At 70.4% G+C, this 113,790-nt stretch carries 100 protein-coding genes and 4 pseudogenes (1 of these 104 only partly in view); 40 read left to right on the forward strand and 64 right to left on the reverse strand.

The features are described 5' to 3' along the window. Positions 1-989 precede the first annotated feature (989 nt). From AB0I51_RS32510 to AB0I51_RS32520, 3 genes are all read right to left on the reverse strand, one after another. Positions 990-1,304 carry a hypothetical protein gene (locus tag AB0I51_RS32510; protein WP_362981351.1) on the reverse strand — a complete coding sequence of 105 codons (315 nt, stop codon included), beginning with the start codon at positions 1,302-1,304 and terminating at the stop codon, positions 990-992. After that, positions 1,301-1,702, reverse strand: a complete 402-nt coding sequence (locus AB0I51_RS32515) for a hypothetical protein (protein WP_362981353.1) — start codon at positions 1,700-1,702, stop codon at positions 1,301-1,303. The genes AB0I51_RS32510 and AB0I51_RS32515 overlap by 4 nt, the downstream gene beginning before the upstream one ends. A 453-nt stretch (positions 1,703-2,155) precedes the next feature. Next, positions 2,156-3,712, reverse strand: coding sequence for a hypothetical protein (locus AB0I51_RS32520; RefSeq protein WP_362981355.1), 1,557 nt, complete (start codon positions 3,710-3,712; stop codon positions 2,156-2,158). Positions 3,713-3,868: 156 nt separating this feature from the next. Here AB0I51_RS32520 and AB0I51_RS32525 point away from each other — a divergent pair. From AB0I51_RS32525 to AB0I51_RS32545, 5 genes and pseudogenes are all read left to right on the forward strand, one after another. Next, positions 3,869-4,291 (forward strand): annotated as a pseudogene (locus AB0I51_RS32525) (LLM class flavin-dependent oxidoreductase); the annotation flags it as partial. Positions 4,292-4,641: 350 nt separating this feature from the next. After that, positions 4,642-6,402 (forward strand): helix-turn-helix transcriptional regulator, encoded by a 1,761-nt coding sequence (locus tag AB0I51_RS32530; RefSeq protein WP_362981357.1) that lies wholly within the window; start codon positions 4,642-4,644, stop codon positions 6,400-6,402. 626 nt (positions 6,403-7,028) lie between these two features. After that, positions 7,029-7,466 carry a roadblock/LC7 domain-containing protein gene (locus tag AB0I51_RS32535; RefSeq protein ID WP_362981359.1) on the forward strand — a complete coding sequence of 146 codons (438 nt, stop codon included), beginning with the start codon at positions 7,029-7,031 and terminating at the stop codon, positions 7,464-7,466. Beyond that, positions 7,463-7,771 (forward strand): annotated as a pseudogene (locus AB0I51_RS32540) (DUF742 domain-containing protein); the annotation flags it as partial. The gene AB0I51_RS32535 and the pseudogene AB0I51_RS32540, both read left to right, overlap by 4 nt. A gap of 124 nt (positions 7,772-7,895) precedes the next feature. After that, a complete protein-coding gene (locus tag AB0I51_RS32545) occupies positions 7,896-8,450 on the forward strand; it encodes an ATP/GTP-binding protein (RefSeq protein WP_362981567.1) in 555 nt (184 codons plus the stop codon). 27 nt (positions 8,451-8,477) lie between these two features. Here the strand turns inward: AB0I51_RS32545 and AB0I51_RS32550 are convergent, their stop codons facing one another. Next, positions 8,478-8,921 (reverse strand): DUF4232 domain-containing protein, encoded by a 444-nt coding sequence (locus AB0I51_RS32550; RefSeq protein ID WP_362981361.1) that lies wholly within the window; start codon positions 8,919-8,921, stop codon positions 8,478-8,480. On the opposite strand from AB0I51_RS32550, the gene AB0I51_RS32555 reads away from it, so the two are divergent. Beyond that, a complete protein-coding gene (locus AB0I51_RS32555) occupies positions 8,893-9,114 on the forward strand; it encodes a hypothetical protein (protein WP_362981363.1) in 222 nt (73 codons plus the stop codon). The genes AB0I51_RS32550 and AB0I51_RS32555 overlap by 29 nt on opposite strands. A 202-nt stretch (positions 9,115-9,316) precedes the next feature. On the opposite strand, the gene AB0I51_RS32560 is transcribed toward AB0I51_RS32555, so the two are convergent. From AB0I51_RS32560 to AB0I51_RS32575, 4 genes are all read right to left on the reverse strand, one after another. Beyond that, a complete protein-coding gene (locus AB0I51_RS32560; RefSeq protein WP_362981365.1) occupies positions 9,317-10,228 on the reverse strand; it encodes an NAD(P)-dependent oxidoreductase in 912 nt (303 codons plus the stop codon). 102 nt (positions 10,229-10,330) lie between these two features. Further along, positions 10,331-11,683: a hypothetical protein gene (locus tag AB0I51_RS32565; RefSeq protein ID WP_362981569.1), complete on the reverse strand. Its 1,353-nt coding sequence runs from the start codon at positions 11,681-11,683 to the stop codon at positions 10,331-10,333. A gap of 109 nt (positions 11,684-11,792) precedes the next feature. Beyond that, positions 11,793-12,185, reverse strand: a complete 393-nt coding sequence (locus tag AB0I51_RS32570; protein WP_362981367.1) for a MazG-like family protein — start codon at positions 12,183-12,185, stop codon at positions 11,793-11,795. Positions 12,186-12,230: 45 nt separating this feature from the next. Beyond that, positions 12,231-12,797, reverse strand: coding sequence for a DoxX family membrane protein (locus AB0I51_RS32575; protein WP_362981369.1), 567 nt, complete (start codon positions 12,795-12,797; stop codon positions 12,231-12,233). Between the two features lie 122 nt (positions 12,798-12,919). Here AB0I51_RS32575 and AB0I51_RS32580 point away from each other — a divergent pair, with 122 nt between their 5' ends. Together AB0I51_RS32580 and AB0I51_RS32585 are read left to right on the forward strand one after the other, a co-directional pair. Continuing rightward, positions 12,920-13,246: a nuclear transport factor 2 family protein gene (locus tag AB0I51_RS32580; protein ID WP_362981371.1), complete on the forward strand. Its 327-nt coding sequence runs from the start codon at positions 12,920-12,922 to the stop codon at positions 13,244-13,246. Between the two features lie 54 nt (positions 13,247-13,300). Next, positions 13,301-14,290: an aldo/keto reductase gene (locus AB0I51_RS32585; protein ID WP_362981373.1), complete on the forward strand. Its 990-nt coding sequence runs from the start codon at positions 13,301-13,303 to the stop codon at positions 14,288-14,290. A gap of 220 nt (positions 14,291-14,510) precedes the next feature. Here the strand turns inward: AB0I51_RS32585 and AB0I51_RS32590 are convergent, their stop codons facing one another. Further along, positions 14,511-15,245 carry an ABC transporter ATP-binding protein gene (locus AB0I51_RS32590; RefSeq protein ID WP_362981375.1) on the reverse strand — a complete coding sequence of 245 codons (735 nt, stop codon included), beginning with the start codon at positions 15,243-15,245 and terminating at the stop codon, positions 14,511-14,513. Positions 15,246-15,345: 100 nt separating this feature from the next. Further along, entirely contained in the window at positions 15,346-16,824 is a 1,479-nt protein-coding gene (locus AB0I51_RS32595; protein ID WP_362981377.1) for an ABC transporter permease, read from the reverse strand. A gap of 275 nt (positions 16,825-17,099) precedes the next feature. Here AB0I51_RS32595 and AB0I51_RS32600 point away from each other — a divergent pair, with 275 nt between their 5' ends. Continuing rightward, a complete protein-coding gene (locus AB0I51_RS32600) occupies positions 17,100-18,278 on the forward strand; it encodes a D-alanyl-D-alanine carboxypeptidase (protein WP_362981379.1) in 1,179 nt (392 codons plus the stop codon). Positions 18,279-18,496: 218 nt separating this feature from the next. Here AB0I51_RS32600 and AB0I51_RS32605 read toward each other — a convergent pair whose 3' ends face one another. Both AB0I51_RS32605 and AB0I51_RS32610 read right to left on the reverse strand, forming a co-directional pair. After that, positions 18,497-19,255: an SDR family oxidoreductase gene (locus AB0I51_RS32605; protein ID WP_362981381.1), complete on the reverse strand. Its 759-nt coding sequence runs from the start codon at positions 19,253-19,255 to the stop codon at positions 18,497-18,499. 23 nt (positions 19,256-19,278) lie between these two features. Then, on the reverse strand, positions 19,279-20,277 hold the full coding sequence (locus AB0I51_RS32610; protein WP_362981383.1) for a Gfo/Idh/MocA family oxidoreductase: 999 nt from the start codon (positions 20,275-20,277) through the stop codon (positions 19,279-19,281). An 87-nt stretch (positions 20,278-20,364) separates the two neighbouring features. On the opposite strand from AB0I51_RS32610, the gene AB0I51_RS32615 reads away from it, so the two are divergent. Together AB0I51_RS32615 and AB0I51_RS32620 are read left to right on the forward strand one after the other, a co-directional pair. Next, positions 20,365-21,651, forward strand: coding sequence for a multidrug effflux MFS transporter (locus tag AB0I51_RS32615; protein WP_362981385.1), 1,287 nt, complete (start codon positions 20,365-20,367; stop codon positions 21,649-21,651). Further along, entirely contained in the window at positions 21,603-22,778 is a 1,176-nt protein-coding gene (locus AB0I51_RS32620) for a serine hydrolase domain-containing protein (RefSeq protein ID WP_362981387.1), read from the forward strand. The genes AB0I51_RS32615 and AB0I51_RS32620 overlap by 49 nt, the downstream gene beginning before the upstream one ends. Positions 22,779-23,063: 285 nt before the next feature. Here AB0I51_RS32620 and AB0I51_RS32625 read toward each other — a convergent pair whose 3' ends face one another. The 4 genes and pseudogenes from AB0I51_RS32625 to AB0I51_RS32640 form a co-directional block, all read right to left on the reverse strand. Then, positions 23,064-23,594 (reverse strand): SRPBCC family protein, encoded by a 531-nt coding sequence (locus AB0I51_RS32625; protein WP_362981389.1) that lies wholly within the window; start codon positions 23,592-23,594, stop codon positions 23,064-23,066. A 3-nt stretch (positions 23,595-23,597) separates the two neighbouring features. Next, positions 23,598-23,777: pseudogene (locus tag AB0I51_RS32630) on the reverse strand (alkene reductase); the annotation flags it as partial. 346 nt (positions 23,778-24,123) lie between these two features. Continuing rightward, entirely contained in the window at positions 24,124-25,065 is a 942-nt protein-coding gene (locus tag AB0I51_RS32635; RefSeq protein ID WP_362981391.1) for an NADP-dependent oxidoreductase, read from the reverse strand. A gap of 114 nt (positions 25,066-25,179) precedes the next feature. Then, positions 25,180-26,001 carry a helix-turn-helix transcriptional regulator gene (locus AB0I51_RS32640; RefSeq protein ID WP_362981393.1) on the reverse strand — a complete coding sequence of 274 codons (822 nt, stop codon included), beginning with the start codon at positions 25,999-26,001 and terminating at the stop codon, positions 25,180-25,182. Between the two features lie 664 nt (positions 26,002-26,665). Between AB0I51_RS32640 and AB0I51_RS32645 the strand changes: the two genes are divergently transcribed. Both AB0I51_RS32645 and AB0I51_RS32650 read left to right on the forward strand, forming a co-directional pair. After that, the gene (locus AB0I51_RS32645) at positions 26,666-27,646 is read left to right on the forward strand and encodes a small ribosomal subunit Rsm22 family protein (protein ID WP_362981395.1); all 981 of its coding nucleotides are present in this window, start codon (positions 26,666-26,668) and stop codon (positions 27,644-27,646) included. A 213-nt stretch (positions 27,647-27,859) separates the two neighbouring features. Further along, a complete protein-coding gene (locus AB0I51_RS32650; RefSeq protein ID WP_362981397.1) occupies positions 27,860-28,597 on the forward strand; it encodes a bifunctional DNA primase/polymerase in 738 nt (245 codons plus the stop codon). Between the two features lie 33 nt (positions 28,598-28,630). Here the strand turns inward: AB0I51_RS32650 and AB0I51_RS32655 are convergent, their stop codons facing one another. From AB0I51_RS32655 to AB0I51_RS32675, 5 genes and pseudogenes are all read right to left on the reverse strand, one after another. Next, positions 28,631-29,620, reverse strand: coding sequence for a hypothetical protein (locus tag AB0I51_RS32655; RefSeq protein ID WP_362981399.1), 990 nt, complete (start codon positions 29,618-29,620; stop codon positions 28,631-28,633). Further along, positions 29,580-30,452, reverse strand: coding sequence for an iron uptake transporter permease EfeU (gene efeU / locus AB0I51_RS32660; protein ID WP_362981401.1), 873 nt, complete (start codon positions 30,450-30,452; stop codon positions 29,580-29,582). The genes AB0I51_RS32655 and efeU overlap by 41 nt, the downstream gene beginning before the upstream one ends. 3 nt (positions 30,453-30,455) lie before the next feature. Beyond that, complete coding sequence (gene efeB / locus AB0I51_RS32665; protein WP_362981403.1) at positions 30,456-31,727, reverse strand: iron uptake transporter deferrochelatase/peroxidase subunit; 1,272 nt, start codon at positions 31,725-31,727, stop codon at positions 30,456-30,458. 7 nt (positions 31,728-31,734) lie between these two features. After that, the gene (efeO, locus tag AB0I51_RS32670) at positions 31,735-32,871 is read right to left on the reverse strand and encodes an iron uptake system protein EfeO (protein ID WP_362981405.1); all 1,137 of its coding nucleotides are present in this window, start codon (positions 32,869-32,871) and stop codon (positions 31,735-31,737) included. A 174-nt stretch (positions 32,872-33,045) separates the two neighbouring features. Continuing rightward, positions 33,046-33,354: pseudogene (locus AB0I51_RS32675) on the reverse strand (hemin ABC transporter ATP-binding protein); the annotation flags it as partial. 312 nt (positions 33,355-33,666) lie between these two features. Between AB0I51_RS32675 and AB0I51_RS32680 the strand changes: the two are divergent. Then, positions 33,667-34,311 (forward strand): PhzF family phenazine biosynthesis protein, encoded by a 645-nt coding sequence (locus AB0I51_RS32680; protein ID WP_362981407.1) that lies wholly within the window; start codon positions 33,667-33,669, stop codon positions 34,309-34,311. Between the two features lie 2 nt (positions 34,312-34,313). Here the strand turns inward: AB0I51_RS32680 and AB0I51_RS32685 are convergent, their stop codons facing one another. Beyond that, the gene (locus tag AB0I51_RS32685; protein WP_362981409.1) at positions 34,314-34,961 is read right to left on the reverse strand and encodes a biliverdin-producing heme oxygenase; all 648 of its coding nucleotides are present in this window, start codon (positions 34,959-34,961) and stop codon (positions 34,314-34,316) included. A gap of 112 nt (positions 34,962-35,073) precedes the next feature. After that, positions 35,074-35,931, reverse strand: a complete 858-nt coding sequence (map, locus tag AB0I51_RS32690) for a type I methionyl aminopeptidase (protein ID WP_362981411.1) — start codon at positions 35,929-35,931, stop codon at positions 35,074-35,076. Positions 35,932-35,989: 58 nt separating this feature from the next. Here map and AB0I51_RS32695 point away from each other — a divergent pair, with 58 nt between their 5' ends. Further along, entirely contained in the window at positions 35,990-36,220 is a 231-nt protein-coding gene (locus tag AB0I51_RS32695) for a hypothetical protein (RefSeq protein WP_362981413.1), read from the forward strand. Here AB0I51_RS32695 and AB0I51_RS32700 read toward each other — a convergent pair whose 3' ends face one another. Continuing rightward, positions 36,221-37,525 carry an MFS transporter gene (locus tag AB0I51_RS32700; protein ID WP_362981415.1) on the reverse strand — a complete coding sequence of 435 codons (1,305 nt, stop codon included), beginning with the start codon at positions 37,523-37,525 and terminating at the stop codon, positions 36,221-36,223. A 53-nt stretch (positions 37,526-37,578) separates the two neighbouring features. Then, positions 37,579-38,181, reverse strand: a complete 603-nt coding sequence (locus AB0I51_RS32705; protein WP_362981417.1) for a hypothetical protein — start codon at positions 38,179-38,181, stop codon at positions 37,579-37,581. Positions 38,182-38,293: 112 nt separating this feature from the next. Between AB0I51_RS32705 and AB0I51_RS32710 the strand changes: the two genes are divergently transcribed. From AB0I51_RS32710 to AB0I51_RS32720, 3 genes are all read left to right on the forward strand, one after another. Then, positions 38,294-39,376, forward strand: coding sequence for a sialidase family protein (locus tag AB0I51_RS32710; RefSeq protein WP_362981419.1), 1,083 nt, complete (start codon positions 38,294-38,296; stop codon positions 39,374-39,376). Positions 39,377-39,444: 68 nt separating this feature from the next. Beyond that, on the forward strand, positions 39,445-40,173 hold the full coding sequence (gene npdG, locus AB0I51_RS32715; protein WP_362981421.1) for an NADPH-dependent F420 reductase: 729 nt from the start codon (positions 39,445-39,447) through the stop codon (positions 40,171-40,173). 63 nt (positions 40,174-40,236) lie between these two features. Beyond that, positions 40,237-40,401 (forward strand): hypothetical protein, encoded by a 165-nt coding sequence (locus AB0I51_RS32720; RefSeq protein WP_362981423.1) that lies wholly within the window; start codon positions 40,237-40,239, stop codon positions 40,399-40,401. Positions 40,402-40,409: 8 nt separating this feature from the next. On the opposite strand, the gene AB0I51_RS32725 is transcribed toward AB0I51_RS32720, so the two are convergent. Further along, positions 40,410-41,180, reverse strand: a complete 771-nt coding sequence (locus AB0I51_RS32725; protein WP_362981425.1) for a site-2 protease family protein — start codon at positions 41,178-41,180, stop codon at positions 40,410-40,412. A gap of 227 nt (positions 41,181-41,407) precedes the next feature. Between AB0I51_RS32725 and AB0I51_RS32730 the strand changes: the two genes are divergently transcribed. Then, positions 41,408-44,851, forward strand: coding sequence for a BTAD domain-containing putative transcriptional regulator (locus AB0I51_RS32730; protein ID WP_362981427.1), 3,444 nt, complete (start codon positions 41,408-41,410; stop codon positions 44,849-44,851). 41 nt (positions 44,852-44,892) lie between these two features. Here the strand turns inward: AB0I51_RS32730 and AB0I51_RS32735 are convergent, their stop codons facing one another. From AB0I51_RS32735 to panB, 3 genes are all read right to left on the reverse strand, one after another. After that, on the reverse strand, positions 44,893-45,714 hold the full coding sequence (locus AB0I51_RS32735; RefSeq protein WP_359613906.1) for an ABC transporter permease: 822 nt from the start codon (positions 45,712-45,714) through the stop codon (positions 44,893-44,895). Then, entirely contained in the window at positions 45,711-46,730 is a 1,020-nt protein-coding gene (locus AB0I51_RS32740; protein WP_362981429.1) for an ATP-binding cassette domain-containing protein, read from the reverse strand. The genes AB0I51_RS32735 and AB0I51_RS32740 overlap by 4 nt, the downstream gene beginning before the upstream one ends. Before the next feature lie 175 nt (positions 46,731-46,905). Further along, positions 46,906-47,781 (reverse strand): 3-methyl-2-oxobutanoate hydroxymethyltransferase, encoded by an 876-nt coding sequence (gene panB / locus AB0I51_RS32745; RefSeq protein ID WP_362981431.1) that lies wholly within the window; start codon positions 47,779-47,781, stop codon positions 46,906-46,908. A gap of 190 nt (positions 47,782-47,971) precedes the next feature. Here panB and AB0I51_RS32750 point away from each other — a divergent pair, with 190 nt between their 5' ends. The 4 genes from AB0I51_RS32750 (at position 47,972) to AB0I51_RS32765 (ending at position 52,808) form a co-directional block, all read left to right on the forward strand. Further along, a complete protein-coding gene (locus AB0I51_RS32750; RefSeq protein WP_362981433.1) occupies positions 47,972-49,561 on the forward strand; it encodes an MFS transporter in 1,590 nt (529 codons plus the stop codon). A 52-nt stretch (positions 49,562-49,613) separates the two neighbouring features. Next, complete coding sequence (locus AB0I51_RS32755; RefSeq protein WP_362981435.1) at positions 49,614-50,246, forward strand: TetR/AcrR family transcriptional regulator; 633 nt, start codon at positions 49,614-49,616, stop codon at positions 50,244-50,246. A gap of 196 nt (positions 50,247-50,442) precedes the next feature. After that, positions 50,443-51,495: an endonuclease/exonuclease/phosphatase family protein gene (locus tag AB0I51_RS32760; protein ID WP_362981437.1), complete on the forward strand. Its 1,053-nt coding sequence runs from the start codon at positions 50,443-50,445 to the stop codon at positions 51,493-51,495. 98 nt (positions 51,496-51,593) lie between these two features. Continuing rightward, entirely contained in the window at positions 51,594-52,808 is a 1,215-nt protein-coding gene (locus tag AB0I51_RS32765) for an MFS transporter (RefSeq protein ID WP_362981439.1), read from the forward strand. Between the two features lie 28 nt (positions 52,809-52,836). Here the strand turns inward: AB0I51_RS32765 and AB0I51_RS32770 are convergent, their stop codons facing one another. The 5 genes from AB0I51_RS32770 to AB0I51_RS32790 all read right to left on the reverse strand — a co-directional run bounded on the left by AB0I51_RS32770 (position 52,837) and on the right by AB0I51_RS32790 (position 58,988). Next, a complete protein-coding gene (locus AB0I51_RS32770) occupies positions 52,837-52,977 on the reverse strand; it encodes a hypothetical protein (protein WP_362981441.1) in 141 nt (46 codons plus the stop codon). A gap of 391 nt (positions 52,978-53,368) precedes the next feature. Beyond that, positions 53,369-55,405: an NAD(+) synthase gene (locus AB0I51_RS32775; protein ID WP_362981443.1), complete on the reverse strand. Its 2,037-nt coding sequence runs from the start codon at positions 55,403-55,405 to the stop codon at positions 53,369-53,371. A gap of 100 nt (positions 55,406-55,505) precedes the next feature. Further along, entirely contained in the window at positions 55,506-57,425 is a 1,920-nt protein-coding gene (locus tag AB0I51_RS32780) for a S53 family peptidase (RefSeq protein WP_362981445.1), read from the reverse strand. 265 nt (positions 57,426-57,690) lie between these two features. Next, positions 57,691-58,320, reverse strand: coding sequence for a DUF305 domain-containing protein (locus tag AB0I51_RS32785; protein ID WP_362981447.1), 630 nt, complete (start codon positions 58,318-58,320; stop codon positions 57,691-57,693). Further along, positions 58,317-58,988 carry a DUF3105 domain-containing protein gene (locus tag AB0I51_RS32790; protein ID WP_362981449.1) on the reverse strand — a complete coding sequence of 224 codons (672 nt, stop codon included), beginning with the start codon at positions 58,986-58,988 and terminating at the stop codon, positions 58,317-58,319. The genes AB0I51_RS32785 and AB0I51_RS32790 overlap by 4 nt, the downstream gene beginning before the upstream one ends. 343 nt (positions 58,989-59,331) lie before the next feature. Between AB0I51_RS32790 and glnA the strand changes: the two genes are divergently transcribed. Further along, a complete protein-coding gene (gene glnA / locus AB0I51_RS32795) occupies positions 59,332-60,693 on the forward strand; it encodes a type I glutamate--ammonia ligase (protein ID WP_093631824.1) in 1,362 nt (453 codons plus the stop codon). 147 nt (positions 60,694-60,840) lie between these two features. Here the strand turns inward: glnA and AB0I51_RS32800 are convergent, their stop codons facing one another. From AB0I51_RS32800 to AB0I51_RS32825, 6 genes are all read right to left on the reverse strand, one after another. After that, entirely contained in the window at positions 60,841-61,749 is a 909-nt protein-coding gene (locus AB0I51_RS32800; RefSeq protein WP_362981451.1) for an aminoglycoside phosphotransferase family protein, read from the reverse strand. Positions 61,750-61,834: 85 nt separating this feature from the next. Further along, positions 61,835-62,854 carry a TolB-like translocation protein gene (locus AB0I51_RS32805; protein ID WP_362981453.1) on the reverse strand — a complete coding sequence of 340 codons (1,020 nt, stop codon included), beginning with the start codon at positions 62,852-62,854 and terminating at the stop codon, positions 61,835-61,837. Continuing rightward, entirely contained in the window at positions 62,851-64,074 is a 1,224-nt protein-coding gene (locus AB0I51_RS32810; protein WP_362981455.1) for an MFS transporter, read from the reverse strand. Before AB0I51_RS32810 ends, AB0I51_RS32805 begins: the two co-directional genes overlap by 4 nt. A gap of 112 nt (positions 64,075-64,186) precedes the next feature. Further along, on the reverse strand, positions 64,187-65,062 hold the full coding sequence (locus AB0I51_RS32815) for an alkaline phosphatase family protein (RefSeq protein ID WP_362981457.1): 876 nt from the start codon (positions 65,060-65,062) through the stop codon (positions 64,187-64,189). Between the two features lie 209 nt (positions 65,063-65,271). After that, positions 65,272-65,712 (reverse strand): VOC family protein, encoded by a 441-nt coding sequence (locus AB0I51_RS32820; RefSeq protein WP_262063037.1) that lies wholly within the window; start codon positions 65,710-65,712, stop codon positions 65,272-65,274. Between the two features lie 46 nt (positions 65,713-65,758). Continuing rightward, positions 65,759-66,271: a pyridoxamine 5'-phosphate oxidase family protein gene (locus tag AB0I51_RS32825; RefSeq protein ID WP_362981459.1), complete on the reverse strand. Its 513-nt coding sequence runs from the start codon at positions 66,269-66,271 to the stop codon at positions 65,759-65,761. A 186-nt stretch (positions 66,272-66,457) separates the two neighbouring features. Here AB0I51_RS32825 and AB0I51_RS32830 point away from each other — a divergent pair, with 186 nt between their 5' ends. Next, the gene (locus AB0I51_RS32830) at positions 66,458-69,457 is read left to right on the forward strand and encodes a bifunctional [glutamine synthetase] adenylyltransferase/[glutamine synthetase]-adenylyl-L-tyrosine phosphorylase (protein WP_362981461.1); all 3,000 of its coding nucleotides are present in this window, start codon (positions 66,458-66,460) and stop codon (positions 69,455-69,457) included. Here AB0I51_RS32830 and AB0I51_RS32835 read toward each other — a convergent pair. Continuing rightward, a complete protein-coding gene (locus AB0I51_RS32835; protein ID WP_362981463.1) occupies positions 69,445-70,389 on the reverse strand; it encodes a DMT family transporter in 945 nt (314 codons plus the stop codon). The genes AB0I51_RS32830 and AB0I51_RS32835 overlap by 13 nt on opposite strands. 71 nt (positions 70,390-70,460) lie before the next feature. Between AB0I51_RS32835 and AB0I51_RS32840 the strand changes: the two genes are divergently transcribed. After that, positions 70,461-71,363, forward strand: a complete 903-nt coding sequence (locus AB0I51_RS32840) for a LysR family transcriptional regulator (RefSeq protein ID WP_362981465.1) — start codon at positions 70,461-70,463, stop codon at positions 71,361-71,363. 260 nt (positions 71,364-71,623) lie between these two features. Here the strand turns inward: AB0I51_RS32840 and AB0I51_RS32845 are convergent, their stop codons facing one another. Further along, on the reverse strand, positions 71,624-72,484 hold the full coding sequence (locus AB0I51_RS32845) for a phosphatase PAP2 family protein (protein WP_362981467.1): 861 nt from the start codon (positions 72,482-72,484) through the stop codon (positions 71,624-71,626). A gap of 131 nt (positions 72,485-72,615) precedes the next feature. Further along, a complete protein-coding gene (locus AB0I51_RS32850) occupies positions 72,616-73,650 on the reverse strand; it encodes a LacI family DNA-binding transcriptional regulator (RefSeq protein WP_019067315.1) in 1,035 nt (344 codons plus the stop codon). A gap of 361 nt (positions 73,651-74,011) precedes the next feature. On the opposite strand from AB0I51_RS32850, the gene AB0I51_RS32855 reads away from it, so the two are divergent. The 5 genes from AB0I51_RS32855 (at position 74,012) to AB0I51_RS32875 (ending at position 80,653) form a co-directional block, all read left to right on the forward strand. After that, positions 74,012-75,286 carry an extracellular solute-binding protein gene (locus AB0I51_RS32855; protein ID WP_362981469.1) on the forward strand — a complete coding sequence of 425 codons (1,275 nt, stop codon included), beginning with the start codon at positions 74,012-74,014 and terminating at the stop codon, positions 75,284-75,286. A gap of 109 nt (positions 75,287-75,395) precedes the next feature. Further along, on the forward strand, positions 75,396-76,400 hold the full coding sequence (locus tag AB0I51_RS32860) for a sugar ABC transporter permease (RefSeq protein WP_362981471.1): 1,005 nt from the start codon (positions 75,396-75,398) through the stop codon (positions 76,398-76,400). A gap of 13 nt (positions 76,401-76,413) precedes the next feature. Further along, the gene (locus AB0I51_RS32865) at positions 76,414-77,280 is read left to right on the forward strand and encodes an ABC transporter permease subunit (protein WP_362981473.1); all 867 of its coding nucleotides are present in this window, start codon (positions 76,414-76,416) and stop codon (positions 77,278-77,280) included. A gap of 202 nt (positions 77,281-77,482) precedes the next feature. Next, positions 77,483-79,147 (forward strand): glycoside hydrolase family 13 protein, encoded by a 1,665-nt coding sequence (locus AB0I51_RS32870; protein WP_362981474.1) that lies wholly within the window; start codon positions 77,483-77,485, stop codon positions 79,145-79,147. A 129-nt stretch (positions 79,148-79,276) separates the two neighbouring features. Next, positions 79,277-80,653 carry an alpha-amylase family protein gene (locus AB0I51_RS32875; RefSeq protein ID WP_362981476.1) on the forward strand — a complete coding sequence of 459 codons (1,377 nt, stop codon included), beginning with the start codon at positions 79,277-79,279 and terminating at the stop codon, positions 80,651-80,653. Here the strand turns inward: AB0I51_RS32875 and AB0I51_RS32880 are convergent. After that, positions 80,629-81,492: a helix-turn-helix transcriptional regulator gene (locus AB0I51_RS32880; protein ID WP_362981478.1), complete on the reverse strand. Its 864-nt coding sequence runs from the start codon at positions 81,490-81,492 to the stop codon at positions 80,629-80,631. The genes AB0I51_RS32875 and AB0I51_RS32880 overlap by 25 nt on opposite strands. Positions 81,493-81,578: 86 nt before the next feature. Between AB0I51_RS32880 and AB0I51_RS32885 the strand changes: the two genes are divergently transcribed. The 4 genes from AB0I51_RS32885 to AB0I51_RS32900 all read left to right on the forward strand — a co-directional run bounded on the left by AB0I51_RS32885 (position 81,579) and on the right by AB0I51_RS32900 (position 90,257). Then, positions 81,579-82,361, forward strand: coding sequence for a glucose 1-dehydrogenase (locus tag AB0I51_RS32885; protein ID WP_362981480.1), 783 nt, complete (start codon positions 81,579-81,581; stop codon positions 82,359-82,361). Between the two features lie 403 nt (positions 82,362-82,764). After that, positions 82,765-88,170 carry a pullulanase-type alpha-1,6-glucosidase gene (pulA, locus tag AB0I51_RS32890; protein WP_362981482.1) on the forward strand — a complete coding sequence of 1,802 codons (5,406 nt, stop codon included), beginning with the start codon at positions 82,765-82,767 and terminating at the stop codon, positions 88,168-88,170. A 76-nt stretch (positions 88,171-88,246) separates the two neighbouring features. Further along, positions 88,247-89,866: a fused response regulator/phosphatase gene (locus AB0I51_RS32895; RefSeq protein ID WP_362981484.1), complete on the forward strand. Its 1,620-nt coding sequence runs from the start codon at positions 88,247-88,249 to the stop codon at positions 89,864-89,866. A gap of 34 nt (positions 89,867-89,900) precedes the next feature. After that, positions 89,901-90,257 carry an isomerase gene (locus AB0I51_RS32900; RefSeq protein ID WP_266767949.1) on the forward strand — a complete coding sequence of 119 codons (357 nt, stop codon included), beginning with the start codon at positions 89,901-89,903 and terminating at the stop codon, positions 90,255-90,257. 153 nt (positions 90,258-90,410) lie between these two features. Here the strand turns inward: AB0I51_RS32900 and AB0I51_RS32905 are convergent, their stop codons facing one another. From AB0I51_RS32905 to AB0I51_RS32925, 5 genes are all read right to left on the reverse strand, one after another. Then, positions 90,411-91,100: a TetR/AcrR family transcriptional regulator gene (locus AB0I51_RS32905; RefSeq protein ID WP_362981486.1), complete on the reverse strand. Its 690-nt coding sequence runs from the start codon at positions 91,098-91,100 to the stop codon at positions 90,411-90,413. A 69-nt stretch (positions 91,101-91,169) separates the two neighbouring features. Then, a complete protein-coding gene (locus AB0I51_RS32910; protein ID WP_362981488.1) occupies positions 91,170-92,195 on the reverse strand; it encodes a PDR/VanB family oxidoreductase in 1,026 nt (341 codons plus the stop codon). Further along, complete coding sequence (locus AB0I51_RS32915) at positions 92,195-93,064, reverse strand: metal-dependent hydrolase (RefSeq protein ID WP_362981490.1); 870 nt, start codon at positions 93,062-93,064, stop codon at positions 92,195-92,197. The genes AB0I51_RS32910 and AB0I51_RS32915 overlap by 1 nt, the downstream gene beginning before the upstream one ends. A 70-nt stretch (positions 93,065-93,134) precedes the next feature. After that, positions 93,135-95,054, reverse strand: coding sequence for a hypothetical protein (locus tag AB0I51_RS32920; RefSeq protein WP_362981492.1), 1,920 nt, complete (start codon positions 95,052-95,054; stop codon positions 93,135-93,137). Positions 95,055-95,103: 49 nt separating this feature from the next. Further along, the gene (locus AB0I51_RS32925) at positions 95,104-95,604 is read right to left on the reverse strand and encodes a tetratricopeptide repeat protein (protein ID WP_362981494.1); all 501 of its coding nucleotides are present in this window, start codon (positions 95,602-95,604) and stop codon (positions 95,104-95,106) included. Positions 95,605-95,743: 139 nt separating this feature from the next. Between AB0I51_RS32925 and AB0I51_RS32930 the strand changes: the two genes are divergently transcribed. After that, positions 95,744-96,145, forward strand: coding sequence for a hypothetical protein (locus AB0I51_RS32930; RefSeq protein ID WP_362981496.1), 402 nt, complete (start codon positions 95,744-95,746; stop codon positions 96,143-96,145). A gap of 103 nt (positions 96,146-96,248) precedes the next feature. Here the strand turns inward: AB0I51_RS32930 and AB0I51_RS32935 are convergent, their stop codons facing one another. The 8 genes from AB0I51_RS32935 to AB0I51_RS32970 all read right to left on the reverse strand — a co-directional run bounded on the left by AB0I51_RS32935 (position 96,249) and on the right by AB0I51_RS32970 (position 104,604). Then, complete coding sequence (locus tag AB0I51_RS32935) at positions 96,249-97,772, reverse strand: DUF1996 domain-containing protein (protein ID WP_362981498.1); 1,524 nt, start codon at positions 97,770-97,772, stop codon at positions 96,249-96,251. A 182-nt stretch (positions 97,773-97,954) separates the two neighbouring features. Next, on the reverse strand, positions 97,955-98,608 hold the full coding sequence (locus AB0I51_RS32940; protein WP_362981500.1) for a response regulator transcription factor: 654 nt from the start codon (positions 98,606-98,608) through the stop codon (positions 97,955-97,957). Further along, positions 98,593-99,849: a sensor domain-containing protein gene (locus tag AB0I51_RS32945; protein ID WP_362981502.1), complete on the reverse strand. Its 1,257-nt coding sequence runs from the start codon at positions 99,847-99,849 to the stop codon at positions 98,593-98,595. Before AB0I51_RS32945 ends, AB0I51_RS32940 begins: the two co-directional genes overlap by 16 nt. Before the next feature lie 96 nt (positions 99,850-99,945). Continuing rightward, positions 99,946-100,962, reverse strand: a complete 1,017-nt coding sequence (locus tag AB0I51_RS32950; RefSeq protein ID WP_362981504.1) for an NAD-dependent epimerase/dehydratase family protein — start codon at positions 100,960-100,962, stop codon at positions 99,946-99,948. 60 nt (positions 100,963-101,022) lie between these two features. Further along, positions 101,023-101,616 (reverse strand): winged helix-turn-helix domain-containing protein, encoded by a 594-nt coding sequence (locus AB0I51_RS32955; protein WP_362981506.1) that lies wholly within the window; start codon positions 101,614-101,616, stop codon positions 101,023-101,025. A gap of 293 nt (positions 101,617-101,909) precedes the next feature. Next, positions 101,910-102,830, reverse strand: coding sequence for a hypothetical protein (locus tag AB0I51_RS32960; protein WP_362981508.1), 921 nt, complete (start codon positions 102,828-102,830; stop codon positions 101,910-101,912). 85 nt (positions 102,831-102,915) lie between these two features. Then, the gene (gene glnII / locus AB0I51_RS32965; protein WP_019075256.1) at positions 102,916-103,944 is read right to left on the reverse strand and encodes a glutamine synthetase; all 1,029 of its coding nucleotides are present in this window, start codon (positions 103,942-103,944) and stop codon (positions 102,916-102,918) included. A 234-nt stretch (positions 103,945-104,178) separates the two neighbouring features. After that, positions 104,179-104,604 carry a MarR family transcriptional regulator gene (locus AB0I51_RS32970; RefSeq protein ID WP_362981571.1) on the reverse strand — a complete coding sequence of 142 codons (426 nt, stop codon included), beginning with the start codon at positions 104,602-104,604 and terminating at the stop codon, positions 104,179-104,181. A 104-nt stretch (positions 104,605-104,708) separates the two neighbouring features. Between AB0I51_RS32970 and AB0I51_RS32975 the strand changes: the two genes are divergently transcribed. Further along, the gene (locus tag AB0I51_RS32975; protein ID WP_362981510.1) at positions 104,709-105,578 is read left to right on the forward strand and encodes an alpha/beta hydrolase; all 870 of its coding nucleotides are present in this window, start codon (positions 104,709-104,711) and stop codon (positions 105,576-105,578) included. Between the two features lie 3 nt (positions 105,579-105,581). Here the strand turns inward: AB0I51_RS32975 and AB0I51_RS32980 are convergent, their stop codons facing one another. Further along, entirely contained in the window at positions 105,582-106,256 is a 675-nt protein-coding gene (locus AB0I51_RS32980; RefSeq protein ID WP_362981512.1) for a hypothetical protein, read from the reverse strand. Positions 106,257-106,387: 131 nt separating this feature from the next. Next, complete coding sequence (locus AB0I51_RS32985) at positions 106,388-106,747, reverse strand: arsenate reductase family protein (RefSeq protein ID WP_362981514.1); 360 nt, start codon at positions 106,745-106,747, stop codon at positions 106,388-106,390. 164 nt (positions 106,748-106,911) lie between these two features. Here AB0I51_RS32985 and AB0I51_RS32990 point away from each other — a divergent pair, with 164 nt between their 5' ends. Continuing rightward, positions 106,912-107,226, forward strand: coding sequence for a hypothetical protein (locus tag AB0I51_RS32990; protein ID WP_362981516.1), 315 nt, complete (start codon positions 106,912-106,914; stop codon positions 107,224-107,226). Between the two features lie 59 nt (positions 107,227-107,285). On the opposite strand, the gene AB0I51_RS32995 is transcribed toward AB0I51_RS32990, so the two are convergent. Further along, the gene (locus AB0I51_RS32995) at positions 107,286-108,470 is read right to left on the reverse strand and encodes a winged helix DNA-binding domain-containing protein (RefSeq protein ID WP_362981518.1); all 1,185 of its coding nucleotides are present in this window, start codon (positions 108,468-108,470) and stop codon (positions 107,286-107,288) included. Between the two features lie 128 nt (positions 108,471-108,598). Here AB0I51_RS32995 and AB0I51_RS33000 point away from each other — a divergent pair, with 128 nt between their 5' ends. Together AB0I51_RS33000 and AB0I51_RS33005 are read left to right on the forward strand one after the other, a co-directional pair. Continuing rightward, positions 108,599-109,939 (forward strand): DUF2252 domain-containing protein, encoded by a 1,341-nt coding sequence (locus AB0I51_RS33000; RefSeq protein WP_362981520.1) that lies wholly within the window; start codon positions 108,599-108,601, stop codon positions 109,937-109,939. A gap of 227 nt (positions 109,940-110,166) precedes the next feature. Beyond that, positions 110,167-110,466 (forward strand): hypothetical protein, encoded by a 300-nt coding sequence (locus AB0I51_RS33005; protein ID WP_362981522.1) that lies wholly within the window; start codon positions 110,167-110,169, stop codon positions 110,464-110,466. Positions 110,467-110,482: 16 nt separating this feature from the next. On the opposite strand, the gene AB0I51_RS33010 is transcribed toward AB0I51_RS33005, so the two are convergent. The 4 genes from AB0I51_RS33010 to AB0I51_RS33025 all read right to left on the reverse strand — a co-directional run. Next, complete coding sequence (locus AB0I51_RS33010) at positions 110,483-111,067, reverse strand: hypothetical protein (RefSeq protein WP_362981524.1); 585 nt, start codon at positions 111,065-111,067, stop codon at positions 110,483-110,485. Positions 111,068-111,069: 2 nt separating this feature from the next. Further along, positions 111,070-111,993: a zinc metalloprotease HtpX gene (gene htpX, locus AB0I51_RS33015; RefSeq protein ID WP_362981526.1), complete on the reverse strand. Its 924-nt coding sequence runs from the start codon at positions 111,991-111,993 to the stop codon at positions 111,070-111,072. 123 nt (positions 111,994-112,116) lie between these two features. Beyond that, positions 112,117-113,304: a hypothetical protein gene (locus AB0I51_RS33020; protein WP_362981528.1), complete on the reverse strand. Its 1,188-nt coding sequence runs from the start codon at positions 113,302-113,304 to the stop codon at positions 112,117-112,119. Between the two features lie 250 nt (positions 113,305-113,554). Further along, a protein-coding gene (locus AB0I51_RS33025; protein ID WP_362981530.1) for a hypothetical protein crosses the window boundary here: on the reverse strand, positions 113,555-113,790 show its 3' portion. The gene runs 25 nt beyond the window's last position; 236 of the gene's 261 nt are visible here — the last part of the coding sequence; its start codon lies beyond the right edge, outside the window; the stop codon is at positions 113,555-113,557.

Raw genomic sequence — 113,790 nt, forward strand, 5'->3', positions numbered from 1 at the left:
AATTCTGACGCACGTGCTCAGAGCAACACTCCACGGTTCCCGTGGACGGCCCCCAGTACCACGCTGACCTGCGAGCTCACCGGCATCACAGAGCTATCGGTTTCGGCCGGAACGAACCTCACCAGCGTCCCGGACCGACATCAGCCCCCGTCAGGGCAGACAGAAGCACCTTCGGCGCGCACCACAGGATTTACCACGCCCCCGGCGCGCACCGAAGGTGCGCTGCGTCGCTGACCTGGTTTCATAGGCCGGTCGGGGCCTTTCCTGCGCCCGGGGGCTTCCCGCTTCCACCTGCGGGTTCCCCGGGAGTTCCCGTGGAAGTGCGCGGGCGAGGAGGTGCGGGACGATGGGCAGTCCGGAGCCGCGCAGGAGCGCGCGCAGCCCGTACGCGTCGTCGGCCAGGAGTTCGGCGGCTGCCTTTCGGGTGGGCTGAGCGCGGCGAGGGGATTCCCAGGCCGACTGCTGCTCGGGGTCGGCGGGGGCGCCCTCGACGGAGGCCACCAGCCTCTCGGCCCGTCCACCTTGGCCCGTCCACCATGGCCCGGTCCATCGCGAGATCTTCCCGGAGGTCCCGCCCGGCGGCGTCTAGCTAGTACGCCGGCGCGACGTCGTGTCCGGCGTGGGTGGTTACGAGCTCTTGGCCTGTGGGGCCCCGTTTCCAGGGTGGGGTCGGGCGTCGTCCGGGCTCGGGTGATGGCGTCGTAGAGGGTCTTCGGGGCGTCTGCGTGCAGCCTGATCCGGGTGACGAGGCGGGGTGTGCCGAGGAACGTCGGTGCGTCGACCGGCTCGGTGAGTTCGAGGGTGAGGGAAGTCTGCGAGCCGATGGGGAGGTTCAGCTCGCGGTCATTCTTCTCGTGGGTGAAACGTGCCTCGCGCCGGACGGACGCGATCTGGTCGAGCCGAAGGCGGAGGGCGACGCCGGCGGCCTGCTGGATACGCAGGGTGCGGCCGGCGAGAGTGTGCGGCCGGGTGCGGGAGGCGGCGTGCAGTCAGAGGACGAACAGGACGGTGTAGACGTCGACGACCAGGAGGGCGGTGTGGACGACGGGCCAGCGGGCGAGCAGGAAGGAGAGGGCGACGGTCTCGATCACACACGCGAACGTGAGGCCGTACATCATGCCCGCCTGGTCCCTGCCGTGGGTGAAGACCCCGTCCACCCCCTTGGTGCCGTGTGGCCGGCGGGTGGCCCACCGGATCAGGCTCTCCATGATCCGGTGCTCGTGCGCGAGAAACCGCAGCACGGATGAGGAGGCGTGCCTGGGAGCGGTGGGTGGTGGCTGGGCAGCCGGAGGGGTGAGGGTCATGGCGATTCCTCCTGCCGTTGCCTGACGAGTTCGAGTGCGCGCCGCACGGCTGCCGCCTGGGCCGGGGCCAGGTCCGCGGAGGGGATGTCGGCCGGGCAGCGGGCGCCCGTGCCGGGGACCTGCGTCGCCAGGGCATCGGGTAGAAGGGCCTCCAGCGCGGCGGCCCGGGCCACCTGCGGGTCGTCCGGCTGCCGGTCGTCGCGGCCGTTCAGCAGGCCGTGGACCTCTCCGGCCTGCCGTCGCATGCCGTGCCGTGTCGCCGTCAGCGCGACCCTCGTCTCCGGGGGTCCTGTGGCGTTGAGGAAGGCCGGGTGCGCTCGGTCCTTGGCGGCCGTCGGTGAGTCGTCGACGGCCCCGAGAACCGCCAGCAGGTCGGCGAGTTCGGGCGACCCCGGCACGTAACGTAAGGGGACAGCGATCCGGGCTGGAAGGGGACCTGGACCAGGAGTGGGGCCAGTCGCGTCCGCCAGCGCCGGGTCACGGCCTCCTGCCGTGCCGGGGCAGCGTCCAGTCCCTGCAAGATCTCCGTCAGGTCGCGACTCGCGGTGTCCGCGAGGGCATCCCGTACTCCTTCGAGTCCCAGACCCAGTTCGGGCAACAGCCCCGGATGGTGGTAGTCCGCACGGCCCGCGCGGTGACCCCGACCGGGGTGGCGACTTCGCTGATTCGCATGAACCGAGTGGAAACGATGACGTCGTGTCAAGGTCAAGCGCGGGCCACCCGGGCGGGCGGGCCGACCCGAGGCGCCACCTCGGGTCGGCCGACGCACCGGCACGTTTTCCGTGCCCCGGTCCCCGGCGTCGGGGGCGCCTCATCGGCCGTCGACGCCCTGCCGCGCCGGGGCGGCGGTGTCAGCGGCCGCCCCGCAGCCGTGACCTCCGTGCCGCCAGGAACACCAGCGCGCCGCCCGCGACCAGCAGGACGGCGGTGCCCGCCCGCAGCAGGGCTCCGTCCGTGCCCGTGGCGGCGAGCCCGCCGCCGGTCGTCGTGCCGTTGCTGGTTCCCGCCCCGGAGCCGGACGGGCTCGTGGTGGCGGTGGCGGCGGCCGACGGGGACGCGGAGGTGCTGGGCGAGGGGCTGGAGGTCGCCGAGCCGGTGGCCTTCACCGTGATCACCGCGGTGTTGTTCGCCGTGTCGTCGTCACGGTTGGGGTACTCGGGGTTCTCCACCGCCCGTACGCTGCCCCGTGCGCCGGGGACGACCCGGTCGATCCGTACCGTGAACTCCTGGGTCACGGAGTCGCCCGGCTTGAAGTCCGTGCTGGCGATGTCGCAGGTGTAGCTCTTCGCGCCGGCCTTGCGCGGTGTGCAGTTCCACTTGGGTCCGGGGTCGCCCTGCTCCCCGGGGCCGGGGGCGCCGGTGATGGTGGTGCCGGCGGGCGGGGTCACCACGAACGTGCCGGAGTTGTCGGCGTCCATCCACCGGAAGTTCATCAGGCCCGGCCCGTTGTTCCGTACGCCCACGGTGATGCTCACCGTCTTGCCGACCTTGCCCTCGACCGTGTCACCGAGCGCCTGGTAGTCGGCGTGCTGGGTGGTGGCGAAGGTGCCGTACCCGGAGCCGGTGAATCCGGAGCCGGAGGCGAGGGACTTCAGGCCCAGCGGCGCGCCGGTGCCGGTGCCGGGGAAGTCGGACGGGCGGAAGGAGTCGGGCGCGGTGCCGCCGACCGGCCACACGACGTACGTGTTGTAGCCGTACATCGTGTCCTTGGAGGCGGTGTAGCGCAGTGGCGCGTCCGTCTTGTAGGCCGCGCCGGGCGCGACCGGGGTGTCGAACCGGCACCAGGCGCCGACGTCGGACTGGTCCGAGTAGTGACAGTTGGAGTGGTCACGGGCGAGAGAGACGCCTTCCGAGTCCTGCACCAGCAGCATGACGCCCTTGTCGGCGGGGGCTGTGCCGGTGTTGGTGAAGGCCGGGGTGCGCTCGAAGACGGCGCCGGGCGCGATGCCCTTCAGCGCCGGGTAGGACCGGGAGACGAGCTTGGGCCCGCCGACCAGGACGTCCGTCTTCCCCGTCACGGTGGCCGCGTCGGAGGCGGTGGCGGTGTAGGTGATGGCACCGGTGTCGCCCGCCTTGGCGGCCGCAGTGGGCTTCAGGAAGAACGGGTCGATCGACTCGCCGCCCGACAGCGGGCCCACGTCGCACCTCACCTTCAGGGTGCCGGTGCTCACGCAGTCTCCCGTGACCACCATCGTCGCCTTCCCGGCGAGGGACGAGGCGTCGACCGCGACCGAGACGTCATGGGCGTCCCCGCCCGAGGCGCTGATACCGAGGCCCAGGTTCGGGCCCTCGCCCGCGGTGGGGAGGTAGTAGTTCTCCTGACTGTCCAGGACGAGCGTCGTTCCGGCGGCGTGGGCGGCCGGAGTCGCGATCGCCACAGTGGCGGCCGCGAAGGCGGCGGCCGCCACTGTCCGCCATGGTCTGCTTCTACGTATCGTCAGCACACTACGTGGACACGCCAGATCACCGGAAGGTTGCGCCCGAGTGTCCGTCAGCTGACCTCTTCCTCGTCGACTCCGGGGACGTGCGGCGTCAGTACCTGCAGGACGTCCTGGTGGCTCTTCGCGAACTTGGTGGTCGGACCGAAACCGGCCCGCCCGATCCCGATCCTCGTGCCCGCCAACTCCCCACGGGCCATGCGCCGGCTCGTCGACCAGGCCGACGGCTGGCTGCCGTACGCCGACGGACCCGAGCAAGTGGCCGCGAGCTGGCGCCAGTTGCAGGATCTCGCCGCCGAGCGGGGCCGAACCCGCCCGCTGCGGACGGTGGTTCGTGTCAACCCCGACTACACCGCCAAGCGGTACGAGGGACCGGACCGCCGCCCCTTCCAGGGCGACGTCGAGCAGATCGTCAGCGACCTGATGGCGTACGACGGGATCGGCCTCGACGAGTTCCTGGTCGACCTCTCGTGGGCCGCGCGGGACGCGCAGGAACTGAAGGACGTCTCCGCCGAGGTATACGCGGCGGCGCGTACGGCCGGGTTCTGACCGGCCGGCTCGGCCCTTGAGGTGACGACAGGATCCGGGGTCCGGAGCGCCCCCCGCGCGCCCCGGACCGTGGACCCCCCATCCCCCCGTCGTCGTTCAGCTCTTGGGTGTCCGGCCGGAACCAGTGGTGGGTGTGCCGTGATCGAGTGCCTCCGGCATATCGACGGCCGTCGACGCCACAGGTTCGCTCGAAGGCATGACCAGTGCTCCTGTTCCGCCAATGGGCACGCCCCTGTGCCCGGTAGGCTCCCGGCACAGACAGCTTCGTCGGTAATCGTGCCGGTCAGCAGGGGTCGGGTGTTGCCAGCGGGTATTTGGCAACACCGTTCGGCCGGCATGTTGTTGGGGGGATGGCCATCGAGCACGACGGATTCGGCCCGGAGTTGCGCCGGCGCCGCATCGCGGCCGGTATGTCACTGAGTGAACTGGCAGGCAAGGTGTACTGCAGCCGCAGCTTCCTCAGTCGCGTCGAGAACGGACGCCGCAGGGCGTCCCTGGAGTTGGCCCAGCTGTGCGACGAAGTCCTGGGCGCCAAGGGGGCGTTGGCCGGCCTGGCACCACTACCCGGTACCGACGAGCCGCCGGGGACCGTCCGCGGGGAGACCGTCCGACTGGTCAAGTCCCCCGGAAAGAAAGGCCGTTCGGGCCCGGCCCAGGAACGGGCCGAGTTCCTGCGGCTGCTGCGGCGCGGTGATCTCAGCCATGCCGCCGGCGAGATGCGGGAGGCCGAACGGCACTACACGGCCGCCTATCGCGGCGCCGCCGGGGATCCGCGGGCGCAGGCCGAGGCCGTGATCAGGCTGGCCCGCCGCTGGTCCGACCCCGGGCAGGTCGACCGTGAGCTGCTCCAGTCGATCAAGGGGTGCCTGTCCGCGCTGGAGGGCGACGCCGGCCCCGAGGCCGCGGGGCTGCGGCTGCGGCTCGAAGCGCATCTGGCGAAGAAGATGGCCCTGGCGGTCAGCCAGGACACCGCGGCCGGGCTCGCCGGTCCCGCCGAGGGCGCCCGGCTCGCCGAGGACACGCTGCGCCGATTACCCGAGGACGGCGACGACGAGGTGCGCTGCGAGGTCCTCACGGAATGCCGGTGGGCACGCTACGACTTCATGAGCGCTCCCGATTCACTGGACCTCTCCGAGCGGCTGCGCGAGGCCGCGGCCCGGCACGACTCGGCGTACTTCCGCGGTGAGGCGCTCATGGCCGTCGCCATCGACCAGTTGCGCAACGGCAGGATCTTCAGCGCCCTGGCCACCGCCCACCAGTACCGCAAGCACGCCGCGTACACCCAGAGCGCCCTGGCCCGCTGGCAGCGGCACACCCTCGACGCCCTGCTCGACCTGTGGCACGGCCGGTTCGACGCCGCCGCCGAGTGGATCTTCGTGGAGTCCCTGAAGTTCATCGAACTCCTCCGCGCCGACTACGCCGTACCGGCGGACAACCTGACACAGACCCGGCTCGGTCAGGCCTACTGGCTGCTGCGCCAACAGGGCCGCCTGGCCGAGCTGCTCACCTCCGACCTGGCCGGCGACGTCGAGCGCCATGCCTACTTCCCCGTCTGGCGTGCCGGGATGGCCCTCACCCTGTGCGAGACCGGGCAGCATGCCGAGGGGGCGGACCTGTTCCTCGGCTGCGTCGCCGACGTCGACCGGTTCCCGCCGTCGGGCTGGGCGGTGCCCGCGCTCGTGCTGCTGGCGGAGGTCTGTGCGGCGCTGGACCTCGAAGGCGGATTCGAGGCCGAGTTGGCGCAGGCGGTGCCCGGGCTCCGCGCGCGCCTCGCGCCGCACGACGGCGAGCAGATCGCCCTGGGCGGCTGGCCCAGCGTTCTCGTCGGCCCGACCGCCCGGGCCTGCGGGCTGCTGGCGCTCGCGGCGGGGGAGCCGGAGAGGGCCCTCGACCACTTCCGGCAGGCGGCGGTCCCGGCCCGCTCCTCACAGCCCGAACTCGCCCGCCTCCGCCTGGCCCAGGCCCGCGCACTGCGCCGGGAGGGCGGCCCGGGCGGCGAGCCGCGCGCGGTCCGGCTGCTGCGGGAGGCGGCGCGCGGGGCGGAGACGTACGGCATGGCGTCGTTAGGGGCGCAGAGCCTGGCGCTGCTGGAGGAGCCGGGGCGGGGATGAGTGCGGTGTGCCCGTCCAACGGCTCCGGAAGTCGGTGGAGTTGGTGCGGGTGACCGGTGTTTAGATGCGGTCCCTGGGTTCTCGGGTGGGGGATGCGCCCTCCATGGGTTCCCGTACCGGGGAGATGCCGCCGTACGCGGGTTCCCGCAGCGGCGAGACGCCGTCCGCCGGGCTTCGCGGCGGCGATACGGCTTCCGGTTTCCGGGTCGGTGGCGGTGCGTCGACCGGCGGATCCCGTCCCGGTGGCGGCGCGTCGTCGCTCGGGAACCGGGGTGGTTCCGGGCGGTTGCCGCGGCGGGTGCGGCAGGCCAATCTCGCGCCGCAGTTGCGGGACCGGGTCGTGGAATCCGAGGGTGACCACGGTCCGGGGCGGGAGGCGGAGCGGTGGCCGGAGCAGGCGCGTTCGATGCTCGCCGCGCTCCGGGACGGCACCCGCCGGGCACCCGCCGGGCCCGCGCCCAGGAGGAAGTGCCCATGCCCGCCTGGCCCTCGTCGGCGCGCGGGGAAGTCTCCGCGCCCGGCCGCCAGGCACCCCCGCAAGACGAGTTCCCGCCGGCCACCTGGCCCACCACCCCGCCCGAGCGGCGTCAGCTGCCCACCCGTCCCCGTCCGACAAGGAACAACCCATGACTGCGCCCAACACCACGCACGGCGGACTGGCCTGGCTGCTGGACAACCTGATCGAGCGGATCCCCGAGACCCTGCACGCCATCGTCCTGTCGGAGGACGGACTCCTCGTCGGCTCCTCCGAGAAGCTCGCCCAGGACGACGCCGAGCAACTCGCCGCCGTTTCCTCGGGAGTTCACTCGCTCGCGCTCGGCACCAGCCGCCACTTCGGCGGCGGCCGGGTGCAGCAGACCGTCATCGAGATGGACGACCTGTTCCTCTTCGTCACCACGGCCGGCGGCGGCGCCCGGCTCGCCGTCCTCGCCACGTCGGAGGTCGACGTCGGCAACGGCGGCTACGAAATGACCATGGTCGTACGGCAGGTGGGGCAGTTCCTCAGCGCGGCCCCCCGGTTCCCGGAGTACAGCGGTGTGCCCTTCGCGGGTGAGCATGAATGAGACATTGGTCAGAGGAAGATCCGTGGGAGGACGAAGACCCCGCGCTGCTCGTCCGCCCGTACACGGTGACCGGCGGCCGCACCCCGACCGCCCACTCCGGCATCGAGCTGATCACCCTGATCAGCACGGTCCGGCCACCGACCCGCGACCAGCGCCTCCAGCCGGAACAGAACCGGCTGCTCGCGCTCTGCCGTACCCCGACGGCGCTCGTGGAGGTCGCCGCCCGGCTCGATCTGCCCGTCGCGGTGATCCGGGTCCTCCTCGATGACCTGCTGGACAACGAACTCGTCTCCGTCTCCCCGCCCACCGCGGCCGGTACTCCCGACGCCCGTTTCCTCCAGGCAGTGATCGACGGCATTCGCAGAATCCGATCCCCGCGCGAGCTGCTCCCGCGCCACCACCGTCGCGCCCAACGCCGCCACGGCCAAGATCCTCGTCGCGGGCGGCTTCGGCGTCGGCAAGACCACGCTCGTCGGCGCGATCAGCGAGACGACGCCCTTGCGCACCGAAGAACTCATCACCGGGGCCAGCGTCGGCATCGACAACCTCGCCGGCGTGGAGCAGAAGACCACGACGACCGTCGCCATGGACTTCGGCCGGATCACGCCGAGTTCGGCCCTGGTGGTCCATCTCTTCGGCGCTCCGGGACAGGACCGGTTCTGGTTCATGTGGGACGACCTGTCCCGCGGCGCACTCGGCGCGGTCGTCCTCGCCGACACCCGGCGGCAGGAGAGCTGCTTCCCGTCCGTCGACTTCTTCGAGCACCGCGGCATCCCCTTCGCCGTGGGCGTCAACTGTTTCAACGGCATCTGCGAGGAGGACCCCGAGGAGATCCGCACCGCCCTCGACCTCGCCCCCGACATCCCGCTCGTCCTGTGCGACGCCCGCAACCGGGAGTCGGTGAAGACGGTCCTGCTCGCCCTCCTGGAACACGTCATGCGGGGGCTGGCGGTGGAGGCGTCGGGGGACCGCCAGTCGGTCTAGCCGTACGGCCGACCGGCGGTCGTACGGTCAGGAGGGCTTCGTCGCCGTCACGGCCGTCGCGGTCAGCGTGCCGTCGCACTCCGCGAACTGCCCGTCTTCAAGGGCGACTTGGTGTTTCCCGGCGCCGGGCAGCCCGATCACCATCGTCGGGTAGATCACCGGCGCCGACCCCGACTCGCAGTAGCCGTCCCCCTCACCCTGCACCTGCACGAAGGTCAGCTTCAGCCAGGCCTGGCCGCCGGGCGACAGCTTCACGGGGGAGGCGGAGCCGGTGGGCGTGACCTTCAGGGGGACGTTGAGCTCCGGGGAACCGTTCGCGGCGCCGGCGACTGTGGGGTGGCCCTTGAGGACGCACGACTTCGCGGTGGTGTTGGTGAACTGGACGATCGCCGCCCCGGTTCCGGTGCCCTGCGGCCGGTCGGCGGCCTGGTAGGCGATCGCCTTGAGCGAGGCCGCCGCGCACGTCTTCACCGCGGTGCCCGCGGGCCCGGACGACCCCGTGGACCCCGTGGATCCGGATGACCCTGTGGTCCCCGTGGATCCGGACGACCCCGTGGTCCCGGTGGACCCGGAGGTCCCCGTGGACCCGGAGGAGGCGGGGGAGGCGGTCGCGGTCGGCGTGTTTGACGACACGTCGGACCCGGTGTCCGTGTCGCCCGGCTGACATGCCGTCACCACCAATGCCGCCGACAGCGCGGCCATCGCCATTGCGGCCCTGCGGATGCTGCTCTTCTGCATGACGTCCCCCGAGTTCGGTTCGTGCGACCGGACATGCCGGCATTTCGGCGGGGGAGACAGTTCGGGCCGTACGACCGGTTTCCGCTGTGTTCTCGCTGTGTCCCGGCTGTGACGAGATCAAGGCCGGATCAGGACGACTCGGTCGGCTTCCCGTCCGTCCCGGCCTCGAAGCTCGCGAAGTACGCCGCCGCCATGTCCTCGTCGCCGTGCCCCTGCGCCGCCGCCCGCGCGAACCGTTCCGCGCCCGCCGCCGCCACGTCGAGGCGGACGCCGTGGGCAGCGCCGGCCTGCACGATCAGCCGGGCGTCCTTCTCCGCCGTCGTGACCGCGAAACTCGCCGGAGTGAGCTGGTTGTTGAGGATCGCGGCGGACTTGGCGTGCAGATAGCCCATGTCGAGGGGGCCGCCGGCCATGAGGTCGAGGAAGCTCTGGGGGTTCACGTCCAGGGCCTTGGAGAGGGCCAGGGCCTCGCCCGCCGCGTTGGTCACGGCGAGGACCCAGCTGTTGGCGACCAGCTTCAGGCGGGTCGCGGTGGCCGCGGCGCCGTCCTCGCCGACCCACATCGTGCGGGCGCCGACCGCGTCGAAGACCGGGGTGACCGTCTCGCGGCCGGACTCCGGTCCCGCCGCGAGGACCGTCAGCTGACCGGCCTCGGCGGGCTGTCGGGTGCCGAGCACGGGGGCGTCGTAGAAGAGCAGGTCGTGGCGGCCGGCGAACGCGGCCAGTTCGCCCACCGATTCGAGGCCCGAGGTCGTCGACTGGATCCACGCGGCGCCGGGGCGCAGGACGGGCGCGGCCTCGCGCATCACGTCCAGGACGGCGTCGCCGTCGTAGAGCATGGTGAGGATCACGTCCGCGTCGCGTACGGCCTCCGACGCGGTGTCGGTGACGTGCGCGCCGTCGGCGGACAGCGGTTCGGCCTTGGCGCGGGTGCGGTTCCAGGCGTGGACGGTGTGTCCGGCGCGGGCGAGGTTGCGGGCCATCGCTGCGCCCATGATGCCGGTGCCCAGGACGCCTACGGTGAGCTTCTCGGTGGTCATGACTCGGCTTTCGTCCTCGACGGTGTTGTCGGGAACCAGGGTGCCAGGGTGACGCGCGCCCGGCCTCCCCACCGGGCGCACGGCATCCATCGGCTTCGCCCGTCAGCCGGTGACCGTGAACCAGGTCGAGCGCGACTTCTGCCACTCCGGGTGCGTGAGGTCCTTCGCCTCGGTGCCGTCGCCGTACAGGTCGGCCGCGCCGTCGTCGGTGATCAGCTGGGCGCGGGCGCCCGACGCCGTCAGATCCGGTACGTCTACGACCGCCTCCCAGGCGCCGGGGTCCGTGGTCGGCAGGTCGCGCAGCCTGACCGGCCTGTCGGCCGCGCTGCCGGTCCAGGAGTAGAGGGCGTACGGGTCGGAGTTGTCGTCGGCGGCCCAGGAACCGGCGACGATCAGGTACTGGTTCGCCGCGTTCTTGCGGATGTCGCGCACCGAGAGACCGCCGAGGTCCAGCTCGATCGGCGTGCCGAAGGACGCGGCGGTGCCGTTCGCCACCACCTTGTCGATGTTGGTGACCGGGACGAGGAGCGCCTTGCCTCCAGCCACCGCCGGGGCCAGCGGCGCCCGGAAACCGAGGTACGCCGTGGTCGTCGAGCCCGGCGCGAACTCCAGGCCCTCCACGTTGAATCCGTCGATCTCCTTGGGGACCTCGCCGTCCGCCGTGCCCGCCGCGAAGCCGTACCTGTCGCCGTTCGCCTTGTCCCAGGCCACCAGGTCGTCGCGCAGCCTGCCGTACGAACTGCCGTAGGAGAGCGTCGTGTTGACGCCGCTGCCGGTCACCTCGGTGGTGAAGACCGTGTTGCGGGCCGCCTTGTACTCGCCGTCCTTGTTGTTGGCGAGCGAGCCCGTCCAGTAGATCGTGTCGCCGACGCGGGCCGCGCCCTCGATGTCGATCTCCTTGTCCACGCCGATGTCGTCGCTGAAGTCCCAGGTTCTGACCGGCGCGCCCGAGGCCGAACGGTCGTACAGGCGGAAGACGTTGGACTCGTCGTCCGCCACGACGACATAGCCGCCGCCCACGTCGACGGCGGCGGACGCGTCGCTGGAGCCGGTGAAGTAGCGGGTGTCCGCGGGCTGTTGGACGGAGGCCGAGGCCGCGTAGTGCAGGGTCTTGGTGGCTGTCCTGCCGCCGAGGCCCGTGACCTTCACCGTCAGGTCGGTGTAGCCCTGCGCGGTTGCGGCGACGGCGAGTTGACGGGTGGCGCCGGTGCCGGTGACGGTCACCCCACTCGTTGGCGCCACGGACGTCTTGCTGCTCTTGCTCGCCGCGACCGTCAACGCGCCGGCGTCCGCGCCGCTCTGGGCGACCGTCACCTGGACCGTCGGATCGCCGACGCCGCCCACCGCGCCCGAGAGGTAGCCGGCCGACAGGGAGATGGTCGGGGTGCCGTAACTCGCCGCGTGTGCCTGGGTGTTCAGGCCGAGGGCCGCGAGGGCGAGGCAGGTGCCCGCCACGGCCACCGTCCTGCGCCCGCTGGAGAAGACTCCGCCGGAGAAAACTCCCTCGGAAGATGCGTAGTCCTGCACTGGGACCCCTTCGTCGGCTCGGTGTCGACGAGAAGGCTCAGCGGATCTCACCAACTCCGCGCTGCGCGGGCAGGTCCTGAGGGTGAACAACGGCGGACGGGCCGAGAGAGCGTTCCACGACCCGGGCCAGGTGACGGGTGAAGACCTCCTGCGTGTCGGGGGTCAGGGTGCGGAGCGCCACCAGCGCGGTGATCACGACGTCGCAGAGTTCGGCCTGGACGTCGTCCCAGGTGTGGGTGACGCCCTTGCGCGGGTTCTGGCCGGTCGCCCCGATCACCGCCTGGGAGACCTCGCCGACCTCCTCGGACAGCTTCAGGATGCGCAGGAGCAGGCCCTCGCGGCCGTCGAGGGGGCGGTTGGTGTCCACCCAGGTCCAGAGGTCCTCGATACCGGTCCAGAGCCCGGCGGGCTGGTCCTTCTGATCACTCATGCGCCCAGCCTGCCACCACGGCCCGGCGGCCGGTCGGACCGCGTCCTACTTGCCGAAGACCGCGTCCACCTCGTCGAACAGCGCCTCCTGCCCGAACTCCGCCGACTCCCGCACCCGCCGGTTGCGCAGGCCGACCACCACGGCCGTCGCCGCCCCGGTCACCGCGAGCGCCGCCGGGACCATCCAGCCCCGGTTCACCGCGTGGCCGAGCGCGTGGTCCAGGGAGATACGGCCCGGGCCCGTGATCGCGAGGCCGGCCGCGGTCAGGGCGAGGGAGGCCGCGTACTCGTAGCCGCCGGCCGCCGCGAAGAAGCCGTTGGGCCTGCTCACGGTGGCGGCGCCGACCATCGCACCGGCCGCCGTGGCGCCCGCCGCCGGGGTCGCCAGGCCCAGCGCGAGCAGGGCGCCGCCGCCCGCCTCCGCGAGGCCCGCCATCGTGGCGCTCTGTCTGCCGGGGGAGTAGCCCATCGCCTCCATGGCCGCGCCGGTGCCCTCGATCCCGCCCCCGCCGAACCAGCCGAACAGCTTCTGCGAACCGTGCGCGGCCAGGACACCGCCGGCACCCAGCCGGAGCAGCAGCAGGCCCAGATCTTGTCGGTCGTAACAGGTCACGGTGACTCCCTGGACGGACGGCGCGGACGGTCCCTCCACCGTCGCATCTCCGGCCCGCGGCGGGCCTGCGCAGGCCGCCGTTCGGGTGGCGGGCCCCGGGCAACGATGTGAGTCTGACCGGCATGACGATTCAGCCAGCCAAACTCAGCGATCCGGCCGTCCGGGCCTTCGTCGGCGCCGTCAACGCCCATGACCGCGACGCCTTCCTGGCGCTTCTCACGCCGGACGCGACGATGTCGGACGACGGCTCCGACCGTGACCTCGCCGAGTGGATCGACCGGGAGATCTTCTCCTCCCACGGCCACATGGAGGTCGACCGCGAGTCGAACGGCGGCCGCGCCCTGGTCGCCCGCTACTCCAACGACGCGTGGGGCGAGATGCGCACCCGGTGGACCTTCACGGTCGGCGAGGACGGCCGGATCGCCCGTTTCGAGACCGGGCAGGCCTGACCCACGTAAAAACCCTTGCCTTGGTGTGCACTGCAACTCCTAGTGTCCGCAGGCATGGAGACGAACAGCAGGACCCTGGGACGCAGTGGTATCGACGTGAGCGCTCTCGGCTTCGGCTGCTGGGCCATCGGCGGGGAGTGGCAGGACGCGAGCGGGCAGCCGCTGGGCTGGGGCAAGGTCGACGACGAGGAGTCCGTACGGGCGATCCGGCGCGCCCTCGACCTGGGTGTCACCTTCTTCGACACCGCCGACACCTACGGCGCCGGGCACAGCGAACGCGTCCTCGGCCGCGCGCTCGGCAAGCGCCGGGACGACGTGGTGCTCGCCACCAAGTGGGGCAACGTCTTCGACGAGGACACCCGCACCCTCACCGGCTCCGACGACTCCCCGGAGTACGCCCGCCGCGCCCTCACCGCGTCACTGGAGCGGCTCGGCACCGATCATGTCGACCTCTACCAACTGCACCTGTCCGACGCCGACTTGGAGCGCGCCGCCCAACTCCGCGAGCAGTGCGAGGAGTTCGTGCGGGAGGGGCTGATCCGGGCCTACGCCTGGAGCACCGACGACCCCGCGCGCGCCGCCGTGTTCGCCGAGGGGGAGCACTGTGCGGCCGTGCAGCACGCGGCGAACGTGTTCCAGGACGCTCCCGAAATGTTCGCGCTGTGCGAGGAGTTGGGGCTCGCCAGCATCAATCGCAGCCCGCTGGCCATGGGGCTGCTCACCGGCAAGCAGGCCGCCGGGCGGACGCTGGAGCCCGGGGACATCCGCAACACCCCGCCCGCCTGGATGCAGGGCTTCAAGCAGGGCGCCGGGGCCGACGAGGACTGGGTCGCCCGGGTGGACGCCCTGCGCGAGATCCTCACCTCCGAGGGCCGTACGTCCGCGCAGGGCGCCCTCGCCTGGCTGTGGGCGCGCAGCCCGCGCACCGTGCCGATCCCGGGCTTCCGTTCGGTCGCGCAGGCCGAGCAGAACGCGGGCGCGATCGCGAAGGGGCCGCTCACCGCGGGGCAGTTGGCGGAGATCGATCGGGTGCTGGGGCGGTGAGCGGTTCAACGGCAGGGCGACAGCGGGCGGCCGGTCCCTGGCGTGGGGGAGTGCGGGCGCGGCGGCGGAGGAGTGGCTCACCGCCGGGCGGTCGGCCTCGGGCCTCGGTTGTACGAGAACGCCGGGGTGATCGCCGAAGGGCCGCTCACCTCCGAGCAGTTGGTCGAGATCGACCAGGTGCTCGGGTGGTGAACGGCCCCGACTGGATCAACGGGCGGGCTCAGTAACCCTGGTTGCCGTGCTGCGCGTACTGCTGCTGGGGGGTGAACTGCCCGCCCCGGCCCTGCTCGGTCAGCGTGATCCGGCCAGCCTTGATGGTGGCCAGACGCGGGGCGCGGCGGGCGATTGACGAGTCGTGGGTGACCATGACGAAGGTCAGCCCGTACTCGTGCCACAGGCCCTCCAGCAGGCCCATGATGTCGTCGCGGGTGCCCTCGTCGAGGTTGCCGGTGGGCTCGTCGGCGAGCAGCACCTTCGGCTTCTTCACCAGCGCGCGGGCGATCGCGACGCGCTGCTGCTGGCCGCCGGAGAGCTCGGAGGGGGCGTGCTTGAGGCGGTCGCCGAGGCCGACCGAGGTCAGCGCCTCGGCGGCCCGCTCGCGGCGCTCGGCCGGCTTGACGCCGAGCGGGACCAGGGCCGTCTCGACGTTCTCCTGCGCGGTGAGCGTCGGGATGAGGTTGAAGGACTGGAAGATGATGCCGATCTTCTCGGCCCGCAGCCGGGTCAGCTTGGCCTCGCTGATGGTGGCGAGGTTGACGTCGTCCAGCTCGACACTGCCCTCGGTGGGGCGGTCCAGGCCGCCGATCATCTGCAGCAGCGTCGACTTGCCGCCGCCGGTGGGGCCCTGGATGACGAGCTGGTCGCCGTCCTCGATCGTCAGGTCGACGCCGCGCAGCGCCTCGACCGTCTCCTTGCCCCGCGTGTAGCGCTTGGTGACGCCGGTGAGCTTGTACATGGGATCTCCGTCGATGAGTCCGTGAAGAAGAAGAGGGTTGGGGCGCCGTCTCCCGGGGGGAGTGGAGGCGGCGCCCCGGATCAGGGGTCGCGGCGAGCGACTACGACACGCTGCGCAGGGCGTCCGCCGGGCGCATCCGGGAGGCACGCCAGCCGCCCATCGCGCCGGCGATCAGACCGCCGGTGACGGCCAGGCCCACGGCGAGGGCGATGGTGGTCAGCGAGACCGGCGCGTTCAGGGCGATCTCCAGGGTGTTCTGGGTGGCCTGCTGGCCGGGGCCGCCGCCCTGACCGCCGCCGGGGCCGCCCTGGCCGCCACCGCCGGTGTTGCCGAGCTGTGCGGTCAGCTTGGGGCTGATCGCGGTGACCGTGTAGGCCGCGGCGAGGCCCAGCGCGATACCGAGACCGCCGCCGATCAGACCGTTGACCATGGACTCGCCGACGACCTGCCGGGTGACCTTGCGGCTCGGCCAGCCGAGCGCCTTGAGGGTGCCGAACTCACGCACCCGGCGGGACACGGCGGAGGAGGTGAGCAGCGCGGCCACGAGGAACGCGGCGATCAGGACCGCGATGGACAGCCACTTGCCGACGCTGGTCGCCAGGTTGGAGGCGGTGGACAGCGAGCCGGACACGGTGGACGCGAGGTCGGCGGAGGTGGTGACCGTCGTACCCGAGATGTTCTTCTGGATGGTCGACTTGACGGCCGAGATCTGCTTGGAGTCGGTCGCCTTGACGTAGATCGTGGTGACCTTGTTCTTCGAGTCGCCCAGCGTCTGCGCCTGCTTCAGCGGCAGGTACACGTCGATCGTGGACTCGCTGCTGTTGGGTGTCGCGATGCCGATGACCGTGAACTTGGTGCTGGAGATCTTGAAGGTCGAACCGACCTTGTACTTCTTCGACTTGGCGTACGAGGCGCTGATGACGGCGACCTTCGCGTTGGTCTGCGAGGTCGTGAACGTCTTGCCGGAGGTGATCTTCGAGGTGGACAGCGGGCCGAGCGTCTGGTTGGTGACGTCGATGCCGGCGACCGAGTACGAGTTCACGTTGAAGTTGGCGCCGCCGCCCTGGACCTGGGGTGCGCCGGTGCTGCCGGTTCCGCCACCGCCGCCGGGGCCGCCCTGCTGCGAGGAACCGGAGGAGCCGGAGGTGGTGGAGGACTTCGCCTTGCCCTGGGTGAAGGAGCCGTCGACCTTGGTGACGTTCAGGGTGAGCGAGCCGACCGCGGCGGACACGCCCTTCTGCGCGCCGACCTTGGTGACCAGGGAGGACGCGAGGACCTGACCGCCCTGCGTGTTCACCCGGTCCGAGCTCTGCGAGCTGCTGCTGGAGGAGGTGGCGCCGAACTTGAAGCTGGGACCCTGTGAGCTGCCGGCCTTGGGGGCCGACTGCGCCTTGGTCACGGTCATGTCAGTTCCGAGACCGTAAAGAGACTTGAGGACCTTGTCCTGAGCCTGATTCATGCCGGCCGACACCGAGTTGACGGTGATGACCAGCGCGATACCGAGCGCCAGACCCATGGCGATGACCAGGGCCGCCTTCTTGCGCCGGCTCAGCTCGCGCTTGAGATAGATGCCAAACATCCCATTCCCCAAAGGTTCTTGGCGCCCGCTGTGGGCGCGGCCACAAGCTATGGAGGAACCTTTGAGTCGACCTGAGTAAAGGATGTGTCTGGCCTGAGAAAAAGACGCCCGAAATCAGAATTGTGTCAGACAGCTCATTCCTAAGCTGTCGAGGGCTTCCTGCCAGGAAACCCCAGTTCAATGGCCTGTTGGTATGGGGTGCCGCGCCTTCCCTCCGGCGTCTTTTCGCCACCCCCGCCGTGCACCGCCCGGCCCCGATTTTGTACGGTCCCCGGATGCGCGATTCCTCTCGGCTCACCCGGCGAGCCGCTCTCGGCCTGACCGCCGCCGCCCTTCCCGTGGCAGCGGCCACTCCAGCGTCCGCGGCGACAGAGATAGGCGGTGAGCGTCTGGCCCGCGACGGGATCCAGCTGAGTGGTGCCACCGGTCTGCCCAAGAAGCTCACCGCTCGTTCCTGGCTCGTCGCCGACCACAAGACGGGCGAGGTGCTCGCCTCGTACCGCGCGCACCAGCGCCTCGCACCCGCGTCCACGCTGAAGATGCTGTTCGCCGACACCGTGCTGGGGAAGTTCGAGCGGACCCGCACCTACCGGGTCACCGACGCCGATCTCGCCGACGTCCCCTCCGGCTCCAGCCTGGTCGGCGTCAAGCCCGGCATCACCTACACCGTCCACCAGTTGTGGCAGGGCGTCTTCCTTCGCTCCGGCAACGACGCCGTGCATGTGCTGTCCCACATGAACGGCGGGATCGCCAAGACGGTCGCCGAGATGCAGGCCAAGGCGAAGGACCTCCAGGCCCTGGACACCCATGTGGTGAGCCCGGACGGCTTCGACCACCCCGGGCAGGTCTCGTCGGCGTACGACCTCACCCTCTTCGCCCGGCACGGCCTGCGCGACGACGACTTCGGCGCCTACTGCTCCACCAGGACGGCGAACTTCCCGGCCGGAGGCAAGAAGACCTTCCAGATCCAGAACACCGACCGCCTGCTCACCGGGGCCTACGGACTGCGCCCGTACAAGGGCATGATCGGCGTCAAGAACGGTTACACCAGCCACGCCGGAAACACCTTCACCGGCGCCGCCACCCGCGACGGCCGCACCCTGCTGGTCACGGTGATGCATCCGGCCAACGGCGGCAACGAGGTCTACAAGGAGACCGAGGCACTGCTCGACTGGGGCTTCGGCAAAGGGAGTTCGGCCCGGGCGGTGGGCACGCTGGTCGAGCCGCTGAGCGAGGGCGGGGCGAGCGCGAGCCCGACGCCGTCGGGGAAGGGAGCCAAGGGGGCTCCGGGGTCCACGGGCGCGGCGGCCTCGTCGTCGGACGGTGCTTCGCCCTGGCGGCTGCTGGAGGGTGCGGCCGGGACGGTGGTCCTGCTCGCGGGCGGCGCGTTCGCGCTGCGCAGGCGGCAGGCGGCCGTGGCGGCGGCGAAGTCCCGGGAGGACGACGGGAGTTGAGCTGTGCGGCAGCCGTTCCACCGCCCGGTGCGAAACCTCGCGGTCCCACGCGAGGTCCACCCCCACCCGGGCAGTGGAACGGCTGCCGCCTCCCCCCTCGGGTTGGTCTGTGGAAGCCAAGTGCTCCAACTGTGAAGCTTTGGTGGAGAAGAGTTGAGCATAAGTCAGTAACCGGGCGCAATGGTATGGACGGTCAAATTCCGTTTGTGCAACTTGCCTCAACCACGGCCCACATACGGCATCGCGGTCGCCAATACGGTCGCGAACTGCACATTCGCCGCCAACGGCAGCTCCGCCATGTGCCGTACCGTGCGCGCCACATCCGCGACATCCATCACCGGTTCCGGGGCTACCACCCCGTTGGCCTGCAACGCCCCGGTCTCCATACGCCGCGTCATGTCCGTCGCCGCGTTCCCGATGTCGATCTGTCCGACCGCGATCGAGTACGGCCGCCCGTCCAGCGACAGCGACTTGGTGAGCCCCGTCAGCGCGTGCTTGGTCGCGGTGTAGGCCACCGAGTGCGGACGGGGCGTGTGCGCGGAGATCGACCCGTTGTTGATGATCCGCCCGCCCTGCGGCGCCTGCTCCTTCATCTGCCGGAACGCCGCCTGCGCGCACAGGAACGCCCCGTTGAGATTGGTGTCCACCACATGCCGCCACGCGTCGTACGGCAGTTCCTCCACGGGCACCCCACCGGGCCCGAACGTCCCCGCGTTGTTGAACAGCAGGTCCACCCGCCCGAACCGCTCCACGGTCGCCCCGAACAGCCCGGCCACGTCCTCCGGCCGCGCCACATCCGTCGCCACGACGAGTGAGGCGCCCCCGGGCGCCAGCGCGGCCGTCTCCTCCAGCGTCCCGGTGCGGCGGCCGGCCAGCGCCACCGACCAGCCCGCGCCCAGCAGTTCCACGGCGACCGCACGGCCGATCCCGGAGCCCGCGCCGGTCACCACGGCGATCCTTGATTGCTCAGCGTTCATGGACCGAAGCCTAGGAGCCCGGGTCAGCCCTCCTGCGGGTACCGCACCCCGATCCGCTCCCGCACCGTGTCGAGCGTGCGCATCACCGCGAGAGTGCCCTCCAGCGGCACCAGCGGCGACTCGGTCTCACCGGCCCGCAGCGCCCGCATCACCTCGGCCGCCTCGTGCCGCAGCGTGTTGCGCGGCCCGTCCGCCGGGTCGAGGACGAACTCCTCGGGGTCACGCCCGTCCCGGTGCAGCACGAACCGCTCCGGATGGAAGAAGCCGTCCGGGATGTCGATCCGGCCCAGCGAACCGGTCACCGACGCCGAGGTCCCCGTACCGCCGACGATCGAGCAGTGCAGCGTGGCCAGCGCGCCGCTGTCCCAGGAGAACAGGGCCGCCGTCTGCAGATCGGCACCCTCGGCGGACAGCACGGCCGACGCCTTGATGCCGGCGGGCTCACCGAGCAGCAGCTGCGCGAACGACACCGGGTACACCCCGAGGTCCAGCAGCGCGCCGCCGCCCTGCGCCGGGTCCCGCAGCCGGTGCGAGGGCGGGAAGGGCCCGGCGAGCCCGAAGTCGGCCTGGACGGTACGCACTTCGCCGATCGCACCCTCGTCGACGAGGGATTTCAGCCGCCGTACCAGCGGATTGCAGTACATCCACATGGCCTCCATCAGGAAGCCGCCGCGCGCCCTCGCCAGTTCCACGAGCTCGGTGGCCTCACGGGAGTTGAGGGTGAATGCCTTCTCGACGAGCACATTGCGTCCGGCCTCCAGACAGAGACCGGCCGCCGCGCGGTGCGCCGAGTGCGGGGTGGCGACGTAGACGACATCGATGTCCCCGTCCTCCGCCAGCGCGGCCCAGTCGCCGTAGGCCCGCTCGATCCCGAACCGTTCGGCGAACGCCTTCGCCGACTCCTCCGTCCGGGAGGCCACCGCGACGACCTCCGCGTCCGGCAGATCCACCAGCGCCGCCGTGAACGCGGCGGCGATCCCGCCGGTCGCCAGGATCCCCCAGCGCACGTTCTCTTCCGTCATTGCGGCCCCACCCTCGCTCACCAGTACCTCGGCACCTCGTACGAGCTGAGAGCATAGGTGGCGGATCAGTCAGGGAGGGAGGGGCGCATGCCCGAGCAGAGGGCGCAGGCGCCGGCCGCGCCGCAGTCCGCCGTACCGCCGCCGTTCAAGGCGACCCGCCGCGCGAGTCTCCTCGTCGTCCTCGTCCTCGGCGGCCTCACCGCGACACCCCCGCTGTCGATGGACATGTACCTCCCCGCGCTCCCGGAGGTCACCCGCGCCCTGCACGCGCCCGCCGCGACCGTGCAGCTCACCCTCACCGCGTGCCTCGCCGGCATGGCCCTCGGGCAGCTCGTGGTCGGCCCGATGAGCGACCGATGGGGCCGCAGACGCCCGCTCCTGACCGGCCTCGCCGTCTACGTCGTAGCGACCGCCCTGTGCGCGTTCGCGCCGAACGTCGAATCCCTGGTCGCCTTCCGCCTGCTCCAGGGCCTGGCGGGCGCGGCCGGAATAGTGATCGCGAGGGCCGTCGTCCGCGACCTCTACGACGGCGTGGCCATGGCCCGCTTCTTCTCCACCCTCATGCTGGTCTCCGGGGTCGCCCCGATCGTCGCGCCGCTCGTCGGCGGCCAGATCCTGCGGGTGACGGACTGGCGGGGCGTGTTCGTCGTCCTGACCTTCGTCGGGGCCGCCCTCGCGGTCCTCGTCTGGACCCGCCTCCCCGAGACCCTCGCACCCGCCGACCGGCACGTGGGCGGTACCGGCGAGGCCCTGCGCTCCATGCGCCGCCTCCTTGCCGACCTCCCCTTCACCGGCTACGTGCTCACCGGCGGCTTCGCCTTCGCCGCCCTGTTCGCCTACATCTCCGCGTCCCCCTTCGTCGTCCAGGAGATCTACGGCGCCTCCCCGCAGACCTTCAGCCTGCTGTTCGGCGTCAACTCGGTCGGCCTGGTCGCGGTCGGGCAGATCAACGGCAAGCTGCTGGTCGGCCGGGTCTCCATGGACAAGGTGCTGGGCGCGGGCCTGGCGGTGGTGGTGCTGGCCGCGACGGCCTTGCTGCTGATGGCGACGGGCGTGTTCGGAGAGGTGGGCCTGGTCCCGGTGGCCACCGCCCTCTTCGTCCTCATGTCGGCGATGGGCGTGACGCTCCCCAACGCCCAGACCCTCGCCCTCATGCGCACCAAGCACTCCGCGGGCTCCGCCTCCGCGCTGCTGGGCACCTCCTCCTTCCTCATCGGGGCCGTGGCCTCCCCGCTCGTCGGCATCGCGGGCGAACACACCGCCGTACCCATGGCCGTGGTCCAACTGGTGGCCGCACTGGTGGCGGTGGCCTGCTTCGTGGGAATGTGCCGTCCCTGGAACACCCGTACGACCGCGGAGGGAGTGGGGAGCTGAGCGCCCCGAGACTGCGCAGCGACACACCGGAACGAGCGGGCCTCGACGCCGGTGAACTCCGACACCTGATCCGGGAGGTCCACGACCTCACCACCGGCGACCGCCCCTGGGCGGCGGGCACCGTCGTGGTCGCCGGCCGCGGCCCCGTGATCGCCGTGGAGGAGGCGGCGGGCTGGGCCGTGCGGTATTCGGCCTACGACCCCGGGACCGACGCGGGTGTGGAGCTGCCGTTGGCCTCCCGCGTCCCGACGACGGTCGACACCCCCTTCGACCTGGCCTCCCTCACCAAACTCTTCACGTCCGTCGCCGCGATACAGCAGATCGAGCGGGGCACCCTGGGCATCGACGCCCGCGTCGGCGCCTACCTCCCGGACTTCCGCGCCGCCGCCCGCCACGACATCACCGTCCGCCAGCTCCTCACCCACACATCCGGCCTGCGCCCCGAACTCCCGCTGTACGACTGCGCGGACGACTCGGAACGGCTGGCGATGCTGCGGGCGGAGGCACCGGTGGGAGAGTCGGGCACATACCTGTACTCCGACCTCAACCTCCTCCTGCTCCAGTTCGTCCTGGAATGCGTCAGCGGACGCACCCTCGACGGCCTGGTCCACGACGGCATCACCCGCCCCCTGGGCATGACGTCCACCGACTTCGGCCCCTGCCCCGGCGCGGCCGCCACCGAGGACCAGCGCCGCCCGTGGGGCAAGGCGGACCGCGGAATGCTGCGGGGAGTCGTCCACGACGAGAACGCCTGGGCTCTGGGCGGCGTGGCCGGCCACGCGGGCCTGTTCTCCACCGGCCGCGACCTGGCGGTGTTCTGCCGCACGCTCCTGGCGGGGGGTTCCTACGGCCCCGCCCGCATCCTGGGCGCGGATTTCGTGGAACTGCTGCTGACCCCGCCGGGGCTGGGCTTCGCGGTCGATCAGGCGTGGTTCATGGGGGAGTTGGCGGGGCGGGGGGCGGTGGGGCACACGGGCTTCACGGGAACGTCGCTGGTGCTGGATCCGGCGACGGACACGTTCCTGGTCCTGCTGGCGAACACCGTGCACCCACGCAGGAGAGGGCCGGACAGCGGGCCGAGGGCGGCGGCGGGGACGCGGGTGGCACGGGCGGTACGGGGTTTTTGAGGCGGGCTTTTCGACGCGCTGAGGCGGCGGGTGGTGGGTGGGCACAGGTCCCGGGGGGGGGCTGGGGGGCGGAGTCCCCAGGGACGGGGGTACCAGTAGCGGGCCACCTACGAGTTGGGCCGCGCGCGACGCCTCACCCGCTGTCACACATCACCACACCTGTACGAGGAACCCGTAGGAGGCCGGCGGGACGCCTGCCTCCTACGGGTTGCAGCACGGGCTCAGCGCGGTTCGCACGACCCGGTCGGGCCGGTCGGGATGCTGATGTCGTGCTGCTTCGGGCCGTCAGCAGGCCAGGGGCGGCACCGGCTCGCTGTTCTTCTCCGTTTCGATGACGTGGACGCACCGGTTGAGGGCGGCGGCCATGTAGCGGCGCCAGAGCGGGGTGAAGGGGCCGGTGAGGATCCAGCGTCGGCCGGGCAGCGGCTTGAACTCATAGGTCCAGCGGATGAGTGTGCCGTCGCCGTCGGGGTTGACGTTGAACTCGCCCCGAGCTCCGGCCGCGAGGCGGGAGAGGATGCCGGTGAAGTTGGTCAGCTGGTAGGCGAAGCTGGATCCGGGCGTGTATTCGGTGAGTTCTTCGTCCGCCTGGGAGCCGTCGTCGAACTGCGGGTTCCTTCGGGAGCCCGCGTGGTCCCAGGCCCCGGTCTGGTTCTTCACACCGCTGATCCCGGGAAACGGGAAGACCGGGCGGAAGACGGTGGGAAGGTCGATGGGGGCCAGGATGCGGAAGGCGTCCTGGGGCACCGCGAGAGTTCGCTGCTGGACGGTGATGGTGACGGTCTTGTCGTCTGGCTTGATGAGGAGAGTGGTCATGGTTCAGCTCGCAGCGGTGGTGGTGAGGGCCGGGTAGTCGGTGCAGGCGCGGTGGTCGCCGCCGTAGAAGGTGGCCGGGTCGGGCTCGTTGAGGGGCGCACCCGTGTGGATGCGGTGGGGCAGGTCGGGGTTGGCCGGTGCCGCGGCGCCGACCGTGACGACGTCGGCCAGACCGGAGTCGAGACCGGCGAAGCGAGTGTCGAGCAGTGCCGGTAGACGTCGTGGGTGTCGTGCTCGGTGAATCGTGACGTCGGTCGGGATCGGCTGGGCCGCCGAGGCGGCACCGGTGATCGGCTCCCACATGGCGCGGCGTGCGCCATGGCCTCGGTCATGGCTGTCCTGTCCTTTTGGCTCATGGGCCTGAGCTGGTGTGCTGCGTAGAAGCGGTGGAGTCCCAGCCAGGATTCGGCGGTGTCCGCCATGAATGTGCCGGGGCTGCGCACTGCCAGGTACGGCAGAGCGCAGCCCCCGCGATGACTCGACCGCTTGTAGGAAGACGCGACGCGATCGCCGTGCCGGAGAAGGTCGCCTAGGTGAGAGAGACGGCGGAGGGAAGGACGAGGACCTTGCCGGAGAGCGCGCCTTCTGCGGCCTCCGCGTGCAGCGCCGGCAGCTCGGCCAGCGGTACCCGTCGAGCGATGTCGACGTGCAGTGCTCCGGAGTCGACCAGCGTCACCAGCCTCGCCAGCTGCGCGGCGTCGCTGTTGACGAAGAGGTTGACGCCGCGCACGCCGCGTTCCTCGTCGGAAGGCGCGGGCATCCACACCGTCGTGTTCACCACGATGCCGCCGTCGCGGACCACCGAGGTCAGCGCGGCCAATTGGATCGGCTCGACCGGCGCGAGGTTGAGCACGACGTCGACCAGCGCGGACAGCCCGGGGACCCCGTGGCCGAACACCTCGTCGGCTCCCGCCGTCCTGACGCGTTCACTGCTGCGCGGCCCGGCCGTGGCGATCACGTGTGCGCCGGCGTGCTTGGCCAGCTGGACGGCGTAGCCGCCGACCGCGCCGCCCGCACCGTTGATCAGGACCCGCTGGCCGGCAGTCAGCTTGGCGTGGTCGAAGAGGGCCTGCCAGGCGGTGAGCCCGACCAGCGGCAGCCCGCCCGCGTCGGTCAGCGGGATGCTTGCGGGCGCCGCCGTCAGCAGGCCGGCAGGTGCGAGCACGTACTCCGCCGCCGCGCCGGCACCGGTCATCGGCAGGAAGCCGACAACCTGGTCACCCGCCCTGACCCCGTCGGCGCCCTCGCCCAGCGCGTCGACCGTGCCGGCGACGTCGATGCCGGGGGTGTGCGGCAGGGTCACCGGGATGGGGCCCTGCATGTAGCCCGCGCGGATGTTGCCGTCGACCGGGTTGAACGACGTCGCGGCCACCCGGATCCGGACCTCCCCGGCCGCGGGGACCGGCTGTTCCACGTCCTCGTAGCGCAAGACGTCCGGAGAACCGTACTCATGGAAACGCACTGCTTTCATGGCAAATGCCACCTTTCATGACAGGGAAATATGCTTCAAATCTGAAGCATTGTGAGACCTGGGCATGCCTCGGCTCCGAGACAGTGCCTTCAGGTGGGTGAGGGACGACAGCCGCTAGGCGGCGGTCAGGAGCTGAAGCTTGCCGTGGCTCGGGGAACCGGGCACGGCGGTGAACACCAGTAGCGTCTGATGCTGCTCCGGATCCAGCAGCATCTCGGCGTACAGCTCCAGTTCCCCCAACTCGGGGTGCAGGTAACGCTTGAGGTCGTGATGATGGGTCACTCCCACCTCGTGCAACCGCCAGATGTTCGCGAACTCGGAACTGACCTCCAGCAGCGCCGCGACGATCTCGCCGGCCCTCCCTGTGGGATCCGCCGTGTACGCGTCCCGGATCTCCGCGGCGAAGACCCTGCCCCGTATCGGATGGTCCTCGACGGGGTACAGGCCACGGACCCGCGGATCACCGGTGAACCAGCGGTAGACCAGGTAACGGGACATGCCCGAGTACTGGGTGTAGTCACCGAGCAGGGCGACCGCCGGGCGCGTCTGCAGCAACGCCTCGCCGAGCCGTGACAGCACGATCGCGGGCACGTCCGAGAGACCGGCGACGATCCGCAGCATCGTGGGACCGATGTAATCGTCCCGAAGGACTCGCCGCGGCGCCGGGATCCCGCCCAGGACGAAGAGGTGGTCACGCTCGCTCTCGTTGAGACGCAGTGCCCGGGCGAGCGCGACGAGTATCCGCTCCGACGGCACCGGACCTCGCTGCTGCTCGATGCGGCTGTAGTAGTCGGCCGACATCCCGGCCAGCGCCGCCACCTCCTCGCGCCGCAGCCCGCCGGTGCGGCGCCGCTGCCCGCGGGGAAGCCCGACATCCTCCGGCTGCAACGCCTCACGACGTGCTCGGAGAAAATCTGCCAGCAACGCCCGGTCCATCGTCCGGCCTCCTCTGTTCGACAGGGCAATCCTGACCCGAACCGGGAACCGGATGAAGGGCGGTTCTAACCGCGGACAAGTTGTCCCTGTCTGGTGCTGTGACCACATGGGTTCGCCGAGGCGGCGGCTTCGGCGGTTGCTCCGCGTGCGCAGGTTGAGCGACCCGGAAGGGCACAAGTGTCGTCCGCGGACGCAATGCCATTTCCAACGGTGGAGCGGGACGCGGCACGCCGGGCCGGCGCGCGCGGCGGCCTCGGACGCGGTGAGACGTGATTCGAGGCGGTGAGTGCCGTGGCGGATTCCTCCAGGTGTCGCCGGCGTGCGCGGCGACGGTGGGGGCGACAGGCCGGCGTCGGCGCGGCGGGTGTCGGCCAGGTTCCCGGCCGCTTGGGCCGGCGCCGGTTTGAAGGTGGGTTCGCGTTCGTCGACGTGGTCGAGGAGCAGCCCCTCGGCCGGTTCGAGCAGGGCGTTGGGGGGCGCGTGGGCAGCCCCTGGGCCGAGGTCGCTCACGGTCCGCCGGACCATGATGGTGTGTGCCAGGGGGACCTGCGCCGCGGGCGAGGTGGCCTGGCCGATGAGGCGGGAGCGGGAGGTTCAGCGGGCCGGCAGGTGCACTTCCCGGCCTGCACCGGCGTCGCCCGCGCCCACCTCTTAGAATCGGCGGGTGAACGACCCCGTGACCCCGGCCGAATCCCTCCGTACCGCTCTCGCCGCGCTGCTCGGCGGCCTTCCGCCCAGGCAGGCCGCCGGTGCCGTGGAGCGCCTGATCGGCAAGTACCGCGGGGCCACCCCGACCGACGCCCCGATCCTCAGGGACCGTGCGGACGTCGTCGCCTACGCCGCCTACCGGATGCCGGCGACCTTCGAGGCCGTACGCTCCGCGCTGGACGCGTTCGCCGACGCGGTGCCCGGCTGGACTCCGCAGGGGCACACGGACGTCGGCGGCGGCACCGGCGCCGCGACCTGGGCGGTCACCGCCACCTGGTCCGGCGACCGCCCGGTGACCGTACTCGACTGGGCCGAGCCCGCACTCGGCCTCGGGAAGGAGATCGCCACCGCCAACCCCGGCCTGCGGAACGCCAGTTGGCGGCGGGCCCGCATCGGGTCGGCGCTCACCCTCGACGCCACCGACCTCGTCACCGTCTCCTACGTCCTCAACGAACTCACCGTCCCGGACCGCGCCGCCCTCGTCGACGCCGCCGCGTCCGCCGCACAGGCCGTGGTGATCGTCGAGGCCGGCACCCCCGACGGCTACGCCCGCGTCATCGAGGCCCGGGACCGGCTGATCGGCGCCGGGTTCCACATCGCCGCGCCCTGCCCGCACAGCGCCGCCTGCCCGATCGTCCCCGGCGAGGACTGGTGCCACTTCTCGGCCCGGGTCAGCCGCTCCTCCCTGCACCGGCAGGTCAAGGGCGGCTCCCTGCCGTACGAGGACGAGAAGTTCAGCTACGTCGCCGCCACCCGCCTCCCCGTCGAACCCGCCCCCGCCCGGGTCGTACGGCGTCCGCAGATCCGCAAGGGCCAGGTGCTTCTCGACCTCTGCGAGAGCGACGAGCAGCTGCGCCGGACGACGGTCACCAAACGCCACGGCGACCTGTACAAGGCGGCCCGGGACGCGAGCTGGGGGGACCCCTGGCCGTCGTAGCGCCGGAGCGCCGCCGCGTCGTAGGCCTGAAGGTCGTAAATCCCGGCAAATCGTCCGATAGGCGGTGATCCGGGTCTCGGTGTGTCTCGTCCCACCTACCCCGCATGTGGGGTACCGCCTCCCGGGGCGCAGGATGGTGCGACGATGGGGGAGGTTCTCCGTACAACAACAGGACAAGAACAGCAGGGCGACAACAGCGAGGCGAGGAGATAGATGAGCGCGACGTTCGGTGGCCGGACCGGTCGGCAGGGCAGACTCTCCTCGTGGCTGCGTGGACGCCGCCCGCAGGAGGAGGCCGCCGACGGCAGTGGGCGCGAGGCGCTGCTGCTCGCCGCCGCCGGAGCGGGACTGCCGCTCGCGCCCGCCGCGCACCCGGCCCCGGGCTATCGATGTTCGTGCGACCGGGTGGGCTGCCCCACACCGGCCCGGCACCCGGTGTCCTTCGCCTGGCAGACGCAGTCCACGACCGACCGCGCGCAGATCGAGCGCTGGGCCCGCCACCAGCCGCAGGCCAACTTCATCACCGCGACCGGCATGGTCAACGACGTCCTGGACGTCCCGCTGGAGGCCGGCCGCGAGGCGCTGGAGCGGCTGCTCGCCGCCGGTATCGAGGTCGGGCCCGTCGCCGCGAGCGACGACGGGCGGCTGCTCTTCTTCACCCTCACCCGTGGCACCCCCGAGGACGAGGACGAGTGGTGGCCGTGCGAACTGGACTGCCACCCCGAGACGATGGACGAACACCCGGGGCTGCGCTGGCACTGCCGCGGTTCCTACGTCCTCGTACCCCCGGCCCAACTGCCCGGCGAGAACCAGTCGGTGCACTGGGTGCGCGGCCCCGAGCATCCCCTGCCCGACCCGCTGACCCTCCTCGAAACCCTCACCGACGCCTGCGCCCGATACGCCGGCCAGGAACCCGACCACGCGAACGCGGCCTGGCCGCTGGGCCGTTGACCATCAGGGTTTGCGTGACGGTCTGAGCGGCCGTCAGCCGCCCTGCGCGGAGGTCAGCCCCTCGATCCGGCCCAGCACCGACACCTTGCCGCCCCGCTTCGGGTCCAACGCCACCTGGTTGGACACGAGTTGGAGGGTGAGGGACTGCTGCACGGTGCCCGTCGTCAGCGCCTGCACGTCCTTGTTCTGGGCCGGCACCGAGGTGCCCGTCGCCGCGGTCTCCTTCTGGAAGTAGCGCGTGGCGTAGAACACCAGTGCCCCGCCGTCCGCCGTGCGCAGCGTCAGCGGCGCGTAGTCGCCGTTCGTCAGCGGTTCGTCGAGGAACTGGACGGCCAGACCGGGCTTGGTGGCCTTCTCGCGGTCCGCGCGCCACGCGCTGGTGTGCGCGCCGTCCGCGAAGTCCGTCCCCCCGCTCTTCAGATACGTCGCATAGCGCTTGCTCAAGTCCCCGGGCGCGACGGCGAGTTCGGCCGAGTTGATGGGCACTGCCTCGGCCCAGCCGTCCTTGTCGGTCTTGAACTTCGGTACGGCGGCGGGCGCGAGCAGGGTCAGATACGCCACCTGCCACGGCTCGGACAGGTCGTTGCGGGTGAACACCAGCAGCCAGCGGGCGCTGCCGCCCTTGTTGGCGGCGGTGTCGGCGAGGAACCAGCGCGGCCAGCCGGCCTTCTTCGGAATGGTGAACTTCGCGTCCGTCAACTCCAGCGGGGAGTAACTCGGGTTCCCCGACGGGTAGTTGGTGTGCCCCGCCTTCAGCCGCGCCGCGTCGATGTCACCGAGCGCGCCGGTGACATGAGCGGCGTCCAGGGCGCTGTCGTACGCCTTGTCCGCCGCGTTGTACGCGGTCGTGAACTGCTGGAGCGCCTTGGCGGCCTCGGCGCGGGTGGTGGCCGGGAGGACCTCGCGTTCCCCGTGGACCACCACACAACCGCTCGCCGTCAACGACAATGCGGTCAACGAGGCCGCTATGAGGGCGCTCCGGTCAAGCCTTCGAGGCCTCCGAGGGCTTCGGTCCCTGCTCATCAGCTACCTTCACCTTCCCCTTCCCGGAGGCGAACCCTACCGGGGCGAAGAACAGGGTGAGCGTGGGGATCAGGTACAGCAGCCACACCGTGATCTGCAGGACGGTCGGGTCCGGCTGGAAGTTGAAGACGCCCTTGAGGAGGGTGCCGTACCAGCTGTCCGGCGGGATCGTGCCGCTGATGTCGAAGGCCAGATTCGTCAGCCCCGGGATCCAGTCGGCCTCCTGGAGATCGTGGAAGCCGTACGCCAGCACGCCCGCCGCGACCACGACGAGCATCGCGCCGGTCCAGGTGAAGAACTTCGCGAGGTTGATCTTCAGGGCGCCCCGGTAGAACAGCCAGCCCAGGAACACGGCGGTGGCCAGGCCCAGTCCGACGCCGACCAGCGGGCGCGGGGTGCCGTCGCTCGCCGCGTGCACCGACGCCCACACGAACAGCGCGGTCTCCAGACCCTCGCGGCCGACGGCGAGGAACGCGGTGGCGACCAGCGCGCCGGTGCCCATCGCGAGGGCCGCGTCCAGCTTGCCGTGCAGTTCGGACTTCAGGTGCCGGGCGGTGCGCCGCATCCAGAACACCATCCACGTCACCAGACCCACCGCGAGGATCGACAGCGAGCCGCCGAGCGCCTCCTGCGCCTGGAACGTCAGCTCCTGGGAGCCGAATTCGAGCGCGCAGCCGAAGCCCATCGCGATGAGGACGGCGACGCCGATGCCGATCCAGATCGGCTTGAGCGCGTCCCGCCGGTCCGTCTTGACCAGATAGGCGATCAGGATGCAGACGACGAGGCTGGCCTCCAGCCCTTCGCGCAGACCGATCAGATAGTTGGAGAACACGGTCTACGACTCCTTCGCGTCCTTGGAGAACAGCGTGCTGCCCCACCAGTCGTCCTTGTCGCGGACGCCCGGCGGGACGGCGAAGACCGCCGAACCCACGTGCTGGATGTACTCGTTGAGCGCGTCGGTCGCCGACAGCCTGCGCTGCAGCGGGATGAACCCCTTGCGGACGTCGCGCTGGTAGGCCAGGAAGAACAGGCCCGCGTCGAGCCGGCCGAGGCCGTCGGTGCCGTCGGTGAAGGAGTAGCCCCGGCGCAGGATGGTGACCCCGCCGTTGGAGTCGGGGTGCGCGAGCCGGACGTGCGCGTCGGGCTTCATCGCCTTCAGGAATGGCGCGTCGTGCTCCTTGGCCTTTCCGACCGGCGCGCCCTCGCCCTTGTCCCGGCCGAAGACGTCCTCCTGCTCCTGGAGCGAGGTCCGGTCCCAGGTCTCGATGTTCATCCGGATGCGCCGGGCGACGAGATACGAACCCCCGGTCATCCAGGCCGAGTTCTCGCCGACATCCCCCTCGCCGACCCACACGAACTTCTTCAGCCGGTCCGTCTCGGTGCCCGCGATGTTGCGGGTGCCGTCCTTGAACCCCATGAGATTGCGGGGGGTTTGGGCGCCCGGAGTGGTCGACGAGGTCTTCCCGAAGCCGAGTTGGGACCAGCGGATGGCGACCTTGCCGAAGCCGATCCGGGCCAGGTTGCGGATCGCGTGCACGGCGACCTGCGGATCGTCCGCGCACGCCTGTACACAGAGGTCGCCGCCGGTACGGGACTTGTCGAAGTTGTCGCCGGGGAACTGGGGCAGGTCGACGAGAGCCTCGGGACGGGCGTCCTTGAGCCCGAACTTCTCGAAGAACGACGGCCCGAAGCCGATGGTGAGGGTCAGCCGCGAGGGTTTCAGCCCCAGCGCCTCACCGGTGTCGTCCGGCGGCGCCTCGGCGAGCCCGCCGTAGGCTCCGTCGCCGACCGCGTACCCGCCGGTCATCCGCCGGGCGGCGGCCGTCCAGTCCTTCAGCAGCTGCACGAACTCGGCGCGGTCGTCGGTCTTCACGTCGAACGCGGCGAAGTGCAGCCGGTCCTGCACGGGCGTGGCGATGCCCGCCTGGTTGGTGCCGTGGAAGGCGACCGCGGCACCGGTGTCGGCGCCCGCCGGATCGACGTCCTCGCCGACCCGGGTCATCGCCACCGCACCACCGGCCGCGACGGCACCGAGCGCGAGCCCGGCACCGCCCCAGCCGATCAGCGAACGGCGGGAGGGAGCACTGTTTTCCTGAACTTCGGTCATTTCGGGCCTACTTCACTACGGCGGCGGCGAGCTTCGACAGGGGCTCCGCGAGCGCGTTGACCGCGTCCGACAGCTCCTTGCGCTGGTCTGCGGTGACCTTGTCGTACGACACGAAGCCGTCCGAGGTCGAGGTCGACCGGTACTTGTCGAGCAGCGTGTCGATCGCGGTGAACTGCTTGTCCAGCTCGGTGGTCAGCGCCGCGTCGTTCTTCTGCGCGACCGGCTTCAGCAGCTCGTACGCCTTCTCCGCGCCGTCGACGTTGGCCTTGAAGTCGCTGAGGTCGGTGTGCGAGTAGCGGTCCTCCTCGCCGGTGACCTTGCCGGTGGCGACCTCGTCGAGGAGTTCCTTGGCGCCGTTGGCCATGGAGGTCGGGGTGATCTCGGCCTTGCCGACCCGCTTCTGCCAGTCCTTCAGATCGGTGAGCAGCTCATCGGCGAGGGCCTTCTGCTCGGTGCCGGCCTTCTTGTCCACCCACAGGGCCTTCTCCAGTGCGTGCCAGCCGGTCCACTTCTGGCCCTTCTCCAGGTCGTTGACGCGGGTGTCGGTCTTGGGGTCGATGTCCCCGAACGACTCGGCGATCGGCTCGGTGGTCTCCCAGCCGACGCGGGAGGGGGCGTAGGCGTTCTTGGCGGCTTCGATGTCGCCGGCCTTGACGGCGTCGACGAAGGTCTCCACCTTCGGGATCGTCGCGTCGGCCTGCTCCTGCGCGTACTCGCGGTAGGCGGCGACGGCCGCGTCCAGCTTCGGATCGCGCTTGGCGACCGAGCCGCCGGTGACGGTCAGCTTCTGCCGCACACCGTGGCCCTTCATGCCGGGGCGGCAGGCTATCTCGTACGACCCCGCCTTCACCTCGGCGGTGAGCGTGTACTTGGTGCCCGGCCCGATGTTCTCCTTCTCGGAGACGATCCGGTCGTCCGGGAAGAGGATCTCGACCTCGGTCGCCTTCGAGCCGGTGTTCTCGATCTTCAGCGTGACCTGGCCCGCCGGGATCGACTTGGTCGAGGTCGTGCACTTGGAGTCGGCCGCGGTGACCTGGATCGCGTCGCCGTCCTTGGCGTCGCTCTTCGCGGTGCACGCCGTGACGGCGGTCAGGGCGGCCGCGGCGGCGACAGCGGTGACGACGGGAAGTCGGACGGCACGCATGCAGGCTCCAAGCGGAAGTGTCTGGTGAGGCAGTGTGGTGAGGCTGCCCTAACTTACCTGAGGCTTACCTCACTCATACCCACCCGGTCCGGTATTCGCTGGCCACGGAAAAATCACAGACACGGCTTGATCTCGATGGCGAAAAACAAATGCCAAGTAATGGTCAAGGAAAGGTCAAGCGGGCCGCTGTGGAGCCATGACGGCAGCCCCCGTGTGCGGATGCGGGAACACCTCAACGGGCTGGTCGTAGACGTCCGAAAGCAACTCCTCGGTGAAGACGTCGCCCGGCGGACCGTCGGCGGCGACACGACCGGCGCGCAGAATCGCGACCCGGTGCGCATAGGCGGCGGCCGGCGCCGGATCATGCAGCACCACGATCACCGCGTCCCCCGCGTGCGCCCTTTCCCGGCATGGCCGCAGGACCAGTTCCCGGTGTCGGAGGTCGAGCGCGGCCGTCGGTTCGTCGAGCAGCGGCAGGGGTGCGCCCAGCGGCGCGCTCGCCGACGTCGGCCCGCCGATCGAGGCGGTGTGGTCCACCACCGACCGGGACGAGGCCCTGCTCTGGTGCACGGCGCTCGAAGGCGCCGGTTGTTCACGCACAACTGCCGTGTCTCGTAAGGAGCGTGGGGGCGGTCGGTCGATGCCTTCGGTGATGCGGAAGTCGCGCTCGACGCCGTCGGAGAGGGCGATCGGCGCCTCCTGGCGGGCCGCACTCTCGTGTGCCGCGTAAGGCCGGGCCGGGCCGGTTCCGTACTCGATGTACGGGACCGCCCGGGCGGGTGTTTCAATTCCCTCGTGACCGACTACGACGTACTGCGTGTCTTCTGCGGCCCAAGCGGCGGATACGGCAACGAACTCGGCGTCGTCCGCGAGGGTTCCGTCATGCCGGACCCGGGCGAGCGACAGCTCTTCGCCGGGAAGCTCGGCTTCAGCGAGACGGTGTTCGTCGACGACCCCGAGCGCGGAGTCATCGACATCTACACGCCCACCCTGCGCCTGCCCTTCGCCGGCCACCCCTGTGTCGGCGCCGCCTGGCTGTTGGACATACCCGAACTGGTCACGCCCGCAGGCATCGTGGGTGCCCGTCTCGACGGCGAGTTCAGCTGGATCGAGGCCCTCCCGGAGTGGGCCCCGCCGCGCACCCTGCGCCAGTACGCCACCGCCGCCGAGGTCGACGCCCTGCCCGTGCCCCCGCCCGGCGAGTGGATCTACGCCTGGGCCTGGGAGGACGAGGCGGCGGGCCGAGTCCGCGCCCGCGCCTTCCCGGGCCGCGACGACGGCATCCACGAGGACGAGGCGACGGGCGCGGCGGCCCTTCTGCTCACCGACCAACTGGGGCGCGCCCTCAACATCACGCAGGGTGCGGGGTCCCAGATACTTACGGCTCCGCAGCCGGGGGGTTGGGTCGAGGTCGGCGGACGGGTGTTCCTGGAGCGCTAGCGTCAGGCACTCAGGGGGAACTCGTCACCCAGCGCCCGAAACACCCCGGTGTTCAACGCGAACGCCCGCTTGCACTCCGCCACGATCCGCTGCTTCTCCAGGTCGTCGGCCTGGACGGCGTCCAGCAGTTCGCGGTAACCCCGCTTGAACGCGGCCGGGTTGGCGATCCCCTCGAAGACGTAGAAGCGCACGCCGTCGCCCTTGCGGGAGAACTCCCACCTCCGCTCCGCCTTGTCGCGGATGATCCGGCCGCCGGAGAGGTCACCGAGGTAGCGCGTGTAGTGGTGGGCGATGTAGCCGGCCGGCCACGACTGCGCACACTCCCGTACCCGGTCCGCGTAGGCCTGTGTGGCAGGCAGTGCGGTCAGTCCCGTGCGCCAGTCCGCGCCCCGCAGATGCTCCAGGTCGCGCTCCAGCGCGGGCAGCCGGAACAACTCGGCCCGGATGAACGGCCCGGTCACCGGATCTGCCGCCAGCCGCTCGGCCCCGGTCTCCAACGCCTCGTACACGAACCACAGTTGCTCGGTGTAGCGGGCGTACGCGTCCACGCCCAGCCGGCCGCCGAGCAGGTCGCTCATGAAGGTGGAGGTCTCCGCCTCCACATGCTGTTCGCGGGACGCGGTGCGGATGACTGTCGAGAAGGAGTCCATGAGCCGCATCCTCCAAGGTAAGGCTTACCTAAGTCAACAGGTTTACCGACGCCCTGTCGGTAAAAGCGTACAAGAAGAGACCCGCCCTCGGCAGAGAACGGGTCCTGACCTGCTACGGCAGCGTGAGCACCTCCGCCCCCGTCTCCGTCACCACCAGCGTGTGCTCGAACTGCGCCGTCCGCTTCCGGTCCTTCGTGACGACCGTCCACCCGTCGTCCCACATGTCGTACTCGTGCGTCCCCAGCGTCAGCATCGGCTCGATCGTGAACGTCATCCCGGGCTGGATGACCGTCGTAGCGTGCGGGCTGTCGTAGTGCGGGACGATCAGGCCGGAGTGGAAGGACGAGTTGATGCCGTGGCCGGTGAAGTCCCGGACCACGCCGTACCCGAAGCGCTTGGCGTACGACTCGATGACCCGGCCGATGATGTTGATCTGACGGCCGGGCTTGACCGCCTTGATCGCGCGGTCGAGGGACTCCCGGGTGCGCTCCACCAGGAGTCGGGACTCTTCGTCGACGTCGCCGACCAGGTACGTCGCGTTGTTGTCACCGTGCACCCCGCCGATGTACGCCGTCACATCGAGGTTGATGATGTCGCCGTCGCGCAGCACCGTGGAGTCCGGAATGCCGTGGCAGATCACCTCGTTGAGGGAGGTGCACAGGGACTTGGGGAAGCCGCGGTAGCCGAGCGTCGACGGATAGGCGCCGTGGTCGCACATGTACTCGTGCGCCACCCGGTCGAGTTCGTCCGTGGTCACACCCGGCGAGATGACCTTCGCGGCCTCCGCCATCGCCCGCGCGGCGATCCGCCCGGCGATCCGCATCGCCTCGATCGTCTCGGGGGTCTGCACCTCCGGCCCGGTGTACGGGGTCGGCGCGGGCTTGCCGACGTACTCGGGCCGGCGGATGTTTCCGGGCACGGAACGGGTGGGAGAGAGCTCCCCTGGTACGAGCAGCGACTGGCCAGACATGCCAGCGAGTCTAACCAGCGGACATGGGGGAACATGGCCGTAGGGAAAGGAGCCGTTGATGGCCCTGTTCAAGAAGCGCACGGTCGGGAAGCCCGGCGAGTGGTACTACTGCCTCGAACACAAGAAGGTCGAGGAGGGGCCGGAGTGCCCCGCCAAGGACCGCTTCGGGCCGTACGCCAGCCGCGCGGAGGCCGAGCACGCGATGGAGACGGCCCGCGAGCGCAATCTGGAGTGGGAGAACGACCCCAAGTGGCACGACGCCACGAAGGGGACCGCCGACGAGGACTGATCAGGCACTGGCAGCGGCGTCGGCGGCGCGCTGGTCCTTCAGCCGCAGCGCGTGCTCGTCCGTCCTCGCGTCGTACGACATCAGCTTCGGCAGTCCTGCGGCCAGCAGCCCCACCGCACCCACGCACATCAGCCCGCCCGCCCACACCGAGGTCCGCACCCCGGAGAGCGCGGCCATGCCACCGGACCTGACCTGCCCCAGCTGCGGGCCCACCGAGTAGGACAGCAGCTCGATCCCGGCGAGCCGGCCGCGCAGCTCGTCCGGGATCGTCTGGTTCCAGATCACCGCGCGGAAGATGCCGCTGACCATGTCGCAGCCGCCCGCGACGGTGAGGAACAGCAGCACCAGCCATACGCTGCCCACGGCCCCCGCGCAGGCGATCGCCACGCCCCACAGCGCGGCGGCCAGCACCACCATCCGCCCGTGCCGGTGGATCCGCGAGGTCCAGCCGCTGGTCACACTCACCAGCAGGGCACCGGCCGGAACAGTCGAGTACATCAGCCCGAGCGCCCACTCGGCGTGCAGGTCGTCCGCGAGGAACGGCAGCACCGCCAGCGGCATCGCGAAGAACATCGCCGCGAGGTCGATCGCGTACGTACCGAGGAGTTCCTTGCGGCTCCACGCGTACCGGGCGCCCTCCGCGATCGACCGCAGCGACGGCTTCTGTGCCTCGTGAGCGCCGGGGGAGGCGGCGATCCGGAAGATCAGGACCACGGACACGACGAACGTCAGCGTGTCCGCCGCGTACGCGTAGGGCAGGCCCGCGAACGCCACCACCACACCCGCCAGCGCCGGGCCCATGACCCCGCCGACCGTCCAGCGCAGGGAGTTGAGCGCCGACGCGGCCGTCATGTGCTCATGGGCCACGATCCGCGGCCACAGCGAGTCCAGCGCGGGCCGCTGCACCGAACCGAGCACCGAGGTCAGTGCCGCGATGACATACAGCGGCCACACGGCGGGCGCCGGCAGCAGCGAGTTGAGCAGCAGCGCCCCGCACAGCACGCCCAGCCCGGCCTCGGTCCACACGATCAGCTTCCGCTTGTCCCACGCGTCGGCGAGCGCACCGCCGTAGAGCCCGAACACGATCAGCGGCACGAGTTCCACGGCGCCGATCGCGCCCACCGCCGCGGCGGAACCGGTGAGTTCCTTGAGCTGCACCGGGAGCGCGACGAAGGACAGGAAGTTCCCGAAGTTCGAGATCAGGCCCGCGACCCAGAGCCTGCGGAAGTCCGCGGAGGCGTGCCAGGGGGCGAGGTCGGGGAGGAGGGCGCGGAGGCGGATGGGGGGAGCGGGACTGTCGGTCACGAGGGGCAATGGTCGGGGCCGGGGGAGGGCCTGGCAACCGGATTTCGGACTCCCTACCAGCGGGCGGGCGGCGGAGCCGTCAACTGGTCGGTGAGACGGGAGAGCCGGTCGCGGAACCGCCGTCGCCCCCGCGCCGCCGGCAGCACGTTCTCGCCGGCCGCCGCGCTCACCAGATGCTGCACGGTGTCGAGGTCCAGGTCCGTGCCGTCCGGTACGGCGAGCGACTCATGGGCCAGGGACGTCAGTTCACGGTCCTCGGAGCCGAGGGAGAGGACGGTCGCCCCGGCCCGGCGGGCCTCGTGCACCCTTTCGAGGAGCGGATCACCCGGCCCCTCCGGCGACACGACGAGCAGCGTCTCGCCGCGCCGGGCCGCCTCGATCCGGCCGAGTCCGACGGCCAGATGGGCCGGGTCGGAGGGGCGCGCGTCATGCCGTACGAGAGTCGGAGTCAGTTCCGGTGTGCCCGACCACGCGGCCTCGTCGACCAGATGGGCCGCGAGGTGCCACGGCTCGTACGCGGGCGTGCCCACCAGCAGCAGCCCGCCCCCGTGCGCCACCACCGACCCGCGCAGCACCCCCGCGAACCTTCGCGTGGCCCCCAACCACTCGGTCCCGGCGAGCACTTCACGCAGCAGAGCGACCCGTACGGCGTCCATGTCCGCGCATCCTGCCGCAACCGGCCACTCGTGACGCGGAGTTCACCGCGAATTCGCCCGACTTGGGGAAGGTGCGGGCTCATCGGCCGCACGTCGCACAAGGAGCCACCCCATGACGGACACCGCAGACGTCACCGTCCCCTTCCGCGCCGGCCAAGGGGGCTACGCGAGTTACCGGATCCCGGCGATCGTGGTCTCCCGCGCCGGTACCCTCCTCGCGTTCTGCGAGGGCCGGGTCGCCTCCGCGAGCGACTACGGCCACATCGACATCGTCCTGCGCCGCTCCACGGACGGCGGGCGCACCTGGGGCCCGCAGACCGTCGCCGCCGACAACGGCACCGACCTCGCGGGCAACCCGGCCCCGGTCGTCCTGGACACCGGCCGCATCCTGCTCGTCCACGTCCGCTCGGCCGCCTCCGCGAGCGAGGACGCCATCCTGCGCGGCAAGGTGAAGCCGGCCGACGGGCGGCGCGTGTGGGTGCGCCACAGCGACGACGACGGGGTCACCTGGACGAGCCCCCAGGAGATCACCGAGCAGGTGAAGAAGCCCGAGTGGCGCTGGTACGCCACCACACCCGGGCACGCGATCCAGCTGAGCACCGGCCGCGTCGTCGTCCCCGGCAACCACACGGTCCCGCCCACCGGCACCGACGTCGGCAACGAGGCCAAGTACAACAGCGGCCACTGCCTGCTCAGCGACGACCGCGGCGAGACCTGGTACCTCGGCTACGTCGACGAGAACACCGACGGCTACATCAACTGCAACGAGACCACCGCCGCCGAACTCCCGGACGGGCGCGTCTACTTCAACACCCGCAACGACTCCCCGTCCCCCGGCAACCGCGCCGACGCCCACTCCGAGGACGGCGGCAGGACCCTCGTCAAGCCCTTCCGCCCGCAGGCCGGTCTCGCCGCCCCCGTCTGCGAGGGCAGCGTCCTCCAACTCCGCGACCCCGACGTGCTGTTGTACTCCGGCCCCGGCGATCCGGCCGCCCGCGCCCTGATGACCCTGCGCGCCTCGGCCGACGGCGGCACCACCTGGCGCCCGGTGTTCACGGCCGACGGCCTGCCCGCCGCCTACTCCGACCTCGTCCGCGTCGACGACGACACGGTCGGACTCCTCTACGAGACCGGGGACTTCGGTGCGTACGAGACGATCACGTTCCGACGGGTGCCGGTCACGGACCTCGGCTGAGTCGCGGGTGCCCGTGACGGACCTCACCTGAGCCGATACGGGTGGGGAGGCGGACGTAAAGTCGGCCCATGACCTCTACCGACAGTGCTGCACAGACCCCCGCGACACCCCCGGCGAAGGCCCCCGCGAAGGACCCCTGGGATCTCCCCGACGTCTCCGGACTGGTCGTCGGCGTGCTCGGCGGGACCGGGCCGCAGGGCAAGGGCCTCGCCTACCGGCTCGCCAAGGCCGGCCAGAAGGTGATCATCGGCTCCCGCGTCGCCGAGCGCGCGCAGGCCGCCGCCGACGAACTCGGCCACGGAGTCGAGGGCGCCGACAACGCGGAGACCGCGCGCCGCAGCGACGTCGTGATCGTCGCCGTGCCCTGGGACGGCCACGGCAAGACACTGGAGTCGCTGCGCGAGGAGCTGGCCGGGAAGATCGTCGTCGACTGCGTCAACCCGCTCGGCTTCGACAAGAAGGGCGCCTACGCGCTGAAGCCGGAGGAGGGCAGCGCCGCCGAACAGGCCGCCGCACTGCTGCCCGATTCCCGGGTCGCCGCAGCCTTCCACCACCTGTCGGCGGTACTGCTCATGGACACGGAGATCGACGAGATCGACACGGATGTCATGGTCCTCGGCGAGGAGCGCGCCGACGTCGAGATCGTCCAGGCGCTGGCCGGCCGTATCCCCGGCATGCGGGGCGTCTTCGCGGGCCGGCTGCGCAACGCCCACCAGGTGGAGTCCCTGGTCGCGAACCTGATCTCGGTCAACCGCCGCTACAAGGCACACGCGGGGCTGCGCGTCACGGACGTCTGAGCGGGTGGGGGACACTGGTGGCTGCCCAGCAGTGTCCCCCCGTCCTCGACAGGAGCCGATCCCATGCCCCGCCTCGCCGTCTACGCCCTCGTCGTCTGCCTGCTCGCCGTGGCCGCGGCGGTCGTCTCCTTCGTGGAGGGCAGCTGGATCGGCATCGTGTGGGTCCTGCTCGCGGGGCTCTCGTCCAACATGTGCTGGTACTACCTGAAGCGGGGCCGCGCGGCCTGAGACCTTTCCTAGCGCCAGAACTGGTAGAGGCTGTAGCCGCTCGACGTCTCCCAGTTGCTGACGCCCAGGCCCCGCAGGACGGCGTCGATCATGTCGAAGAACTCCCGGTTGATCGACGGCACCCACAGCAGCGCGAACACGAACAGCAGGCCGAACGGCGCGAACGGCTCCACCTGCCGCTTGATGTCGTTCGACAGCCAGGGCTCGATCACGCCGTAGCCGTCCAGGCCCGGCACCGGCAGGAAGTTCAGGATCGCCGCGGTCACCTGGAGCAGGGCCAGGAAGGCCAGCGCGTACTGGAAGTCGGCCGGCACCCCGTCGAGGGCGTGCAGCCAGAACGGGGCCGTGCAGACCGCCGCGAACAGTACGTTCGTCAGCGGGCCCGCCGCCGAGATCAGGCTGTGCTTCCAACGGCCGTGGATGCGGCCCCGCTCGATGAACACCGCGCCGCCCGGCAGACCGATGCCGCCCATGATGACGAAGATCACGGGGAGCACGATGCTGAGCAGCGCGTGCGTGTACTTCAGCGGGTTGAGGGTCAGATAGCCCTTCGAGCCGATCGAGATGTCACCGCTGTGCAGCGCGGTGCGCGCGTGCGCGTACTCGTGCAGACACAGGGAGACGATCCAGGCCGCCGTCACGAACAGGAACACGGCGATGCCCGGCTTCTCGGCGAACCCGGTCCAGGTGGCCCAGCCGGTCACCGCCGTGACGGCCAGGATCCCGAGGAAGACGGGACTGATCCGCCGGTCGCTCGGGCGGGTGGTGGTGGCGGTCATGGGGGAGGGCTCCCTGCTGGGGGTCGGTGGATCGCGAAGCCCGACGGTACCGGGCACTGAGGGAAAACGTCTCGCGGGTGGCCGCCGGTTCCGGGGAAGGTGGGCGCATGGGACTCTGGCACGCGATCCGCGACCCCGTCACCCCCTCAGGGGCGGCGGCTCCCGTACGCCGTGCCCGGCGCCGCGCCGCCCCAACCCCGTGACCGCTTCCGTCGCCACCAGAGACAATGGACCCCGTGCGCTATCGCATTCTCGGTACCACCCAGGCACTCCGCCCCGACGGCACACCCGTCCCGGTCGGCGGGGCGCGGCTGCGCGCCCTGCTCACCGTGCTCGCCCTGCGGCCCGACCGGGCCGTGCCCGCGAGCTTCCTGGTGGACGAGGTGTGGGGCGCAGACCCGCCGGCCGACGCGACGGGTGCGCTGCAGGCGCTGGTGGGCAGGTTGCGCCGGGCACTCGGCGCGGACGCGATCGGCTCCACGGAGAGCGGCTACCGGCTCGCCGTCGCCGCCGACGACATCGACCTGCACCGCTTCGAGCGGCTGACCGGTGAGGGGCTGCGGGCGCTGGCCGACGGCAACCCGGCGAAGGCGGCCGAGGCGCTGGACGACGCGCTGGCGCTGTGGGGCGGCCCGGCCCTCGCGGACCTCCCCGACCGTACGGCGGAGGCGGCCCGCTGGGAGACCCGTCACCTCGACGCCCGCCGCGCCCGTCTGACGGCGGCCCTGGCACTGGGCGACGCGGACACCGCCCTCCCCGAACTGACCGCGCTCTGCGACACCCACCCCCTCGACGAACCCCTCCAGTCCCTCCGCCTCCAGGCCCTCCGCGCCACCGGCCGCACGGCGGAGGCGCTGGCCGCCTACGAGGACGTACGACAACTGCTGGCGGACCGGCTGGGCTCGGACCCCGGGCCTGAACTACGGGCACTGCACGGGGAGTTGCTCAGTCCCGGTGACGGCGGGGCCGGTGGCGGCGGCGCGGGGCCCGGCGGGCTCGGCGGGTCCGGCGGTCGTGCCGGGTTCGGCGGACCGGGCGCGCACCACGGCCCCGGTGGATCCGGCGGCGCCAACGCACCCGGTGGGCACGGCGAGTTCACCGGCGACGCCGATCCCGGTCGGCCTGACCCCACCCCCGCCGACCATGCCGTCCCGCCTCCCGGCAACCTCCGCGCCCGGCTCACCTCCTTCGTCGGCCGGGAGGCCGACATCGAGGCCATCCGCGGGGACATCGCGGCGGCCCGGCTGGTGACCCTGCTCGGGCCCGGCGGGGCAGGAAAGACGCGGCTGTCGCAGGAGGCCGCCGAGCGGGTGCGGTACGCGTCGCGGGACGGCGTGTGGCTGGCCGAACTCGCCCCCGTAGACGACCCCGAGGCCGTTCCGGAGGCCGTGCTCACCGCTCTCGGGGCGCGCGAGACCGTGATGTACGGCGCCGGCGCCGAGGCGATCCGGGCCGCCGGGGGAGAGCGGCACGACGACCCCGTGGAACGGCTCGCCGAACACTGCGGGCGGCGCCGGATGCTGATCGTCCTCGACAACTGCGAGCACGTCGTGGACGCCGCCGCCCGCCTGGTGGAGGCCCTGCTGGAGCGCTGCCCCGAGCTCACCGTGCTCGCCACCAGCCGCGAACCCCTGGGCGTACCGGGGGAGTTGCTGCGCCCGGTGGAGCCCCTGCCCGACCCCGTCGCGCTACGGCTGCTCGCCGAACGGGGCGCGGCGGCCCGGCCGGGGTTCGCGGTCGAGGACGACATCGAGGCCTGCGCGGAGATCTGCCGGCGACTCGACGGAATGCCCCTGGCCATCGAGCTGGCGGCGGCCCGGCTACGGATGCTGACGCCGCGTCAGATCGCCGACCGGCTCGACGACCGCTTCCGGCTCCTCACTTCGGGAAGCCGTACGCTCCTGCCCCGCCAGCAGACCCTGCGAGCCGTCGTCGACTGGTCCTGGGACCTGCTCGACGCGGACGAGCGGGACGTGCTGAGCACCCTGTCCGTCTTCGCCGGCGGCTGCGACCTCGCCGCCGCCGAGGCCGTGTGCGGACCCGTCGCGTTCGAGACGCTCGGCTCTCTCGTCGACAAGTCCCTTGTCGTGGCGGCCCCTTCGGGCGAGGGGGAGATGCGCTACCGGCTCCTGGAGACCGTCGCCGAGTACGCGGCCGAGCGGCTCGACGAGGCCGGCCACCGCCCCCGCGCCGAGCGCGCCCACCTGACGTACTACCGCGAACTCGCCCGCACCACCGACCCGTTGCTGCGCGGCCCCGGCCAACTCGCCGCCGTGGAGCTGCTGGAGCGCGAGTACGAGAACCTCCGCACCGCCCTGCGGCACGCCGTCGCCGAGCGCGACGAGCAGGAGGCTCTCTGTCTCGTCCTGTCGCTGGTCTGGTACTGGCAGATGCGCGACGTCCGCATCGAGGCCCGCAACTGGTGCGTCGAGGTCATGGCCCTGGGCCCCGACCCCTTCGCCGCCCCCGTCCAGCGCGCCGCCCCGGTCTGGCAGCGCTGCACCGACGTCCCGCCCCCGCTCACCGGAGAACTCCTCGCCGAGGCCCGGCGCGGCCTCCATCTCGCCCATCTGGCCTGTATGGACACGGAGTTGGACGCCTGGGAGGCGCCGGCAGCGAAAGCGAAGCTCGGCCTCATCGCCCAGGTCTACGAACCGGGCCTGCCGCAGACCTGCCGTACGCCCGGCATGTTCTGGTTCTTCGCCGTGATGCTGAGCGGCAGCGTGGAGCGGCTGCCCGCGATCCTCGACGCCGACGTCCACACCTGCCGCACCACCCCCGGCATGGAGTGGGAGCTCGCCACCACCCTCCAGATGCGCGCCAACATGCTCGCCAACCGCACCGACTGGGCGGGCGACGCGGCCCGGGACGCCGACGAGTCGCTGGAGATCTTCCGCCGCCTCGGTGACATCTGGGGCGTCGCGGAGGCGCTCTCGGCCCGCGCAGAGGCCCGGGAGCGCATCGGCCGGTACCGGCTCGCCGCCACCGACTACGAGGCCGCGATCGGGCACGCCGAACGGCTCGGCGCCCATGGGCAGACGGCCGTGCTCGGCGCCCGGCTCGGCAGTGTGCTCATCGAGGAGGGCGAGTTCGAACGCGGCGAGCGCATCCTGCGCGAGGTGATCGACCGGCCGCACGGCGCGAGCAGCGAGGCGATGCCCGCCGCCCGGATGTTCCTCGCGAGCCGCCTCGCCATGTCCGGCCGGATCCCGGAGGCACGCGAGGAACTGCGCCTGCTGCGCGAGGAGTTCCACATCGCGCACTTCGTCGTCTTCGATGCGTTCATCCTCGGCTCCGAGGCCTGGGTGGCGGCGCTCGACGGCGAGTACGAGGAGGCTCTGGACAAGATCCGCAAGGCGCTTGAGCGGGCCGGCGACCCGCTGTCCGAGACCATCGCCCCGCACATGACCTCGTTGTACCTGGGGATCGCCGCGGTCGCCCTCACCGAGCTCGACGGCGGCGGCCGGGCCCGGGACGGCGTCCGCTGTCTCGTCGCGGCGAAGGCGCTGCTGCCGAGCGGGCATGTCCCGACCTTCATGGAGCGCGAGGTCTACCGCCAGGCCGAACTGCACGCGCGCGGCGCGCTCGGCGACGCGGCCTACGAGGAGTGCGCGGCCGGGTACGCCGAAGGCGGCAGCCTCTCCGCGAAGGAGGCTGCCGCCCTGGTGTGAGACACCGGCACGAACCCGCGAGGACGGGACGCACGGCCGGGTCAGGTCTTGGTGCGGAACTTGTAGATGGAGATCGGGGCCATCACCGCGGTGAGCCCCACCGACCAGGCGAGGGTCAGCAAGGTGCCGTGGGCGACCGGGCCGCCCACCATCAGCCCGCGGGCCGCGTCAGCCAGCGCGGAGAGCGGGTTGTAGTCGGTGAAGTTCTGCAGCCAGCCCGGCATCGAACCGGTCGGCGCGAAGATCGACGAGCCGAACTGCAGCGGCATCAGCACCAGGAAGCCCATGGCCTGCACGGACTGCGCGGACTTCATGGTCACGCCGAGGGTGAGGAACACCCACATCAGGGCCGAGCCGAACACCGCGGACAGTCCGATCGCGGCGAACATGCCGAGCCAGTGGTGGATGTGGAAGCCGACGAGGACACCGACGACCATCAGCACGGCGGACGCGACCAGCATCCGCATCATCTCGACCGAGATCTTGGCGATCAGCACCGAGGCCCGCCCGATGGGCAGCGACCGGAACCGGTCCATGACCCCGGTGTGGAAGTCGGTGTTGAAGCCGGTGCCCACCCCCTGGGCCATGTTCATGCCCATCATGGCGAGCAGCCCGGGCACGACGTACTGCACATACGCCTCCTGCCCGCCGCCGAGCGACTGCCCGATCGAGCCGCCGAAGACGTACACGAACAGCAGCGTGAAGATGACCGGGAACAGGATGGCGTCGAACATCGACTCCGGGTCCTGCCGGATCCACAGCAGGTTGCGCCGGATCAGGGCGCCGGTGTGGCGCAGATGGTTGCGCAGCGGGATACGGGGGTCCGACGCGACCGCGCCGGGGTTCACGGCGACGGCGCTCATACGGCGACCTCCTCGCGGTCGGGGGTGGGCACGGAGTCCTGCGGGGCACTGGCGCGGTGGCCGGTGAGGGAGAGGAACACCTCGTCCAGGCTGGGCAGTTCGGTGGTGATGGAGGCGATGGTGAGGCCGCGGGCGCTCACCGCGCCGACCACGGCGGTCAGTTGCTCGTCGCTGAGGATCGGCACCAGGACCGTGCCGCTCTCCACGTCGGCGGTGACGGTGGCCAGCCCGGTGATGCCCAGCTCGTCCAACGCGTGGGCCAGCGGGCGCAGTTGCAGCGGGTCGGTCGGCCGGATGCGCAACGCCCGTCCACCGACCTTGGCCTTCAGCTCGTCGATCCCGCCGTTCGCGATGACCTTGCCGTGGTCCACCACGGTCAGCTCGGAGGCGAGCGCCTCGGCCTCCTCCATGTACTGGGTGGTGAGCAGCACGGTCACGCCGCCGCCGACCATGGACTTCACCTCGTCCCACACCTCCATGCGGGTGCGCGGGTCGAGACCGGTGGTCGGCTCGTCCAGGAACAGCACCTGCGGGTGCCCGATCATCGAGGCGGCCAGGTCGAGCCGGCGCCGCATACCGCCGGAGTAGGTACTGGCGGGCCGCTTGGCGGCCTCCGTCAGCGAGAACCGCTCCAGCAGTTCGTCGGCGCGGGCGCGGGCGTCCTTGCGGGACAGGTCCAGCAGCCGCCCGATCATGTAGAGGTTCTCCCAGCCGGGGAGCTTCTCGTCCACGGAGGCGTACTGGCCGGTGAGGCCTATCACCCGGCGCAGCTGGCGGGGCTGGCGCAGGACGTCGTAGCCGGCGACGGTGGCCTCGCCGGAGGTCGGGGCGAGCAGCGTGGACAGGATGCGTACGAGGGTGGTCTTGCCGGCACCGTTCGGCCCGAGCACACCCATCACGGTGCCCTCCCGGACGTCCAGGTCGACGCCGTCCAGCGCCTTGGTCTCGCCGTAGTGCTTGACCAGCCCCCGCACGGTCACTGCCGTGCCGCTGGGAGTGTTGTCGATTCGCGTCATGCGGATGACAGTGCCAGGGGCTGCCGACAGAACACCGACATCCCACCGACAGCCGCCGACAGGTGACCGACGGCTGGTGCACGGGACCCGGGGGCGGAGCCCCCAGCAACGGGGCAGCCCCGCCGACGGGGGAAGATCGGCGGGGCTGCGTAGTGCCGCAGTGGCTCTGAACCGCTCAGTGAACGGAGTGCTCCTCAAGCGGGAACGTTCCGCCGACCACGTCCTCCGCGAACGCCTTCGCCGCGTTGCCCATGACCTCGCGCAGATTGGCGTACTGCTTCACGAACTTGGGCATCCGACCGCCCGTAAGCCCCAACATGTCGGTCCACACCAGGACTTGGGCATCGGTCTCCGCCCCAGCCCCGATCCCGACGGTAGGAATGTGCAGCACCCGGGTCACCTCGGCCGCGAGTTCCGCCGGCACCAGCTCAAGAACCACCGCGAACGCCCCCGCGTCCTGCACGGACTTCGCGTCCCGCAGCAACTGCTGGGCGGCTTCCTCGCCACGCCCCTGCACGCGGTATCCCATCGCGTTCACGGACTGCGGGGTGAGGCCGATGTGCGCCATCACCGGGATACCGGACTCGACCAGCAGCCGGATCTGCTCGTGCGACCGCTCGCCGCCCTCCAGCTTCACCGCGCCGACCCCGGCCTCCTTCACCAGCCGGGTCGCCGAGCGCAGCGCCTGCACCGGCCCCTCCTGGTAGGACCCGAAGGGCAGATCGCCCACGATCAACGCCCGCTGCGTGCCGCGCACGACCGCGGCGGACAGCATGGTCATCTCGTCCAGCGTGACGGGCACGGTCGACTCGTACCCGAGGTGGCAGTTGCCCGCCGAGTCGCCGACGAGCATGACCGGGATCCCGGCCTCGTCGAAGACGGACGCGGTCATCGCGTCGTAGGCGGTGAGCATGGGCCACTTCTCGCCGCGTTCCTTGGCGAGAGCGATGTCGCGAACGGTGATACGGCGTGTGCCCTTGCCTCCGTACAGCGCCTTGCTGCCGTCGGAGGAACTGTTCCGCACAGTCTGGGCAGCCGAAAGCTGCGTCATTGCAACGGCTCCTTCAGTCATCTCGAGGCACCCTCACGGTGTCCCCGGATCCCCTCCATGGTGGCACCTCGTGCCACTGAGGGCCAGAGGGACCCCCGTCACGTCGACTGATGCAAGGCCTGAGTAAAATATTTACGATACGGGACGGTCTCGTATCGAAATTCGCCCGGGACTCCCTAGGCTGGACCGTATGACCACTCCACCCGTCCCGGGCACCCGGATACCCGAAGCGGTGCACCGTCGTCGCTGGGCCATCCTCGGCGTGCTGATGCTGAGCCTGCTGATCGTGGTGCTCGACAACTCGATCCTCAACGTCGCCATCAAGACCATCTCCACCCCGGCCCCGACCGGCCTGGGCGCGACACAGAGCGAGCTGGAGTGGGCGATCAACGCCTACACCCTCGTCTTCGCCGGCCTGCTGTTCACCGCCGGCCTCCTCGGCGACCGGCTCGGCCGCAAGAAGGTCCTGCTCGGCGGTCTCCTCGTGTTCGGCATCGGCTCCGCGCTGGCCGCCGAGTCCGGCTCGCCCGACCAGCTCATCGCCTTCCGCGCCCTGATGGCCCTCGGCGCCGCGTTCGTGATGCCCGCCACCCTCGCCGTCCTCATGAACGTCTTCGAGCGCGAGGAGCAGCCCAAGGCCATCGGCATCTGGGCCGGCGGCGTCGGCCTCGCCATCGCCATCGGGCCCATCACCGGCGGTGTCCTCCTCGACCACTTCTGGTGGGGCTCGGTCTTCCTGATCAACGTGCCCATCGTGATCGTCGCGCTCGCCCTGATGATCTGGCTGGTCCCCGACTCCCGCGACCCGAAGCCCGGCCGCCTCGACCCGATCGGCGTCGTCCTGTCCGTCGTGGGCCTCGTCCTGCTCGTCTACGGCATCATCGAGGGCGGCGAGCTGGCCGACTTCACGGCGCCCAAGGTGCTGTCGACGATCCTCGCCGGTGTCGCGGTCCTCGCCGGGTTCGTCTGGTTCGAGAAGCGCAGCGACCACCCGTCCATCGACGTCACGTACTTCAAGAACAAGGTGTTCTCGGCCGCGATCGCCGCCATCGCGCTGGTCTTCTTCGCGCTGATGGGCGTGACCTTCTTCTCGGTCTTCTACACCCAGAGCGTGCGCGGCTACTCGCCGCTGCAGACCGGTCTGCTGATGCTGCCGCTGGCCGCCGCGCAGATGATCTTCGCGCCGCGCGCCAGGCTGGTCGTCGACCGCTTCGGCAACCGGATCACCACCGGGGTCGGCCTGCTGCTGCTCGCCGGGACGCTCTCCGCGTTCGCGACCCTCAAGGCGGACACGCCGATCTGGGTCCTGGAGATCATCTTCTTCCTCATGGGCGCCGGCATGGCACACGTCATGACTCCGACCAGCGTCGTCATCATGCAGGCCCTGCCGCGGGAGAAGGCGGGCTCCGCGTCCGCCCTGAGCAACACCTTCCGCCAGGTCGGCGGCGCGCTCGGCATCGCCGTACTCGGCTCGGTGCTCTCCACCGCCTACCGCAACGGCATCGAGGGCAAGCTCGGCTCGGTGCCGGCCGCCCTCCGCGACACGGCCGGCGAGTCCATCGAGGCCACCCTCGGCGTCGCCGCGAAGCTCGGCCCGCAGGGCAAGGTCCTGGTCGCCCCGGCCAACGACGCCTTCCTGCACGCCATGCACGTCACCGCGCTGTGCGGTGCGGGCGTCGCGGTCGTCGGCGCGGTGGTCGCCTTCCTCTTCCTGCCCGGAAAGCCGACGGCCCGTCAGGAGGGCAAGGAGGAACAGGAGTTGGTCGTCGTAGGCGAATAGCGACGACAATCACCACAGACGCGGACGGGGGACAGCGAAGGGACGGAGTGAAGTGAGCCTTGCCGACAACGGCACCGACAGCGGAACTCGGCAGTGCGCCCCCACCAGGGGACGCCCGCGCAGCGAGGCCGTCGAACGCGCCATCACGGAGGGCGTGATGAAGCTTCTGGAGGAAGGCGTGCCACTGGCCGAACTCTCCATCGAGCGCATCGCCCGCACCGCCGGTGTCGGCAAGGCCACCATCTACCGCCGCTGGCCGGGCAAGGAGGAACTCTTCGTCGACGTCGTCCGCGAGGCCGAGCCGCACGACCCCGAACTGCCCGGCACCTCCCTGCGCGACGACCTCGTCGCCATGATGGAACAGCTGCGCCAGCGCGGCCTGATGACCCGCTCCTCGGCCCTCCTGCACAACGTGTACGCGCAGATGAAGAGCACCCCGAAGGTGTGGGCCGCCTACCACGCGACCGTCGTGGAACCGCGCCGCCGCAAGCAGGTCGAACTGCTGCGCCGGGGCCAGGAGAACGGTGAACTCCGCACCGACCTCGACGCCGAGCTGATGAACGACATGCTGGTCGGCCCGATGCTCCTGCGCACCGTCATGCGCGCCGACGCCGACCTCCCCGAGGGCCTGTCCGAACTCCTCGTGGACACCGTGCTGCTGGCCCTGCGCCCGGCCGATTCCTAGGCCTCGTCGGGGCGCGCCCGAATGTGCGCGTCTCGTCACAAGCACGCCCTGCGGGCCGGTATCCGGAACTCACGGCGCCGACTTGTTCGTCCTCGTCCCCGTACGGCCGTCATGTGACGGCGGATCGGAACCGATCATCCCCTAGGGTCGTAGGCGCGGGGACGATGGTGTGCACGGCAGGTAGTGAGGCGACGGTATGGCACAGCAGGCGTATGTGGCGGAGACGGACGACGGCGGCTCGGGGGACCAGTCGCACGGAAACCGACTTCGGCGCCTGCGGAACAGACTGCTCGACGGCTGGCGGGGCGACCGGAGGATCTGGCGCCGGGGTCTGATCCTCGCCGCGCTGGCGGTCGTCCTCGCCCTGGTGATGCTGCTGCACTCACACATCCCGAACCGGATCGGCAACCTCGGCAGTCTCACGGAGACCTTCCTGCCCTGGTTCGGGATCGCGATCCCGCTGCTGCTGGTCCTCGGCCTGGTCCGCAAGTCGGCGACCGCGCTGATCGCCGTCGTACTCCCGGCGGCCGTCTGGCTGAACCTCTTCGGCGGGCTGCTGCTCAGCGACAAGACCGGCACCGGCGGCGACCTGACCGTGGCCACGCACAACGTCAACGCCGACAACCCCGACCCGGCCGGTACGGCCCGTGACGTGGCGGCGTCCGGCGCGGACGTCGTCGCCCTGGAGGAGTTGACGGCCTCGGCGGTCCCCACGTACGAGAAGGCGCTCGCGTCGACGTACAAGTACCACGCGGTCGAGGGCACGGTCGGCCTGTGGAGCAAGTACCCGATGACCGGCATCAAGGCCGTCGACATAAAGCTGGGCTGGACCCGCGCGATGCGGGCCGCCGTCACCACCCCCGAGGGGAAGATCGCGGTCTACGTCGCCCACCTCCCCTCGGTGCGGGTGAAGCTCGAAGCCGGTTTCACCGCCCGGCAGCGCGACACCAGCGCGGACGCGCTCGGTGAGTCCATCGCCGCCGAGCCGCTGAAGCGGAAGATCCTCCTCGGCGACCTCAACGGCACGATGAACGACCGCTCGCTGAACGCCGTCACCTCCCAGATGCGCTCCACGCAGGGCGCGGCGGGCGACGGCTTCGGGTTCAGCTGGCCGGCCTCGTTCCCGATGGCGCGGATCGACCAGATCATGGTCCAGGGCGTGGAACCGGTCACCTCGTGGACCCTGCCGAGGACGGGCAGCGACCACCTTCCGATCGCGGCCCGTGTGAACCTGGACACGAGCTCTTAACCTCGTGGAATAGAGCGCCCGGGAGTCTTTGTTCCGTAACTGAACTTAAGCTCGTCAGTGCGGAACTCCGCTCTCCCCCGAAAGGCACAGGCACCTCCATGCCCCTGGCCCTGCTCGCTCTGGCCGTCGGCGCTTTTGGTATCGGCACCACCGAATTCGTGATCATGGGCCTGCTGCCCGAGGTCGCGGACGACCTCCACGTCTCGATCCCCACGGCGGGACACCTGGTCTCGGCGTACGCGCTGGGCGTCGTCATCGGCGCCCCGCTGCTCGCGGCGGTCACCGCCCGCCTGTCCCGCCGCACCGTCCTGATCGGCCTCATGGTCCTGTTCGTGGCGGGCAACGCGCTGTCGGCGTTCGCGGCGAACTACGACTACCTGCTCGCGGCCCGCTTCCTCAGCGGCCTGCCGCACGGCGCCTTCTTCGGCGTAGGAGCCGTAGTCGCCACGACGATGGTGGCGCCCGAACGCAAGGCGCGCTCCGTCTCGTTGATGTTCCTGGGCCTCACGGTCGCCAACATCGTGGGCGTACCCGCCGCCACGCTGATGGGCCAACACCTGGGCTGGCGGGCCACGTTCCTCGCCGTCAGCGTGATCGGCGCGGCGGCGATAGCGTCGCTGGCCCTGCTGATCCCGCACGACCACGCACACGCACCGGCGGTGGGCCTGCGCCGCGAGATGGCGGCCCTGCGCTCCCTCCCGGTCTGGCTGGCCCTCGGCACGACGGTGGCGGGCTTCGGAGCCCTGTTCTCCGCCTACAGCTACATCACGCCGATGCTGACCGACGCGGCGGGCTTCGCCGACGGCAGCGTGACGCTGCTGCTGGCCCTGTTCGGCGTGGGCGCGACGGCGGGCAACCTGGTGGGTGGCCGCCTGGCGGACCACTCCCTCCGAGGCACCCTCTTCGGCGGCCTGGTGTCCCTGGCCGCGGTCCTGGCCCTCTTCCCCCTCCTGATGGCCACGGAGTGGAGCGCGGCGCTCGCGGTCGTCCTGCTGGGCGTGGCGGCTTTCGTGACGGGCTCCCCGCTCCAGCTGATGGTGATGGAGAAGGCGGCGGCGGGCCCGTCCCTGGCCTCATCCGCGAACCAGGCGGCCTTCAACCTGGCCAACGCGGGCGGCGCCTGGATCGGCGGCCTGGCACTGGCGGCGGGCTTCGGCGCTACGTCCCCTGCCGTGGCCGGCGCGCTTTTGGCCGTACTGGGGCTGGGAGTCGCGGCCACGGCGTGGAGCGTCGACCGGCGCCGAGCGGTACCGGGCCACGAGCGGCTGGTCGCGGCGCACGTACCGGAGCAGGCGAGGGTCTTGCAGTCGTGACCACTTGACGGACCCCTTGTGTACGGCGTCAGTTGAGGATGACGCCGTACGAAGGCACCTCGTGGCCGCAGTGACTGGCCTTCCGGAAGTCGATCGACGCCGGGTACCGCTTGATGTGCTTGGGCACGACCTCGCCCGTGTGCTTGCCGAAGACCCCGTCGACCGCCAACTGGGTGGTGGCCCAGTGGTAGTTGGAGTACTTCTGGAGCTTCTCGACCCCAGCTCGGTCTGCGGGCCGAACCTGCCGTCCACCAGGAGGTGCAGATTGAGGTGGTCGTTCACGAAGAACTGCACACAGCGGACCGACGCGGGGTTGTCGGTGTGCCCGTAGCCGATGTCCGGGATTCCGGGGTCCGCGTGGGCTGTCGCCGTGCCGAGCCCCACGGTGACGGCCGCGGTCAGGGTCACGGTGGCACGGCGGAGCAGGCGGGTGTGTCTCATCGGGCCCCGTCGCGAGTGCGGGTGGACGTCGCGGAACACCCTCACTCAGGACCTCACCATGAACCAACCCCACACCGGTAAGCCGAGGACGAAACCTGCCGACGACACCGGAACAGGCCCTAGTCGAACCGGGCCAGATCCCGCAGCCACGTCGTTGCCGACCCGTCCGAAGGTGCCCGCCAGTCCCCCCGGGGAGACAGCGAACCCCCCGCCGACACCTTCGGCCCATTCGGCATCGCCGACCGCTTGAACTGCGCGAAGCCGAAGAAGCGCCGGCAGAAGACCTCCAACCACCGCCGGATCTCCGGCAGTTCGTACGCCACCCGCTTCGCCTCCGGGAAGCCGGGTGGCCAGGCCCCCGCCCCCGCGTCGTGCCACGCGTGCCACGCCAGGAAGGCGATCTTCGACGGGCGGAAGCCGTAGCGCAGGACGTGGAACAGGGTGAAGTCGTGCAGCGCGTACGGGCCGATCTTCGACTCCGTGGACTGCATCTCCTCGCCGGGCACCAGCTCGGGGCTGATCTCCGTGTCGAGGATCGCGGTGAGGATCTTGCCGGTCTCCTCGTCGAACTGGTCGCTGCTCACCACCCAGCGGATCAGGTGCTGGATCAGAGTCTTCGGTACGCCGGAGTTGACGTTGTAGTGGCTCATCTGGTCGCCGACGCCGTACGTCGACCAGCCCAGCGCCAGTTCCGACAGATCGCCCGTGCCCAGCACGATGCCGTTGCGCTGGTTGGCGAGGCGGAACAGATAGTCCGTGCGCAGGCCGGCCTGCACGTTCTCGAAGGTGATGTCGTACACCGGCTCGCCGGAGGCGAAGGGGTGGCCCATCTCCTTCAGCATCAGACGTGCGGTCGGGGTGATGTCCAGTTCGGCGGCCGTGACGCCGATCGCCCGCATCAGCGCGTGCGCGTTGTCCTTGGTGTGGTCGCTGGTCGCGAAGCCGGGCAGCGTCCAGGCCAGGATGTCGCTGCGCGGACGGCCCGCGCGGTCCATCGCGCGCGCGGCGACGATCAGCGCATGCGTGGAGTCGAGGCCGCCCGACACCCCGATGACGACCTTCGGGCCACCGATCGCGGCGAGCCGCTGCTGGAGGCCCTCGACCTGAATGTTGTACGCCTCGTAGCAGTCCTGCGCGAGCCGGTCCGCGTCGGCGGGCACGAACGGGAAGCGCTCCAGACGGCGCCGGAGGCCCAAGTCGGTGAGCGGCGGGGCGAGTTCGAAGCCCACAGTGCGGAAGTCCGACGTCCTCGCCCGGTGCGTACGGCGGTTGTCGTCGAACGTCCCCATCCGCTGCCGCTCCTGCCGCAGCAGGTCGAGGTCGACGTCGGCCACCGCGTACTCGTCGCCGAGCGGGAAGCGGTCGGTCTCGGCCAGCAGCGCGCCGTTCTCGTAGATCATGGCCTGGCCGTCCCAGGACAGGTCAGTGGTCGACTCGCCGAGGCCGGCCGCCGCGTAGACGTACGCGGCGAGGCAGCGCGCGGACGCCGAGCGGCAGAGCAGTTTGCGGTCCTCGGCGCGGCCGACCGTGATCGGGCTCCCGGAGAGGTTGACGAGGACGGTCGCGCCGGCGAGGGCCGCCTCCGCGCTGGGCGGCACCGGCACCCACATGTCCTCGCAGATCTCCGCGTGCAGCACGAGGGACGGGACGTCCTGGGCGGCGAACAACAGGTCCACGCCGAAGGGGACTTCCTCCCCGCCGACACGGATCGAACCGCCGCGCTCGTCCGCGCCGTCGGCGATCTGGCGGCGCTCGTAGAACTCGCGGTAGTTCGGCGGGTACGACTTCGGTACGACGCCCAGGACCCGGCCCCGGTGCACGAGCACCGCGCAGTTGTAGATCCGGTTGCGGTGGCGCAGCGGGGCGCCGACGACCAGCACCGGCAGCAGGTCCGCGGACCCCGTCACCACGTCCCGCAGCGCCTCCTCGACCTGGTCGAGCAGCGCGTCCTGGAGCAGCAGGTCCTCGATGGAGTAGCCGCACAGGCCCAGCTCCGCGAAGACGGCGACGGCGACACCCTCCTCGTCGCACCTGCGGGCGTGGCGCAGGACGGCTTCGGCGTTGGCGTGCGGGTCCGCGATCACGGTGTGGCCCGTGCAGGCGGCGACGCGGGCGAAGCCGTGCTGATAGATCGACCAGAAGTTCAGTGGAGGCACGGGTCCACTGTAATCGTCAGTGAGACGCGATGGGGTGGCGCGGGGTGTCGAATACCCCACGCCACCCCATCAACAGGTGACTCGCCTACCGCCTACCGGGTCAGTGGTGACCCTTGGGGGAGGCGTACGACTCGACGTAGCCGTTCGCGGGCGTGCCCACGCCGGTCACGTCGTCGTAGCCCTTGACCGCGGACAGCGAGCTGTCCTTGCCGAGGCTGCGGACCGAGGTCAGCAGGCCGTTGGTGGCGTCGAAGCCGTTGGCGAAGTCCACGCGCGCCACCGCCAGGCCGGAGCCCGTCGGGTTGTCGGTCACGTCGTGGTAGACCTTCGTGCCGTACTTGGCGTAGATCGACGGGTTGGCGAAACCGATCGCCTTGCCGCCGCGCGCCTCCTGGGCCAGGGCCTGGACCGCCGCGATCACCGGGGAGGCGAGCGAGGTGCCGCCGATCCGGTACTCGCTGTACGACTCCGACCCGTCCGACTGGGTCTGCGTCTGGCCGACCTTGAAGCCGGTGTTCGGGTCGGCGATCGCCGAGATGTCCGGGACGACACGGTTGCCGGTGGCGCTGTTGGCCTTGGCGAGCGCGTCCGGGACGACACCCTTCTGGTAGAAGGGCTCGTTCACGGTCTTGCTGGTGCCGCCGCCCGCGCCCGAGGTGAAGGCGCCGGGGAAGTTGGTCCAGCTCTTGCCGTCGGTCGACAGCAGGGCCTTCTCGGTGCCCCAGCCGGTCTCCCACAGGTACTTGTCGCCCTTGCCGACGGCGAGGGAGGTACCGCCGACCGCCGTCACCCACGCCGAGTTGGCCGGGGTGTCGACCTGCTTCGTACCGGTGTTGGCGACCTCGTCGCCGTTGTCACCGGAGGAGAAGTAGAAGCCGATGCCCTCGACCGCGCCCAGCTGGAACACCTGGTCGTAGGCGGCCGCGAGGTCCGGGGTCTGGTTGGCCTCGATGTCGCCCCACGAGTTGGAGACGATGTCGGCCAGGTGGTTGTCGACGACCTTGCTCAGCGAGTCGAGCAGGTCGTCGTCCAGGCAGGAGGCGGCGCCCACGTACGTGACGTTCGCGTCCGGAGCCACCGCGTGCACGGCCTCGACGTCGAGGGTCTCCTCGCCGTACCAGCCCGAGGCGTCGCACTCGTCGGCGCCGGTGTGCGTGTAGTTGCTGGGCAGGACCTGCTTCAGCTGGCTGGTCTTCCAGGTGGCGTCGCCGTGCTTCTTCGCGTAGGTGGCCGCGTCGAAGGCGATGGTCGGCGAGGCGTAGGCGTCGGTGATGGCGACGCGCACGCCCTTGCCCGTGTACTTGCCGGCGCCGTAGGCGGCCCGCAGCTGCTTGCCGGTGTAGCCCTCGATCGCGTACGGGATCTTCTGGCCGTACGCCGAAGGCAGGGTGCTCGCGGTGTTGGAGCCGTAGTACGAGGAGAACGGTCCCGAGTTCTTGAACACCGCGGTCGGACCCGGCAGCGTGTCGTCGTGGTTCGCCTTGTGCGGGGCGTTGTCGAGACCGGTGACGGTCAGGACGGCTCCGTTGAGGCTGTCCGGCGCGGAGGCCGTCTTCGACGGGGCGCGGTAGGTCTTCGAGCCCTTCGAGTAGTTGTGCAGCGAGGTGCTGAACGCCTTCTCGACCGCCGCCACGTCACCGGAGACGGTGACGTAGTGCTGGGTGGTACCGGTGATCTTCAGCCCGGCGGACTTCAGCCAGGACTTGACGGCGCTCACCTGGGCCGCCGTGGCGCCGAAGCGCTGCTGCACCTGAGCCGCGCTCAGGTACTTGCCGTACTGGGCCGACTCCGGGTCGGAGACGGCCTTTGCGTACGCCGCGAGACCGGAGGCGTTCCGGCCGGCGAGGTAGACCCGGGCGGAGACCTTGGAGCTGTCGGAGGTGGCTCCCTTGTCCGCCTTGGCCGTCGCCCACGCGGGCTTGGTGCCCGCGAGAGCGTCCCGGCCCGGGGTGTCCGCGGCGTGCGCCGCGGGTATACCGAGCGCCAGAGCGCCGGCGATCATGGGCAGTGTCGCTGCCATGCTCACTCCGGCGCGCATGGTGGCGCGATTGGATCTCATAAAACCCCCTGCTATGCGGTTCCACGCATGGAGTGGTTGGTCGTCGTCGATCCGTACGGAACCTGCGGCGGGAGGGTCCGCGGATGGATCACACGTGGGGCCACTCTTTCGATGAACCGTTCATGCCAGGGGAACGTGAAAGTCAAGAGAAACCCAAGGAACCGTCAGCCAGGGCGAATTGGGGGCTTTTTTCCTTACGGGCGTGTAACGAACGACTGTGGATGCTTTACGAACGCGCTTCTGCGCCACGCTCCTTGAGCATGTCGGCCATCAGCTGGATCTCCGACTGCTGCGCGTCGACCATCCCCTGCGCCAGTCGTTTCTCCACCCCCACCTTGCACTTCTCCACGCACCCCTCGGCCATGTGGATCCCGCCCTTGTGATGGTCCGTCATGAGCTGCAGGAAGAACACCTCGGCGGGCTTGCCGCTCAGTGAACTCAGCTTCTTCAGCTCGGTGTTGGTCGCCATCCCTGGCATCAGCGCGCCGTCCTTCCCGGACGCCATGTCACCCATGCCCATCCAGGTCATCGGCGGATCGGCCGACACCTTCGGCAGGTTCCACAGGTCCAACCAGCCCAGCAGCATGCCCCGTTGGTTGGCCTGCGTCTGCGCGATGTCGTATGCGAGCCGCCGCACTTCCACGTTCTTCGTGCGATCCCGCACGATGTACGACATCTCGACGGCCTGCTGATGATGGACCGCCATGTCCCGCGCGAACCCGGCGTCCGCAGAATCCGCCGTAGGAGCAGGAGAGTTGGTCGATCCGCCGCCGTCCTCGGCGACCGCGTACGTGATCGCGCCGGCCGCGACCAGCGCCACCGCAGCGGCCCCAGCGATCAGTCCCACCTGCCTCACTGCGACAGCCCGCCCGTGCACGCGGCACCCGGCTCGGGCGTCTGGCTGCCCTGCACGAACTTCGCGAAGAACTTGTTCAGGTCCGGGTCGCTCGCGCTCTTCACGGTGCGCTGGTGCCCCCACGCCGACAGCATGATCGGGTCCTTCTGGCTGTCGTACGGGCTCATCAGCGAGTACGGCGTCGACTTCACCTTCGCCGCGAGCGCCTTGACGTCGGCGGCCGAGGCCTTCTTGTTGTACGTCACCCAGACCGCGCCGTGCTCCAGCGCGTGCACCGCGTTCTCGTCCTTGACGGCCTTGGCGTAGACGTCGCCGTTGCAGTTCAGCCAGACCGGGTTGTGGTTGCCACCGACCGGCGGGTGCATCGGGTAGTTCACCGTGCCGGTGACGTGGGTGCGGCCCAGCTTCCCCTTCCACGTGTTCACGCCGTCCGCGCCGGCCACGAAGTGCCCCGAGGCGGAGTTCTTGGAGTCGCTCGCGGAACTGTCCTTCTTGCCGGACTGCGCGTGCACGACGGCGACCCCGCCGATGACGAGACCGGCGGCGACCACCGTGCTCGCCACGATCTTCACGAGCTTGGCGCGTCGCTCGCGGGCCTGCTCGGCGCGCCGCATCTCCTCGATGCGTGCCTTGCGCGCCGCGTTGCCGGTGTTCTTCGCGGAACCCATGAGATGTATGTCCTTTTGGGGGAAGGGACGGGAAGGTCGGGACCCGCTGATCGTAGTGGGGGAGGAAAGGGTTCTCGTAGGGCGGCCACAGCAAAGACCGTGGAAGAGTGCGAAGTGCCCCGGGTCAGGCATTACGAATGTCAGTCCGAGCAGGCAAGATGGTCAGCAGATGGGCATCGGCGCACTACACCTGCCGTTCGCGAGCCGTTCAGCCCGAGGACGGCCGGTCGATCAAGGTCGGCAACGCGCACGAAATGGTGTTGTGGTGGGATGCTCAGGTGCCCGACCGCCTCCTGCGGTACGAGGACAGGCGGCCTGACCAGCAAGGATGGGGAAGCGGAAGATGGACAAGCAGCAGGAGTTCGTGCTCCGGACGTTGGAGGAGCGCGACATCCGGTTCGTACGGCTGTGGTTCACGGACGTGCTGGGCTTCCTCAAGTCCGTCGCCGTGGCCCCCGCCGAGCTGGAACAGGCCTTCGACGAAGGCATCGGCTTCGACGGCTCCGCGATCGAGGGCTTCGCCCGCGTGTACGAGTCCGACATGATCGCCAAGCCGGACCCCTCCACCTTCCAGGTCCTGCCGTGGCGCGCCGAGGCCCCCGGCACGGCCCGCATGTTCTGCGACATCCTCATGCCGGACGGCTCCCCGTCCTTCGCGGACCCGCGCTACGTGCTCAAGCGCGCCCTCGCCAAGACCTCCGACCTGGGCTTCACCTTCTACACCCACCCGGAGATCGAGTTCTTCCTCCTGAAGGACCGCCCCTTGGACGGCTCCCGCCCCACCCCCGCCGACAACTCCGGCTACTTCGACCACACCCCGCAGAACGTGGGCATGGACTTCCGCCGCCAGGCGATCACCATGCTGGAGTCGATGGGCATCTCGGTCGAGTTCTCCCACCACGAGGGCGCCCCCGGCCAGCAGGAGATCGACCTCCGCTACGCCGACGCGCTCTCCACGGCGGACAACATCATGACGTTCCGCCTGGTCATGAAGCAGGTGGCGCTGGAGCAGGGCGTCCAGGCGACGTTCATGCCGAAGCCGTTCTCGGAGCACCCGGGGTCCGGGATGCACACGCACCTGTCTTTGTTTGAAGGCGACCGCAACGCCTTCTACGAGTCCGGCTCGGAGTACCAGCTCTCCAAGGTCGGCCGCTCCTTCATCGCTGGCCTGCTGAAGCACGCGGCGGAGATCTCCGCCGTCACCAACCAGTGGGTCAACTCCTACAAGCGCATCTGGGGCGGCTCCGAGCGCACGGCGGGCGCCGGCGGCGAGGCCCCCTCGTACATCTGCTGGGGCCACAACAACCGCAGCGCCCTGGTCCGCGTCCCCATGTACAAGCCCGGCAAGACGGGCTCGGCGCGGGTCGAGGTCCGCTCCCTGGACTCGGGCGCGAACCCGTACCTGGCGTACGCGCTGCTTTTGGCCGCCGGCTTGAAGGGCATCGAAGAGGGCTACGAACTCCCGCCGGGCGCCGAGGACGACGTCTGGGCCCTCTCCGACGCGGAACGCCGCGCGATGGGCATCGAGCCGCTGCCGCAGAACCTCGGCGAGGCCCTGACCCTGATGGAACGCAGCGACCTGGTCGCCGAGGCCCTCGGCGAGCACGTCTTCGACTTCTTCCTGCGCAACAAGCGGCAGGAGTGGGAGGAGTACCGCTCCGAGGTGACCGCGTTCGAGCTGCGGAAGAACCTGCCGGTGCTGTAGAGGCGGTTCACAGCCCGCCTCGGGTTGATTCGGCGCACGGGGCCGACGGTCGTGGACCGTCGGCCCCGTGACGTTTTGAGGTCCTTGGGGCTGCTCTCGGGTCGGCAGAACGCCGAAGGCGCCCGCACTGCGGTCGGGTGACCTCGGCTAGCCGAAGGTGTCGTGGTCGGCCAGGACCTCACTGATCACGCGCTGATTGACGGCGGCCTCCTCCTGATCGGTGTCGATGCACCCGGTCAGGTTCAGCAAGGACTTCCACAGTGCCCACCCCCGGGCCCGGGCCCAGGTGCCGTCGTCCTGGTCGACCGTGCGGCGGAACGCCTCCCGGCTCTCGCCGGAGAACATCCCCCACGTGATCACCAGATCACAGGCCGGGTCGCCGACGCCCGACGTGCCGAAGTCGATGACGGCGGTCAGTTTCCCGTCGGCGACCAGCAGGTTGCCGGCGGCGATGTCGCCGTGGAACCACACCGGTGTTGCACGCCACTGGGCGGCAAGGGCGGCTTCCCAGACGGCGGCGGCCCGACCGGTGTCGACACGGTCCTCGAGGGCGGCCAGGCAGCGGCGGGTCTCCTCGTCGTAGTGGGCCGGCGACGCTCCGCGGAACCAGCTGTGCTCCCCGGCGGGCGGGCCGTCGGTGGCGTCGCAACGTTGAAGGGCGAGGATGAACTCGGCGACCGAGATCGCGAACTGCGAGGTGTCGTCGATGTGCGCTCGGTCGGCCCTCTCACCGGACAGCCAGCCGCGCACGGACCACGGGAAGGGATAGCCCTCGCCCGCGGTGCCCATCGCCAGGATCGGCGGGACGGCGACGGGCAGCGACGGCGCCAGGCAGGGCAGCCACCTGTTCTCCTTGGCGACCGCGGGCACATATCCGGCGGCGGTGGGCAGGCGCGCTGTCATGTCGTCGCCGAGGCGAAAGGTGCGGTTGTCCCAGCCGTCGATCTCCACCGGAGTGACTGGCATGCCGCTCCACTGAGGGAACTGCGCGGCAATGAGACGTCTCACGAGAGCGGCGTCGATTCCCGCGCGGCCGTCGGGCGGAGTCGTGACCATCAATCGAGGATCGCCGCGGGTGGTCGTCCGGTGCAACGCATTATCGAGCCGTCGACAGCGGCCGGCCTTCGGGGTGCGTGAGCAGCTACCTCATGTACGCCGGCGACACCGCCGCCCTACTGATCCGCCGAGCCCTTCCCGTGCCGTCCGCCGGTACCGCGTACAGGTCCGCCCCGTAGTCCCCGGGCAGTGCGTAGACGATCGTGTGGTCGTCCCTCCACACCGCCTGGTCGTCGACGCTCCTTGGCTCCGCCAGCGAAGTCTCGTGCATCGTGCGGAGGTTGAGCACGTACAGATGCCAGGGAGCGTCCTTCGGGAGGCCTTTCACCCGTTTCTTGAAGGCGATGCGCGTGCCGTCGGGGGAGAGGGACGGGCATTCCACGTTCGTGCGGATCGTGGTGACCGTCCGAGCGCGCAGGTCGCCCCTCACCAGATATGTGCTGCCCTTCGTCGCCAGCGTCGCGTAGAACGTGCGGTCGTCCGCAGCGAAGGTCACGCCCCAGAAGTTGGCGTCGGCCGCGCGGTAGACGTGACCGTCCTTGAGGATGCGGAACGACTCCAGGGACGGGATCAGCCGGCCCGACCTCGTGTCGACGATCGCCGCTCGCGTGGAGAAGTTCGTGCCCGCGTAGGAGTCGCCGCCGACGAATGCCGTCCAGGCCGCGAAGTGGCCCGTGGGGGAGACCCGGGCGCGGGAGGGGATGCCGGGGACGTCGTAGTGGGCCTTCTCCCTGAGGCGGGCGTCGAGGATCAGCGCGCGGTAGGTGTCCGTGACCGTGCCATGGACCGCCTGGAGGCAGACTCCGGTGCCCGAACTGGCGTAGAAGCGGAGGCACTTGAGGCCGGAGGCGGTGCGGGGGCCGGAGGGGTTGGAGGCCGGGACCGTCGTGAGCTCGTCTCGGTGGGGGCCCCAGGCCAGGTTGCGGAACACCATGGTGCCGGGCGACGTGAGGGTGACCCGGCCCGCGGTGACCTGCGGGCCGCCGGGCTGGACCTGGTCCCGCTGCCCGGCGCGCGCCGACGCGTGGAGTACCGAGGCGACGGCGATCCCTGCCAGCAGGACGATTGCCGTGGCGAGGATCAGGACGCGGTTGCGCAAGGTCATGAGGCAGGCTCCGGAACTGGTCCGACCGGACGGCCCGGGCGGAGCGTCAGCGCGAACACCGCGCAGACCGCCAGTGCCGCCGCCGACGCCATGAGCGCCGTACGGTCGCCCCACAGCGTCCACGCCGCGCCGAAGCCCAGCGAGCACACGAACCGCGCCGCCGCCTGGCCCGTCTGCACCAGCGCCAGGCCCGAGGAACGCAGCTCTTCCGGCACGCTGTCCGAGGCCGCCGCCATCAGTACGCCGTCGGTCGCCGCGTAGAAACCGCCGTGCAGGAGGAGGACGGCGTAGGGGAGGGCCGTGCCGTGCCAGGAGGTCAGCAGCAAGGCATACGCCGTGAGGAGGGCGCCGTGGCCGGCCAGGAACACCCGCCAGCGGCCGACGCGGTCCGCGAGGCGGCCCAGTGGTACGGCGAGCAGCAGGAAAGCCGCCGCCGTGCCCAGGGGGAGGAGTGCGAACCAGCGGTCGGGGACGCCGAGGCGGCGTTGCAGGAGCAGGTACACGAAGGAGTCGCTGACCGTCGCCAGGCCCAGGAGCAGTGCGCAGACGGTGATGCGGCGCAGGTCGCGACGGGCGAGGAGGGCGAAGGCGGCGCGGAGGGTGGGGCGTGCGGCCTTCTCGACGGCCGGTATCGGTATCGGTGCCGGTGCCGAGCCCGGCACGAACAGGACCAGCACCAGTACCCCCACCACGGCCACGCAGAAACTCACCGTGAACACCGCGTCGTACCCGTCGACCGTCGCCCGCAGGATCAGGAACGCCACCAGCGGGCCGAGCAGCGCGCCCGCCGTGTCCATCGCGCGGTGTACGCCGAAGGCACGACCCCGGTTCTCCGGGGTGGAGGACAGGGAGATCAGCGCGTCGCGCGGTGCCGTGCGCAGGCCCTTGCCCGTGCGGTCGGCGGCCAGGATCAGGCCGATGGGGGTGAGGGTGTGGGCCAGGAGGAGGAGAGGCCTGCAGGCCGCGGAGACGGCGTAGCCGATGCCCGCGACCCACTTGTGCCGGCCGCCGCCCCGGTCCGCGAGGTGGCCGCCGGCCAGGCGGACGAGCGCCGAGAAGCCGTTGTAGATGCCGTCCAGGAGACCGAAGCCCAGCGGGGAGAGGCCGAGGCCCGTCACCAGGTACAGCGGCAGCACCGCGGTCACCATCTCGGACGACACGTCGGTGATCAGGCTGACCGCGCCGAGCGCGAAGACCGTGGGGGCGACGACGGCGGACACCCGCGCCGCAGTACCCGTAGTACCCGCACCCCCGGTACTCGGGGCGGCCGCAGTACCCGTAGTACCCCCGACGCTCGGGTCGGCGTTGGCGCGGCTGTCCGCCACGTACATCTCAGGACGCCCAGATGCCGGTGATGTCCGCGGCCGAGGCCGCGTTGCCCGCGTGGGTGGTCAGGCCCTGGGAGTCCTCCAGGGTCCGCAGCAGGTTGTAGTGGTTGTACGTGGTCGAGGACGTGGCGCCCGTGGTCACCGGCTGGCCGTAGAACACCGTCGGGATGCGGTTGCCGCTGAGCAGGTTGTCCTCGTCGAAGGTGACGACGAGCAGGCTGTTGTGAGTCTTGGCCCAAGTGGCGTATGCGCCGAGGTTGTTCTTCAGCCAGGTGTCACCGGTCGCCACCGAGCAGTCGTGCATGTCGCTGCACAGGTTGGGCGTCACGAAGGAGATGTCGGGGAGGGTCGTGTAGTCGGTCGGGAACTGCGCGAAGGTCTTCGCCGTGGACGTCGCGACGTTGGAGAAACCGAACCAGGGGTTGTGCTTGCGCGCGTAGTTGCCGCTGCTGCACGTCGTCGAACCCTGGCTGGGCAGCGTCTCGTTGTAGCTGGCCCAGGTGCCGCCCGCCGCCGTCACCTCGGAGGCGAGGTTCGCGGCCGAGGAGAAGCCCGCGGTGTAGCAGCTGTCGCTGGTGATGCCCTGGGTGGAGCCGGAGAACAGGGCGAAGTAGTTCGGCTGGCTCGGGTGGGTGATCCCGTACGACTGGGTGAGGGCGGCGCCGCCGGACGCGAGCGAGTTGATGTAGGGGGCACTGGAGGAGCCGATGACCTGGCTGTAGGCGTGGTTCTCCATCACCACCACGACGACGTGGTCCGGGGTCGGCACCGCGGTCGCGGCATGCGCGGTCGAGGCGGTGCCGAAACCTGTCCAGACCCCGACGGCGGCTGCCGAGAAGGCGAGCGCGGACGCCACGACGGCGCGGCTGCGGCGGTACACGGAACCTACGGAACCGCTGGAACTGCCGGAATTGCCAGTACTGCCGGACACTTCAACCTCCGGGTGGGGGGGGGAGGACGGGGGTGACGGTGCGGACAGAGCATGCACACGCCAAAATGCCCGCATCCCATCACCCCCAACCCACCGGATGAAGAAGTGGTGAATTGATGTCGGTGGTCAGTGGTCAGTGGTCAGTGGTCGGTGCTGAACTACTGCTGCGGTCCGGCCAGTTGGGCCAGCACCTGGTGCAGCGGCTCGGTCGCCCGCTTCCGGTACTCCTGGATCGCCCAGCCGTTCCCGTCCGGATCCTTGAAGTACATGAACGTCGCCCCGTCCTGCGGCGCGAACTGCACCGGCTCGCTGACCTCGAGCCCGCGCGCGGTCAGCTCGTCGTAGGCCGCCTTGGCGTCCTGCACGCACAGCTGCATGCCGTGGTACGTCCCCGGCTGCGGCGTCCCGGTCGGCACCTGCAGGCCGTCGACCAGCGCGATCGAACAGCCGGACCCCGGCGGCGTGAGCTGCACGATCCGTACGCCCTCCATCACCTCACCGTCGAGATCCACGTGGAAGCCGACCTTGTCCTGGTAGAACGCCTTGGCCCGGTCCACGTCCGAGACGGGGAGGAGAATCACTTCGAGGGTCATGTCCATGGCTTGACTCCTTTGTCAGGCACGTTAGGCACGTCTGTCAGGCGCGTCACTCGAACCGCCACCGCGTCTGGCTGAACGGCTCCCCCTTACCGAAGCCGAAAACCGTGCGCGGCGCCACAGCGAAGACGAACGCGTACCCGCCACCGTGGTGGAAGGCCCCGTCCCGTACCTCGAAGTGCCAGAAGCTGCCGTACTTCGCCTCCCACGCGGCGGCCAGCTCCCGCAGCCGGTCCTCGTCCACGACCCGCACCGCCGCGCCCTCGACGACCAGGTCGTACCCCTTGTCCCAGGTGCTCGTGCCGGCCGTCAGCACGACGTGCGGGTTGTCGGCGAGATTGCGCGCCTTGCGCTCCTCGGGCCCGGTGCAGAAATGCAGCGCCCCGTCCGCCCACACCGCGGGCAACGGCGTCACATGCGGCCGCCCGTCCGGCCGCACCGTCGAGATCCAGAACTGCTCGGCCGCCCCGAGCCGCGCCTCGGCCGTGGCCCAGTCGGTCGCGGTGGCCGCCGGGTCGCTGTAGCGGGGGTCGAGACGGGTCTGCGGTTCGTTGTCGGTCATGGGCTTCTCCCGGTGTCGGCTGTGCGTGCTCCCGCAGGACAGACCCCGTACCCCGCCGGAACTCATCGCCGCACGCCCCGGGGCCACCTTCCGCACCTGCGGTTAGGCTCGGGACGTTACGACCTAGATCGGAACGACCCAGATACGACCTGGATCGCAACGACCCTGATCCGAGGGAGGGCGAGGATGACGGCGCCGGGACGCAGAAGCAGTACCTTCACGCGGCTGCTGCGGCACGGCTTCACCGATCCCTCGGCCGCCGAGCGGCTCCTGGAGAGCACGGAGCTGGCGCCGATAAGGAACGACCCGGTCCTGCTGGAGGCCCTCGGCGCCACCGCCGACCCCGACCTGGCCCTTCAGGGTCTCGTACGACTCCTGGAGGCGCAGCCCGAGCCCACCGCCCGGCGTGAGCTGACCGACACGCTGATCGCGGCGAAACCCCTGCGGGACCGGCTGCTCGGCGTGCTCGGCGCCTCCGCCGCCCTCGGCGACCACCTCGCCCGGCATCCGCGCGACTGGCACGCCCTCGTCATGTACGAGCCCCGCGACCTCCACCCCGGGGTGGAGGAGTTCGAGCGCGGGCTGGCAGAGGCCACCGACCCCGTTGCCCTCCGCGTCGCCTACCGCCGCTGTCTGCTCTCCATCGCCGCCCGCGACGTGTGCGGCACCACCGACCTCGCACAGACCGCCGCCGAGCTCGCCGACCTCGCCACCGCCACCCTGCGCGCCGCCCTGGCCATCGCCCGAGCCGCCGCGCCCGACGACGCCGCGCTGTGCCGGCTCGGGGTGATCGCGATGGGCAAGTGCGGCGGCCACGAGCTGAACTACGTCTCCGACGTCGACGTCATCTTCGTCGGCGAGGCCGTCGACGGCGCCGACGAGGGCAAGGCGCTGCGCGCCGCCACCAAGCTCGCCGCGCACATGATGCGGATCTGCTCCGAGACCACCGTCGAGGGCTCCATCTGGCCCGTCGACGCCAACCTCCGCCCCGAGGGCCGCAACGGCCCGCTGGTCCGCACCCTCGCCAGCCACCTCGCCTACTACCAGCGCTGGGCCAAGACCTGGGAGTTCCAGGCCCTGTTGAAGGCCCGCCCGGTGGCCGGCGACCTCGCGCTCGGCGCGGAGTACGTCGCCGCCCTCGAACCCCTGGTGTGGCAGGCGGCCGAGCGCGAGAACTTCGTCACCGATGTGCAGAAGATGCGCCGCCGTGTCGTCGAGAACATCCCCGCCGCCGAGATCGACCGCGAACTGAAGCTCGCTCCCGGCGGCCTGCGGGACGTCGAATTCGCCGTCCAGCTCCTGCAGTTGGTGCACGGCCGCGCCGACATCTCGCTGCGCAGCGGCACCACGCTCGTCGCGCTCCAGGCCCTCGCCGCCGGCGGCTACGTCGGCCGCGAGGACGCCGCCCGGCTCGACGACGCCTACCGCTTCCTGCGCACCATGGAACACCGCATCCAGCTCTACCGGTTGCGCCGCACCCACCTCGTCCCCGTCGAGGACGCCGACCAGCGCCGCCTCGGCCGCTCGATGGGCCTGCGCACCGACCCGGTGGCCGAGCTCAACCGAGAGTGGAAGCGGCACGCGACGGTCGTACGGCGTCTGCACGAGAAGCTCTTCTACCGTCCGCTGCTCGACGCGGTCGCCCAACTCGCCCCCGGCGAGGCCAGGTTGAGCGCCGAGGCGGCCCGCGAACGGCTGGTGGCCCTCGGCTACGTCGACCCGGCGGCGGCCCTGCGCCACATCGAGGCCCTCGCCTCCGGCGTCACCCGCAAGGCCGCCATCCAACGCACCCTGCTGCCCGTCCTGTTGGGCTGGTTCGCGGACTCCGCCGACCCGGACGCGGGCCTCCTCAACTTCCGCAAGGTCTCCGACGCGCTCGGCAAGACACCCTGGTACCTAAGGCTGTTGAGGGACGAGGGCGCCGCCGCCGAGAACCTCGCCCGCGTCCTGTCGGCCGGCCGCCTCGCCCCCGACCTCCTGATGCGCGCCCCCGAAGCGGTCGCCCTGCTCGGCGACGGCGACGGCGGCAGCGGCCTCGAACCCCGCGAACGCGCCCATCTGGACCAGGAGATACTGGCCGCGGTCGGCCGCGCCGACGACGCCGTGCAGGCGGTCACCTTCGCCCGAGGCGTCCGCCGCCGCGAACTCTTCCGTACGGCCGCCTTCGACATCGTCGGCTCCTACGGCACCGAGACCCAGCCCGCCGAGGCCGACCAGGGCGCCCTCGTCGACCGGGTCGGCGGGGCCGTCTCCGACCTGACCGCGGCGACCCTCGCCGGTACCCTGCGCGCGGTGGTCCGCGAGAGCTGGGGCGACACCCTCCCCACCCGCTTCGCCGTCATCGGCATGGGCCGCTTCGGCGGCCACGAACTGGGCTACGGCTCCGACGCGGACGTCCTGTTCGTGCACGAACCCCGCGAGGGCGTGCCCGAGCGCGAGGCCTCCGAGGCGGCCAACAAGGTCGTCTCCGAGATGCGCCGGCTGCTCCAGGTCGCCAGCTCGGACCCGCCCCTGCTGATCGACGCGGACCTGCGTCCCGAGGGCAAGTCGGGGCCGCTCGTACGGTCGTTGAACTCCTACGAGGCGTACTACCGCCGGTGGTCCCTCGTCTGGGAGTCGCAGGCGCTGCTGCGGGCCGAACCCGTCGCCGGGGACGAGGAGTTGGGCCGCCGGTTCATCGAGCTGATCGATCCGCTGCGGTATCCGGCCGACGGGCTCGGCGACGACGCCGTACGGGAGATCCGGCGGTTGAAGGCCCGGATGGAGTCCGAGCGGCTGCCTCGCGGCGCCGACCCGACGCTGCACACCAAACTCGGGCGTGGGGGACTCTCCGACGTCGAATGGACCGTGCAGCTCATGCAGTTGCGGCACGGGTGGGTCGAGCCGGGGCTGCGGACCACCCGTACGCGCGGGGCACTTGCCGCCGCGTGTGCCGCCGAGCTGATCTCGGCCGAGGACGCGGCGACTCTGGACGAGGCGTGGGTGTTGGCCACGCGGGTCCGTAACGCGGTGATGCTGGTGCGGGGGCGGGCGGGGGACACGTTTCCCTCTGACCCGCGTGAACTGGCTGCTGTGGGACGGTACTTGGGGTATGGGCCGGGGCATGTGGGGGACATGCTGGACGACTATCGGCGTACTACTCGTCGGGCACGTGGTGTGGTGGACGTGTTGTTCTACGGGGCCTGAGCGGGTTGTTTCTTGGCTGCGGGGGGTGCGTGGGGGCTGGGCGCGCAGTTCCCCGCGCCCCTGAAAGACTCCGCCGAGCGGCGCCTTGTAAGGGCGACGCTCACCAGGACTACCGCCATGCCCGCCACCACCCGCAACCCCACCCTCTCGTCCAGCAGCACCGCCCCCAGGGACACCGACACGACCGGCAGCAGATATCCGGCCGTTGCGGCGCTCGTCGCGCCCTCGTCGGCGATCAGGCGGTAGTTGAGGTAGAAGGTCACGCCGGTGCCCAGGACGCCGAGGGCGGTCACCGCCAGCAGTGCCGTGAGGTCGGGGTGCACCGGGCCCGCGGCCGGTAGGGCGAGTGCCGTCCAGGCCGTCGCCGCCAGCAGTTGGGCCGCCGAGACCGCCAACGGGGCCTGGCCGGTGGTGAGTTTGCGGGCCATGTAGGCGAAGGCCACGGCGTAGCTCGCGGCGGCGGCCAGCAGGGCGAGCGCGCCCCAGCCGGCCAGGCCCGAGCGCTGCCAAGGGGCGAAGATCAGGACCGTACCCGCGAAGCCGAGCACAAGGCCGGTGAGGCGGGTGCGGCCGAGGCCGCGGTCGGTGCCGAGGGCGATGCCGATCAGCAGGGACCACAAGGGAGTTGTGGCGTTCAGGACGCCCGCGATCCCGGAGTCGACGGTCTGCTCGCCCACGCTGAACAGGGCGAACGGGACGGCGTTGCAGAAGAGGGCGGCCACCGCGAGCCGGCCCCACGTCCTGCGGTCACGGGGGAGGCGCTGGCCTTTGGAGCGGGCCAGGGCCAGCAGGACCAGCGAGCCCAGGGCGCAGCGGGTGATCGTGATCTCGGCGGGGGAGAGGCCGTGGTCCAGGGCGAGTTTGATCCACAGGAAGCCCGAACCCCACAGAAGGGCGAGCACGGCCATGCGGAGGGTGGAGGCGGGCTTCATGCGTCTACCGTCCGGCAGGAAACATTTCAGCACAAGCGAAGAGTTCTACAGGCACTGTTAACCTCTACTACATGCTTGATGTGCGACGCATGCAGGTGCTGCGGGCCGTGGTGGACAGCGGGTCGGTGACCGCGGCGGCGGCCCGGCTTGGCTGCACGCCGTCGGCCGTCAGCCAGCAGGTCGGGGCGCTGGAGAAGGAGGCCGGGACCGCACTGCTGGAGCGGGTGGGGCGCGGGGTGCGGCCCACGGCGGCCGGGTTGCTGCTCACCGGGTACGCGGACGCGATCGGGCGGCAGGTCGCCGAGGCGGAGACGGCGCTGGCGGACCTGGTGGCCGGGCGCACGGGACTGCTCACGGTCCGCTACTTCGCCACCGCCGGTGCCGCCCTGGTCGCCCCCGCCGTGGCCCGGCTCCGCGCCGAACACCCGGGAGTACGGCTGGAGTTGAAGCTGACCGACCCCGAGGACCCGCTGCCGGACGTGAAGGAGGGGCGGGCGGATGTCGCGCTGGTCGTGGGGGAGTCCCGTGTTCCCGACGGCGTACGGCTGGTGAAGCTGCTCGACGATCCCTATCTCGCCGTGCTGCCCAAGGGGCACCGGCTGGCCGCGCGGCGGAGTGTGGAGCTGCGGGAGCTGGCCGAGGAGGCGTGGGTCGGGAGCGAGTGGCCGGGGCCGTGTCTCGACGCCCAGCTCGGCGCGTGTGCGGCGGCGGGATTCCGGCCCGGGTTCGCGGTCCAGAGCGAGGACTACGTGACCGCTCAGGGTTTCGTGGCGGCAGGCCTCGGGGTGACCCTGATTCCCCGGCTGGGGCTGGGCAGCCGCCATCCGGACGTGGTCGTACGGGTCGTACGGGATCCGGAGCCGGTGCGGACCATCCACGCGGCCGTCCGCGGGACGGCACCGCCGCAACCGGCCCTGCGGGCGTTTCTGCGGGCGCTGCGGGACGCGGCGACCGGGGGACCCGCCTCGGGCTAGGACCTGTCCGGCGGATCAGGTCGGAGGAAAGCAGCGGCGCCTCATAAGCACAGGTGAGCGGGGGCTGGCGCGTGCAGCTGCAAGGCGGAGGAAGGCGCCGACGCGATGGAGGTCCCTCCCGGTCGAACGAAGTCGAGACTGGGGGAGTCGGCAACCGACGACAACGCCGCTGGGGGTCCCCCACGCCTTTAAGGCAGTGGGGGAGGGCGTGCCAGACCCCGCGTCTCCGGCATGACCTGCCGGACGGGCCCCAGTGCGGGCTACGCCTTGGTCGGCAGCCAGAGCCCGTCCGCTCCCCGCACCGCCACCGTGCGCGGCAGGGAGTACGGGTAGGCGCCGTACCAGAGGCGGGAGACCGCGAAGCCGAAGGCCAGGCAGAGCATGCCGCCCACCGCGTCGAGCCAGAAGTGGTTGGCGGTGGAGACGATGACCATGAGGGTCGCCGCCGGGTAGAGGAGGCCGAGGATCCGGACCCAGGGGAGTTTCGCCAGGGCGAAGATCGTCAGGCCGCACCACAGGGACCACCCGATGTGCATGGACGGCATCGCGGCGTACTGGTTCGACATGTGCTTCAGGTCGCCGGAGGCCATCGAGCCCCAGGTCTGGTGGACCATGACGGTGTCGACGAAGTGGCCGCCGTTCATCAGGCGGGGCGGGGCCAGCGGGAAGAAGTAGTAGCCGACCAGGGCCACGGCCGTGGTCGCGAAGAGGACCAGGCGGGTCGCCGCGTACCGGCCCGGATGACTGCGGTACAGCCACACCAGAACACCCAGCGTCACCACGAAGTGCAGTGTCGCGTAGTAGTAGTTCATGCCGACGATCAGCCAAGTCACCGAGTTCACCGCGTGGTTGACCGACTGCTCGACGGCGATGCCGAGGTCGTTCTCCACGCGCCAGATCCAGTCGGCGTTGCGCAGTGCCTCGGTCCGCTGCTCCGGAACCGCGTTGCGGATCTGTGAGTACGTCCAGTAACTCACCGCGATCAGCAGGATCTCGAACCACAGCCGGGGCCGGCGCGGAGTCCGCAACCGGCGCAGGAAACCGTGCCCCGCGGCGTCCGCGACGGGGCTCGGAACGGCTTCCCCACGGCCTTCCAATGTCGTCACGGTGGTCTCACCCATAGACACAAAGTCTGCCAGAAAAGGCTTCTCCGACCGATCATCCCCTGGTCGGGTCCGGCTCGCATGTTCTACGACGAGAAGAGTCCCCGTACTACTACCGACGCAGGGGAAGCCGCCGTGTTTTCTCCCCATTAGGGACGATTCCGCTCCCCGGGCGCCGAAGCCGTCGAACCCCGTACCACCAGTTCCGGCATGAACACGAACTCACTGTGCGGGGCGGGAGTCCCGCCGATCTCCTCCAGCAGCGTCCGTACCGCCGCCTGTCCCATCGCCGGCACCGGCTTGCGGATCGTGGTCAGCGGCGGGTCGGTGAACGCGATCAGCGGGGAGTCGTCGAAGCCGACCACCGAGACGTCCGTGGGTACCTGGAGACCCCGCTGCCGGGCCGCCCGTATCGCCCCGAGCGCCATCATGTCGCTCGCGCACACGATCGCCGTGCAGTCGCGGTCGATCAGCGCGGCGGCGGCGGCCTGTCCGCCCTCCAGCGTGTACAGCGAGTGCTGCACCAGCCGAGTCTCCACATCCTCGGCGGTCAGGGCCAGTTGGTCCTGCATCGTGCGGACGAAGCCCTCGATCTTGCGTTGTACGGGTACGAAGCGCTTGGGGCCCAGCGCGAGGCCGATGCGGGTGTGGCCGAGGGAGACGAGGTGGGTGACGGCGAGGGTCATCGCCGCGCGGTCGTCCGGCGAGATGAACGGCGCCTGCACCTTGGGCGAGAAGCCGTCCACGAGCACGAACGGCACGCCCTGCGCCCGGAGTTGCTCGTAGCGCTGCATGTCCGCGGAGGTGTCCGCGTGCAGTCCGGAGACGAAGATGATGCCGGCCACCCCGCGGTCGACGAGCATCTCGGTCAGCTCGTCCTCCGTGGACCCGCCCGGGGTCTGGGTGGCGAGCACCGGGGTGTAGCCCTGCCGCGTCAGCGCCTGCCCGATGACCTGCGCCAGGGCGGGGAATATCGGGTTCTCCAGCTCCGGCGTTATGAGACCGACCAGGCCCTCGCTGCGCTGCCGCAGCCGCACGGGACGCTCGTAGCCGAGCACGTCGAGGGCGGCGAGGACGGACTGGCGGGTGGTTGCGGCGACGCCCGGCTTGCCGTTGAGGACGCGGCTGACGGTCGCCTCGCTCACCCCCGCCTGGGCGGCGATGTCGGCAAGCCGTGTGGTCACGGGAGTGGACTGTACCGGCCGTCGGCGCGCTGCGGGTTGCTGCGTCATCGCGATCCCTCGTGTTCTGGTGGGCTTCTGGTCGGTATACGACGTGCGGCAAGAGCTTGCAGAGTCTTGCACAAGTGTCTCATCGCCCGCTGAGCCGCATCAATACTCGGTTTCAACCGGATCGAGAAGAAGTCACGGGCGGGTAACTCTCGGGCCGTCTTGCAGTTTTTTGCAGCAAGGACTTTCGCAACGCTTTCATCGCTGTTACGTTCGGCGACGCCCGGCGGCGGCGAAGGAGCGGTCGGCGAGTCACAGAGGCGGCGGACGGGCCCGCCCCCTGCGGCACACGGGCTTTCACCCTCAAGGAGAACTCATGCGGCGTGGCATAGCGGCCACCGCTCTGGTGGCGTCCCTCGCCCTCGCGGCGACGGCCTGCGGCGGCAGTGACAGTGGCAGCGGCAAGTCGGACGGGCCGGTCACCATCACCTGGTGGGACACCTCCAACGCCACCAATGAGGCACCCACGTACAAGGCCCTGGTCGCCAAGTTCGAGGCCGCCAACAAGAACATCAAGGTCAAGTACGTCAACGTGCCCTTCGACCAGGCGCAGAACAAGTTCGACACCGCCGCCGGCTCCAAGGGCGCCCCGGACGTGCTGCGTTCGGAGGTCGGCTGGACCCCCGCGTTCGCGAAGAAGGGCTACTTCCTGCCGCTCGACGGCACCGAAGCCCTCGCCGACCAGGCCAAGTTCAAGCCGAACCTGATCACGCAGGCCCAGTACCACGGCAAGACCTACGGTGTGCCGCTGGTCACCGACACCCTCGCCCTCGTCTACAACAAGGCGATCTTCAAGAAGGCCGGCATCACCGCACCGCCCACCACCTGGGACGAGTTGAAGGCCGACGCCTCCAAGATCGACGCCAAGGAGAAGGTGTACGGCTACTGGGGCTCCACCCAGGCCTACTACGCGCAGACCTTCCTCTACGGCGAGGGCACCGACACCGTCGACGCCGCCGCCAAGAAGATCACCGTGAACTCCGCCGCCGCGCAGAAGGCCTACGGCACCTGGCTCAGCCTCTTCACCGGCCAGGGCCTGCACGACGCCGACACCACCGCCGACGCCTACGCCCACATCCAGGACGCGTTCGTCAACGGCCAGGTCGCCTCGATCATCCAGGGCCCCTGGGAGATCACGAACTTCTACAAGGGCTCGGCCTTCAAGGACAAGTCCAACCTCGGCATCGCCCAGATCCCGGCGGGCTCCACCGGCAAGTCCGGTGCTCCGACCGGCGGTCACAACCTCTCGGTCTACGCCGGCTCGGACTCGGCGCACCAGAAGGCGTCCCTGAAGTTCGTCAACTTCATGACCTCCGCCGCCTCGCAGTCGACGATCGCGCTGAAGAACTCGACGCTGCCGACCCGCGACGACGCCTACACCGCCGCCGTCAAGGCCGACCCGGGCATCGCCGGCTTCCAGAGTGTCCTCGGCGCCGCCCAGCCGCGCCCGGCGCTGGCCGAGTACAGCTCGCTGTGGGGTCCGCTGGACACCGAACTGCCCAAGATCGCCGGCGGCAAGGAGTCCCTCACCAAGGGCCTGAGCAACGCCGAACTCGCGATCCAGAAGCTGGTCCCGGACTTCAGCAAGTAGTCCTGGTGGCCGCCGGATCCTCAAGCAGCAGCCTGGGGGACGGATCCGGCGGCCGCCCGGCCTGCGCACCGGCCCAACTCCTGACCTTCCAGAAGGTGTCGAACGAACCATGACAGTCGCCATCGACCGCGCGACCGGCAAGCGCCACGGTGACCGCGCACCCCGACCCGGACCCCGCGGGCGCCTCAAGTCCGCCTACCAGAAGCACTGGTACGCGTACGCGATGATCATCCCCGTGGTCGTCGTGCTCGGCGTCCTCGTGCTCTACCCCCTGGTGTACGGCCTGTACCTGACGCTCACCGACGCCAACAGCCTCAACACCGCGCGCACGATCGGCGTCAACCACATCGACGCCACCTACAAGTTCATCGGTCTCGACAACTACAAGGACATCCTGTTCGGCCCGACCTCGTACGACCGCTTCTGGTCGCACTTCATCTGGACGATCGTCTGGACCGCGGTCTGCGTCACCCTGCACTACACGATCGGCCTCGCGCTCGCCCTGCTCCTCAACCAGAAGCTGCGCGGACGCATCCTGTACCGGCTGATCCTGATCCTGCCGTGGGCCGTCCCCACCTTCGTCACTGTGTTCGGCTGGCGCTTCATGCTCGCCGACGGCGGCATCATCAACACCGCGCTGCACACCCTGCACCTGCCCCAACCCGACTGGCTGGAAAGCACGTTCTGGCAGCGGACGGCCGCGATCATGGTCAACACCTGGTGCGGCGTGCCCTTCATGATGGTCTCGATGCTCGGCGGACTGCAGTCCATCGACGCCTCGCTCTACGAGGCCGCCGAGATGGACGGCGCGAGCCCCTGGCAGCGCTTCCGCTACGTCACCCTCCCGGGCCTGCGGTCGGTCAGCTCCACCGTCGTACTCCTCGGCGTCATCTGGACCTTCAACCAGTTCGCCGTCATCTTCCTGCTGTTCGGCAACACGGCCCCCGACGCCTCGATCCTCGTCACCTGGTCGTACTACCTCGGCTTCGGCCAACAGCCGCGTGACTTCGCCCAGTCGGCGGCCTACGGCATCCTGCTGCTGGCCATCCTGATCGTCTTCACCTCCTTCTACCGCCGCTGGCTGAACCGCAACGACCAGCAGCTCGCGATCTGAGGCAGGAGTCCCCATGAGCACCACGACCACACCCCGCCGGACGCGCCGCCGCGGCGAGTTGGGCCGCGCCGGCTCTCTCACCTCGCACGGCATCCTGATCGTCGCGAGCCTGATCGCGCTCTTCCCGATCGCCTGGCTGGTCTTCCTCTCGCTGGGCCCGGACTCGGACGACTACCTCCACCCGGCCGGCATCTGGAAGAAGATGACGCTCGGCAACTACTCGTTCGTGCTCCAGCACACCGAGTTCTTCGACTGGTTGAAGAGCTCGCTGATCGTCTCGCTCGGCACCACGGTCATCGGCGTGACCATCGCGGCCAGCACCGGCTACGCCGTCTCGCGCATGCGCTTTCCCGGCTACCGGAAGTTCATGTGGGTGCTGCTGGTCACCCAGATGTTCCCGATAGCGGTACTTATTGTGCCGATGTACCAGATTCTCGCGGATCTGCAGCTCATCGACAGCTACCTTGGTCTCATCCTCGTCTACTGCTCGACGGCGGTGCCGTATTGCGCCTGGCTGCTCAAGGGCTACTTCGACACGATCCCGTTCGAGATCGACGAGGCCGGACGCGTCGACGGGCTGAACCCCTTCGGCACGTTCGCGCGACTGATCCTGCCGCTCGCCAAGCCGGGCCTGGCGGTCGCCGCGTTCTACAGCTTCCTCACGGCTTTCGGCGAGGTCGCCTTCGCCTCGACGTTCATGCTGTCCGACACGAAGTACACGTTCGCGGTGGGGCTCCAGACGTTCGTGAGCGAGCACGACGCGCAGCGGAACCTGATGGCGGCGACGGCCGTGCTGATCGCGATACCTGTGGCCGCGTTCTTCTATCTCGTGCAGAAGAACCTGGTCACCGGGCTCACCGCGGGTGGCACGAAGGGCTGACTGCCGGTTTCGTTGTCGGCTGCGGGTGCGTTGTGGCTGGTCGCGCCCACGCGGCGGAGCCGCATATCGATACAGCCCCGCGCCCCTTTTTTTGGGGGGCGTGCCCCCCAAACCCCCTATCCCGGGGCGGCCGTGGTGTCCATCCGACCCCGCTGACACTTCGGCCGCCTCGCCCCAACTTCCGTTACGTACCAAGGACGCCATGACCCAGCAGCACTCGGCCGTCGCCCCGGCACCGAACCCCGCCAAAGCCAAGCGAGGCGACTGGTGGAGAGACGCGGTGATCTACCAGGTCTATCCGCGCAGCTTCGCCGACAGCAACGGTGACGGCATGGGCGACCTGGAGGGCGTACGCTCCCGGCTCCCGTATCTGCGCGACCTCGGTGTCGACGCCGTCTGGCTCAGCCCGTTCTACGCCTCCCCGCAGGCGGACGCGGGCTACGACGTCGCCGACTACCGTGCCGTGGACCCGATGTTCGGCAACCTGCTCGACGCCGACGCGCTGATCCGCGACGCCCACGGACTCGGCCTGCGCATTATCGTGGACCTGGTCCCCAACCACTCCTCGGACCAGCACGAGTGGTTCAAGCGGGCGTTGCGGGAGGGGCCCGGCTCGCCGCTGCGGGAGCGCTATCACTTCCGCCCCGGAAAGGGCGAGCACGGCGAACTCCCGCCCAACGACTGGGAGTCCATCTTCGGCGGCCCGGCCTGGACCCAAGTCCCGGACGGGGAGTGGTACTTGCACCTCTTCGCGCCCGAGCAGCCCGACTTCAACTGGGAACACCCGGCGGTGGGCGACGAGTTCAGGTCCGTTCTCCGCTTCTGGCTCGACATCGGCGTCGACGGTTTCCGTATCGACGTCGCCCACGGGCTGGTGAAGGCGGAGGGGCTGCCCGACCTCGGCTCGCACGAACAGCTCAAGCTGCTGGGCAACGATGTCATGCCGTTCTTCGACCAGGACGGCGTGCACGACATCTACCGCCAGTGGCGCACGGTCCTCGACGAGTACGCCGGCGAGCGCATCTTCGTCGCCGAGGCGTGGACCCCGACCGTGGAGCGGACGGCCAACTACGTCCGCCCCGACGAACTCCACCAGGCCTTCAACTTCCAGTACCTGTCGACCGATTGGGACGCCGATGAGCTCCGTACGGTCATCGACCGGACGCTGGAGGCCATGCGACCGGTCGGCGCCCCCGCCACCTGGGTCCTCTCCAACCACGACGTCACCCGGCACGCCACCCGCTTCGCCAACCCGCCCGGCCTCGGCACCCAGATCCGCACGGCGGGCGACCGGGAGCTGGGCCTGCGCCGGGCCCGTGCGGCGACCCTGCTGATGCTGGCGCTGCCCGGCTCGGCCTACATCTACCAGGGCGAGGAACTCGGCCTGCCGGACGTCGTCGACCTGCCGGACGAAGTGCGCCAGGACCCCGCCTACTTCAGGGGCGCGGGCCAGGACGGCTTCCGCGACGGGTGCCGGGTGCCGATCCCGTGGACGCGCACCGGATCGTCGTACGGCTTCGGGAACGGCGGGAGCTGGCTGCCGCAGCCGGACGGCTGGGGCGAGTTGAGCATCGAGGCGCAGACCGGGACGGCCGGCTCGACGCTCGAGCTGTACCGGGCCGCGCTCGCCGCCCGGCGCACCCAGCCAGACCTCGGCGCGGGCGACTCGGTGGAGTGGCTGCGGGCGCCCGAGGGCGTACTCGCCTTCCGGCGGGGGGAGTTCGTGTGTGTCGCGAACACCAGCGGGGAGTCGGTGACGACGTCGGCGTACGGCCGACTGCTGCTCGCCAGCGGTGAGGTGACCGAGGCGGACGGCGAGGCGAAGCTGCCCACCGACACGACGGTCTGGTGGACGACGACTCCGTAAGTTCTTTCATCAACTTCACACGGCCCGCTGCCCTTTTGGGCGGCGGGCCTTTAACATCTGGCCACCGCAAGGTTTCCACGGGATTTCAGCAAGAACATTCAAGAGCCTTCAACGGAGAAGGAACCCCACATGGCCAGCAGCAGATCACTTGCAGGAGCCTTCGCCCTCGCCGCCGCGACGGCGGTCCTGGTGCCGGGTACCGCACACGCCTCCCCGCCCGGCACCAAGGACGTCACCGCCGTCCTCTTCGAGTGGAACTTCGCCTCGGTCGCCAAGGAGTGCACCAACACCCTCGGCCCCGCCGGCTACGGCTACGTCCAGGTGTCCCCGCCCGCCGAGCACATACAGGGCTCGCAGTGGTGGACGTCGTACCAGCCGGTGAGCTACAAGATCGCCGGGCGGCTCGGTGACGCAACCGCTTTCCAGAGCATGATCAACACCTGCCACGCGGCGGGTGTGAAGGTCGTCGTCGACACGGTCATCAACCACATGTCGGCGGGCAGCGGCACCGGCACCGGCGGCTCGTCGTACACGAAGTACAACTACCCGGGCCTGTACTCCTCGTACGACATGGACGACTGCACCGCCACGGTCAGCGACTACACCAACCGCGCCAACGTCCAGAACTGCGAACTGGTCGGCCTCGCCGACCTCGACACCGGCGAGGAGTACGTCCGCGCCACCATCGCCGGCTACATGAACTCCCTCCTCGGCTACGGCGCCGACGGCTTCCGCATCGACGCGGCCAAGCACATCCCGGCGACCGACCTCGCGAACATCAAGTCGCGCCTGTCGAACCCCTCCGTCTACTGGAAGCAGGAGGTCATCTACGGCGCCGGCGAGGCCGTCCAGCCCACCGAGTACACCGGCAACGGGGACGTCCAGGAGTTCCGCTACGCCTACGACCTCAAGCGCGTCTTCAACAACGAGAACCTCGCCTACCTGAAGAACTACGGCGAGGGCTGGGGCTACATGAGCAGCTCGGTGGCGGGAGTCTTCGTCGACAACCACGACACCGAGCGCAACGGCTCGACCTTGAACTACAAGGACGGCGCCAACTACACGCTGGCCAACGTCTTCATGCTCGCCTACCCCTACGGCGCCCCCGACATCAACTCCGGCTACGAGTGGTCGGACGCGGACGCCGGACCGCCCAACAACGGCGCGGTGACGGCCTGTTGGCAGGACGGCTGGAAGTGCCAGCACGCCTGGCCGGAGATCAAGTCCATGGTCGCCTTCCGCAACGCCACCAGCGGCCAGTCCCTCACCAACTGGTGGGACGACGGCAACGACGCGATCGGATTCGGGCGCGGCAGCAAGGGCTACGTGGCCATCAACCACGAGTCGTACTCGCTGACCCAGACGTACCAGACGTCACTGGCCGCGGGCACGTACTGCAACGTCCAGAACAACACGACGGTGACCGTGAACTCCAGCGGGCAGTTCACCGCCACCCTGGGCTCCAACACGGCGCTGGCGATCTACGCGGGCAAGACGTCCTGCTGATCCATCCGCTGCGTTCCGATGACGGCCAGCAGACGCAACGCCTCCTCCGACGGTGAGCCCGGGGTGGCGGTGTAGATCACGACCTGCTGGTCCCGGTCGGTGATGTCGAGGGCGTCGCAGTTGACGGTGACCGGGCCCACCACCGGGTGCTGGAAGGTCTTGGTGAGGGTGGGCTCGGCGGACACGTCGTGCGACTCCCACAGGCGGCGGAACTCCTCGCTTCCGGCGAGGAGTTCGGCCACCAGCCCGGTCACCGCCGGCGAGTCGGGGTAGCGGGCGGCGACGGCACGCAGCCGCTGTGCCGAGAGCCGGGCGAAGGCGTCGACGTCCGACACCCCGTACAGCCTGCTGCCTTCCGGGCGCGGGGTGAGGAAGGCGCGGCGTACCAGGTTGCGGTCGCGCGGGGGCAGGGCGGAGAAGTCCTCCATGAGGGCGGCGGCGAGATCGTTCCAGGCCAGTACCTCGAAGGTCGCGGACGTCACGAAGGCAGCGGCCTGCGGCAGCCGGCGCAGCAGATCGAGGAGGCTCTGCCGCACCTCGCGGGAGGGCCCGGGCGGCGGTCCGGGCGGAGCCCCGGCGAGGTGATGGAGATGCCCACGCTCGGCGTCCGACAGCCGCAGCGCCCGCGCGAGACCGCCCAGCACCTCCCGCGACGGACGCGGCCCCCGGGCCTGTTCGAGCCGCGTGTAGTACTCGGTCGAGATGAACGCCAGCTGCGCCACCTCCTCGCGCCGCAGCCCGGGAGTACGGCGACGCGGGCCGCGCGGCAGCCCCACTTCGGCGGGGGAGATCCGCTCGCGCCTGCTGCGCAGGAACGCTGCGAGTTCTTGCTTGTCCACGCCACCAGTGTGCGCCGGGCGGCAGGTCCCATCCAGGTACCGCCGGTGCCTGGATGAGCGGTGGCCCCGGGGCCAGGCTCGAAGCCATGGAAAACACCGCGATCACCCACCAGGGCCTGCTGACCGACAAGGTCGCCTTCATCACCGGCGCCGGCCGCGGTATCGGTGCGGCCGCCGCCCGGCTCTTCGCCCGCGAGGGCGCCCGGGTCCTGCTGGCGGCCCGCACCGAGGACCAGCTCAAGGCGGTCACCGAGGAGATCCGCGCGGCGGGCGGCACCGCGGACCACGTGGTCTGCGACCTGGCCGACGCGGCGAGCGTCCGCGCCGCCGTCGACCGCACCGTGGAGGTCTACGGCCGCCTCGACATCGCCTTCAACAACGGCGCGATCGCCCAGCACCCCGGCCCTCTGGACGAACTGCCCGAGCCGGACTTCGACCACATCACCAGCGTGAACCTCAAGGGCGTCTGGCTGGCCATGACCGCGGAGGTCAAGGCCATCCGTGCCACCGCCTCCGGCGGCGCCATCGTCAACAACTCCTCCATCGGCAGCCTCCGGGCCAACCCCGTCCTGCCCGTCTACGGCGCCCTGAAGCGGGCCGTCAACAGCCTCACCCAGTCCGCCGCCGTCACCTACGGCCCCGAGGGCATCCGCGTCAACGCCGTCGCCCCGGGCGGCACGCTCACCGAGATGGTCCGCGACTGGGACGCGGCCACCCCCGGCGTCATCGATCGTATGAAGTCCATGACCCCGCTCGGCCGCACGGCCGCCCCCGAAGAGATCGCCGAAGCCGCCGCCTGGCTCCTCAGCGACCGGGCATCCTTCGTGTCGGGCGCGATCCTGCAGGTGGACGGGGGAGCGGGCGCGTGAGAGAGGCCGCCACCGGCGGCGAAGCTCCCGGTGGCGGCCCGTCCTGCCGTGAGGTCACGGCGTGACGTCGATGTGCCTGGCCGGCGCGGTGACGGAGAGGTCGCCGTGGTCGACCCACTGAGGGAAGGCCAGCGTCTTGTGCTGCCGGAGATGTGGTGCGGGCGACGGCCGTGCCGAGGGTGGATGGCTCGGTTCCGTGTTCCGCGATATGCGACAGGTACGGCTTGCGGGACGGGCTGCCGGAGTGATCGGTTCCAGACCCTTCCGGCGGGGAAAGGTCGGCGCCATTGGTGAAACTTCTTTCCACACCTTTCGCGACTCTTGCTGCAACACTTGCGTCGGCGATACGGTCTCGCCCGGGGTCGGACCCGAACTGAGCCGTAATCGCAAGGAGTTCACGCCTGTGATACCGAGATGGCCGGCGCCCTGCACGCGCCGCACCGAGCGAGGGAGAAGGGCCACGGGCATCGTCGTCGCCGCACTCCTCGCCGCGTTCGTCCAACCCCTCGCCGCCCACGCCGCGACCCCGCCCGCACCCCCGTCCGACGCGAAGCTGGCGGCCACGCCCGCCCGGCACGACGACACCCGCGAGCAGTTCTACTTCGTGATGCCGGACCGCTTCGCCAACGGCGACACCTCCAACGACCGGGGAGGGCTGACCGGTTCACGCCTCAGCACCGGCTACGACCCCACCGACAAGGGCTTCTACCAGGGCGGCGACCTCAAGGGTCTGACAAACAAGCTCGACTACATCAAGGGCCTGGGCACCACCGCCATCTGGATGGCCCCGATCTTCAAGAACCGGCCCGTGCAGGGGGCGGGGAGCGATGCCTCCGCCGGCTACCACGGTTACTGGATAACGGACTTCACCAAGGTCGACCCGCACTTCGGCACCAACAAGGACCTCGCGACCCTCATCTCCAAGGCCCACGCCAAGGGCATGAAGGTCTTCTTCGACGTCATCACCAACCACACCGCCGACGTCGTCGACTACGAGGGCAAGTCCTACGGCTACCTCTCCAAGGGCGCCTTCCCCTACCTCACCAAGGACGGGCAGCCCTTCGACGACGCCGACTACGCGGACGGCGCGAAGACCTTCCCCGCCGTCTCCACCTCCTCCTTCCCGAAGATCCCGACCGTCCCCGCCGACAAGACGGACGTGAAGGTCCCGTCCTGGCTCAACGACCCGACGATGTACCACAACCGGGGCGACTCGACCTATGTCGGCGAGAACGCCACCTACGGTGACTTCTCCGGCCTCGACGACCTGTGGACCGAACGTCCCGAGGTCGTCAGCGGCATGGAGAAGATCTACGAGAAGTGGGTCCGCGACTTCGGCGTCGACGGCTTCCGCATCGACACCGTCAAACACGTCGACATGGACTTCTGGACCCAGTGGGCGACGGCCCTCGACAAGTACGCCGCCGCGCACGGCCGGAAGAACTTCTTCATGTTCGGCGAGGTCTACTCCGCCGACACGTCGGTCACTTCGCCCTACGTCACCCAGGGCCGCCTCGACGCCACGCTCGACTTCCCCTTCCAGGACGCGGCCCGCGCCTACGCCTCCCAGGGCGGCAGCGCGCAGAAGCTCGCGAGTGTCTTCGGCGACGACTACAAGTACACGACCGACAAGGCGAACGCGTACGAGCAGGTCACCTTCCTCGGCAACCACGACATGGGCCGCATCGGCTACTTCCTCGACCAGGACAACCCGAAGGCCACCGACGCCCAGCTCCTCGCCAAGGACAGGCTCGCCAACGAGCTGATGTTCCTCAGCCGCGGCAACCCCGTCGTCTACTATGGCGACGAACAGGGCTTCACCGGCTCCGGCGGCGACAAGGACGCCCGCCAGACGATGTTCGCCTCGAAGGTCGCCGACTATCTCGACGACGACGAGATCGGCACCGACCGCACGGCGGCGAGTGACTCCTATGACTCGACCGCCCCGCTGTACAAGGAGATCGCCGCTCTCTCCAAGCTGCGCAAGGACAACCCGGCCCTCACGGACGGCGTGCAGACCGAGCGCTACGCGGCCGACGGCGCCGGGGTCTACGCCTTCACCCGGACCAGCGGCAGCGCCGAGTACGTCGTCGCCCTCAACAACGCCGACACCGCGAGGACGGCGACCTTCGCGACCGGTTCGCCGGACATGAAGTACCGGGGCATCTACGGGACTTCGGCCACGGCGACGAGCGGCGCCGACAACAAGGTGACGGTCACCGTCCCGGCCGGTTCCGCGATCGTGCTCAAGGCGGCCGGTTCCCTTGCCCCGCCGGTGAGCAAGCCGACGATCACCCTCAAGGCGCCGGATGCCGGAGCCACCGGCACCGTCGAGCTGAGCGCGGACGTCACGGGCGGCCGGCTCGACCGGGTCGTCTTCGCCGCCCAGACCGGCAACGGCAAGTGGCGGACGCTGGGCTCCGCCGACCACGCCCCGTACAAGGTCACCCAGACCGTCGGCAAGGACGTGGCGCCCGGAACCGCCCTGCGGTACAAGGCAGTTGTGGTCGACTCAACCGGGCACACGGCGAGCGCGACAGCCGCCTCCACCTCCGGCACCCCACCCGCCGCGGAGATCCCCACCGCCTCCTCCCGCGACTACGCGATCGTCCACTACAAGCGCACCGACGGCGACTACGACAACTGGGGCCTGTACGCCTGGGGCGACCTCGCCGACGGTGAGGCGACGACCTGGCCGGCCACTCACCCGTTCATCGGACGGGATGCCTACGGCGCCTTCGCCTACGTCAAGTTGAAGCCCGGCGCGACGAACGTCGGCTTCCTGGTGATCGACAAGGACGGCAACAAGGACGTCTCCGCCGACCGCTCGATCGATGTCACCGAGACCGGCGAGGTCTGGATCGAGCAGGGCAAGGAGGCCGTACAGACCGAGCGGCCCGACTATCCGGCGCAGGACACCGCCAAGGCCGTCGTCCACTACCACCGTGCGGACGGCGACTACTCCGGCTGGGGTCTGCACGTCTGGACGGGTGCCGCGAACCCCACGGACTGGTCGAGCCCGCTCCAGCCGGTCAAGACCGATGCCTATGGAGCCGTCTTCGAGGTACCGCTCAACTCCGGTGCCACCAGCCTGAGTTACATCATCCACAAGGGCGACGAGAAGGATCTCTCCGCCGATCAGTCGCTGGATCTGAAGTCCAACGGGTACGAGGTGTGGCTGTTGAACGGCCAGGAGAAGTACCTCCTGCCGCAGCCCGCGGGCAGCGCGGCGGCCCTCGACCTGACCACCTCAAAGGCGGTCTGGATCGACCGGAACACGGTCGCCTGGAACGGCTCCGACGCGGCTGCCTCCACCCAACTCCTGTACTCCCACGACGGTTCGATCGCCGTGCGGGACGGCACGCTGACGAGTGACGACGAGCGGTGGCTGCGGCTGTCGAAGACCACGCTCACCGATGCCCAGAAGGCCGAGTTCCCCCATCTGAAGGACTACACGGCCTGGTCGGTCGATCCGCGTGACCGTGAGCGCGTCGAGGAAGCTCTGACCGGTCAGCTCGTCGCCTCTCAACGGGCCGTCAACGGCGCCGTGTTGGCCGCGACCGGCGTGCAGATCGCGGGCGTGCTCGACGACGTGTACGGCGCCGCGACCAAGGCCGACCTCGGTCCGACGTTCCACAAGGGCCGTCCCACACTGGCCGTTTGGGCACCGACCGCGCAGAGCGTGTCCCTCGATCTCGACGGCTCGCTGAAGAGGATGACCCGTGACGCCGCCACCGGCGTCTGGTCCGCCACCGGTCCGGCCTCCTGGAAGAACAAGCCGTACCGGTACGTCGTGAAGGTGTGGGCGCCGACCGTCCGGAAGGTCGTCACCAACCAGGTCACCGACCCCTACTCGGTCGCCCTCACCGCCGACTCCGAGCGCAGCCTCGTCGTCGATCTCGACGACAAGTCCCTTGCGCCGAGCGGCTGGTCGAGCCTGAAGAAGCCCAAGGCGGTGGCGCTGACGGACGCCGAGATCCAGGAGCTGCACATCCGGGACTTCTCCGTCGCGGACAAGACGGTTCCCGCGAAGGACCAGGGGACGTACCTCGCCTTCACCGACAGGAACAGCGACGGCTCGAAGCATCTGCGCGAGCTGGCCGAGTCGGGGACGTCGTACGTGCATCTGCTGCCCGCCTTCGACATCGCCACCATCCCCGAGAAGAGGTCCGAGCAGTCGACCACCGACTGCGACCTCGCCTCCTACGCCGCCGACTCGGAGAAGCAGCAGGAGTGCGTGGCGGCCGTCGCCGCGAAGGACGCCTACAACTGGGGTTACGACCCCTACCACTTCACGGTCCCCGAGGGCTCGTACGCGACCGACCCGGACGGCACCGGTCGTACCGTCGAGTTCCGGAAGATGGTCAAGTCGCTGAACGAGGACGGGCTTCGGGTCGTCATGGACGTGGTCTACAACCACACGGCGGCCAGCGGGCAGGCGGACTACTCGGTCCTCGACAAGATCGTGCCCGGCTACTACCAGCGGCTGCTGGCCGACGGCAGCGTGGCCACCTCCACCTGCTGCGCCGACACGGCCACCGAGAACGCCATGATGGGCAAGCTCGTCGTCGACTCCGTGGTCACCTGGGCCAAGGAGTACAAGGTCGACGGCTTCCGCTTCGACCTCATGGGGCACCAGCCGAAGGCCAACATCCTCGCCGTACGCAAGGCGTTGGACGCGCTGACGCTCGCGAAGGACGGCGTCGACGGCAAGAAGATCATCATGTACGGCGAGGGCTGGAACTTCGGCGAGGTCGCCGACGACGCCCGTTTCGTGCAGGCCACGCAGAAGAACATGGCCGGCACGGGCATCGCCACCTTCTCCGACCGGGCCCGTGACGCGGTGCGCGGCGGCAGTCCCTTCGACGCGGACCCCGGTGTCCAGGGCTTCGCGTCCGGGCTCTACACCGACCCCAACTCCTCCACGGCGAACGGCACTTCGGCCGAACAGAAAGCCCGCCTCCTGCACTACCAGGACCTCATCAAGGTCGGCCTGAGCGGCAACCTCGCCAAGTATCACTTCACCGACACCGACGGGAAGGAGGTCACCGGCGCCGAGGTCGACTACAACGGCGCCCCCGCCGGATACGCGGACGCGCCCGGCGACGCCCTCGCCTATGTCGACGCGCACGACAACGAGTCGCTGTTCGACGCGCTGACGTACAAGCTGCCCGCCGGGACGAGCGCCGCCGACCGGGCCCGGGCGCAGGTCCTCGCGATGGCCACCGCCGCCCTGTCGCAGGGGCCGTCCCTCTCCCAGGCCGGTACCGATCTGCTGCGCTCCAAGTCCCTGGACCGCAACTCCTTCGACAGTGGCGACTGGTTCAACGCGATCCACTGGAACTGCGCGGACGGCAACGGCTTCGGGCGGGGGCTGCCGATGGCGGCCGACAACGAGTCCAAGTGGCCTTACGCGAAAGGCCTGTTGACGTCGGTGAAGGTCGGCTGCGGGCAGATCGAGGGGGCCTCGGCCGCGTATCAGGATCTGCTGAGGATCCGTACGACGGAGATTGTGTTCTCGCTCGACACGGCCGGGCAGGTGCAGGCGAAGCTGTCGTTCCCGCTGTCCGGGAAGGACGAGACGCCCGGGGTGATCACCATGGAACTCGGTGATCTCGTGATCGTGTTCAACGCGACGCCGAGCGGTCAGCAGCAGAAGGTGGACGCCCTGGCCGGTACCGGCTACCGGCTGCACCCGGTGCAGGCGGCGGGCGCGGACGCGGTCGTGAAGTCCGCTTCGTACGACAAGGGGACCGGTACTTTCGTGGTTCCGGAACGCACTGTGGCGGTATTCACCCGGACATCCTGAAAGCGCATTATCGTGGTGGGGCAGGCTGTGGACATCGGCCTGCCCCACCGGTGTGTCAAAGGGCCAGGACTGACAAATGGACGTCAATGGCAAGCTGACGCACGCGACCGTGCTGCTCGTGGACGACGAGCCCGCAAGCCGGTTCGCGGTCGAGAGTGTGCTGAGCAGGGCCGGTCATCGCGTCATCGCGGTCGGCAGCGGCAGCGATGCGCTCACCGAGCTCGACGTGCGGCTGCGCAAGGGGAACCTGCCCGACGTGGCCCTGATCGACGTGCACCTGCCGGACATGAGCGGGTTCGAACTCTGCCGGCTGCTCAAGGAACGGCCGCGCATGGCGGGCCTGCCGGTCGTGCACGTCTCGGCCCTCGCCGTCCCGCCGAGCGACCGCTGCCCGGCGCTCGACGCGGGCGACGAGGCCTATCTGACGGTGCCCGCCGAGCCCGAGGAGATCGAGGCGGCCGTCCGGGCCGCGGTCCGGGCCGCCCGGCTGCGGGCCGACGACCAGGCGCTCGTCAAACGACTGACCCTGCTGTCGGAGATGATCGTCACCATCCAGGCGGCGCGCTCCCTCCAGGAACTCGTCGAGGTCGCCGCCGACGGCACCGCACGGCTCACCAACACACCCGCCGCCGTGTTCGTCCTCGACCGGGACGACGAGCTGTACCGCGGCCTGCCCCGGGACCGCACCTCGGTGGCGCTGCCCGGCCCGGACGCCGACCGGGCCGTGGCCCGGCTGCTGCGGCGGCTCTCCCAGGGGCAGTCCGGAGTGCAGATCACCACCGTGCCCGCGCCGCTGTGGCCCACCGGGCTCTTCCGGCCCGGCGTGGAACACGATGCCCGGCTGGCGCTGGTCCTCACCCAGGAAGGCCGGGCCCCGGTCTGCCTCGCCGCCCCCACCCGCGGGCTGCGCCGCGTGGGCCCCGAGGCCGAGGCGCTGCTGGCGCAGCTCGCCCAGGCGACCGCGCTCGCCGCCGAGCCGCTCCTCATGTACCAGGTCGAGCGGAATGTCGCCCTCACCCTCCAGCGCAGCTTCCTGCCCAAACCGGACCAGCTGCCCGAACTCCCGGGCGTCGACGCCGCCGTCCGGTACGTACCCGCCTCCCAGGACGCCGAGATCGGCGGCGACTTCTATGCCGTCCTGCGGGCCGGCGGGGGAGTGCTCTTCGCCGTCGGCGACGTCGTCGGGCACTCGCTGGAGGCGGCCACCGTCATGGTGGAGATACGGCACGCGCTGCGCGCCTACTGCGTCGAGGAGAGCGACCCGAGCGTGCTCGCCGAGCGGCTGGACCGGATGCTGCGGCACTACCACCCCGAGACCACGGCCACCATGTGCCTGGCCCTCGTCGACCCCGACACCGGGCGCACCCTGATCTCCAACTCGGGCCACATCCCGCCGCTGATCGTCCGGGACGCCGGCACCGCGGACTACGCCAAGGCGGCCGGCCCGCTGCTCGGCGTGGGCCTGTCCCACCCGCCGCCCACGGAGCTGTTCCTCGAACCCACCGACCGGCTCCTGATGATCACCGACGGCCTGATCGAGACCCGGGGCACGGACATCTCGGCCTCCATGGAACACCTCCGCGCCGCCGCCTCCGGCGCCCTGCCCGGCCTGGACGCCCTCTGCGACACCCTCCTCGACTGCTTCGGCGTGGGCCGGGAGGACGACATCGCGATGCTGGCGCTGCGGCTAGGGTGAGCCCGTCATTGGCTGAGAACAACAGGGGAACCCTATGCCGCAGATCACCGTCGACCACTCCCACACGATCTCCTTCGACCAGGACGGTTTCGCTCGTGCGCTGCACCAGGCGGTGGTCGAGATCGCGGCCGCGAAGCCGGAGGCGTGCAAGACCCAGTTCCGCCCGAGCGAGTACACGGCCTTCGGGTACGAGGGTCTCGACGAGCTGGGTCACACCGTCGTCCATGTCACCCTCGGCCTGCTCGCCGGCCGCACCGAGGAGACCAAGGCGAAGCTGACCGAGAAGGTCCTGGAACTCCTCCGCGAGTACATCGACGAGGACGGCTCCGTGCTGCACGCCTCCGCCGAGGTACGCGAACTCGACGCGTCCTACCGGAAGTTCGAGCGCTAAGCGCTTCGCTGGATGTGCGTTAGAGGTCGGTTTTCGGCCGCAGCGCCGTCGTGGCTGGTCGCGCAGTTCCCCGCGCCCCTTTGGGGCGCTGCCGAACCGCAGTCGACTTCACCAGGTCCGCTTAGAGCCTGTCCTTGGTTGCTGGTCGCCGTTCTACGACGCCAGTGCGACGAGCCGGACGACGAGGTCGGTGAACGGCCCGTCGCCCGGCTCGTTCCTGAGGGATTCACGCAGCAGCGCGGCCAGTTCGTCGTCGTAGGCGGCGCTCACCGCCGCCAAGGCCCCGAAGTCGTGCACGAGTTGGCGCTCCAGATCGGCGCGCGGGATGCGCCGGCCGTCCAGCCAGATCAGTGCCGTCGACTCGACCAGCGAGATCCACGACCGGATCATCAACTCCAGCCGGGCGGGCGGCTGTTCGACCTTCATATGGGAGAGGATCTGGAGGTACGCCGCCTGTCGCACCCCGTCCACGAGCGCGTTGGTGGTGGACGAGCCGACCGCGGGACCGCCGCGCATCAGGGCCGCGAAACCGGGCCCGTGGTCGTCCACGAAGTCGAAGAACCGGCCCATCGCCTGCAGCAGCCGTCCCCCCAGCGAACCCTCCTCGGGGACCACGAACCGCCCGGCGAGATCGTCCGAGGCGCGCTGCAACGCGGCCTCGTACAGGCTGAGTTTGCCGGGGAAGTAGTGGTAGACGAGCGGTCGCGAGATGCCGGCTGCGGCGGCTATCTCGTCGATGGAGACCTCGTCGGGCGAGCGGTGGCTGAACAGGTCGAGAGCGACGCCGATCAACTGCTGCCGCCGTTCCTCGACTCCCATCCTGCGGCGAACCCCGGTACTCATGCGAACACCCTACCGATCTCATCCGGCCCCGAACGGACCGGACCGACCAGGGTTGTTCACATCACCCCATCACAGATCCAACACCAGACGCACACTTCGGGCCCTGGACACGCAGATCAGCATCGAGTCGGCCCGCTCCGCATCCGTAAGCAACTCGTCCCGATGCTCCACTTCCCCTTCCAGCACCCGCTGTTGACAGGTTCCGCAGAATCCCTGCTCGCAGGAGTAGAGGGTGTCCGGCAACTCCGCACGGACGGCGGCCAGCACTGTGGAGTCGGCGGGTACCGTCAACGTCCTTCCGCTGCGCCGGAGTTCGAGCTCGAACGCCTCGCCCTTCGACGCGGCCAGAGGCGTGAAGCGCTCCATGCGCACGTCCGGAAAGCGTTCCGCGACGGCCGCCATGAGCCCCTCGGGCCCACAGCAGTAGACGACGGTCCTCTCCGGTACTTCCGCCAACTCCCCGTCCAGATCCGGGAGTCCGGCCACGACGGTCACCCGGTCCGCGCCGAACTCCTCGATCTCCGCCAGGAACGGCATCGACTCCCGCGTCCGACCGGCGTACAGGAGCCGCCAGTCGGCACCCTCCGGCAGCGCCCGCAGCATCGGCAGGACGGGCGTGATCCCGATCCCGCCGGCCACGAAGACATACCCCGGGGCCTCGACGAGCGGGAACCTGTTGCGCGGCCCCCGCACCTCCAACTCCGTGCCCACCCGCACCTGTTCGTGCACCTCGCGCGAGCCGCCCCGACCGTCCTCGACCAGCCGGGCGGCGACCGCGTACGAGGAGTTGTCCGCCGGATCCCCGCACAGCGAGTACTGCCGCACCAGCCCGGAAGGCAGCACCAGATCGATGTGCGCCCCCGGCTCCCAGCCCGGCAAGTCCCTTCCCTTCAGACGCAGTTGTACGACACCCTCGGCGACCGTCTCCCGCGCGGCGACCCGCAGCCGCAGTGCCCGGCTGCGCGGCCGGCCGGAGGTCGGCGGGTCCAGCGCGGGCAGTGGCCACAGCGGTGAGACCCGCACCCGGCGCCGCAGCGCGCGCCGGGTCAGCAGCGCGGCACCGGCCAGCACCGCGACCGTGAGCGGCCTGGGCACTACCCCGCCCTCTTCTCGGCGGCCAGTGCCGCGGGCGATGAGGCCAGATAGGCGACGGCCTGCTCGGTGCTGCCTTCCTGCGAGGGGTGGTAGCCGCGGCTCAGGTAGCGGGGTATGGACCTGAGCATGTCGCCGGTGGCGGGCAGGGTGCCGCGCCGGCCGGCGACGTAGAAGTCCTTGAAGCTCGCGCGGCGGTCGGCGAGGGTCGGGTCGTTCGCCATGAAGAAGCGGGCTCCGCGCTGCCACAGGAACATCAGCGCGGCGAACGCGGTGGCCCAGGTGCGGGCGCGCCGCCGGTAGCTGCCGTCGACGTGCATGAAGAGGTCGAAGGCGACGGACCGGTGCTCGACCTCCTCGGCGCCGTGCCAGCGCAGCAGGTCCAGCATGGTCGGATCGGCGCCGCGCCGGTCCAACTCCTCGGCGTTCAGCACCCAGTTGCCGAGGAACGCGGTGTAGTGCTCGATGGCCGCGATGATGGCGACCCGCTCCAGCAGCCACCACTTGCGGGCCCGGCCCGGGGGCAGGGTGCGGTCGCCGAGCAGCTTCTCGAAGAACCAGTCGACCTGCGCGGTGTACGGGGTCGGGTCGAGGCCCGACTCCCGCAGGTGCGGGAGGACTTCGTCGTGGGCCTGGGAGTGCATCGCCTCCTGGCCGATGAACCCGATCACGTCCTCGCGCAGCCTCTCGTCCCGGATGAGGGGCAGCACCTGCTTGTAGACGTGCACGAACCACCGCTCGCCGGCGGGCAGCAGCAGATGCAGCACGTTGATCGTGTGCGTGGTGAACGGATCACCCGGCACCCAGTGCAGCGGGGTGCCCTCCCAGGAGAAGGACACCTTTCGGGCCTTGAGCGGCCGCTTGTTGGACATGGCGTCAATGTACTGACGGGTAAGTCCGTGGGGGAACCCTTCTGCGGAGACTTGTTGACGCGAGTGTCAGCTAGCGGAGGCCGGTGATCGTCCCGCCGTCGGCCAGGGTGCCGTTCAGCTCGGCCTGGACGCCCTGCTTCGTCTTCACGGCCAGCAGGCCGCCCTGCGCCGACCCGGTCACCCCGCCCGTCGCCCTGATCGACTTCGTGTCCTTGCCGCCCGCGGCCAGCAGATACCAGGTGCCCGCCGCCGACTTCCACAGCACCCCGGCCAGTACGTGCGGGTCGCGCACCCCGCAGGCCGCCACGTCCTGCGCCTTCGCGGCGACCGCGCCGTACGTCCCGCCCGGCGTGTGGAACTGCGCCAGGACCCGCTCGCCGCCGCCCCGCCAGGTCTCGGCCCGGGTGCACACCCAGGCCGCCGTGCCGCTCGCGTCGGGCAGCGGCTGCTCGGCGTACTGCCAGGCGTTCACGGACCGTACGCCGAGCGAGCGCATCGCGCCCAGGGAGCAGGCGAAGGGCGCCCAGGCGTGCCGGGGCTCCGCGCCGGACACCTCGTGGGCCGAGCCCGGCCGCCCGGCGGTGAGGTGCGCCGGGACCAGCTCGCCGAGGTCGCTCATCAGACGGGTGCCCGTGTCGTCGGTCAGCTGGAGCACGTTCCACGACGTGCACGCGCCGGTCTGCTGAGCGGGGCTGGCCAGGGGCGAGGTGATGCCGTCGGTGAGGGTCATCGGCAGGGCGCCGGCGTTCGGCTTCAGCAGGTCCCGCTCGGCCGCCTTCTTCACCCAAGGGGCCGTCAGATAACGGACGTTGCCGTCGGCCCGGTCCAGGACCACCGCGTTCGCCTCGGTGCCGGTCGCGCCGTCGACCCGCGCGAAGTCCAGCGCCGCGCCCTTGGTGCCGTCCTTCGGTTCGGCGTAGCGGGCGATGCGCAGACCGTCGTAGAGGATCACCACGCGCGCGTTGTCGACCGTTCCCGCGTACAGGAGTTGAGGCGGGCCCGCCGGGCCGCCGGAGGCGGTGCCGGGAGTCGCCGAGACCTGGACGGACTCGCCGGGACGGGCCCAGACGGCGAGGGCGCGGCGCAGCAGGGCGGTGTCCTTCGTGAGGTCGCCGCGGGCGGGCCAGACGGAGAAGTCCTTGCGCGTGGCGGACTCCCACGCGGTGGGTACGACCCTCGTCAACCTGCCGGGATTCAGGGCGGCTTCGGCCGCCGGGTTCTCCGCGTACGAGGGGGCGGCGGCGCCGTCCGGGCCCCAGCCGCCGCCCGGCAGCACGAGCAGCGCGCCGCACACGGCGACGGCCGCCGCGGCGGCGAGCGCGGCCCTGCCGTGCTGGCGGCGGCGCATCAGATCGGTGGGCCGGGCGTGCAGTGAACAGGGGTCGAACTCGGGGGAGTCGAGCAGCGGGTACTGCGCGGGCGCCTCGTCGGCCTCGCGCAGCGCCGCGTCCACCTCGTCGACTCCGGCCGCCGCCAGCACCCGGCGTACGTCGCCGTCGGGCAGCTTCTCCAGGCCGCGCAGCGCGTACACCGCGCGGGCCGGTCCCGACAGGGCCGACAGCCGCTGGTCCAGGGCGAGTTCGTCGGCGCCGCCCGAGCGCGGGAAGAGCCGCAGGCCCCATACCTGGGGGAGCAGCGGCGGGAGTTGCGAGCGCTTGGGCCATGCCCGGAACGACAGCGGGAGGCCCGCCTCCAGTGCCGTACGCACGACCTGGAGGCGGACGAACGCGTAGCCCGGGTCGCCGTCCCGGCCGGTCGACTGGGCCGGGATCGCGGACGCCGACGCGCGGCCCCTGGGCAGGGCGCGCTGGGTGAGGGCGTGCGCGGTCAGGACGCGCCGGTTGCGGCCGAGGCTCGGGGGGAGCACCAGATAGGCGAGCCGGACGAGCCGTGGATAGTGCTCGACGAGCGCGGCCTCGGCCTGTTCGACATCGATGACCGGGTCGGTGGGTGAAGCTGCGGGGCGCTTGGCGACATCCTGTGACTGCACGTTCAGCAAAACGAGCGAATCGTGAGTTGGTCACCGCCACCCGGGCGACTCAGGCGGTGGGATCGACGAGCGCCCGCGCGTAGTTCGCCATCGACCGCTGGTAGCGCGGCAGATGGGGCGCCAGCGCGCCCAGCACCAGGGACAGGCCCTCGCGGTCGCGGCCCAGGCTGGACAGACACAGGGCGAGGCACGCGCGTACCGCGTCGTCCAACTCGTCGGAGGGGCCGTCGAGTTCGGGTGTGAGCAGCTTGACGCCCTCCTCGGCCAGGCCGATGTTCCGCAGCGAACTGGAGAGTTGGATCTTCGCGCGACGGCCCTTGTAGCCACGCAGTCCAAGTGCCAGAGCCTCCCGGTACAGCGGAACGGCCTTGTCCGAGTGCCCGGTCGAGTCCCAGGCGCAGGCCCGCTCGAAGGGTCCCAGCGGGCTGCCGTCCGGGAGTTCGGCGACGAGCGCGTCGATCATGCCCCGGAAGTCGGCCGCCCGCTCCTCCGGATAGTCGTCGAAGGTCGCCCAGGCGGCGGTTGTACGGTCTTCCCAGTCTTGGTTCACAGGCGTCACCTTCGCACACGCGTACCGCGGGCGGCCATGGGATTGAGCGCGGGGCGCATCGCGGCCGTATCGAAGGAGAAGGCCCCTCGCCGGGGCCGTCTGCGGCATGCTGCTGACCGGACTACCGGAGGAACGACAGATGAGGCTGACCCGACCGATGCTCGCGGTGGCCGGCGCCACGGCGGCGCTGGCGCTGGTGGGCTGCGGCGCCGACACCAAGGCCGCGACCGTACCGACGGCGGCCACCGGCAGCCTGGAGAGCCTGGCGGCCAAGGTGAAGTGCACGCCCGACATCCAGACCGACGCCGACGAACTCCGCCAGGCCATCTGCAAGATGAGCTACGGCAAGTTCGTCCTCGCGACCTTCGCCACCGACCGCGGCCAGCGCGAGTGGATCAACGACGCCAAGGACTACGGCGGTTTCTACCTCGTCGGCCGCAAGTGGGTCGCCGTCGGTACCGACAAGATCGTCAAGAAGCTGCAGACGACGCTCGGCGGCGACGAGGAGATCGGCACCGACCACTCGAAGCACACCAGCTGAACTCCCCGCGGGGAAAGCCTCCTCGGGGGCACACGAAAGCGGGCGGTGGGAGAATCCCACCGCCCGCTTCGTACTACCGGGTGCTACCGGCTAGCTGTGCTCACTAGCACTTCTTACCGGTGTTGATGCAGTTGGCGATCGTGGCCGCCAGGTTGTTCTTGGTGACGCTGATGAAGTCGTCGTGGTCGGTCGACGCCTTGTGCAGCTGCTCCGGGAAGCCGTCCACCGCGTAGGCGTTCTTCACGGTGCCGTCCGCCTGGATGGTGGGGGGCGTGATCTTGTAGACCAGGCGCATCGTCAGCTGGGGGATGGCCTTGAAGCCGTTCCCGCAGACGCCGCTCGCCGGGTCCGCGAAGGCCACGTGCGTACGGTGGTTGGCGCTGTCGACGTTCACGCCGTCCCAGCAGCTCTGGAAGGCGAAGGTGCGGACCACGTTGCTGCCCTGCGGGCAGATCGGGTACTGCTCCGTCAGCTGGACCTTGTTCTCGAAGCCGGTGCAGCTCCAGTGCGCGTTGGCGTTCGCCAGACCGTTGGTGAGGGTCTTGGCGTCGCCGGTGATGATGCGCAGGAACTGCGGCATCGCGACGACCTTGCTGGCCGGCGAACCGACGTACTTGATCTGCGCCGACTGCGGGGTCAGGATCTTGCCGACGTTGCCTTCCTTGCCACCGCCGAGCGCGTTGGCGTCGAACTCCTGCGAGCCGTCCTGCACACGCACGACCGGCCAGTAGTACGCCGAGAGGTCACTCTGGTTCTGGCAGCTGGAGGGGGCGGCCAGCAGCGAGTCGTTCGTGGAGAACGCGTTGACCTTCTGGTTGCCGACGTAGTCGTGCTCGTGGTGCGCGCCGTTGGTCACACCGGGAGCCACGATGACGTTGTCGGTGTTGTGGTTCTTGTTGGCGTTCACACCACACCTGGTGGTGAAGGAGCCCGTCGAGGCCTGAGCCTGTTTCTGCGGCTTCGCCTGGACGTTGTTCGCGACCTTCGTGATGTCCACGAAGTCCGCGGCCGTCGGACCGTTGCCGGCCTGACCACCGTTGTTGGCGGCGGGCGCGGAGGCGCTGGCGCTCGGGGCAGCCGTGTTGCCGTTGTTCTGGCCGCCGTTGTTCTGACCACCGTTGTTGTTCTGACCCCCCGCGGTGGTCGTGTTGGTGGCGGTCTGCGTCGTACAGGCGGCGAGTTGCTTCAGTGCAGCCGCGTTGACACTGCCGCCCACTCGCTGGATGTCGATGCGGATACGGTCGATCGTCGCGGCCCGCTTCTCCTTGAGGGGGCCGACGATCGCGTTCTGCACGAAGCTCGCGTCGTTCGCCTGCGCCTGGCGCGTCGAGGCGAGCCGGGCGTATGCCTCGGTGATCTGCTTGTCCAGGTTCGCCAACTCGGTGGCGACACCCTGACGAGCCTTCTGCGGCACGTTCGTCAGCTGCTGGCCGACGTCCGGGCAGGCGATCGTCGCGACCTGCGCCGCGGCGGCCTTCGTCTGGTTCTGGCCCGATGAGTTGGACTCATGCGCCGAAGCGTTCATCTGTGCCCAGAGCAGCCCGGCCCCACCGAGCGCTAGGGCAGCCGAGGCGGCAATGGCCTTGGTGGCCATCGGCGTACGGCGTTTACGATCATTGCGTCCCATGGAACTCCTCTGACTTCCTTGCGGGGCAGCGAGGCGCCCGACAGGAGTGAAGCGGCTCCCTTGGATACGCAGGGGGTCCCAGGAGTGTTCAGCCGTCTCATAAATTTATGAGAGGTTCCTGGGTAAGTCCCCTTTCAACTGGCCCTTAAACACCGCCAGTTGTGATCGCTCACTGCTAGTGCTCAGCGTCCCTGGTCCAAATAGGCCAATACCGCCAGCACGCGGCGATTGTCATCGTCGGAGACTTCCAGTCCCAGTTTGGCAAAAATATTGGACGTGTGCTTCCCGATCGCCCGTTCCGTCACGACAAGTTGCCCCGCGATCGCCGCGTTCGACCGCCCCTGCGCCATCAGTTCGAGGACCTCGACCTCCCGGGGCGTCAGCCGCCCCAGCGGCCGGTCGTCGGCCGCCCGCCGCGCCAGCAACTGCTGAATGACCTGCGGATCCATCACCGTCCCACCGCCCGCCACCCGCCGTACGGCGTCCACGAACTGCTCCGCGTCGAACACCCGGTCCTTCAGCAGATAGCCCACCCCGCCACTCCCGTCGGCGAGCAACTCCCGCGCGTACAACTGCTCCACGTGCTGCGACAGCACCAGCACCGGAAACCCGGGCCGCTCCCGCCGCGCCCGCAACGCGCACTGCAGCCCCTCGTCGGTGTGCGTGGGCGGCAGCCGTACGTCGACCACGGCCACGTCCGGCGCCAACTGCGCCAGTGCCTCGGTGAGTTCGGGCCCGCTCTCCACGGCGGCGGCGATCTCGAAGTCGTAGGCCTCCAGCAGCCGCACCAGCCCGTCCCGCAGCAGGAACAGGTCTTCGGCTAGGACAACGCGCACGGAATCTCCATGGTCACCACGGTGGGACCGCCCGCGGGGCTGCTGACGGCCAGGACGCCGTCGAATGTACCGAGTCGCCGTCCGACTCCGGAGAGTCCCGACCCCGCCCCGACCACGGCACCACCCGCACCGTCGTCGGTGACGGAAATCCGCAACAGGCCTTCCTCGTGCCGCATATCAACCCAAATGCGGTCGGCCCCCGAATGCTTGACCGCATTGGTCAGCACCTCGCTCACCGCGAAGTACGCGGCCGACTCGACCGGCGCGTCCGAACGCCCGCCCCCGAAGTCCACGCCCACCTCCGTCGGCACCGGCATCCGCAGTGCCAACGCCCTTACGGCATCCCCGAGTCCACGCTCCGCCAGCACCGGCGGATGGATCCCGCGAACGAGATCCCGCAACTCGCCCAGCGCTTCGGCGGAGGACTGACGCGCCCGGGCCAGCAGCTCCTTGGCCTTCTCCGGATTCCTCTCGATCAGCGCCTCGATCGTCCCGAGATCCATCCCCATGGCCACCAGCCGGGCCTGCGCACCGTCGTGCAGATCCCGCTCGATACGCCGCAGCTCGGCCGCCGAGGAATCCACCGCGTCCCGCCGCGTGTCGGTCAACACCCTTACCCGCTGGGCGAGTTCACCCTGCCCCGGAGCGAGCACGGAACGGGTCAACAGGAAGTGGACCCGCAGCAGGGCGGGCGTGAGGAAGTAGGACGCGACGAGCAGCGCGACACCCAGCAGCCCCGCCAGCAGGGCACTGCCCTGCCCACTTACCGGCACGAACCCGTACCACCACCCCACATACGTCCCGTCCGTGAACACCCGCCACAACCCGAAGGCCAACGCGAACCCCTCCAGCGGGTAGAACACCAGGGCAGCGGGCACCAGCGCGGTGACGAACCCGGCGACCGTGTCGACGGGCAGCCACCGGACATCACGCCAGGTGGCGGGGTCACCGAGCAGGCGGAAGGTCCGTGTCCAGGGCTTCACCCCGGCCGGGAGGGCCCGATACGCCGGCGGGATGCGCACCCCGTACCACTCCACGGCAAGCAGCCGCCGCCGATTCGCGTGCGCCCGCACGCCGGCGAGCACCCAGGGCGTGGTGATCAGCCCGATCCCCACAGGAATGAGCACGAGAGAGACGAGCGTGAGGACGAAGAGTACGAGCGACCCGTAGAGAGAGACGAGAGCGAGGGCGAGGCCACGCAGCCCGGCCATGACAACGGTACGGGCCCTGTTCATGTCCATACGCCCAGTCTCACGGAGCACGGCGACGAGGTCACGGGGTCCGCCCACCGTGATGGGGGTGTCGCTACCAACACCGTTTCCCCGTCTCTTCTGCCTTCAGGGGCGCGGGGAACTGCGCGACCAGCCCTCAAGCACCCGCGCTTCCACAACAGGGTCAAGCCCCACTGCCGGCCGATCCGGCCGCTGCGGCGCGGAACCCCCGATGCCCTGCAGCCAACTCCACGTGTCCGCCACCGTCTCCTCGACGGACCGGCAGCTCAACCCCGTAGCAACCGCCCGAGACACATCCGCACTGTGCAACGCGTCGTACCCCTCACTACCGCCCGGAATCCACACCGGCAACTGAGTCCACGGCTCGATCCCCGCCCCGAGCACGACATCCGGAGAGGTCCACCGCAACTCGGCCGCCCCACCAGTGACCCGCACACACGCGTCCAGCAAGGACCCCATCGTCGCGTGCCCCTGCGGAGAGATCAGGTTGTACGCCCCGCTCAACTCCCGCTCCACCGACCCGAGCACCCACTGCGCGAGATCCCGCACATCCACGTACTGAAGGGCAAGCCCCCGCGGCCCCGGCGCCAGCACCGGCCCACCCCGCGCGACACGGGTCAGCCACCACGGCAGCCGCCCGATGTTCTCGTACGGCCCGAGAATCAGCCCCGCCCGCACGAGCACCGACCGCTCCGCCCCGAACGCCCCCACCGCCGCGAGCTCCCCGCCCCGTTTGTCGCGCGCGTAGTCCGTCCTGTCGGCGTCGGGCTCCGCGCCCTCGACGACGGGAGCGTCCTCGGTGTACCCGGCGGGCGGCGTCCACTCGTACACCGAGCAGCTCGACACATACACATACCGGCCCGCCCGCCCGGCGAGCAGCCGCGCGGCGTCGTGCACCGCGCGGGGCGCCGCCGACCAGGTGTCGACGACGGCGTCCCACTCGCCCTCGGCCAGCGCGTCGAGCCCACCGGGCGCGGTGCGGTCACCCCGCAACGCCCGTACCCCGGGCAAGGAGGTGTGCCGTCCCCGGTTGAGGACGGTCACCTCCCAGCCCCGCCCGAGGGCCGCCTCCACGACGGCCCGTCCCGCGAACTCCGTACCGCCCAGCACCAGAAGTCTCATACCGGCGACTCTGCCCGCGCGGCCCACGGAACGGAACGCGAATCTGCCGTCGGCAGACGATCAGCGCGCGGTCGGCGGCGTGTACTTGTATCCGACCCGGCGCACCGTCTGGATCGCCTTGCGGTGCTCGACGCCCAGCTTGCGGCGCAGCCGGGCGATGTGGACGTCGACGGTACGGCCGTCGCCCACGTGCCCGTAGCCCCACACCGTGGTGACCAGCTGGTCGCGGGTGTGCACCCGGTTGGGGTGGGCCACCAGGTGGGCGAGGAGTTCGAATTCCAGGTACGTGAGGTCGAGTTCCTCGCCCTTGAGCTGCGCGGTGCGCTGCACGGTGTCGATGCGGACGAGCGGTTCGGCGTCGGCGGGGACGCCGGGTACGCCGTCGGGCAGGACGTCGGGGTGCCCGGTCCGGGCGAGGTGCGGGCTGTCGGCCGGGATGAGGACGAGGTACCCGACCATCGGCGGCTGCCCCGGCAGGGTGGGCAGGGTGTGCGGCGGCGCCGGCAGCCAGGTGGCACCCGGCGGCAGGAACTCCGCGACGTCGATCACCTCGTCCCGGTCGACGGCACGAAGATGGTTCCGGGTGCCGTTCGGGGCGGGGGAGAGCGCCGGGGCGTCGAGGGTGGCGGAGGGCAGAGAACGGATGATCGCCATGAGAGGTCAGCTCTTTCGCGCGAGAGGTTCGTCGAGGGACGTACGTCGAGTCGCGCAGGCCGGAGGCCGAGGGTGTACGGCTTTAAAGGGCCGGCGCGTTCATCGCGCGACAACACACCCGGTCGAAGTCATGGTGCTGACGGGAAGGCCAGAAGGGCTCCAGGTCACGGCGACCTGTCGCTCCGCACTTCTGGTAGTTGCCCATGGGCCCATTGAAGCAGACACACGCCCGCAACAGGACCCTCCTCTCACAGCTTGGACGCCCCCTTGGCGGGAAATCGACGTCCGGCTCCTCATCCCACCAGTCGTTTGTGCCAGGTCAGCGGCCTGACGTCGATGGCGTTGTCCGGATCGCCGTCCCAGTCGCCGGGCAGCCCGGCGGCCCGGAGCGCGGCCAGCACCTCGTGTCCGACGGCCGTGGTGGTCTCGGACGAGCCGTCGAACGCGCCGTAGTGCAGAGCGAGTCCGTGCCCCTCGACGGCGTGCTCGGTGACCTGCTGATGGAAGAAGACGAAACCACGCGCACCTTCCCGCTCCGCTCCTATCTCCGCGAGGCCGCAGCCCCGGCAGCAGGCGAAGTTCTCCCGGGCGGTGATGCCGCTCGTGTCCAGCGCCTCGAAGGCGCGGGTGAGCCGGTCCGGGTCGGTGACATCCTCCCAGACCGCCTGCTCGGCGACCCGCTCCACCCACAGCCGGTCCACCAGCCGCGCGGCCTGCGCCCGGGACACCGGCCGGTCGTCGCCCTTGACGAGGTAGTCCTCGGCGATCTCGGTCAGTGTCTTCCGGTCGTCGTAGCCGCAGCGCAGCCGCGTCCTGACCCGCTCCTCGACCTTCTCCCGTACCTCGTCCGGGAGTTCGGGCACCTCCTCGCGGGGCCCCAGGTCGACCGGCTCCCAGCCGACGCCCGCGTCCCAGCCGGGCGTCTGCCGTGCCCAGCCGGTCAGCAGCTCCGCCACGCGCACGGGATCCGTGAGATTCGTGCCGTAGAACTCGGCCTCGCTCAGGCGGTGTTCGAGCCGGTAGTCCCCGCCCTTCTCGTGCCACACCTGCGCGAACACGTCAGGGAGGTCGGGTATCCGCTGCACGATCAGGAAACGGTCGCGGGCGCCCCTGATCCGCGCCACCAGCTCCCGCAGCCGTACCGCCGAAGTCCGCGTGTACGTCTGTCTGTTCTCCGTCTCGACCTTGATGTCGAGAGCCCTCTCGCCGTCCATGGATCAAGACTGGCATGCGCCACTGACAACGCGAGGGGGCGCCCACCATGACAGTGGGCGCCCCCTCGCGCGAGAGCGGGGCGGATCAGACCTGGCCGGCCTTCTCCAGGGCGGAGCAGCACGTGTCGACGATCAGGCGCGTCACCACGTACGGGTCGACGTTGGCGTTCGGGCGGCGGTCCTCGATGTAGCCCTTGCCGTCCTTCTCGACCTGCCACGGGATACGGACCGAGGCACCGCGGTTGGAGACGCCGTAGGAGTACTCGTTCCACGGGGCGGTCTCGTGCAGGCCCGTCAGGCGGTCGTCGATGCCGGCGCCGTAGTTCTTGACGTGGTCGAGGGGCTTGGAGCCCTCGCCGAGGGACTCGCACGCGGTGATGATCGCGTCGTAGCCCTCGCGCATCGCCTTGGTGGAGAAGTTGGTGTGCGCGCCGGCGCCGTTCCAGTCGCCCTTGACCGGCTTGGGGTCGAGGGTCGCGGAGACGCCGAAGTCCTCGGCGGTGCGGTAGAGCAGCCAGCGGGCGATCCACAGGTGGTCGGAGACCTCCAGCGGGGAGACCGGGCCGACCTGGAACTCCCACTGGCCGGGCATGACCTCGGCGTTGATGCCGGAGATCGCGAGACCGGCCTTGAGGCAGTTCTCCAGGTGGGCCTCGACGATCTCGCGGCCGAAGATCTCGTCGGCGCCGACACCGCAGTAGTAGCCGCCCTGGGGGGCCGGGAAGCCGCCCTCGGGGAAGCCCAGCGGGCGGGAGCCGTCGAAGAAGGTGTACTCCTGCTCGATGCCGAAGATGGGCTCCTGCGAGCCGAACTTCGCGACGACCTCGGCGAGCGCGGCACGGGTGTTGGACTCGTGCGGGGTGAAGTCGATGTCGAGGACCTCGCACATGACGAGGATGTCGTCGCCGCCGCGGATCGGGTCCGGGAAGCTGGCGACCGGCTTGAGCACGCGGTCCGAGGAGTGCCCCTCGGCCTGGTTCGTGGACGACCCGTCGAAGCCCCAGATCGGGAGTTCGGCACCCTTGGCGTCGTCGGCCAGAATCTTCGTCTTGGAACGGAGCTTGGCCGTCGGCTGGGTGCCGTCGATCCAGATGTACTCAGCCTTGAAGGTCACGGGCCACATCCTTCGGGGTGGGTCATTCTTCGCACTTGCGGGTGCTGCGGCGCAGCGGCACTGGAGCGCCGCGATTCATGCCGGGCAGCCTGTCAACATGCGATTTCCCGATCATTGCTCAAGTGTGAACCCCGTGTTACCTGGTGATGCTGTGGCGCGATTCACCCCACCCTCGCCCGGCCGACTGTTCGCAGTCGCAGACGGGGGTGGTCCGGCGGCTCGTATGCGATGGGGTTAGCCCTCGGCGGCGGCCTCGCGGACCCCGGTCAGGAAGCCCCGGATCGCCGCCAGCTCCCGGTCGTCGTACCCCTGGAGCAGTGCTACGGCACTCCCGATGAGCGGACCGAAGAAGGACTGCCCGAGGTCGACCGCCCGCTGGTCCACTTCGACCACGACCTTGCGCCGGTCCCCCTCGCTCCGCGTCCGTCGAACATGCCCGGCCCGTTCCAGCCGGTCGACCAGGGCGGTGGTCCCCGCCGAGTTGAGCCCGAGGGTGGTACCGAGGCGCCCGGTCGTCATCTCCTCGCCGGACCGGGCGGCGTCCATGAGGGCGATCAGGGCGCGTACGTCCGTGGGGTGCATGCCGTTCTGGTTCGCGAACCGGGCGCTGTGCAGGCCGAGTTCGACCGCGACGGCCCGCAGGAGATGCACGATCTCCATCTCCGGCCCCGGCCCCGATCCCTGGTTCGGCACGCTCGCCTCCGGCTATCATCTCGCTCACCGAGTATCTCGTTCAGCGAGATAATAGGGGAGGGCGGCCGACCATGGGAACGCGCAGCACGTACGACCCCGACCGCTTCGGGGTCGCCTACGACACGGTCATGGCGAAGTGGCCCGAGGGGCGGGAGGCGACGGTCGTCCCGACGCCGTTCGGGGAGACGTACGTGAATGTGTGCGGGCCCGCCGACGGGCGACCGCTCGTACTGCTGCCGGGCGGCGGGGGAGCGACCTCGGCGTCCTGGTACGCGCAGGCCGGCGAACTCGCCCGGGCCGGTCACCGTGTCCACGCCGTCGACCTGATCGGCTTCTCCGGCCGCAGCGTCCCGGTGCCCGGCCGCCGCCCGCGCACGGTGGCCGACCTGATGACCTGGCTGGACGCGGTGTTCGACGGACTCGGCGTGACGCCGGCCGCCGACCTCGGCGGTCATTCCTACGGCGGCTGGATCGCCCTGCACTACGCCCTGCACGCGCCCGACCGGATACGTCGTCTGTTCCTCCTCGACCCGACCCAGTGCTTCGCCGGGTTCGAGACGGCGTATCTGCTGCACGCGCTGCCGATGCTGCTACGGCCCACTCCGCGCCGGGTCCGCGCGTTCCTGGAGTGGGAGACCGGGGGAGCGGCGCTGGACCCCGACTGGCTGCGCCTCCAGGAGGCGGGCGCGGGGTTCCCGTCAGCGAAACCGGTGACCGGTCCCCGCCCGGCGCCGGACGCGCTGCGCGGGCTCAACGCGTCGGTCCTGCTGCTTCTGGCCGGAAGCAGCAGGACCTATGACACGCACCTGGTGGCGACCCGGGCGGCGGGTCTGCTGCCGCACGTGGAGACCGACATCCTCGCGGACGTCTCGCACCACGCGCTGCCGCACGCCGCGCCTGAGCGACTGGGCCGTCACCTCACCGGTTTTCTCGGACCCTGAGCGTCACCCCACCTTCTGGATCAGAGCACGGCGGATGAGGAACTTGCCGGGCTCACGGACCTGTTCGAAAGCGGCGTTGTTCAGCAGGACACAGCTGCCGGAGACCGAAGTCACCTTCACCGTCGTGGACTTGTTGTTGTCCAGGTTGGTGACCTTCAGCGTCGTCCCCGCCGGGAACTGGTTGCTGGAGGCGGCAGGCGCACCGGCCTCGCCGGAGAGTGTGACGGTCGAGCCGTTGCACACCTGGCTGCCCGCGGCGGCACCGGTGCCGGTGTTGCCCGCCGGAGGGGTCGCCTTGGAGGTGGCCGTGGCCGCGGGTGCCGACTGCGCGGGCGCGGTCTGGGAGCCCTGAGCCGACTCCCCAACCGTGCAACCGGACGCCTTCTGCTGCACCTTGATCTGCGCGATGACCGCCTCGCGGTTGGCGATCCGCGCCGCCGACTGCGCGTCGGGATTGGCCTTCTGGCCGGCGATGAAACTCTGGTTGTTGCCGAGAGCGGTGGCGAGACCCTGGCAGACCGTCGAGTTCGGGGCGGACAGTGTCTTGGCGTTCTGCGTGTTCGTCTGCGAAGCGTTCGACGTGGTGGCCAGAGCGAAGGCCCCGCCTCCGGCGACCGCCGCTGCGGTGACCAGCAGCGCCAGCTTCTTCTTCGTGCTGGCAGTTCTCCTGCGCGACATGCGCGTCTCCTGTGGGGTAGGGGACCGTACGCCGCTATGTACGGGATGTCGAACGATGTAACTCACCCGACACAGAAGTCGCTGAAGTGACGTACGCCACAAGGAAGTTGTGACTCATTCGCCGCACCCGGCTACCGGGACAGCGCCTCCCGCACGGCCTCGTCACTGCGCGCGACCACCGCCGTACCGTCGTCCGCCGTGATGATCGGCCGCTGGATCAGCTTCGGATGCGCGGCGAGCGCCGACACCCACCGCTCCCGCGAACTCGCGTCCCGTGCCCACTCCTTGAGCCCCAGCTCCTTCGCCGCGGCCTCCTGGGTGCGGGTGATGTCCCACGGTTCGAGCCCGAGCCGCTCCAGTACGTCCCTGATCTCGGCCTCGCTCGGTACGTCCTCCAGATAGCGGCGGACGGTGTACTCGGCGCCCTCGGCATCGAGCAGGCTCACGGCGCTGCGGCACTTGGAACAGGCCGGGTTGATCCAGATCTCCATGGGGACCACGGTACGCGAAAACCCGTCCTCCACCTGCGTCACAGCGCCCTCAACAGCCGTTGTGGCCAGGGCGTTTGTCAGTGGCGGGCAGTAGAATAGAAGCAGTGTTCGAGGGTGTCGCCGGGGGGTCCGGACGGCGCCCTGACCGCGACAGGAGGATGTCCGTGCCCGCTGCCGCACTGAAGCCGAAGCCGCTGCCGACCCAGTCCACCGCGAAGCGTTCCGTCCAACTCGACCTGCCCTACGTGCCCGTGGCGAAGCGGCCGTTGCCGCCCGGACGCCCGCGGGATTGGTACGTCACGCACAACCGCCGCCTCAAGGCGATGCGGCTGGCCATCGCCCTGCTCGACTCGGGCGTGTACGTCCCGAACCAGGCCCGCAACGAGACGATCCGCACCACCGCCGAACTGATCGGCGTCCACGCGCCGTCGGACACGACGTGTCACATGGTGCGGGCGCTGATGCGCTACTCGCGCTGAGCCGTGTCGCCGGGTGCCCCGTGTTCTCGGGGCACCCGGTACCGCGGGAACGCGTGCCCCTACACCGACAACTCCTTCTCCACCGGCGTCCGGAACCGCGGTGTCACCCGTGTCGTCCCCACCCACCCCCGCAACCGCTCCGCCGCCTCCCCGATCGCGGCCTCCGCCTCCCGGCCGACGTCCGTGCGGTCGAGTACGCGCCACACGATCTCCCCGTCCGGCCGCTGGGCCCAACTGCCCACCACCCGCCCGTTCCACCACACCGTCGGGCCCACGTTGCCGCTGTAGTCGAACAGTGCGGGGCGCAACTCCGGTGCCAGGTACCAGTCCCGGTGCTGCCAGCCCATCGCCGTCGGATCGAGCGCGGGCAGCAGGGCCGCCCAGGGTTCGGCGGGGCCGGCCCGGGGGGCGAGGTCTCCGGCGGCGACGTACCCCGTGCCCTCGTCCAGGGAGACCGGCTCGGCGCCGATCGCCGCCAGCGCCCGGCGGACCTCCGTCACCCGCCACCCCGTCCACCACTTCAGGTCGGCCTCGGTGGCCGGACCGCAGGCCGTGAGCCAGCGTTGCAGCAGGGCCGACTGGGCCTCGGCGACGTCCAGTTCGGGATGCTCCGGCGCCACCGCCCAGCGCAGCTGGTTCGATGTCCAGCCGCCGAGCGGACGACCCCGTACGACCTTCCCCTCGACCCCCAGCACCCTCAGCAGCCGGGTCGAGAGGGTGTGGACACCCTCGTAGTTCTTTCCGGCCGCATACACCCACTGTTCCCTCAACCTCGGCTCGTCCTCGGCGAGTTCGGCCGCCGTCGCCTGCCCGCGCCGGGCCAGCGCGGCGAGCGCCGCGTCCTCGACCTCCTTCAGCCAGACCGCGTCCGGCGCCCCGGCCTTCGCCATGTCCTTGATCAGCGAGGCCCGTTCGCGTGCGGCGACGGCGAGTCCGGTCGAGGCGTGCACGACGGCGGTCAGATCGGTGGCGAACACGAACACCGTGTGCCGCATGCCGTGCATCCGGACGAGGGAGCGGTCCTCGTAGAGGGCGCGGGCGGTCTCCGCCACGGTGTCGGCAGGGTCGGCGAGGCGTGCTCCCACGGCCAGGTACACCGTCGCCGGGTCGGAGCCGTGCAGGGCGACGAGGGAGTCGGCGACGTCCTCGGGGGTCGCGGCGCGGGCGCTCACGGCGAGGCGGTGGCGCAGGGCGAGCCGCGCCCGCCGTTCGGCCACACCGACGTACCGTTCCTTGCCGCTCATCCTGGCCTCCAGCGCGATGGGTCCGCTTCTCGACCGACGGTAGACGGGGGGTGGGCAGACAGTCTGTCCGTTCACCTGATCGCCGTGCATGGAATGCGCCGCTCCGCCCAGCCGGTTTCACTGCGTATATGACCACCCCGGCCGACCGAGCGAACCGGGGCCGCGCCGCGCGCAAACGCGTTCCCCGTTCCGCGCACGCCGGCTGGATCCCCTCCGTGGACCGCCCGGACCCCGTCGCCGTGCTGGAACGCCAGGGCCGCGACCGTCTCCCGGAGCTCCTGCCGATCCGCTACGGCCGGATGGTCGCCTCCCCCTTCGCCTTCCTGCGCGGCTCGGCCGCCGTGATGGCCGCCGACCTCGCCTCCCAGCCGCACACCGGGCTCACCGTGCAGCTGTGCGGCGACGCGCACCTCCTCAACTTCGGCCTGTACGCGTCTCCGGAACGTGCCCTGCTCTTCGACCTCAACGACTTCGACGAGACGTTCCCGGGCCCCTTCGAGTGGGACGTCAAACGCCTTGCCGCCAGCGTCGCCGTCGCCGCCCGCGAGAACGGCCACGGCGACACCAGGGCCCACCGCGCCGCCCTGGAGACGACCGCCGCGTACCGTACGGTCCTCCGTGCCCTGGCCCGCAAGGGCGAACTCGCCGTCTGGTACGACCGGATCGACGCCGACAGCCTGCTGCCCCTGGTCCGCTCCGCCCGCGACCGGCGCCGGGCCGAGTCCAGCCTCACCCGCGCCCGCCGCCGCACCAGCCTGTACGCCGTCGGCAAGCTCACCGAGACCGTCGACGGCCGCCGCCGTATCGTCCACGACCCGCCCCTCCTGGAACCGGCCGGCGCCCCCGACATGGCGGCTCTGCGCAAGATCTTCAGCGACTACCGCTCCACCCTCTCCGAGGAGCGCCGCCTGCTGCTCGACCGCTACCGCTTCGTCGACGCCGCCCGCAAGGTGGTCGGCGTCGGCAGCGTCGGCACCCGCTGCTTCATCGTGCTGCTCGCCGGCCGCGACCACGGCGACCCGCTGTTCCTGCAGATCAAGGAGGCGCGGAGGTCCGTACTGGAGGAGCATCTGCCGAGCGGAGCGTACGTCCACCCCGGACACCGTGTCGTGGCCGGCCAGCGCCTGCTTCAGGCCGCGAGCGACATCTTCCTCGGCTGGATGACCGGACCCCAGGGCCGCGCCTTCTACTGGCGCCAACTGCGCGACATGAAGGGCTCCGCGGACGTCGCCGGCATGAGCCCGGCCGAACTCCTCGCCTACGGCCGCCTGTGCGGCACCGCCCTGGCCCGCGCCCACGCCCGCTCCGGCGACCGCGTCGCCATCGCCGCGTACCTGGGCGGCACCGCCACCTTCGAACACGCGGTGGCCGACTTCGCCTCGGCCTACGCCACCCAGACCGCCGCCGACCACGCGAGCCTGAGCGCGGCGGCGGCGGCCGGCGTGGTGACGGCGGCACCGGGGATCTGACCGGGCCGACTCCGGGCCGCGCGAAAAGGAGATGCACGCCGAGTGATCGCGCCCCTACGCTGGACACACGTTGCGGAGCTGCTCACCACCGCTTTCGGCAGGACAGGCACCACCCCGCGGACTCGGGGCTACTCTCTACGCACCGACGGCCGGACGCCTTCCCCAGCGCCCCGTCGCGCCCACAACAGATCACCGCTAGTACACACCCACGCCCACGGAGGCCCGTCATGGGCACCATCGTCATATCCGGGACAGTCGTCCTGGTCGTCTTCGGCTTCGGCAACCACGTCTGGTGGCTGGCCGCGGTCGCCGTCCTCTTCCTGTACCTGCAGTACGGCAGGGACTCCTCGTCCTCTTCCTCGGCGGCGTCCTCGTCGGCCTCGGGCTCCTCCTCGGGAGGCGGAGCCACACCGTCGAGCTACCGCGCGTACCGCGACCGCCGGGACAAGCAGGCCAAGTGGGAGCGCCGCTACCAGCGCGAGCGCCCCCTGGAGTCCCGTCGGCAGGCACGCGAGAAGAGCAACTGAGACACGGGGACGCCTCTCACAACCCGGGGGCGCCCCACACCGGGAACCACCGGCTCAGATCCTGCTCGATCCGAAGGTCGTTGCCGAGCATCGACTTGACCTGCAGTTCCAGTGAGCTGTCGCGCCGCTGCCCGTCGCCGGCCAGCGGCGCGAACGGGAAGAACGTCCCGCGTTTGTAGAGATAGACGAGCGCGAGCCGCCGCCCGCCGTCGTCCTCGAACCCGGCCAGCGAGCACAGCAGTTGGGGCCCGAAGCCGTTGACCTCCATCGCGCTGTTGACCGCGTGCAGATCGTTGACGAGAGCAGACAGCTGGTCGGGCGACCTGCGCGAGACCAGCCACGAGTAGCCGTAGGAGTCCTGGGTCAGCTCCACCGGCGGACCCGTGCGCTCCGCGTCCGCGTCCAGCAGGGCCTGGACCTCCCGGTGCGTCTGCTCGAACGCCCCGCCCTCCACCGTCGCGAAGCACACCGCACCGCGCCCGGTCGCCCTGAACCCGGCCGCCGCCTCCAGCGTCACCGCCGCCGAGGGCAGCGCGAACAGCTGGTCGAGATCGGGGGCGACCGGTTTCGTACGGCCGAGCAGGATGTCCAGCAGCCCCATCCTCAGCCCGCCTTGTCGATGCCGGGCACCGCCGCCTCACCCAACTCGGCGGAGATCCGCCCCAGTTGGTCGAGCCGCTGCTCCAGGCTCGGGTGCGTCGAGAAGTACTTGGTGAAGCCGGGCTCCGTGCCGGTGGCCGGGCTGAAGTAGAAGGCGTTGAAGGCCTGCGCGGTCCGCAGGTCCTTGGTCGGGATCCGGGCGATGTCGCCGTCGACCTTGGTGAGCGCGGAGGCCAGCGCCGAGGGCCGCCCGGTGAGCAGCGCCGCCGCCCGGTCCGCCGCCAGCTCCCGGTACCGGGACAGCGCCCTGATCAGCAGGAAGCTGATCGCGTACACGGCCGCCGAGATCCCCATGATCCCCGCGAAGACGGCCAGCGTGTTCTGGTCCTTGCGCCCCCGGAAGATCTGCGAGTAGAACGCGAACCGGACCATGAGCCCGGCGAGCACACCGAGGAACGAGGCCACCGTGATCACGGCCACGTCCTTGTGCGCCACGTGCGACAGCTCGTGCGCGAGCACACCCTCCAGCTCGGCCGGCTCCAGCCGCCGCAGCAGACCGGTGGTCACGCAGACGACGGCGTTGTCGGCGTTGCGCCCGGTGGCGAACGCGTTCGGCATGTCGATGTCGGAGACGGCGACCACGGGCTTGGGCATGTCGGCCACGGCACACAGCCGGTCGATCACACCGTGCAGATCGGGATACTCCTCCCGCTCCACGATCCGCCCCTTCATCGCGTACAGCGCGATCCGGTCGGAGAACCAGTACTGCGCGACGAGCAGCCCGCCGGCCAGCACCACGACCAGCACCCAGGACTTCAGCAACACGATCAGCGCGGCCACGAACGCCACGTACAACAGTCCGAGCAGGAACAGCGTCAGACCCATACGCATGGTCAACCGCCGGTCGCTCCGGAAGCGGCTCTGCATCTGCCATCACCCCGCAGTCAGGCACTCGTCCCTACCGCCCAGTGTGCACCCGCGCCTTCCCATGAAGCGGTCCCGAACGGCCCTAGGCGGAGCAAAAGGTCCCTGTGAATCCGGGTCCGGTTCTCACCCCCGCTTTACGGCGTGCTCGGCCCACCCGCGCAGTCTCACGTCCGGATCGTCCAACAACGCCTCGGCCGTCCGCCGTCGTACGCCCCCGTCCCGCGCGTCGAGCAGCCGGAACGCGGCGGCCCGCACCGGCCGCGGCCACCCTGCCCCCAGCCTTTCCGTCAGCCACTCCTCGGGCACCAGCTCCGCGGACGGCAGCGGCGCTGCGGTCACCTCGCGCACGACCCTGGCCACCGGATCGTCCAGCAGCGGCCACAACCGCCGTACGTCCGCCACGTCCAGCACCCGCAGTCCGGCCACGGCCCGTGCCCGCACCGCGCCCGCCGGATGGCCGACGAGCGTCCACAGCAGCTCGGCATCCGCCCGCCCACCGCACTCCGCCAGCCCGATCAGGGCCCCGGGCACCGGCTCCGGCGCCGCGCACCACGCCCGGTACAACGGCAGCGGATCGACCCCGTCCTGCCGTACGACATACCGCGCACAGGCCCGTACGACCGGGGTCCGGTCGGCCAGGAACTCCATCGCGAGGTCGGTCCGGCCGGCCGGCCGCAGCACGGTGACACCGGCGGAACGGACGCGCGGGCTGCGCGCCCCGAGCAGCGGTTCGAAGACCTCGTCGTACGCCCCGCCCTTCGCCACGGCGGCCAGTGCGGCGTCCGCGCAGAAGGTCTGTACGACGGTGTCGGTGTCCCGGGCTGCGGCGCGGGCGAGTTCGACGGGGGAGAGGAGACCGTCCTCGACGGCGAGACGGCAGGCGTAGCGGCGTACGGCGCGGTCGGCGCTGGAGCAGAGCGCGACGATCCGGTCGCGGGGGGCCCGGCGCAGGGTCTCGTCGAGCAGGCCCACGGCGAAGTCGGCCCGGTTGCGGCGGCCGACGAGCAGGATCATCGGCGCGAGCGAGCCGGCGGTCAGGGCGTCGAGGCCCTCGGCCAGCCGCTGCCGGGCCCGGTCACGCACCGGTGGGGCCCACTCGGCGCAGCGCAGCACGACCAGGGGCAGCAGCACGGGGTGCCAGGCTGCCCGGTCCAGCGCCGCCTGCCGGATCCGGCCGTCCCGGTGACACAGGGCGAGCGCGAGCTGGGGCTCGGTGAGCGGGCCGGAGCCGCGCAGGATCTCGGAGAACTCGCGGCCGCCGGCCGTCAGCTCCCACGGCACGACATCCGGCGGACAGAAGAACTCGTCCACGCGCGCCCCCGCGTCCAGCCCGAGCTACGCGCGCGGATCACGGACGTCGAGCACGTCCCGTACCGATTCCCCCTGCGCGAGCCGCACCGCGGTGGTCACTCCACGTCTGATGTCCGCACGCATATCTAAGCGGACCTGGTGAAGTCGACTGCGGTTCGGCAGCGCCCCAAAGGGGCGCGGGGAACTGCGCGACCAGCCACGACGGCGCTGCGGCCGAAAACCGACCTCTAACGCACATCCAGCGAAGCGCTTAGTACGGCGCCCGGAAGTTGACCCACCCCAGCAGCACGACGACCGCGGCGACGCTCCCCAGCACGATCGCCGTCGACATCCAGGACGACCGCCGGGGCCCCACCCCCTCCGGCTCCCCCCGGAACGGCACCGGTCCCGGCGGATTGTCCTTCCACCGGGCAGCCAGCATCCGGGCCCGCGCGGACGGCTCCTTGTGCTCTGCACCGTCGGCCCACTTGATGTCGAACTCGGGCT

Source organism: Streptomyces sp. NPDC050549 (assembly GCF_040655035.1).
Taxonomy (GTDB): Bacteria; Actinomycetota; Actinomycetes; order Streptomycetales; family Streptomycetaceae; genus Streptomyces.

Excerpts from the sequence above, each read along its gene's own strand:
- AB0I51_RS32510 (WP_362981351.1), bottom strand. The coding sequence starts at position 1,304 with ATGACCCTCACCCCTCCGGCTGCCCAGCCACCACCCACCGCTCCCAGG.
- AB0I51_RS32530 (WP_362981357.1), top strand. The coding sequence starts at position 4,642 with ATGGCCATCGAGCACGACGGATTCGGCCCGGAGTTGCGCCGGCGCCGC.
- AB0I51_RS32535 (WP_362981359.1), top strand. The coding sequence starts at position 7,029 with ATGACTGCGCCCAACACCACGCACGGCGGACTGGCCTGGCTGCTGGAC.
- AB0I51_RS32560 (WP_362981365.1), bottom strand. The coding sequence starts at position 10,228 with ATGACCACCGAGAAGCTCACCGTAGGCGTCCTGGGCACCGGCATCATG.
- AB0I51_RS32570 (WP_362981367.1), bottom strand. The coding sequence starts at position 12,185 with ATGAGTGATCAGAAGGACCAGCCCGCCGGGCTCTGGACCGGTATCGAG.
- AB0I51_RS32580 (WP_362981371.1), top strand. The coding sequence starts at position 12,920 with ATGACGATTCAGCCAGCCAAACTCAGCGATCCGGCCGTCCGGGCCTTC.
- AB0I51_RS32585 (WP_362981373.1), top strand. The coding sequence starts at position 13,301 with ATGGAGACGAACAGCAGGACCCTGGGACGCAGTGGTATCGACGTGAGC.
- AB0I51_RS32590 (WP_362981375.1), bottom strand. The coding sequence starts at position 15,245 with ATGTACAAGCTCACCGGCGTCACCAAGCGCTACACGCGGGGCAAGGAG.
- AB0I51_RS32595 (WP_362981377.1), bottom strand. The coding sequence starts at position 16,824 with ATGTTTGGCATCTATCTCAAGCGCGAGCTGAGCCGGCGCAAGAAGGCG.
- AB0I51_RS32600 (WP_362981379.1), top strand. The coding sequence starts at position 17,100 with ATGCGCGATTCCTCTCGGCTCACCCGGCGAGCCGCTCTCGGCCTGACC.
- AB0I51_RS32605 (WP_362981381.1), bottom strand. The coding sequence starts at position 19,255 with ATGAACGCTGAGCAATCAAGGATCGCCGTGGTGACCGGCGCGGGCTCC.
- AB0I51_RS32610 (WP_362981383.1), bottom strand. The coding sequence starts at position 20,277 with ATGACGGAAGAGAACGTGCGCTGGGGGATCCTGGCGACCGGCGGGATC.
- AB0I51_RS32615 (WP_362981385.1), top strand. The coding sequence starts at position 20,365 with ATGCCCGAGCAGAGGGCGCAGGCGCCGGCCGCGCCGCAGTCCGCCGTA.
- AB0I51_RS32625 (WP_362981389.1), bottom strand. The coding sequence starts at position 23,594 with ATGACCACTCTCCTCATCAAGCCAGACGACAAGACCGTCACCATCACC.
- AB0I51_RS32635 (WP_362981391.1), bottom strand. The coding sequence starts at position 25,065 with ATGAAAGCAGTGCGTTTCCATGAGTACGGTTCTCCGGACGTCTTGCGC.
- AB0I51_RS32640 (WP_362981393.1), bottom strand. The coding sequence starts at position 26,001 with ATGGACCGGGCGTTGCTGGCAGATTTTCTCCGAGCACGTCGTGAGGCG.
- AB0I51_RS32650 (WP_362981397.1), top strand. The coding sequence starts at position 27,860 with ATGAGCGCGACGTTCGGTGGCCGGACCGGTCGGCAGGGCAGACTCTCC.
- AB0I51_RS32655 (WP_362981399.1), bottom strand. The coding sequence starts at position 29,620 with ATGAGCAGGGACCGAAGCCCTCGGAGGCCTCGAAGGCTTGACCGGAGC.
- efeB (WP_362981403.1), bottom strand. The coding sequence starts at position 31,727 with ATGACCGAAGTTCAGGAAAACAGTGCTCCCTCCCGCCGTTCGCTGATC.
- efeO (WP_362981405.1), bottom strand. The coding sequence starts at position 32,871 with ATGCGTGCCGTCCGACTTCCCGTCGTCACCGCTGTCGCCGCCGCGGCC.
- AB0I51_RS32685 (WP_362981409.1), bottom strand. The coding sequence starts at position 34,961 with ATGGACTCCTTCTCGACAGTCATCCGCACCGCGTCCCGCGAACAGCAT.
- map (WP_362981411.1), bottom strand. The coding sequence starts at position 35,931 with ATGTCTGGCCAGTCGCTGCTCGTACCAGGGGAGCTCTCTCCCACCCGT.
- AB0I51_RS32695 (WP_362981413.1), top strand. The coding sequence starts at position 35,990 with ATGGCCCTGTTCAAGAAGCGCACGGTCGGGAAGCCCGGCGAGTGGTAC.
- AB0I51_RS32705 (WP_362981417.1), bottom strand. The coding sequence starts at position 38,181 with ATGGACGCCGTACGGGTCGCTCTGCTGCGTGAAGTGCTCGCCGGGACC.
- AB0I51_RS32710 (WP_362981419.1), top strand. The coding sequence starts at position 38,294 with ATGACGGACACCGCAGACGTCACCGTCCCCTTCCGCGCCGGCCAAGGG.
- npdG (WP_362981421.1), top strand. The coding sequence starts at position 39,445 with ATGACCTCTACCGACAGTGCTGCACAGACCCCCGCGACACCCCCGGCG.
- AB0I51_RS32720 (WP_362981423.1), top strand. The coding sequence starts at position 40,237 with ATGCCCCGCCTCGCCGTCTACGCCCTCGTCGTCTGCCTGCTCGCCGTG.
- AB0I51_RS32725 (WP_362981425.1), bottom strand. The coding sequence starts at position 41,180 with ATGACCGCCACCACCACCCGCCCGAGCGACCGGCGGATCAGTCCCGTC.
- AB0I51_RS32730 (WP_362981427.1), top strand. The coding sequence starts at position 41,408 with ATGGACCCCGTGCGCTATCGCATTCTCGGTACCACCCAGGCACTCCGC.
- AB0I51_RS32735 (WP_359613906.1), bottom strand. The coding sequence starts at position 45,714 with ATGAGCGCCGTCGCCGTGAACCCCGGCGCGGTCGCGTCGGACCCCCGT.
- AB0I51_RS32740 (WP_362981429.1), bottom strand. The coding sequence starts at position 46,730 with ATGACGCGAATCGACAACACTCCCAGCGGCACGGCAGTGACCGTGCGG.
- panB (WP_362981431.1), bottom strand. The coding sequence starts at position 47,781 with ATGACGCAGCTTTCGGCTGCCCAGACTGTGCGGAACAGTTCCTCCGAC.
- AB0I51_RS32750 (WP_362981433.1), top strand. The coding sequence starts at position 47,972 with ATGACCACTCCACCCGTCCCGGGCACCCGGATACCCGAAGCGGTGCAC.
- AB0I51_RS32760 (WP_362981437.1), top strand. The coding sequence starts at position 50,443 with ATGGCACAGCAGGCGTATGTGGCGGAGACGGACGACGGCGGCTCGGGG.
- AB0I51_RS32765 (WP_362981439.1), top strand. The coding sequence starts at position 51,594 with ATGCCCCTGGCCCTGCTCGCTCTGGCCGTCGGCGCTTTTGGTATCGGC.
- AB0I51_RS32780 (WP_362981445.1), bottom strand. The coding sequence starts at position 57,425 with ATGGCAGCGACACTGCCCATGATCGCCGGCGCTCTGGCGCTCGGTATA.
- AB0I51_RS32790 (WP_362981449.1), bottom strand. The coding sequence starts at position 58,988 with ATGGGTTCCGCGAAGAACACCGGCAACGCGGCGCGCAAGGCACGCATC.
- glnA (WP_093631824.1), top strand. The coding sequence starts at position 59,332 with ATGGACAAGCAGCAGGAGTTCGTGCTCCGGACGTTGGAGGAGCGCGAC.
- AB0I51_RS32800 (WP_362981451.1), bottom strand. The coding sequence starts at position 61,749 with ATGGTCACGACTCCGCCCGACGGCCGCGCGGGAATCGACGCCGCTCTC.
- AB0I51_RS32805 (WP_362981453.1), bottom strand. The coding sequence starts at position 62,854 with ATGACCTTGCGCAACCGCGTCCTGATCCTCGCCACGGCAATCGTCCTG.
- AB0I51_RS32820 (WP_262063037.1), bottom strand. The coding sequence starts at position 65,712 with ATGGACATGACCCTCGAAGTGATTCTCCTCCCCGTCTCGGACGTGGAC.
- AB0I51_RS32825 (WP_362981459.1), bottom strand. The coding sequence starts at position 66,271 with ATGACCGACAACGAACCGCAGACCCGTCTCGACCCCCGCTACAGCGAC.
- AB0I51_RS32830 (WP_362981461.1), top strand. The coding sequence starts at position 66,458 with ATGACGGCGCCGGGACGCAGAAGCAGTACCTTCACGCGGCTGCTGCGG.
- AB0I51_RS32835 (WP_362981463.1), bottom strand. The coding sequence starts at position 70,389 with ATGAAGCCCGCCTCCACCCTCCGCATGGCCGTGCTCGCCCTTCTGTGG.
- AB0I51_RS32840 (WP_362981465.1), top strand. The coding sequence starts at position 70,461 with ATGCTTGATGTGCGACGCATGCAGGTGCTGCGGGCCGTGGTGGACAGC.
- AB0I51_RS32845 (WP_362981467.1), bottom strand. The coding sequence starts at position 72,484 with ATGGGTGAGACCACCGTGACGACATTGGAAGGCCGTGGGGAAGCCGTT.
- AB0I51_RS32855 (WP_362981469.1), top strand. The coding sequence starts at position 74,012 with ATGCGGCGTGGCATAGCGGCCACCGCTCTGGTGGCGTCCCTCGCCCTC.
- AB0I51_RS32860 (WP_362981471.1), top strand. The coding sequence starts at position 75,396 with ATGACAGTCGCCATCGACCGCGCGACCGGCAAGCGCCACGGTGACCGC.
- AB0I51_RS32865 (WP_362981473.1), top strand. The coding sequence starts at position 76,414 with ATGAGCACCACGACCACACCCCGCCGGACGCGCCGCCGCGGCGAGTTG.
- AB0I51_RS32870 (WP_362981474.1), top strand. The coding sequence starts at position 77,483 with ATGACCCAGCAGCACTCGGCCGTCGCCCCGGCACCGAACCCCGCCAAA.
- AB0I51_RS32875 (WP_362981476.1), top strand. The coding sequence starts at position 79,277 with ATGGCCAGCAGCAGATCACTTGCAGGAGCCTTCGCCCTCGCCGCCGCG.
- AB0I51_RS32885 (WP_362981480.1), top strand. The coding sequence starts at position 81,579 with ATGGAAAACACCGCGATCACCCACCAGGGCCTGCTGACCGACAAGGTC.
- AB0I51_RS32895 (WP_362981484.1), top strand. The coding sequence starts at position 88,247 with ATGGACGTCAATGGCAAGCTGACGCACGCGACCGTGCTGCTCGTGGAC.
- AB0I51_RS32900 (WP_266767949.1), top strand. The coding sequence starts at position 89,901 with ATGCCGCAGATCACCGTCGACCACTCCCACACGATCTCCTTCGACCAG.
- AB0I51_RS32905 (WP_362981486.1), bottom strand. The coding sequence starts at position 91,100 with ATGAGTACCGGGGTTCGCCGCAGGATGGGAGTCGAGGAACGGCGGCAG.
- AB0I51_RS32915 (WP_362981490.1), bottom strand. The coding sequence starts at position 93,064 with ATGTCCAACAAGCGGCCGCTCAAGGCCCGAAAGGTGTCCTTCTCCTGG.
- AB0I51_RS32930 (WP_362981496.1), top strand. The coding sequence starts at position 95,744 with ATGAGGCTGACCCGACCGATGCTCGCGGTGGCCGGCGCCACGGCGGCG.
- AB0I51_RS32935 (WP_362981498.1), bottom strand. The coding sequence starts at position 97,772 with ATGGGACGCAATGATCGTAAACGCCGTACGCCGATGGCCACCAAGGCC.
- AB0I51_RS32945 (WP_362981502.1), bottom strand. The coding sequence starts at position 99,849 with ATGGACATGAACAGGGCCCGTACCGTTGTCATGGCCGGGCTGCGTGGC.
- AB0I51_RS32950 (WP_362981504.1), bottom strand. The coding sequence starts at position 100,962 with ATGAGACTTCTGGTGCTGGGCGGTACGGAGTTCGCGGGACGGGCCGTC.
- AB0I51_RS32955 (WP_362981506.1), bottom strand. The coding sequence starts at position 101,616 with ATGGCGATCATCCGTTCTCTGCCCTCCGCCACCCTCGACGCCCCGGCG.
- AB0I51_RS32960 (WP_362981508.1), bottom strand. The coding sequence starts at position 102,830 with ATGGACGGCGAGAGGGCTCTCGACATCAAGGTCGAGACGGAGAACAGA.
- AB0I51_RS32970 (WP_362981571.1), bottom strand. The coding sequence starts at position 104,604 with ATGGAGATCGTGCATCTCCTGCGGGCCGTCGCGGTCGAACTCGGCCTG.
- AB0I51_RS32975 (WP_362981510.1), top strand. The coding sequence starts at position 104,709 with ATGGGAACGCGCAGCACGTACGACCCCGACCGCTTCGGGGTCGCCTAC.
- AB0I51_RS32980 (WP_362981512.1), bottom strand. The coding sequence starts at position 106,256 with ATGTCGCGCAGGAGAACTGCCAGCACGAAGAAGAAGCTGGCGCTGCTG.
- AB0I51_RS32985 (WP_362981514.1), bottom strand. The coding sequence starts at position 106,747 with ATGGAGATCTGGATCAACCCGGCCTGTTCCAAGTGCCGCAGCGCCGTG.
- AB0I51_RS32995 (WP_362981518.1), bottom strand. The coding sequence starts at position 108,470 with ATGAGCGGCAAGGAACGGTACGTCGGTGTGGCCGAACGGCGGGCGCGG.
- AB0I51_RS33000 (WP_362981520.1), top strand. The coding sequence starts at position 108,599 with ATGACCACCCCGGCCGACCGAGCGAACCGGGGCCGCGCCGCGCGCAAA.
- AB0I51_RS33005 (WP_362981522.1), top strand. The coding sequence starts at position 110,167 with ATGGGCACCATCGTCATATCCGGGACAGTCGTCCTGGTCGTCTTCGGC.
- AB0I51_RS33010 (WP_362981524.1), bottom strand. The coding sequence starts at position 111,067 with ATGGGGCTGCTGGACATCCTGCTCGGCCGTACGAAACCGGTCGCCCCC.
- htpX (WP_362981526.1), bottom strand. The coding sequence starts at position 111,993 with ATGCAGAGCCGCTTCCGGAGCGACCGGCGGTTGACCATGCGTATGGGT.